This is a genomic window from Hyphomicrobiales bacterium, from assembly GCA_016125495.1.
Classification (GTDB): Bacteria; Pseudomonadota; Alphaproteobacteria; order Rhizobiales; family RI-29; genus RI-29.
In genome coordinates this window covers 1-114,686 of the sequence record WGLQ01000012.1, presented here as the reverse complement: position 1 = coordinate 114,686, position 114,686 = coordinate 1, and the positions used below count along the sequence as shown (strand labels likewise).

Annotated in this window: 102 protein-coding genes, 3 tRNA genes and 1 riboswitch (1 of these 106 running past the window's edge); of the genes, 52 read left to right on the top strand and 53 right to left on the bottom strand. The window is 66.8% G+C overall.

Annotated features, from left to right (window positions below):
* Positions 1 to 580, top strand: partial view of a glutamine amidotransferase gene (locus tag GC150_11040; protein ID MBI1385435.1) — the 3' portion only. Its footprint begins 233 nt before the window's first position; only the last 580 of its 813 coding nucleotides appear in the window; the start codon falls outside the window, past its left edge; the stop codon is at positions 578 to 580.
* A gap of 187 nt (positions 581 to 767) precedes the next feature.
* On the opposite strand, the gene GC150_11035 is transcribed toward GC150_11040, so the two are convergent.
* The 3 genes from GC150_11035 to GC150_11025 form a co-directional block, all read right to left on the bottom strand.
* Positions 768 to 1,337 (bottom strand): hypothetical protein, encoded by a 570-nt coding sequence (locus GC150_11035; protein ID MBI1385434.1) that lies wholly within the window; start codon positions 1,335 to 1,337, stop codon positions 768 to 770.
* A gap of 51 nt (positions 1,338 to 1,388) precedes the next feature.
* On the bottom strand, positions 1,389 to 1,733 hold the full coding sequence (locus tag GC150_11030; GenBank protein MBI1385433.1) for a hypothetical protein: 345 nt from the start codon (positions 1,731 to 1,733) through the stop codon (positions 1,389 to 1,391).
* Positions 1,734 to 1,797: 64 nt separating this feature from the next.
* A complete protein-coding gene (locus GC150_11025) occupies positions 1,798 to 2,247 on the bottom strand; it encodes a nuclease (GenBank protein MBI1385432.1) in 450 nt (149 codons plus the stop codon).
* A 405-nt stretch (positions 2,248 to 2,652) separates the two neighbouring features.
* Between GC150_11025 and GC150_11020 the strand changes: the two genes are divergently transcribed.
* The 6 genes from GC150_11020 (at position 2,653) to GC150_10995 (ending at position 8,621) form a co-directional block, all read left to right on the top strand.
* Positions 2,653 to 3,681 (top strand): TAXI family TRAP transporter solute-binding subunit, encoded by a 1,029-nt coding sequence (locus tag GC150_11020; protein ID MBI1385431.1) that lies wholly within the window; start codon positions 2,653 to 2,655, stop codon positions 3,679 to 3,681.
* Positions 3,682 to 3,790: 109 nt separating this feature from the next.
* Positions 3,791 to 5,974, top strand: a complete 2,184-nt coding sequence (locus GC150_11015) for a TRAP transporter fused permease subunit (GenBank protein ID MBI1385430.1) — start codon at positions 3,791 to 3,793, stop codon at positions 5,972 to 5,974.
* 155 nt (positions 5,975 to 6,129) lie between these two features.
* Complete coding sequence (locus GC150_11010; protein ID MBI1385429.1) at positions 6,130 to 6,642, top strand: hypothetical protein; 513 nt, start codon at positions 6,130 to 6,132, stop codon at positions 6,640 to 6,642.
* 459 nt (positions 6,643 to 7,101) lie between these two features.
* Positions 7,102 to 7,332 carry a hypothetical protein gene (locus GC150_11005; protein ID MBI1385428.1) on the top strand — a complete coding sequence of 77 codons (231 nt, stop codon included), beginning with the start codon at positions 7,102 to 7,104 and terminating at the stop codon, positions 7,330 to 7,332.
* Positions 7,329 to 7,706, top strand: coding sequence for a type II toxin-antitoxin system death-on-curing family toxin (locus GC150_11000; GenBank protein ID MBI1385427.1), 378 nt, complete (start codon positions 7,329 to 7,331; stop codon positions 7,704 to 7,706). Before GC150_11005 ends, GC150_11000 begins: the two co-directional genes overlap by 4 nt.
* A 243-nt stretch (positions 7,707 to 7,949) precedes the next feature.
* A complete protein-coding gene (locus GC150_10995; protein MBI1385426.1) occupies positions 7,950 to 8,621 on the top strand; it encodes a hypothetical protein in 672 nt (223 codons plus the stop codon).
* A gap of 148 nt (positions 8,622 to 8,769) precedes the next feature.
* Here the strand turns inward: GC150_10995 and GC150_10990 are convergent.
* Positions 8,770 to 8,845 (bottom strand) — tRNA-Ala (locus GC150_10990).
* A 426-nt stretch (positions 8,846 to 9,271) separates the two neighbouring features.
* Between GC150_10990 and GC150_10985 the strand changes: the two genes are divergently transcribed.
* From GC150_10985 to GC150_10955, 7 genes are all read left to right on the top strand, one after another.
* On the top strand, positions 9,272 to 10,345 hold the full coding sequence (locus GC150_10985; GenBank protein ID MBI1385425.1) for a hypothetical protein: 1,074 nt from the start codon (positions 9,272 to 9,274) through the stop codon (positions 10,343 to 10,345).
* Positions 10,346 to 10,486: 141 nt separating this feature from the next.
* Positions 10,487 to 11,479, top strand: coding sequence for an NAD(P)-binding protein (locus GC150_10980; GenBank protein ID MBI1385424.1), 993 nt, complete (start codon positions 10,487 to 10,489; stop codon positions 11,477 to 11,479).
* A gap of 155 nt (positions 11,480 to 11,634) precedes the next feature.
* Positions 11,635 to 12,042 carry a succinate dehydrogenase, cytochrome b556 subunit gene (sdhC, locus tag GC150_10975; protein ID MBI1385423.1) on the top strand — a complete coding sequence of 136 codons (408 nt, stop codon included), beginning with the start codon at positions 11,635 to 11,637 and terminating at the stop codon, positions 12,040 to 12,042.
* A 79-nt stretch (positions 12,043 to 12,121) separates the two neighbouring features.
* Positions 12,122 to 12,496, top strand: coding sequence for a succinate dehydrogenase, hydrophobic membrane anchor protein (gene sdhD, locus GC150_10970; GenBank protein ID MBI1385422.1), 375 nt, complete (start codon positions 12,122 to 12,124; stop codon positions 12,494 to 12,496).
* Positions 12,497 to 12,528: 32 nt separating this feature from the next.
* Positions 12,529 to 14,352, top strand: coding sequence for a succinate dehydrogenase flavoprotein subunit (locus GC150_10965; protein ID MBI1385421.1), 1,824 nt, complete (start codon positions 12,529 to 12,531; stop codon positions 14,350 to 14,352).
* A 186-nt stretch (positions 14,353 to 14,538) separates the two neighbouring features.
* Complete coding sequence (locus GC150_10960) at positions 14,539 to 14,967, top strand: Hsp20 family protein (GenBank protein MBI1385420.1); 429 nt, start codon at positions 14,539 to 14,541, stop codon at positions 14,965 to 14,967.
* A gap of 145 nt (positions 14,968 to 15,112) precedes the next feature.
* Complete coding sequence (locus GC150_10955) at positions 15,113 to 15,343, top strand: DUF1150 family protein (GenBank protein ID MBI1385419.1); 231 nt, start codon at positions 15,113 to 15,115, stop codon at positions 15,341 to 15,343.
* A 172-nt stretch (positions 15,344 to 15,515) separates the two neighbouring features.
* On the opposite strand, the gene ptsN is transcribed toward GC150_10955, so the two are convergent.
* The 8 genes from ptsN to GC150_10915 form a co-directional block, all read right to left on the bottom strand.
* Positions 15,516 to 15,980, bottom strand: a complete 465-nt coding sequence (gene ptsN, locus GC150_10950) for a PTS IIA-like nitrogen regulatory protein PtsN (GenBank protein ID MBI1385418.1) — start codon at positions 15,978 to 15,980, stop codon at positions 15,516 to 15,518.
* Positions 15,981 to 16,064: 84 nt separating this feature from the next.
* The gene (gene raiA, locus GC150_10945) at positions 16,065 to 16,640 is read right to left on the bottom strand and encodes a ribosome-associated translation inhibitor RaiA (GenBank protein MBI1385417.1); all 576 of its coding nucleotides are present in this window, start codon (positions 16,638 to 16,640) and stop codon (positions 16,065 to 16,067) included.
* Positions 16,641 to 16,856: 216 nt separating this feature from the next.
* Positions 16,857 to 18,398, bottom strand: coding sequence for an RNA polymerase factor sigma-54 (gene rpoN / locus GC150_10940; protein MBI1385416.1), 1,542 nt, complete (start codon positions 18,396 to 18,398; stop codon positions 16,857 to 16,859).
* A 61-nt stretch (positions 18,399 to 18,459) separates the two neighbouring features.
* On the bottom strand, positions 18,460 to 19,248 hold the full coding sequence (gene lptB, locus GC150_10935) for an LPS export ABC transporter ATP-binding protein (protein ID MBI1385415.1): 789 nt from the start codon (positions 19,246 to 19,248) through the stop codon (positions 18,460 to 18,462).
* A gap of 208 nt (positions 19,249 to 19,456) precedes the next feature.
* Complete coding sequence (locus tag GC150_10930; GenBank protein ID MBI1385414.1) at positions 19,457 to 20,125, bottom strand: hypothetical protein; 669 nt, start codon at positions 20,123 to 20,125, stop codon at positions 19,457 to 19,459.
* A 2-nt stretch (positions 20,126 to 20,127) separates the two neighbouring features.
* The gene (gene lptC / locus GC150_10925) at positions 20,128 to 20,883 is read right to left on the bottom strand and encodes an LPS export ABC transporter periplasmic protein LptC (protein MBI1385413.1); all 756 of its coding nucleotides are present in this window, start codon (positions 20,881 to 20,883) and stop codon (positions 20,128 to 20,130) included.
* A gap of 113 nt (positions 20,884 to 20,996) precedes the next feature.
* Positions 20,997 to 21,608, bottom strand: coding sequence for a ribonuclease D (locus GC150_10920; GenBank protein ID MBI1385412.1), 612 nt, complete (start codon positions 21,606 to 21,608; stop codon positions 20,997 to 20,999).
* A 132-nt stretch (positions 21,609 to 21,740) separates the two neighbouring features.
* A tRNA-Leu gene (locus GC150_10915) sits at positions 21,741 to 21,827 on the bottom strand.
* Positions 21,828 to 22,032: 205 nt separating this feature from the next.
* On the opposite strand from GC150_10915, the gene GC150_10910 reads away from it, so the two are divergent.
* A complete protein-coding gene (locus GC150_10910; protein MBI1385411.1) occupies positions 22,033 to 22,998 on the top strand; it encodes an NAD-dependent epimerase/dehydratase family protein in 966 nt (321 codons plus the stop codon).
* A gap of 30 nt (positions 22,999 to 23,028) precedes the next feature.
* On the opposite strand, the gene GC150_10905 is transcribed toward GC150_10910, so the two are convergent.
* Complete coding sequence (locus GC150_10905) at positions 23,029 to 23,853, bottom strand: undecaprenyl-diphosphatase (GenBank protein ID MBI1385410.1); 825 nt, start codon at positions 23,851 to 23,853, stop codon at positions 23,029 to 23,031.
* 211 nt (positions 23,854 to 24,064) lie between these two features.
* On the opposite strand from GC150_10905, the gene GC150_10900 reads away from it, so the two are divergent.
* The 3 genes from GC150_10900 (at position 24,065) to GC150_10890 (ending at position 26,881) form a co-directional block, all read left to right on the top strand.
* A complete protein-coding gene (locus GC150_10900; protein MBI1385409.1) occupies positions 24,065 to 24,769 on the top strand; it encodes a glutathione S-transferase family protein in 705 nt (234 codons plus the stop codon).
* On the top strand, positions 24,750 to 25,925 hold the full coding sequence (gene queG, locus GC150_10895) for a tRNA epoxyqueuosine(34) reductase QueG (GenBank protein ID MBI1385408.1): 1,176 nt from the start codon (positions 24,750 to 24,752) through the stop codon (positions 25,923 to 25,925). The genes GC150_10900 and queG overlap by 20 nt, the downstream gene beginning before the upstream one ends.
* 104 nt (positions 25,926 to 26,029) lie before the next feature.
* On the top strand, positions 26,030 to 26,881 hold the full coding sequence (locus GC150_10890) for an NAD(P)-dependent oxidoreductase (protein MBI1385407.1): 852 nt from the start codon (positions 26,030 to 26,032) through the stop codon (positions 26,879 to 26,881).
* 43 nt (positions 26,882 to 26,924) lie between these two features.
* On the opposite strand, the gene GC150_10885 is transcribed toward GC150_10890, so the two are convergent.
* Positions 26,925 to 27,746: an alpha/beta fold hydrolase gene (locus GC150_10885; protein MBI1385406.1), complete on the bottom strand. Its 822-nt coding sequence runs from the start codon at positions 27,744 to 27,746 to the stop codon at positions 26,925 to 26,927.
* Between the two features lie 101 nt (positions 27,747 to 27,847).
* Between GC150_10885 and GC150_10880 the strand changes: the two genes are divergently transcribed.
* The 12 genes from GC150_10880 to moeB all read left to right on the top strand — a co-directional run bounded on the left by GC150_10880 (position 27,848) and on the right by moeB (position 40,293).
* On the top strand, positions 27,848 to 29,044 hold the full coding sequence (locus GC150_10880; GenBank protein MBI1385405.1) for a glycosyltransferase: 1,197 nt from the start codon (positions 27,848 to 27,850) through the stop codon (positions 29,042 to 29,044).
* A gap of 321 nt (positions 29,045 to 29,365) precedes the next feature.
* Positions 29,366 to 29,887, top strand: coding sequence for a translation initiation factor IF-3 (locus GC150_10875; GenBank protein MBI1385404.1), 522 nt, complete (start codon positions 29,366 to 29,368; stop codon positions 29,885 to 29,887).
* A 249-nt stretch (positions 29,888 to 30,136) separates the two neighbouring features.
* Positions 30,137 to 31,210: an EamA family transporter gene (locus GC150_10870; protein ID MBI1385403.1), complete on the top strand. Its 1,074-nt coding sequence runs from the start codon at positions 30,137 to 30,139 to the stop codon at positions 31,208 to 31,210.
* A 163-nt stretch (positions 31,211 to 31,373) separates the two neighbouring features.
* A complete protein-coding gene (gene rpmI / locus GC150_10865) occupies positions 31,374 to 31,574 on the top strand; it encodes a 50S ribosomal protein L35 (GenBank protein MBI1385402.1) in 201 nt (66 codons plus the stop codon).
* A gap of 66 nt (positions 31,575 to 31,640) precedes the next feature.
* Positions 31,641 to 32,012, top strand: coding sequence for a 50S ribosomal protein L20 (gene rplT / locus GC150_10860; GenBank protein MBI1385401.1), 372 nt, complete (start codon positions 31,641 to 31,643; stop codon positions 32,010 to 32,012).
* Between the two features lie 183 nt (positions 32,013 to 32,195).
* Entirely contained in the window at positions 32,196 to 33,275 is a 1,080-nt protein-coding gene (gene pheS / locus GC150_10855; GenBank protein MBI1385400.1) for a phenylalanine--tRNA ligase subunit alpha, read from the top strand.
* A 31-nt stretch (positions 33,276 to 33,306) separates the two neighbouring features.
* Positions 33,307 to 33,855, top strand: coding sequence for a hypothetical protein (locus GC150_10850; GenBank protein MBI1385399.1), 549 nt, complete (start codon positions 33,307 to 33,309; stop codon positions 33,853 to 33,855).
* Between the two features lie 114 nt (positions 33,856 to 33,969).
* Positions 33,970 to 36,408 carry a phenylalanine--tRNA ligase subunit beta gene (locus GC150_10845; GenBank protein ID MBI1385398.1) on the top strand — a complete coding sequence of 813 codons (2,439 nt, stop codon included), beginning with the start codon at positions 33,970 to 33,972 and terminating at the stop codon, positions 36,406 to 36,408.
* Between the two features lie 109 nt (positions 36,409 to 36,517).
* Complete coding sequence (gene coaBC, locus GC150_10840) at positions 36,518 to 37,798, top strand: bifunctional phosphopantothenoylcysteine decarboxylase/phosphopantothenate--cysteine ligase CoaBC (GenBank protein MBI1385397.1); 1,281 nt, start codon at positions 36,518 to 36,520, stop codon at positions 37,796 to 37,798.
* Positions 37,795 to 38,292: a dUTP diphosphatase gene (locus GC150_10835; protein ID MBI1385396.1), complete on the top strand. Its 498-nt coding sequence runs from the start codon at positions 37,795 to 37,797 to the stop codon at positions 38,290 to 38,292. Before coaBC ends, GC150_10835 begins: the two co-directional genes overlap by 4 nt.
* A gap of 148 nt (positions 38,293 to 38,440) precedes the next feature.
* On the top strand, positions 38,441 to 39,442 hold the full coding sequence (gene cysK / locus GC150_10830) for a cysteine synthase A (protein ID MBI1385395.1): 1,002 nt from the start codon (positions 38,441 to 38,443) through the stop codon (positions 39,440 to 39,442).
* A 41-nt stretch (positions 39,443 to 39,483) separates the two neighbouring features.
* A complete protein-coding gene (moeB, locus tag GC150_10825; GenBank protein ID MBI1385394.1) occupies positions 39,484 to 40,293 on the top strand; it encodes a molybdopterin-synthase adenylyltransferase MoeB in 810 nt (269 codons plus the stop codon).
* A 335-nt stretch (positions 40,294 to 40,628) separates the two neighbouring features.
* Here moeB and GC150_10820 read toward each other — a convergent pair whose 3' ends face one another.
* A complete protein-coding gene (locus GC150_10820; GenBank protein ID MBI1385393.1) occupies positions 40,629 to 42,518 on the bottom strand; it encodes a cyclic nucleotide-binding domain-containing protein in 1,890 nt (629 codons plus the stop codon).
* A 91-nt stretch (positions 42,519 to 42,609) separates the two neighbouring features.
* Positions 42,610 to 43,602 carry a D-glycerate dehydrogenase gene (locus GC150_10815; GenBank protein MBI1385392.1) on the bottom strand — a complete coding sequence of 331 codons (993 nt, stop codon included), beginning with the start codon at positions 43,600 to 43,602 and terminating at the stop codon, positions 42,610 to 42,612.
* A 284-nt stretch (positions 43,603 to 43,886) separates the two neighbouring features.
* Here GC150_10815 and GC150_10810 point away from each other — a divergent pair, with 284 nt between their 5' ends.
* The 3 genes from GC150_10810 (at position 43,887) to sdhB (ending at position 46,116) form a co-directional block, all read left to right on the top strand.
* Positions 43,887 to 44,456 carry a hypothetical protein gene (locus GC150_10810; protein MBI1385391.1) on the top strand — a complete coding sequence of 190 codons (570 nt, stop codon included), beginning with the start codon at positions 43,887 to 43,889 and terminating at the stop codon, positions 44,454 to 44,456.
* A gap of 121 nt (positions 44,457 to 44,577) precedes the next feature.
* Positions 44,578 to 45,183, top strand: a complete 606-nt coding sequence (locus GC150_10805; GenBank protein ID MBI1385390.1) for a hypothetical protein — start codon at positions 44,578 to 44,580, stop codon at positions 45,181 to 45,183.
* A 159-nt stretch (positions 45,184 to 45,342) separates the two neighbouring features.
* Positions 45,343 to 46,116, top strand: coding sequence for a succinate dehydrogenase iron-sulfur subunit (gene sdhB, locus GC150_10800; protein MBI1385389.1), 774 nt, complete (start codon positions 45,343 to 45,345; stop codon positions 46,114 to 46,116).
* Between the two features lie 59 nt (positions 46,117 to 46,175).
* Here sdhB and GC150_10795 read toward each other — a convergent pair whose 3' ends face one another.
* Together GC150_10795 and GC150_10790 are read right to left on the bottom strand one after the other, a co-directional pair.
* Entirely contained in the window at positions 46,176 to 46,865 is a 690-nt protein-coding gene (locus GC150_10795) for an alpha/beta hydrolase (protein ID MBI1385388.1), read from the bottom strand.
* A 46-nt stretch (positions 46,866 to 46,911) separates the two neighbouring features.
* Positions 46,912 to 47,847, bottom strand: coding sequence for a transporter substrate-binding domain-containing protein (locus tag GC150_10790; GenBank protein MBI1385387.1), 936 nt, complete (start codon positions 47,845 to 47,847; stop codon positions 46,912 to 46,914).
* A 141-nt stretch (positions 47,848 to 47,988) separates the two neighbouring features.
* Between GC150_10790 and GC150_10785 the strand changes: the two genes are divergently transcribed.
* Together GC150_10785 and GC150_10780 are read left to right on the top strand one after the other, a co-directional pair.
* Positions 47,989 to 49,473: a glycosyltransferase gene (locus tag GC150_10785; protein MBI1385386.1), complete on the top strand. Its 1,485-nt coding sequence runs from the start codon at positions 47,989 to 47,991 to the stop codon at positions 49,471 to 49,473.
* Between the two features lie 39 nt (positions 49,474 to 49,512).
* The gene (locus tag GC150_10780) at positions 49,513 to 50,187 is read left to right on the top strand and encodes a DUF1028 domain-containing protein (GenBank protein ID MBI1385385.1); all 675 of its coding nucleotides are present in this window, start codon (positions 49,513 to 49,515) and stop codon (positions 50,185 to 50,187) included.
* 55 nt (positions 50,188 to 50,242) lie between these two features.
* On the opposite strand, the gene GC150_10775 is transcribed toward GC150_10780, so the two are convergent.
* Entirely contained in the window at positions 50,243 to 52,567 is a 2,325-nt protein-coding gene (locus GC150_10775; GenBank protein ID MBI1385384.1) for an NADP-dependent malic enzyme, read from the bottom strand.
* 185 nt (positions 52,568 to 52,752) lie between these two features.
* Positions 52,753 to 52,826 (bottom strand) — tRNA-Gly (locus tag GC150_10770).
* A 221-nt stretch (positions 52,827 to 53,047) separates the two neighbouring features.
* Here GC150_10770 and hemN point away from each other — a divergent pair.
* The gene (gene hemN / locus GC150_10765) at positions 53,048 to 54,424 is read left to right on the top strand and encodes an oxygen-independent coproporphyrinogen III oxidase (protein ID MBI1385383.1); all 1,377 of its coding nucleotides are present in this window, start codon (positions 53,048 to 53,050) and stop codon (positions 54,422 to 54,424) included.
* Here hemN and GC150_10760 read toward each other — a convergent pair.
* Positions 54,421 to 55,092: a CDP-alcohol phosphatidyltransferase family protein gene (locus GC150_10760; protein MBI1385382.1), complete on the bottom strand. Its 672-nt coding sequence runs from the start codon at positions 55,090 to 55,092 to the stop codon at positions 54,421 to 54,423. The two genes, hemN and GC150_10760, sit on opposite strands and share 4 nt — an antisense overlap.
* 188 nt (positions 55,093 to 55,280) lie before the next feature.
* Here GC150_10760 and GC150_10755 point away from each other — a divergent pair, with 188 nt between their 5' ends.
* Positions 55,281 to 56,261, top strand: a complete 981-nt coding sequence (locus GC150_10755; GenBank protein MBI1385381.1) for a radical SAM protein — start codon at positions 55,281 to 55,283, stop codon at positions 56,259 to 56,261.
* Between the two features lie 22 nt (positions 56,262 to 56,283).
* Here the strand turns inward: GC150_10755 and GC150_10750 are convergent, their stop codons facing one another.
* Together GC150_10750 and GC150_10745 are read right to left on the bottom strand one after the other, a co-directional pair.
* On the bottom strand, positions 56,284 to 57,210 hold the full coding sequence (locus tag GC150_10750; protein ID MBI1385380.1) for a 2-dehydropantoate 2-reductase: 927 nt from the start codon (positions 57,208 to 57,210) through the stop codon (positions 56,284 to 56,286).
* A 59-nt stretch (positions 57,211 to 57,269) separates the two neighbouring features.
* Entirely contained in the window at positions 57,270 to 58,379 is a 1,110-nt protein-coding gene (locus GC150_10745; protein MBI1385379.1) for a 2'-deoxycytidine 5'-triphosphate deaminase, read from the bottom strand.
* 165 nt (positions 58,380 to 58,544) lie between these two features.
* Positions 58,545 to 58,622: riboswitch (SAM riboswitch) on the top strand.
* A 47-nt stretch (positions 58,623 to 58,669) separates the two neighbouring features.
* Between GC150_10745 and metZ the strand changes: the two genes are divergently transcribed.
* The 4 genes from metZ to GC150_10725 all read left to right on the top strand — a co-directional run bounded on the left by metZ (position 58,670) and on the right by GC150_10725 (position 63,728).
* Positions 58,670 to 59,869, top strand: coding sequence for an O-succinylhomoserine sulfhydrylase (metZ, locus tag GC150_10740; protein ID MBI1385378.1), 1,200 nt, complete (start codon positions 58,670 to 58,672; stop codon positions 59,867 to 59,869).
* 107 nt (positions 59,870 to 59,976) lie between these two features.
* Positions 59,977 to 61,668, top strand: a complete 1,692-nt coding sequence (locus tag GC150_10735; protein ID MBI1385377.1) for a M48 family metalloprotease — start codon at positions 59,977 to 59,979, stop codon at positions 61,666 to 61,668.
* 95 nt (positions 61,669 to 61,763) lie between these two features.
* Positions 61,764 to 62,156 (top strand): Co2+/Mg2+ efflux protein ApaG, encoded by a 393-nt coding sequence (gene apaG, locus GC150_10730; GenBank protein MBI1385376.1) that lies wholly within the window; start codon positions 61,764 to 61,766, stop codon positions 62,154 to 62,156.
* An 84-nt stretch (positions 62,157 to 62,240) separates the two neighbouring features.
* Positions 62,241 to 63,728, top strand: a complete 1,488-nt coding sequence (locus GC150_10725) for a potassium transporter TrkH (protein ID MBI1385375.1) — start codon at positions 62,241 to 62,243, stop codon at positions 63,726 to 63,728.
* Between the two features lie 6 nt (positions 63,729 to 63,734).
* Here the strand turns inward: GC150_10725 and GC150_10720 are convergent, their stop codons facing one another.
* The gene (locus GC150_10720; GenBank protein MBI1385374.1) at positions 63,735 to 67,082 is read right to left on the bottom strand and encodes an MMPL family transporter; all 3,348 of its coding nucleotides are present in this window, start codon (positions 67,080 to 67,082) and stop codon (positions 63,735 to 63,737) included.
* An 8-nt stretch (positions 67,083 to 67,090) separates the two neighbouring features.
* A complete protein-coding gene (locus GC150_10715; GenBank protein MBI1385373.1) occupies positions 67,091 to 68,512 on the bottom strand; it encodes an HlyD family efflux transporter periplasmic adaptor subunit in 1,422 nt (473 codons plus the stop codon).
* Between the two features lie 114 nt (positions 68,513 to 68,626).
* On the opposite strand from GC150_10715, the gene argE reads away from it, so the two are divergent.
* Positions 68,627 to 69,793, top strand: coding sequence for an acetylornithine deacetylase (argE, locus tag GC150_10710; protein ID MBI1385372.1), 1,167 nt, complete (start codon positions 68,627 to 68,629; stop codon positions 69,791 to 69,793).
* A 10-nt stretch (positions 69,794 to 69,803) separates the two neighbouring features.
* Here the strand turns inward: argE and GC150_10705 are convergent, their stop codons facing one another.
* Both GC150_10705 and GC150_10700 read right to left on the bottom strand, forming a co-directional pair.
* The gene (locus GC150_10705; protein ID MBI1385371.1) at positions 69,804 to 70,805 is read right to left on the bottom strand and encodes an EamA family transporter; all 1,002 of its coding nucleotides are present in this window, start codon (positions 70,803 to 70,805) and stop codon (positions 69,804 to 69,806) included.
* 194 nt (positions 70,806 to 70,999) lie between these two features.
* A complete protein-coding gene (locus GC150_10700) occupies positions 71,000 to 72,436 on the bottom strand; it encodes an OmpA family protein (GenBank protein MBI1385370.1) in 1,437 nt (478 codons plus the stop codon).
* A gap of 273 nt (positions 72,437 to 72,709) precedes the next feature.
* Between GC150_10700 and GC150_10695 the strand changes: the two genes are divergently transcribed.
* Entirely contained in the window at positions 72,710 to 74,902 is a 2,193-nt protein-coding gene (locus tag GC150_10695) for an SUMF1/EgtB/PvdO family nonheme iron enzyme (protein MBI1385369.1), read from the top strand.
* Between the two features lie 21 nt (positions 74,903 to 74,923).
* Here GC150_10695 and GC150_10690 read toward each other — a convergent pair whose 3' ends face one another.
* From GC150_10690 to GC150_10680, 3 genes are all read right to left on the bottom strand, one after another.
* Positions 74,924 to 75,934 carry an Hsp33 family molecular chaperone gene (locus GC150_10690; protein MBI1385368.1) on the bottom strand — a complete coding sequence of 337 codons (1,011 nt, stop codon included), beginning with the start codon at positions 75,932 to 75,934 and terminating at the stop codon, positions 74,924 to 74,926.
* Positions 75,931 to 76,863, bottom strand: a complete 933-nt coding sequence (argF, locus tag GC150_10685; protein ID MBI1385367.1) for an ornithine carbamoyltransferase — start codon at positions 76,861 to 76,863, stop codon at positions 75,931 to 75,933. The genes GC150_10690 and argF overlap by 4 nt, the downstream gene beginning before the upstream one ends.
* A 69-nt stretch (positions 76,864 to 76,932) precedes the next feature.
* Positions 76,933 to 78,147, bottom strand: coding sequence for an acetylornithine/succinylornithine family transaminase (locus GC150_10680; protein MBI1385366.1), 1,215 nt, complete (start codon positions 78,145 to 78,147; stop codon positions 76,933 to 76,935).
* 495 nt (positions 78,148 to 78,642) lie between these two features.
* On the opposite strand from GC150_10680, the gene GC150_10675 reads away from it, so the two are divergent.
* The gene (locus tag GC150_10675) at positions 78,643 to 79,176 is read left to right on the top strand and encodes a GcrA cell cycle regulator (protein ID MBI1385365.1); all 534 of its coding nucleotides are present in this window, start codon (positions 78,643 to 78,645) and stop codon (positions 79,174 to 79,176) included.
* A 190-nt stretch (positions 79,177 to 79,366) separates the two neighbouring features.
* Here GC150_10675 and phoB read toward each other — a convergent pair whose 3' ends face one another.
* From phoB to GC150_10625, 10 genes are all read right to left on the bottom strand, one after another.
* A complete protein-coding gene (gene phoB / locus GC150_10670) occupies positions 79,367 to 80,056 on the bottom strand; it encodes a phosphate regulon transcriptional regulatory protein PhoB (GenBank protein MBI1385364.1) in 690 nt (229 codons plus the stop codon).
* A 34-nt stretch (positions 80,057 to 80,090) separates the two neighbouring features.
* The gene (gene phoU / locus GC150_10665; GenBank protein MBI1385363.1) at positions 80,091 to 80,801 is read right to left on the bottom strand and encodes a phosphate signaling complex protein PhoU; all 711 of its coding nucleotides are present in this window, start codon (positions 80,799 to 80,801) and stop codon (positions 80,091 to 80,093) included.
* A gap of 107 nt (positions 80,802 to 80,908) precedes the next feature.
* Complete coding sequence (locus GC150_10660; GenBank protein ID MBI1385362.1) at positions 80,909 to 81,727, bottom strand: phosphate ABC transporter ATP-binding protein; 819 nt, start codon at positions 81,725 to 81,727, stop codon at positions 80,909 to 80,911.
* 70 nt (positions 81,728 to 81,797) lie between these two features.
* Positions 81,798 to 83,435 carry a phosphate ABC transporter permease PstA gene (gene pstA / locus GC150_10655; protein MBI1385361.1) on the bottom strand — a complete coding sequence of 546 codons (1,638 nt, stop codon included), beginning with the start codon at positions 83,433 to 83,435 and terminating at the stop codon, positions 81,798 to 81,800.
* On the bottom strand, positions 83,428 to 84,804 hold the full coding sequence (gene pstC / locus GC150_10650) for a phosphate ABC transporter permease subunit PstC (protein ID MBI1385360.1): 1,377 nt from the start codon (positions 84,802 to 84,804) through the stop codon (positions 83,428 to 83,430). The genes pstA and pstC overlap by 8 nt, the downstream gene beginning before the upstream one ends.
* 246 nt (positions 84,805 to 85,050) lie before the next feature.
* On the bottom strand, positions 85,051 to 86,094 hold the full coding sequence (locus GC150_10645) for a phosphate ABC transporter substrate-binding protein (GenBank protein MBI1385359.1): 1,044 nt from the start codon (positions 86,092 to 86,094) through the stop codon (positions 85,051 to 85,053).
* Between the two features lie 143 nt (positions 86,095 to 86,237).
* Positions 86,238 to 87,671: a two-component sensor histidine kinase gene (locus tag GC150_10640; protein MBI1385358.1), complete on the bottom strand. Its 1,434-nt coding sequence runs from the start codon at positions 87,669 to 87,671 to the stop codon at positions 86,238 to 86,240.
* Between the two features lie 208 nt (positions 87,672 to 87,879).
* Positions 87,880 to 88,905 carry a TAXI family TRAP transporter solute-binding subunit gene (locus GC150_10635; GenBank protein MBI1385357.1) on the bottom strand — a complete coding sequence of 342 codons (1,026 nt, stop codon included), beginning with the start codon at positions 88,903 to 88,905 and terminating at the stop codon, positions 87,880 to 87,882.
* 118 nt (positions 88,906 to 89,023) lie between these two features.
* Entirely contained in the window at positions 89,024 to 89,386 is a 363-nt protein-coding gene (locus tag GC150_10630) for a DUF971 domain-containing protein (protein ID MBI1385356.1), read from the bottom strand.
* A gap of 60 nt (positions 89,387 to 89,446) precedes the next feature.
* Positions 89,447 to 90,622 (bottom strand): P-loop NTPase, encoded by a 1,176-nt coding sequence (locus GC150_10625; protein MBI1385355.1) that lies wholly within the window; start codon positions 90,620 to 90,622, stop codon positions 89,447 to 89,449.
* 354 nt (positions 90,623 to 90,976) lie between these two features.
* Here GC150_10625 and GC150_10620 point away from each other — a divergent pair, with 354 nt between their 5' ends.
* The 4 genes from GC150_10620 (at position 90,977) to GC150_10605 (ending at position 94,046) form a co-directional block, all read left to right on the top strand.
* Complete coding sequence (locus tag GC150_10620) at positions 90,977 to 91,873, top strand: sulfurtransferase FdhD (GenBank protein ID MBI1385354.1); 897 nt, start codon at positions 90,977 to 90,979, stop codon at positions 91,871 to 91,873.
* Entirely contained in the window at positions 91,870 to 92,514 is a 645-nt protein-coding gene (gene mobA, locus GC150_10615) for a molybdenum cofactor guanylyltransferase MobA (GenBank protein ID MBI1385353.1), read from the top strand. The genes GC150_10620 and mobA overlap by 4 nt, the downstream gene beginning before the upstream one ends.
* A gap of 29 nt (positions 92,515 to 92,543) precedes the next feature.
* A complete protein-coding gene (gene mobB, locus GC150_10610) occupies positions 92,544 to 93,044 on the top strand; it encodes a molybdopterin-guanine dinucleotide biosynthesis protein B (protein MBI1385352.1) in 501 nt (166 codons plus the stop codon).
* Between the two features lie 93 nt (positions 93,045 to 93,137).
* Positions 93,138 to 94,046, top strand: coding sequence for a hypothetical protein (locus tag GC150_10605; protein MBI1385351.1), 909 nt, complete (start codon positions 93,138 to 93,140; stop codon positions 94,044 to 94,046).
* Positions 94,047 to 94,106: 60 nt separating this feature from the next.
* Here the strand turns inward: GC150_10605 and pnp are convergent, their stop codons facing one another.
* From pnp to trmB, 9 genes are all read right to left on the bottom strand, one after another.
* The gene (gene pnp, locus GC150_10600) at positions 94,107 to 96,308 is read right to left on the bottom strand and encodes a polyribonucleotide nucleotidyltransferase (protein MBI1385350.1); all 2,202 of its coding nucleotides are present in this window, start codon (positions 96,306 to 96,308) and stop codon (positions 94,107 to 94,109) included.
* A 194-nt stretch (positions 96,309 to 96,502) separates the two neighbouring features.
* Entirely contained in the window at positions 96,503 to 96,772 is a 270-nt protein-coding gene (rpsO, locus tag GC150_10595) for a 30S ribosomal protein S15 (GenBank protein MBI1385349.1), read from the bottom strand.
* A 33-nt stretch (positions 96,773 to 96,805) separates the two neighbouring features.
* Positions 96,806 to 97,732 (bottom strand): tRNA pseudouridine(55) synthase TruB, encoded by a 927-nt coding sequence (gene truB / locus GC150_10590; protein ID MBI1385348.1) that lies wholly within the window; start codon positions 97,730 to 97,732, stop codon positions 96,806 to 96,808.
* Positions 97,733 to 97,778: 46 nt separating this feature from the next.
* Positions 97,779 to 98,399 carry a 30S ribosome-binding factor RbfA gene (gene rbfA / locus GC150_10585; protein ID MBI1385347.1) on the bottom strand — a complete coding sequence of 207 codons (621 nt, stop codon included), beginning with the start codon at positions 98,397 to 98,399 and terminating at the stop codon, positions 97,779 to 97,781.
* A gap of 643 nt (positions 98,400 to 99,042) precedes the next feature.
* Positions 99,043 to 101,730 carry a translation initiation factor IF-2 gene (gene infB, locus GC150_10580; protein ID MBI1385346.1) on the bottom strand — a complete coding sequence of 896 codons (2,688 nt, stop codon included), beginning with the start codon at positions 101,728 to 101,730 and terminating at the stop codon, positions 99,043 to 99,045.
* A gap of 2 nt (positions 101,731 to 101,732) precedes the next feature.
* Positions 101,733 to 102,461, bottom strand: a complete 729-nt coding sequence (locus tag GC150_10575) for an RNA-binding protein (protein ID MBI1385345.1) — start codon at positions 102,459 to 102,461, stop codon at positions 101,733 to 101,735.
* 28 nt (positions 102,462 to 102,489) lie between these two features.
* Positions 102,490 to 104,115 (bottom strand): transcription termination/antitermination protein NusA, encoded by a 1,626-nt coding sequence (gene nusA, locus GC150_10570; GenBank protein ID MBI1385344.1) that lies wholly within the window; start codon positions 104,113 to 104,115, stop codon positions 102,490 to 102,492.
* A gap of 13 nt (positions 104,116 to 104,128) precedes the next feature.
* Complete coding sequence (locus GC150_10565; GenBank protein MBI1385343.1) at positions 104,129 to 104,851, bottom strand: ribosome maturation factor; 723 nt, start codon at positions 104,849 to 104,851, stop codon at positions 104,129 to 104,131.
* A gap of 219 nt (positions 104,852 to 105,070) precedes the next feature.
* Positions 105,071 to 105,910 carry a tRNA (guanosine(46)-N7)-methyltransferase TrmB gene (gene trmB, locus GC150_10560; GenBank protein MBI1385342.1) on the bottom strand — a complete coding sequence of 280 codons (840 nt, stop codon included), beginning with the start codon at positions 105,908 to 105,910 and terminating at the stop codon, positions 105,071 to 105,073.
* Between trmB and GC150_10555 the strand changes: the two genes are divergently transcribed.
* Positions 105,710 to 106,543, top strand: coding sequence for a flavodoxin family protein (locus tag GC150_10555; protein ID MBI1385341.1), 834 nt, complete (start codon positions 105,710 to 105,712; stop codon positions 106,541 to 106,543). The genes trmB and GC150_10555 overlap by 201 nt on opposite strands.
* A 29-nt stretch (positions 106,544 to 106,572) precedes the next feature.
* Here the strand turns inward: GC150_10555 and GC150_10550 are convergent, their stop codons facing one another.
* From GC150_10550 to GC150_10535, 4 genes are all read right to left on the bottom strand, one after another.
* Positions 106,573 to 107,763 (bottom strand): methionine adenosyltransferase, encoded by a 1,191-nt coding sequence (locus GC150_10550; protein ID MBI1385340.1) that lies wholly within the window; start codon positions 107,761 to 107,763, stop codon positions 106,573 to 106,575.
* Between the two features lie 74 nt (positions 107,764 to 107,837).
* Positions 107,838 to 108,830 carry a tyrosine recombinase gene (locus GC150_10545; protein ID MBI1385339.1) on the bottom strand — a complete coding sequence of 331 codons (993 nt, stop codon included), beginning with the start codon at positions 108,828 to 108,830 and terminating at the stop codon, positions 107,838 to 107,840.
* A gap of 13 nt (positions 108,831 to 108,843) precedes the next feature.
* On the bottom strand, positions 108,844 to 110,724 hold the full coding sequence (locus tag GC150_10540; GenBank protein MBI1385338.1) for a hypothetical protein: 1,881 nt from the start codon (positions 110,722 to 110,724) through the stop codon (positions 108,844 to 108,846).
* Positions 110,725 to 110,737: 13 nt separating this feature from the next.
* A complete protein-coding gene (locus GC150_10535; protein MBI1385337.1) occupies positions 110,738 to 110,884 on the bottom strand; it encodes a histidine kinase in 147 nt (48 codons plus the stop codon).
* Between the two features lie 207 nt (positions 110,885 to 111,091).
* On the opposite strand from GC150_10535, the gene GC150_10530 reads away from it, so the two are divergent.
* From GC150_10530 to GC150_10520, 3 genes are all read left to right on the top strand, one after another.
* On the top strand, positions 111,092 to 111,685 hold the full coding sequence (locus tag GC150_10530; GenBank protein ID MBI1385336.1) for a shikimate kinase: 594 nt from the start codon (positions 111,092 to 111,094) through the stop codon (positions 111,683 to 111,685).
* Between the two features lie 129 nt (positions 111,686 to 111,814).
* On the top strand, positions 111,815 to 112,963 hold the full coding sequence (locus GC150_10525; protein ID MBI1385335.1) for a 3-dehydroquinate synthase: 1,149 nt from the start codon (positions 111,815 to 111,817) through the stop codon (positions 112,961 to 112,963).
* 127 nt (positions 112,964 to 113,090) lie between these two features.
* Positions 113,091 to 114,410: a DUF21 domain-containing protein gene (locus GC150_10520; protein MBI1385334.1), complete on the top strand. Its 1,320-nt coding sequence runs from the start codon at positions 113,091 to 113,093 to the stop codon at positions 114,408 to 114,410.
* The last annotated feature ends 276 nt before the right edge of the window (positions 114,411 to 114,686 follow it).

The window sequence follows — 114,686 nt, the reverse complement described above, 5'->3', positions numbered from 1 at the left end:
CGATCCGGATGATTTCGTCAAGACCGAGATCGATTGGATCGGCGTGCCGCTCGCCGAACGAAAGCCGTTCCTCGGCGTTTGCCTCGGCGCGCAGATGCTGGCCAAGAAGCTCGGCGCGACGGTCGCGCCCGACCCGGACGGCGTCGTCGAATGCGGCTATTATCCGATCGAGGTGACCGAGACCGGGCGCGCCCTCGGCGACTGGCCATGCCATTTCTACCAGTGGCACCGCGAGGGCTTCACGCTGCCCTCGGGCGCGCGGCATCTGGCGGCGACGCCCGCCTATCCGAACCAGGCGATCAGCTATGGTCCGGCGGCGCTCGGCGTGCAGTTCCATCCCGAGATCACCTATGTCCTGGTCAACCGCTGGACGACGGCGGCGGCCCACAGGCTGGCCAATCCGGGCGCCAAGCCGCGCCACGAGCACTTCGAAGGGCACCACAGGCACACCAGCCGCGTCGGCGCCTGGCTCGACCGGATGATGCCGATGTGGCTCGCTGGCGGGCTCGAGGCTGCGAACGCCCCGTGCCGGGCGGATCGGGGCGCGGCGGATGGCGACGCGCGGCTCGCGGCGGAGTAGCGTGGGGCGTGGGGCGTGGGGCGTGGGGCGTCCGAAGTGTCGACTCCGGTGCCGTTTGGGATCAGGGTGGGGCCAAGCCGAGATCACGCCATTGCAGATGCCGACATTCGGCCGGGTCCACTCATCATTCGGCAATTGGCGTAGGCGTTACGACGCGATGGGGCAGGTGCTGCCATCGGGCTCAACGTCAAGTGGCTAGAATTTTCGCCCGGGCTTTCTCTCGGTCAGAGGGTTTGAGCATGCCTAACGCCAGTTCAGCGCCGGCATTCGTTGGATCTCTATGGCCGAGATCCTTTCTCATTGCCGCGAAAGTGTTGCCGAGCCAGAGAAGCCCCTTCGTGGGGTCACCATCTTCAAGGTCATCCGCAATCGTACCCATCTGATCGAGATGGCGTATTGTATCGTAACTTCCCCAAATGATGAGTTTTGTGCGTATGGTTTGAAACTTTCTTGCGAGTTCAGCTTGTTCTCCTTCAGAAAGCTCGACCTTACGATCATGGAACAAACGCATGATGGTGTCCATCAACTCGGTGTAGACAGCCTGCTTTTGCGTGAATAGGCGCGCGTCAGTTTCCTTGTCCTTCGCTGACTTATACTGAATCGACGCAACAATGATCGCGGTCGCCAAGCTTATGGCGCTAAGGACAATCTGAGATCCGGCGAACCAATGAACCACCACAATGGCCGCCAATAGGAGCGCAACAAGTGCGCCTGCTACCGCAAGTGCACTCCACATCGAAGGACTGTCTGTATTCAATGTTTCCCCCCGCAAAGATCACTAGTTTGGTCGCGCGACCAAAAGGTACGATCAAACAATCGCCTGCTGGATTCGAAAGACCAGGTAAAGCGTGGAAGTGGCAATGATTGCAAGTGGCACGAACATCTCAAGGTGCGTCAAGCCAAACGGTATCCAGTCGGGGGCATCTTTGACCTTTTTCCATTCATCGATAAATGGCTGATGTTGGAACTGACTTTCGATTTCGTGAACAACTTCCCATTTAGCCTTTGATAGCCTTCGAAAATATCGAATGCTGAAGAACCATATCGCAGCCAGGGGTAAGGCGGGTAACACCACGAACACTGGATCGAGGCCTTCTAATCCACCGAGTGCGGCCATGCCGGCGACAACAAGGGAGATGTTGACACTTGTCACCTACTGACGGCGCTGCTCGTTGGCCGTTATGGTATCGATCATAATCTTATATAGTTCGATCGCCTCACTCATTGATGAACAACCCCCAAGCGTTATCGATGACGCTTTTCTTGTTCCAACCAACCGCACGCGTAGCATTCTGAACAACAACGGAAGACTTCCGCTCCTGCCCCCAGGGGTTGACTGCGAGAATAGGTTTCTTGAGTGCCTGGGCTGCTTGGATTTCCTTGCCAATCCACTTGCTGTAGCTTGAGTACATTCCTGTGGGAATCACGGCCACGTCGCTTGCAGAAATCTTCGCACTAATGGCGGCGTAGAGCTGGGTATCGTTCGAAGCAAAATGGATCGGGTTGTCTTTTGGCACTGAGTAGTCCTTAAAGACTACCGGTCGACCTTGATGATTCCAACGCTCCAAAAAGAACCACTCAGCTAACTTATCGTAGTGGCCAGAGTAGGCCCAGGAATGGCTAATGAAGACACCTAAGTAGATCGGCGCTACCTGAACAGTGTGCATTCGCAGCTCCGTCAAAATTTGTTTGAACCCCTATATGGTGTTTATGAGCTGTTCTTCTAGTCTAGACTTAAAAAAATCGTGAGTTTTTCTCCGATTCGGTCGTCTGCGTCCGCGTCTGCACTGTTGGCGAATGTGCGAAATGTCCTCTCCGGGTCACGTTCGACCGTGCCCCGGCTCCTCCGAGTGGCAGGAATGGTAGCGAGGAACGGACGAACCGCGAGTCCGCCCCCGCCGCCCTGCTTCGCCCTCGACCTCTACCACTGACGCCCGATCGTCAGGCGACGCCCAGCCGGCCTCGTCGGTTCGGGTTGTGCCGGCCACCGGACGCCGTCTAACCACTCGACATGGGCACGCAATCACGTAACCTGCCGAGCGTGTTCGCATCGAAGTGGGAGGACGGACGGTATGCTTCATCGCACGCTGACTAGGCGCACGGCACTCGCGGTCGCAATGGCGATCGGCGTTTCGGTTTCAACGCTCGCCCCGGAACGGGCCGCGGCCGACGAGGACTACCTGCTCGCGACGGCCTCGACGGGGGGGACCTATTACCCGGTCGGTGTCGCCATCGCGACGCTGATCAAGGTCAAGTTGCAGCCGAAGGACAAGATCAACGTCTCGGCGATCAGTTCGGCCGGCTCGGGCGAGAACGTGCGCCTGCTGCGCGAGAAGGAAGTGCACTTCGCCATCCTCCAGGGCCTCTTCGGGGCGTATGCGCAGAGCGGCACCGGACCGGTGGCGGCGGACGGGCCGCAGACGCACCTGCGCTCGATCGCCATGCTGTGGCCCAACGTCGAGCACTTCGTGCTGCTCGCCGAGCACGCCAAGTCCGGGACGATCGACGACATGGCCGCAGTCAAGGGCAAGGCCGTTTCGATGGGCGCCCAGAACTCGGGCACGCTCGGCTCCAACGACGTCATCCTCAGCAATCTCGGCTTGCCGCTGAGTGGCTACGAACTCGCCTACATGGGCTACAACCCGTCGGCCGACGCGCTCCTGAACGGGCAGATCGTGGCCATGTCGACGCCGGCCGGCGTGCCGGTGGCGGCGGTGACGCGGGCGTTCGCTGCGATGGGTGACAAGATCCGGCTGCTCGGCTTCAGCGACGAGCAGATCGCCAAGGCCAACGGCTCGTTCAAGAACCTCTGGGTGCCCTATCCGATCCCGGCCGGCACCTATCCGGGGCAAGCGAGCGATGTCACCACGATCGCGCAGCCCAACTTCCTCGCCGTGCACCAGGACGTGCCGGAAGAGACGGTCTACAAGATCACCAAGACGATCTTCGAGAACCTCGGCTTCCTGCAGGCGATCCACCCGGCAACGAAGGCGATGTCCCTCGAGAGCGCACTCGGCGGGCTGCCGATGGCGCTGCATCCGGGCGCCGCGCGCTATTTCGCGGAGGCCGGTCTGACCATCCCGGACCACCTCAAGCCCTGACCCGACGGCAGGGAGTGGAAATCGGAACGCCACCCGGGCCCCGCGCGGAGCCCCGTGGCGTTCCGAAAGGCGCTCGAGTGGCTTCGATCCGGGGGGTAGGCACGCGGTGATGACAGCTCCGAGCGATGGAGAAAAGGGGGCGGGTGCGCCCGGCGAGGACCCGCAGGCCGTCACGCCCCGGGAGGAAAGGGACGAAGCCGAGCGCACGACGCGCGACCTCGGCGGAACGCTGGCAGGTCGCATCGCGTTCGCGGTCGGGGTGGCCCTGGCGCTCTATCACATCTGGATCAACACGCTCGGGCGGATGGACACGCTCTGGCTGACGGGGATCCACTTCGCCGGCTTTTCCATCCTCTGCGCATTGCGCTATCCGATCGTGAAGGCGCGGACCGCGGCCGGTGAACGCCTCGTTCTCGGGCTCGACCTCCTCCTCGGGGTGGTGGTCGCGGCGGCCACCATTCTTCTCCTTGCGCAACAGGACGCGATCTATGCGCGGGGCGTCCGGCTGACCAGCCTCGATATCGTTCTCGCGCTCGTCGTCATCGGCGGCGCCATCGAGTTCACGCGCCGCGCGACGGGCTGGATCATTCCGGTGATGGTCCTCATTTCACTCAGTTATGTCAGCCTCTGGGGGCCGTGGCTGTCGGGCGTCTTCCGGTTCGCCGGGCTCAGTCTCGAGACGCTGCTGTTCCGCTCCGTTTTCTCCGACGAGGGGATGTTCGGCTCGATCGCGCTGATCTCGGCCACCTTCGTTTATCTCTTCATTCTGTTCGGCGCATTCCTCGTGCGATCGGGCGCCGGGGAGTTCATCATCGATCTGGCGCGGGCGATGGCCGGGCGTTTCGTCGGCGGGCCGGGCCTGGTGGCGGTCATCGCCTCGGGTCTCACCGGCACGATCTCGGGATCGGCGGTGGCCAACACGGTCTCGACCGGGGTCATCACCATTCCGCTCATGAAGCGGGCGGGATTTCCGGCTCGCTTTGCCGGCGGCGTCGAGGCGGCCGCATCGACGGGCGGGCAACTGATGCCACCGGTCATGGGGGCGGGCGCCTTCGTGATGGCGAGCTACACCCAGATTCCCTACCTCGAGATCGTGGCCGTGAGCTTCCTGCCGGCCCTGGTTTATTTCCTCTCCGTCGCCTTCTTCGTGCGGATCAACGCCAAGAAGCTCGGACTGACGAAGTCCGACGAGGATGCACCACGGGCGCTCGATGTGCTGCGGCGCGGCGGACCGTCGTTCCTGATCCCGGTCGGGGTGCTGATCGGGATGCTGGTTTCCGGATTCACCCCGACCTACGCGGCCGGCTTTGCCATCCTCTCTTGCATCGCCGCCTCGTGGTTGACGCCGCGTCCCATGGGACCGAGGGCGGTCCTCGAAGCCCTGGCACTCGGCTCGGCGAACATGACCATGACCGCGATCCTGCTCGTTGCCGTCGGTCTCATCGTCAACGTCATCGCGATGACCGGGATCGGCAACACCTTCTCGCTGATGATCAGCGATTGGGCCGGCAGCAGCCTCATCATCGCCATCGTGCTGGTCGCGCTCGCGTCCCTGGTGCTCGGGATGGGGCTGCCGGTGACAGCGGCCTACATCGTGCTCGCGACGCTCTCAGGGCCGGCCCTGCATCAGCTCATCCAGGCCAACGCGCTCATCGATCTGATGGTGGCGGGGCAGGTTCCGCAAACGGCCTGGCCGCTCTTCATGCTGGCCGACCCGGCGGCGGGCGTACATCTCGCGCAACCGATGGCGCGGGACGCGGCCGAGGCCCTGCTCGCGGCCACCTCGCCGGAGGTGCTCGTGCTCATTTATCCGCAGGCACTCGATGCGCGTACCGTGACGCTGGCGCTGCTTTCGGCGCACATGATCGTCTTCTGGCTGTCGCAGGATTCGAACGTCACGCCACCGGTCTGCCTCACGGCGTTCGCGGCGGCGGCGATCGCCAAGTCCCCGCCCATGCGCACCGGGCTCGAGGCGTGGAAAATCGCCAAGGGCCTCTACCTGATGCCGGTGCTGTTCGCCTACACGAGCTTTCTCGGCGGGCCGATCGAGGAGGTTCTCCATATTTTCATCGTCGCGACGATCGGGGTCTATGCGCTCGGGGCGGCGATCGAGGGACACATGGAGGCGCCGATCGGCTGGCCAACGCGCATCGTGCTGTTTGCGAGCGGGGTGGCGCTCGTCTGGCCGAACAACACGATCGTCGAGAGCGTCGGGGCGATCGGGGTGGCAGCGCTCTTTGCTCGCAACATCTGGCAGGACCGGCGCGCGCGGGGGGCGGTGCTGGCGCGCTGAACATGGCGGCCTCGATCGAGCACCGGCCGTCTTCGTTGAAGCGCCAGACGTCTTGGCGTATGCATCGAGGAGGGCTCGCTACGCCGCCCAATCGAGCCGAGATCGAGGAGCCGTCGATGATGGGACGCCGAATTGCCACCGTGGCCGTTCTCGCAATGCTGGTCTCTTGGGCGGGTGTTGCACGTGCTGACGGCGGCGCGCTCGTTACGGTGATCGGGGAAATCAGCCAGCCCAATCGGGGGCCTCTCGATCCCTTCATGGACGCCTTCCTCAAGTTCAACGACAAGCAGTTCGACCGGGCCTTCGTGCTGGATCGATCAGCGCTGCTGGCGCTTCCGCAGAGATCGATCCGCGCGAATGCGGAAGGCTGGCCGGCCGCGGTTGCCGCAGAAGGGCCGCTCGTTCGCGACGTCCTCGCGGCCTCTGGTGCATCGTCGAAGGCATCGGTCAGCTTCGTTGCGCTCGATGGCTATGCCGCATCGCTGAGCGCGGAGGAACTCGCCGCCGAGGATTGGGTGCTCGCGATCTCCGTCGATGGCAAGCCGATCGGCATTGGTGGCCGCGGCCCTGCGTGGCTGATGCACGACACCGGCGAAGCGGCGATCTCGGCTGAGGCGGAGGCCAAATGGGTCTGGTCGGTCTACCTCATCGTGGTCGGTGAGAAGTAGGGTCGAGCGGACAGGATCGGCATCGATCCAGGGCGGCGACCGGGTACTCAGTGGCGAGCACGTCGACGGCTACGAGACTCCGGAACGACCACCGGATGCTGAACCGGGCAGCGCGTTCCCATGTGCGGACCTCGCGTCGATCCAGCCTGCGCGACGACCACACCCACGATATCACTCACTGGCTGCGGTTGTGCAGGGCGACAGACGAGCGATCGCCACGGCAGCCGCCGCTGCCAACCGGGCCGTCGAATGGCGCCACGCCAAGCAGCCCGCCCAGTGCTGACGATCACATGCCAACGCAACCGAGCCCTGGCACCCCGCTGGGGCTCTTTTCTTTTTCACCCGCGTCGCTTGTCGGTTAAGCTGCGTTGACGGATTGAAGCGCGCCGCAGGACACCCCAAACAAGCCTGACCACCAGACACTTGCTGCATCATGAAACATCATGATAGGATGATTGCATGAGCACCAAACAGAGACAAAAGTTTGCGACCCAGGTGGACCCCGATCTCATCGAGGCCGTCCGAGACATCGCCAGAGAAGAAGGGCGGCAGGTTCAGACGCTGATCGACGAGGCACTCGCTGATCTCGTGGAGAAGCGCCGCTTGAGCAAACCTCGCAAGCATGTGATGGCCGCTTACCGCGCCAGCATCGCTAGCCATGGCAAGCTCTACAAGAAGCTCGCCGAATGACGACGGTCTACCTCACCGTTGCCGAGGTGCTCGCCATCCATGATGACCAGATCGAACGCTACGGCGGCAGTTCCGGAATTCGGGACGCCGGCCAATTGGAAGCGGCCCTCTTTCGCCCCCAGACCGGCTACTACCCCGACCTCATCGCCGAGGCCGCGGCGCTCTGGGAGAGCCTTTCCCAGAACCATCCCTTTGTCGACGGTAACAAGCGTACGGCGTTCGCCGTGATGTTCACCTTCCTGGCGGTCAACGGCATCGCCATAACCGCCGACGAGGATGCCACCATCCGGTTCCTGGTGCCTCTCTACGACAGCAACGGACTGACGTTCGATAGGCTCGATGCCTGGCTGCGCAAGAACGCGAAAGCGCAGTGAGATGTCTCCCTGGAAATCACTAGTCGGAGCCCAGGAATCCTCCTCATGACTGTTGTGATAGCGAAGCGGTTTGGCGATTCCATCTGCATTGTGTCCGATACTATGATCTCCGACGCCCAGACAGGACGGAGCGATGCAATTCCTAGCAGGCTGAAGATCGTTACTTTGGGCACTACCTTCTCGGTAGCATATGCTGGCCACGCAAATTAGGCATTAGACGCCATCAGAGCGGCTGTACCAATCTTGAAGACCGAAGGTACCGAGCCGACCATTGATCATCTACGGAAGATCACTGCCGATAACGCATGGGACATCGACTTCATCGTTGCCGCCAACCACCCCGAGCCCGAGCTCTGCCGAATCTGGGACGGCAGGGTGTCAGAGCCACTGAGCCAATCCGTTATTGGGGACGCGAGCATTCTGCTGGAGGTAGAGCGCCGCTTTAGTTCGGTCGGCAATGCTACAGAAGACTCGAAGAACTTCAGACTAGCCTTCATCAATGCGTTTACGAACCGGCGAGTGCACCTTGCTACCGGCGTAGGTGGCTTCCCACTCACGCTAGTGGCCCGCCCAGAAGGCCATCTCTACAAGTGGCACTCGTTCTCTCATACCTGGAAGCCGATCGAGGCGGCCGGCAGGATCGTTTATGAGGATGAGAGCGACCTTCTCACGGGTGAATGGAGCTTCCGTCATGACCTGATGACCACAGATCAGCCCGGTGTAGCGGTCCTTGCAGTTGAGGTACCCCAAGCCAAAACCGGCTTCATTTATGCGCCTCTACTCGAAGACGGTCCCAGACCGATAAAGCTGCTGGAGCAGTCTGGCCCCTACACCCAACATCAAGATGAGATCCATCGCGCCATGAGAGCTGCACTTGATGCTAAGGTCCGCGAGCAAATGGACCGATTCAAGTGACCGATGTCTGACCTGCTGTCACGCACGTCCCGATCTGCCCCGCATTCACACTCACGCACGAGCATGCCTGAACACGCTTGCGTGCGTGACAGGTGCGTGACAAAGGCTTTGCGGCTGACGAGGCATAACGCTAAGCGCTTGATTTAATTGGTGGAGCCGAGGGGAATCGAACCCCTGACCTCTTGAATGCCATTCAAGCGCTCTCCCAACTGAGCTACGGCCCCGAAGTGTCGGCTCGGGAGCGGCGCACGCATGGCGCGGGCCGGCCCGGTCAGACAGGCGAGACGGGAGCTGAGGCCCCACGATTCGCTTGGGAAGGGCGCGATTGCGCGCGCCAGCCGCCTGGATAGGGTCAGGTGGCCCCGAGATCAAGCGGAAAAGCGGGCGCGCCTCAGCAAAGGTCGGCCAGCGGGTCCATGTCGGAGGGCGAACAAGTGGGCCACGCCACAACGCGCCATGGAGCCCAGGCCGCCGTGCGTACCGGCCAACCGTTCGCCGGGGATCTCCACCGGGCAATGGCGCATTGGCGTTGTCGAGGCGCGGTGGATCGCATAGAGCCGTGCCGAGTGGAGAGGATCGCTCCACAGCCCGCCCGCGACGCCCGGCGAAGGGGCGACAGGGGCGAACAGGCCGATCACGGAGAGCCGAGGATGCCGACGCCCGCCGCCAAGACCAATCCCGGAAACTTCTTCGAGGATTTCCACCTCGGTCAACAGCTCGCGCACGCGACACCGCGGACCATTACCGCTGGCGACGTGGCGCTCTATCTGGCCTTGACGGGCGGCCGCTTCGCGGTGGCCTCATCGAGCGAGTTCGCGCGCGCGATCGGCTACCGGGCGCAGCCGGTCGACGACCTCCTCGTCTTTCATCTCGTGTTCGGGAAATCCGTGCCCGACGTATCCCTCAACGCGGTCGCCAACCTCGGTTACGCGGAATGCCGGTTCCTCGCGCCCGCCTTCGTCGGCGATACGCTCTCGGCGACATCGCAGGTGATCGGGCTCAAGGAGAACTCGAACGGCGCAACCGGCGTCGTCCACGTGCGCACGAGCGGAACCAACCAGGCTGGAACGCGCGTCCTCGAGTTCGCCCGCTGGGTGATGGTGAACAAGCGCGATCCGTCGCAGCCGGCCGGAAATGCCGGCGGCGCGGCGCCGGTGCTCGCCGATCATGTGGGGCCCGAGCGCATCGGCACGGCCTGCCCACCGATCGACGTTTCGCGATACGACTTCGCGCGGTCCGGCGCTCGCCACCGTTTCGACGACTATGCGGTCGGCGAGTGCATCGACCACGTCGACGGCATGACGATCGAGGAAGCCGAGCACCAGATGGCGACGCGGCTCTACCAGAACACAGCCAAGGTGCACTTCAACCAGCTGGCGCAGGCCGGCAGCCGGTTCGGTCGCCGTCTGATCTACGGCGGCCACATCATCTCGCTCGCCCGCGCACTGAGCTACAACGGGCTCGAAAACGCCTTCCACATCGCGGCGATCAACGGTGGACGTCACGTCGCGCCGACATTCGCCGGAGACACCATCCATGCCTGGAGCGAGGTGACGGGCAAGTCCGAGCTCGCCGGGCGGCGGGATGTCGGAGCGGTCAGGCTTCGGACACGGGCCCTCAAGAACCACACCGCCGAGGGCTTCCCGCAGACCGATCGGGCGACGGGCAAGGATCACCCGGCCCTCGTGCTCGACCTCGACTACTGGTGCCTGATGCCACGCTGACGGACTTCGGAGCGCGCACCGGGAAACCTATGGCAACGGCTGCGGCGTTGACCCTTCTTGAACCATGCTCTGCAACACTGCCCGCCAATCGAAAGGTCGCGGGCACCGCCTGAGGCCGCCTGCGCGAGTGTGTGAGACGCAATGGGAATCAAGGCGAGGATCGGGATCGTCGGAGCCGGCTTGGCAGGCCTCACGTGCGCACGCCAGCTGCGCGACGCCGGTCACATGATCGAGGTGTTCGAGCGGGACGGGCTGCTCGGCGGCCGGCTGCAGACCGAACGGGACGATGCGGTGCGCTACGACAGCGGCGCTCAATACGTCACGGCCCGCACGCGCGAGTTCAAGCGGCTGCTCGATTCCCTGGCGCTCGCCGGCCACGCCTCGGGCTGGTCGCCCCGCCTTCTGCTCGGTGGCTCTGACCTCGTCGGGGAAATCGCTCCGCAGGACTGGTACGTCGGCATACCCGGCATGGGCTCGCTCGTTCGTCCACTCGCCGACGACGTTCGCGTCAACCTCAACGCGCGGGTGCGCGGTCTGCAACGGGTCGAGGGACGCTGGATGTTGCAGATCAGTGATCGCGACGAAATGGCGGGGCCGTTCCATGCGGTGCTGCTGACGGCGCCGGCGCCCGAGAGCTATCCGTTGCTGGCCGACCACGAAGAGCTGTTCGACGAAATGACGCGGGTGCGCATGCTGCCGTGCTGGACGGTGCTGCTGCAGTTCGCGGCGCCGCTTCCGGTCGAATTCGATGTCGGCGCAAGACTGACCGAGTCGATCGCCTGGATCGCCCGTGACAGCTCCAAGCCGAACCGCAAACGCGGCCAGGAGAACTGGGTTCTGCAGTCGAGCCCCGAATTCAGCCGCCAGTTCCTGGAAGAGGAGCCCGAGGATGTCGCGCGCCAGCTCTGGCTCGAGATGCAAAGCGCACTCGGTCTTGTCGAAGTGACGCCGATGGTGCTCAACGCGCGGCTCTGGCGTCACGCACTGGTCGAGCGCACACTCGGGGCCTCCTGCATCTTTTCGCGTGACGCCATGCTCGGAGCCGCTGGCGACTGGTGCCTCGGCTCGCGCGCTGAGGCGGCCTTCGAGAGCGCCTCGGCGCTAGTGCGCCGGGTGCGCGAAGCGCTTTCCTGAGGCCGGAGCACTTCGGGCACTGGCATGCCACCCTGGCCGGCCGGCCGGCGATCACGAGCCTCCCGCTCCGGCGGGATTTGCCGTTCGACTGATTGCTGGCCAGCGATCGATGCGCTACAGGCGAGCCTCAGAGATCGCCAAGCCAGGAGCGTCCGATGGCAGAAGCGCGCCCCCCCGCTGCGCGAACCAATCCCGCGAGACCACTGTCGCCGCATCTCCAGATTTACCGCCCACTCATCAACATGGTGATGTCGATCGTGCATCGCATCACGGGCGTGGCGCTCTATGCGGGCACATTACTGCTCGCCTGGTGGCTGGTCGCGGCAGCCCTCGGGCCGGAGGCCTTCGAGACAGCGAATGCCTTTTTCGGATCGATCCTCGGGCGGGTCGTGCTCGTAGGATACACCTGGGCGCTCGTTCACCACATGCTGGGCGGCATCCGGCACTTCGTCTGGGACCTCGGACGCGGTTTCGATCTGGCGACCGTCGACATGATGTCGTGGGGCAGCCTCGTCGCCTCGCTCGCGATCACGGCGGCGCTCTGGCTCGGCATGCTGACCTGATGGGCACTCGGGACACGCGAGCGGTGCCGCGGGGCGTACGGCGGCGGATCGACTGAGGAATGACAACGGGAGTTTCGGCATGCGCACACCGCTCGGAAAGGTCCGCGGGCTCGGCTCGGCCCGCAGCGGCGCTGAGCACTTCTGGCTGCAGCGGGTGACCGCCGTCGCCAATCTCGTGCTCGCCATCTTCCTGATCTGGTTCCTCGCACGCCATGCCGGCGCGAGCCATGGCGAGGTGCGCGCGGCGCTGGCCTCGCCGCTCGTTGCGGTGCCGCTGCTGCTCCTCATCCTCTCGGGGATGGTGCACATGCGGCTGGGCATGCAGGTGGTGATCGAAGACTACGTCAAAGGCGACGTGACGAAGCTGGTCGCACTGATGCTCAACACGTTCTTTTCATTCGGTATCGGGCTGCTCTCGATCTTCGCGGTGCTGAAACTGGGTCTGGGAGCTTGACGATGGGGCAGGGAGCAAACGGGGGCGGCGCGATGGCGTCGAAAGGCGCCAAACCGACCGGCGAGCGGGCCTACAAGGTCACCACCCATGTCTACGACGTGGTCGTGGTGGGGGCCGGCGGTGCAGGGCTCAGGGCGACGTTCGGATGCGCGCTGGCCGGACTGCGGACGGCCTGCATCACCAAGGTGTTTCCAACCCGCTCCCATACCGTGGCGGCGCAGGGCGGCATCGCCGCCTCGCTCGGCAACATGGGGCCGGACGACTGGCGTTGGCACATGTACGACACCGTCAAGGGGTCCGACTGGCTCGGTGACCAGGACGCCATCGAGTACATGTGCCGGGAGGCGCCGGCCGCCGTCTACGAGCTCGAGCACTACGGCGTGCCGTTCAGCCGAACGGAGGACGGGCGCATCTATCAGCGGCCGTTCGGCGGACACATGCAGAACTTCGGCGACGGGCCACCCGTGCAGCGCACCTGCGCGGCCGCCGACCGAACCGGTCACGCCATCCTGCACACCCTCTATGGCGCATCCCTCAAGCACAACGCCGAGTTCTTCGTCGAATACTTCGCCCTCGACCTCATCATGGACGATGACGGGGCGTGCCGCGGGGTGGTGGCGCTTCGTCTCGACGACGGCAGCATGCATGTCTTTCATGCCCAGCGCACGATCCTGGCGACCGGGGGCTACGGCAGGGCCTATTTCTCGTGCACCAGCGCGCACACCTGCACGGGCGACGGCAATGCCATGGTGCTGCGGGCCGGATTGCCGCTGCAGGACATGGAATTCGTGCAGTTCCATCCGACGGGGATCTATGGCGCGGGCGTGCTGATCACCGAGGGGGCGCGTGGCGAGGGCGGCTATCTCACCAATTCGGAAGGTGAGCGCTTCATGGAGCGCTATGCGCCTTCCGCCAAGGACCTCGCTTCGCGCGACGTCGTCTCGCGCTCCATGACCGTCGAAATCCGGGAGGGGAGGGGCGTCGGCAAGGAGGGGGACCACATCTACCTCCACCTCGACCATCTCGATCCGGCGGTGCTGGCCGAGCGGCTACCGGGAATCACGGAATCGGCCAAGATCTTCGCCGGCGTCGACCTCCGACGCCAGCCGATCCCGGTTCTGCCGACCGTCCATTACAACATGGGTGGCATTCCGACGAACCATCACGGCGAGGTCATCGCCGGGCGATCAGGCGATCCCGATGGCATCGTGCCGGGGCTGATGGCGGTCGGCGAGGCGGCCTCGACATCCGTGCACGGGGCCAACAGGCTCGGCTCCAATTCTCTGATCGATCTGGTCGTGTTCGGGCGTGCGGCGGGCCTGCGCTGCGGCGCGACGGTCGAGGCGGGGGCAAGCCAGCCGACGCCGCCTGCCCATGCGATCGAGAGAATCCTCGACCGCTTCGATCGTATCCGGCACGCGAGCGGATCGACCGGAACGGCCGAATTGCGCCTCAGAATGCAGAAGGTGATGCAGTCGAACTGCGCGGTGTTCCGAACCGGCGAAGTGCTCGAGGAAGGGTGCCGCCTCGTCGAGGACGTCTGGCGCGCCTCGGATGACATCCGTGTCACGGACCGCTCGTTGATCTGGAATACGGATCTCGTCGAGACGCTGGAATACCACAACCTCATCCTGCAGGCGGCGGTGACGGTGAGCGGGGCGGCGAACCGCAAGGAAAGTCGCGGCGCCCATGCTCGCGAGGATTTCCCGAAACGCGACGACGTCAATTGGATGAAGCACACGCTGGCGTGGGCCGACAACGCCTCGGCCAGCGTGCAACTCGACACCCGGCCGGTGCACTCCTTCACGTTGACGAACGAGATGCACTACATCGAGCCGAAGGCGCGAGTGTATTGATCCGTCCAGCCATGTGCGACGGCCACGAACGAGGAGCTGCGGCGAGCGCTTGATTAGGCGCCTTCGATACACCATGTCTTGCTTCGATCCGGCGGGCCAAACCGGCCGCCGAACGCTACCCGGGCGCCCTTGGGGCCCGGGGTGAGCCGATCGAGACGAGCTGCTTCATCGAAAGGGCCGCAATCCATGTCGCGCATGTCCATCCTCAACAGTCCGCTGCTGCTCGGCTTCGATGACATCGAGCGGCTGGTCGAGCGCGTCGGCAAGGGCGCCGACGGTTACCCTCCCTACAACATCGAGCGGCTCGAGCGACGCGAGGGGCGGGCGGAGCGTTTGCGCATCACCCTCGCAGTCGCGGGCTTCACGCGCGAGCAACTCGAGATTACCCTCGAAGACAACCAGCTTTTGATTCGGGGCCGTCAGGAGGACGAACCGGAGCGCACGTATCTGCACCGCGGCATCGCCGCCCGGCAGTTCCAGCGAACCTTCGTGCTCGCCGACGGCATCGAGATCAAGAGCGCCACACTCGAGAACGGCCTACTGGCCATCGACCTGGAAAGGATCGAGCCCGAGCGGCTCGTACGCAAGATCGAAATCGGCCATCGTGGCGATTGAGCCAGCCTCGAACGGGTTTGGAATTGCCAATCGCACACGAGGCTTGCGTCACCTGCAACGGCCGGAGACAATGTGGTCGCTGGCGCCGGGATGGTTCAGGAGGTGGTCCATGGACAACGCATCCAAGAATTTCGAGGCTGGCCCGATGTCGAGTGTCGACCTCGCCCAGCTCGGCGACGGTGAGGTCGCATACATCAAGCGGATGACCTCCGACGAGGCCGAGGAGATGTTCCCGAGCATCGATGGCATCCCGTCGGGCATCAATCTGTTCGCCCTGCATGGTGCCGACGGCACGCCGCTGGCGCTCACCGATACGCTGTCGGCGGCACTGGCACACGCCCTCGAGGACGATCTCGAGGTCGCCAGCGTGCACTAGTCGGCCAAACGGCGGATGCCGGCGCCGCGCGGCGGCCGGCATCCACGCGCCTCAAGTCCAGTTGTCCGCATGGACGCGAACATGGAAGCACCCGCCACGGTCGGGTGCTTTTTCGTTTCCAGCGAACGGGGAATGGTTGGCGGCTCGCGGACGGTTCGTGCCCGGGCGAGCGTCAGGCAGCGTTCGAGGCCATCGGCTCGGTCAGCACGGAATAGAGGGCGGCCTTCGATTTCGAGCGGCGCAGCTTGTCGATCAGCGAGTCGTCTCGCATGACCCGCGAAATCCGCGACAGCGCCTTGAGATGGTCGGCGCCCGCGGACTCCGGCGCCAGGATGAGGAAGATGATGTCCACGGGTTCCTCATCCACCGCCTCGAAGTCGATCGGGTGCTCGACGCGCGCAAAGAGCACCACGATCCCCGATAGGCCGGCCAATCGGCCGTGCGGAATCGCCATGCCCTTGCCCACTCCCGTGGAGCCGAGGCGCTCGCGCTGGAGGAGCGTATCGAAAATGTCACGCTGATCGAGGCCGGTCAGCTTCGAGGCCGTGGCCGCAAGCTCCAGGAGCGCCTGCTTCTTGCTCTGAACGCGCAGCGAAGGAATGACACCTTCCTGGCTGATGAGATCGCCCAGATCCATGAGGCATCCCGGTCCTGTGATTTGGCGCCAGCCTGCAGAAATCCACTAGTTCGCGAAAAAGATCAAGGGTCTCAACTGTTTGATCTATTTCGGGTCGATCCAACCGATGTTCCCGTCGGCCCGGCGGTAGACCACGTTCAGGCGATCCGTTGCGGCATTGCGAAAAACGAGGCAAGGGGCCTCGCCGAGCTCGAGTGCCATCACGGCGTCGCTGACGGAATGCGTGATCACCAGTGTCTGCACCTCGGCGATGATCGCGGGGCCGGCCTCGACCGCAGCCGGCTCGTTGTCCGCTTCCGGCTCGGCCTTGAGCACGTAGTCCACGGCTTGCTGGGAGCCAACCTGTCCAGGCTTTGGGGCAGCATGGTGACGCCCGACCAGACGGCGCTTGTGGCGGCGCATCCGCTTGTCCAGCCGCTCGACAGCTTCGTCGACGCTGGCATGAGCATCGCTCGCTTCACCCTCCGACTGCAGGATCAGGCCCCAGGAAAGCTGCACCGAGCAGCGGGTCGCAAAGCCGATCCGCGTACGTTCGACGCGGACATGACCCGAAATCGCGCCATCGACGTATTTCGCGATGGCCGATTCGACGCGGTCGGTCGCGTACTCCCTGAGGGCCGCGCCAACGTCGAGGTTGGTGCCGGTAACCTGTAGCGGCATGCTCGGATCCAATTGACTAATCGTCGGAAGCTACTCGGCTGGCTCTCGGCCCCGCTCCACATTGTCACGAACCGGTGGGGGAGAACGCCGACGTCACGCGAAGGAGCGCTCGCGCTCGACGAAGACCCCCCGCAAATCTGCGATAGCCAACCCACGGCAGGCTGTCAAATCAAGCCGCGCGGGGCTTGCCTGCCACCCGCGCCCACCGGGACGGCCTCAAGAGGCGAGGCGCGTGGTCCGCTCCGTGATGCGCTTCATCCGGCGGCGCTGCACCGAGGATGGAATGCTCATGCCTTCCCGGTATTTGGCGACCGTGCGGCGAGCGATGTCGATGCCCCCGTCGCGAAGGAGTTCGACGATCTTGTCGTCGGAAAGAACGTTCTCGGCGGTCTCGGCGTCGATCAACTGGCGGATGCGGTGGCGTACCGATTCCGAGGAGAGCGCCTCGCCGTCGCCGGCCGACGAAATCGCCGACGTGAAGAAGTATTTCAACTCGAAGATGCCCCGGGGGGTCGCCATGTACTTGTTCGAGGTCACCCGGCTGACGGTCGATTCGTGCATCTGGATCGCGTCGGCAATGGTGCGCAGATTGAGGGGGCGAAGGTGTTCGACGCCGTAGGTCAGAAACGCATCCTGCTGGCGCACGATCTCCTCGGACACCTTGAGAATGGTGCGTGCCCGCTGGTCGAGGCTCTTGACGAGCCAGCTCGCGGTCTGCAGGCAACCCGTCAGGTAGGAACGATCGTCCTCGTTTCGCACACCCCGGCTCACGCTCGCGAAATAGCTCTGGTTGACGAGCACTTTGGGCAGTGTCTCGCCATTCAGTTCCACCAGCCATGAACCGTCCTGACGGGCGCGCACGAGCACATCGGGGACGACCGGTTGGACACTGACGCTGCCGAACCGCAGGCCGGGTTTGGCGTCGAGGCCACGGATTTCCTGGATGATGTCGGCCAGATCCTCCTGGTTCAACCGGCAGGCCCGGCGCAGACTGGCGAAATCGTGCGACGCGAGCAGGTGCAGGTTGTCGAGCACACTGGCGATGAGTGGATCGTAGCGATTGCGCTCGCGAAGCTGGATGGTGAGGCACTCGACGACGCTGCGGGCCGCGACGCCGGCTGGGTCGAAGCGCTGAATCATGGCGAGAACCCGCTCGATGCGGGCGAGCGGCACGCCGAGCTGGTCGGCGACCTCGGAGAGGCCGCCGCGCAAGTAGCCGGCCTCGTCCACCATGTCGATCAGATGCTCGCCGATCAGCCTGTCGATCGGGTCGCGAATCGTGGCGGCGAGCTGATCGTGGAGGTGGTCGGCCAGGGTTCGCGCCTCGGACACGAAGCCCTCGAGGTCGTAGTCGTCGCCAACCATCCCGCCGGAACCGGACTTGCCGGTCCCCCAGCTCGAGAGGCCGGGCGCGGCGAGTTCGGCGAACGAGGCCTCCGGATCGATGCTGGCATAGTCCGCGTCGAGGGCCTGGACGGCCTCTCCAGGGGCGTTGCTGGCCCACTCGTCGGTCGAAGCCACCTCGCCGGGCAAGGACGTAGCGGACTCGACCTCCCGCGCCGGCTCGGCGGCCGGGGCCTCGAAGCGATCGCCATCGCCCTCGACGCGCTCGAGGATCGGATTGCGCTCGAGTTCGGCCTCGACGAAGGCCGCCAGCTCGAGGTTCGATAGCTGCAACAGCTTTATCGCCTGCTGCAGTTGCGGCGTCATCACCAGCGTTTGGCTCTGGCGCAGCTCGAGTTTGGCGGAAAGCGACATTACTCGGTACCTTCACCGTCCCCACGCCGATGAGGCATACAGGAGTAGGCTTTCGCGAGCCTTAATCGAACATGTCGCCGAGATAGACCCGACGGACATCGGGATTACTCACGATTTCATCGGGGGTGCCGGCGGCCAGCACGCGACCCTCGTGGATGATGTAGGCGCGGTCGATGAGTTCGAGCGTCTCACGAACGTTGTGGTCGGTTATCAGAACGCCGATGCCGCGCCCGGTCAATTGGCGCACGAGAGAGCGGATGTCGCCGATGGCGATCGGGTCGATGCCGGCGAATGGTTCGTCCAGAAGCATGAAGGACGGATTGGACGCGAGGGCGCGGGCGATCTCGCAACGCCTGCGCTCGCCGCCGGACAGGGCGATCGACGGGCTCTTTCGGCGGGCTTCGATCTTGAATTCGGCGAGCAGTTGTTCGAGCCGCTCGGCGCGGCGGCGGCGATCCGGCTCGGCGATCTCGAGCACCGCCATGATGTTCTCTTCGACGGTGAGCCCCCGGAAGATGGAGGCTTCCTGCGGCAGATAGCCGATGCCGAGGCGGGCGCGACGGTACATCGGGTAGCGGGTGATGTCCTGACCGTCGATCAGCACGCTTCCCTCGTCCGGGGAAACGAGGCCGGTGGGCATGTAGAAGACAGTCGTCTTGCCCGCGCCATTGGGGCCGAGCAGCCCTACCGACTCGCCGCGCCCGACGTCGATGCTGACGCCTTGCACGACCTGGCGGCGCTTATAGGCCTTCTTGACGTCCTGCACGGTCAGCCAACCCTCGCCCGCGACCGGTCGGGTCATTTGGTTGGCGGCCGTTGCCTCGCGGCGGGCCTGAGGAGCCTGCACCATGGCGCCGCCGCGCGCCAGCTGCGGCGGGCGGACGGGCGCCGGAGCGTGCGCGCGCACGCTGCCATCGAGCCGGGGCGGAGCGTACGCGTTCGAGGAGCCGGTCGCGGGCGCGTCTGGCGCGTTCCGACGCCCCTCCCGCTCGCGGCCGGCCGCCGAAAGGACGCGGCCTAATCCCTTGAAGCGCCCCGACCAGGACTGACCCGAACCGCTATTGCCCACCCGTCGCCCCGCTGGTTTGACCGGCCGGCTTGCTGGTTCGCGTAAAGAGGCCGCTGATCCGACCACCCTTGAGCTGGCTGAGGCCACTGACGAGGTCGATCTCGAGTGATTTGCCACGCAGGACGTTGGTCGCCTGGCTGAGAACCACGTCGCCGGAGATCACGATCTTCTGGGCGGCGACGTCGAAATCGGCCTCGTCACCCGTGGCCGTGTTGTCCGGCCCGTTCGAGACGAGAACCTTGCCACTGGCCACGATGCGGGTGACGTTCGTGCCGGCGGCCGGACCGGCGGTGGCGACCTGACCGGCGCCTGGGCTCGGCTGGTCCGAATAGTACACCGTGAGCGTGCTCGAGCGGATCGAGAATTCACCCTGCTTGGCCAGCACGTTGCCCGTGAAGACGGCGGTCTTGGCGGCGTCGTTCACGTCGAGCCGGTTCGCCTCGATGGCGATCGGCGCGTTCTGGTCTGCGGCGAACCCGCCGAAACTGTTGGCGAGCTGCTGGGCAGCGGCCGGGGCGACAGCCAGTACGAGAGCGGCGGCAAGGGCCAAGACAGCCGGCAGCCGCCCCCGCTCCGCTCCGAATGACCTGCCACGGTTCCTGCGCGCCCTGTCGCAGCAATGCGGACCGGCGTTCCTGGCGCTCGGCTCAAAGAACATTCTCAGCCTCCGTTCGTCGACACCACAGCGGCCGCCGCGGGCGCGGCGCCGGTCGGGCTCGCCTCCGGACGCTTGCGGATGTTCACCTTGACGCGTCCGAGAAAACTGATCGTACGGTCTTTTCCCCGAATCGTCATTCTCTGAGCGGCTACGTCCCCGTTCAACATTTCGAAGTGCACGGGCCGGTCGGTCCTGACCATTTCGAAGCGCATCAGCACTTCGGCCCGTTCCATCGTGCCGCGCATGCCCTCGTCGTTGCCGATCGTGATCCCGTCGCGCATGTCGAGGCGCTCCTTCTTGGTATTGAAGGTGCCGGCCGTCGCCTGCAGCGTCATCCAGCCGCCGTCCGCCTCGGTCATCCGCGCATCGATCCGCTCGAGTTCGATGACGTCGGGCACGGCGAGGTTCTGGATGGCGCGCTCGGCGCGCACGGTGTAGCTGCCCCCTTCGTCCGTGACGCCCTCGAGTTGCGGATTGATCATCGTCAGACGGTCGCTACTGAGCTGCACGCCGGCTATTCGTGCCGTGAGGTTGCCGCTGGTGAAGCCCAGGCTCGCGAATGCGAAGTAACTGAGGAAGGCGAGCACGGCGACGCCGGGCAGGGCACGGCGCAGCACGTGGACGAGGCGCGAATGACGGTGCGCTGCAGCCAGCGCCACGGTAAGCCTATCGGGCGCGGGCGGCAAAGGCCCATCGCCGCGACCGCTGAACGGGCGACGCCCCGGCCAGCGTCGCTCCATTGTCGCCGAAATGGTCATCACCGAGCAGCCCGAAAAGGAATCGACCGGACTTCTATGCCCGGGCACTTGGTCCGAATTTGGATCGCGCCCGGCAACCGCGAAAGCCACTCCGGGGGCCGCCCACTACCAAATCAGTGGGCGAAAATATCCTCACCCGGCCAGCCAGCGAGGTCGAGTTCGACGCGGGTCGCGAGGAAACCGAAGCACGCCTCGGCGAGCGCCGCGCGCTGCTCGCGCTCGAGCATCGCGTCGAGCCGTTCACGAAGGGCGTGCAGATGGAGCACGTCGGTTGCCGCATAGGCGCGCTGTTCGTCGCTGAGGTCGTCGCGCCCCCAGTCCGAACTCTGCTGGACCTTCGACATGTCGACATCGAGCAGCTCGCGAGCGAGATCCTTGAGGCCGTGGCGATCGGTGTAGGTGCGCGCGAGGCGCGAAGCAATCTTGGTGCAATAGACCGGGGCCGGCATGACACCGAACGTGCGATAGAGGATCGCCATGTCGAAGCGGGCGAAATGGAAGATCTTGGTGATGGAGGGATCGGCCAGCAGAGCCGCGAGCCTCGGCGCCTCGCTCTGACCGCGGGCGATCTGCACCGCGATGGCCCGCCCATCGCCGCCCGAAAGCTGGACCAGGCAGAGGCGGTCCCGCGCCGGGACGAGGCCCATCGTCTCGGTGTCGATGGCGACGGCACCCGCAAAGGTCACGTGCTCGGGAAGGTCGTGCTTGTAAACCCGGGCCGTCATCGCGCCTCGCCTTCTGGAAGGTCCATCGCGGGGTGCGGTGTACGCCAGCCGCCCATCACAGGAGGGCGGAACCCCCAATTGCAGCGGGCCGACGCGGCATCGGCCGGCACCAGCCGGTTCCACGCCGACACTTGGTGCCCAGGAGAAGACTCGAACTTCCACTGCCTTGCGGCAACTGGCACCTGAAGCCAGCGCGTCTACCAATTCCGCCACCTGGGCACGAGCGGCTGGGTTAGTCGGGAGCCGAGCGAAAGTCAATTCTGGATCGTGGCGGGGCGTGCGAATACGGGCGGGCTCGCCCGCGGTATGCACCCGAGCCGATAGCGTCGGGCGGTGATGCTTCACTTTGCCGGCCCGGATGTATATCTCGAAGGCGAGGCGCCGCGGGCGGTGCGCCGGACGCAGCCAGGGTGGGCAAGGTCGAATGCAGCAAGGTGATCTGGTCACGGTTTTCGGCGGCTCGGGGTTCGTCGGGCGGCATGTGGTGCGGGCGTTGGCGAGGGGGGGCTACCGGGTTCGCGTCGCCGTGCGCCGACCGGACCTCGCTGGCCATCTCCAACCCATGGGCACACCCGGCCAGATCCACGCCGTCCAAGCCAATGTGCGCTTTCCCGAGAGTGTCGCGCGCGCCGTCGCCGGGGCGAGAGCCGTCGTCAATCTCGTCGCCATCCTGAACGAACGGGGCGACCAGAGCTTCCAAAGCGTGCACGTCGAGGGAGCCCGCGCCGTGGCGAGCGCCACACGTGATCGTGGCATCGAGCGGCTCGTTCACATCTCGGCGATCGGCGCGGACCCGGCGTCCCCCTCCGACTACGCACGCAGCAAGGCGGAGGCCGAGCGAGCGGTGCTCGATCTCGTGCCGAGCGCCATCATCTTGCGGCCCTCGATCGTGTTCGGGCCGGAGGACGATTTCTTCAACCGGTTCGCGGCGATGGCGCGGCTGGCGCCGATGCTGCCGCTGATCGGGGGCGGCAAGACGCGCTTCCAGCCGGTCTACGTCGTTGATCTCGCCCTGGCCGTTGCCCGCGCCATCGGTGGTCGGGCAGAGGCGGGCGCGATCTACGAGATCGGCGGGCCGGAGATCCTCAGCTTTCGCCAGCTCATGGAACGGGTGCTCGCCTACTCGGGGCGCGAGCGCATGCTGATGAACGTGCCGTTCTGGCTCGCGCGGCTGAAAGCGGCGGCGCTGTCGCTGCTGCCGAATCCGCCGATCACCAGGGATCAGGTCCGCCTGCTCGCCGTCGACAACGTCGTCAGCGCGGACGCGCTCGCACAAGGGCGCACACTCGCTGGGCTCGGCATCGACAAGCCTATGGCCATCGAGACCGTGGTTCCGGAGTATCTCGAGCGCTTCCATCCCAAGGGGCAGTTCGCGCGCTACCGCGCCTGAGCCGGTCGGGACGTCCGGCCACGTGCGACTTCAGGCGGTGAGCCAACCCCCATAGGCGAGCGACAACAGCAGCACGCCGAGGGCGATGCGGTAGAGCACGAACGGCAGGAAGCTGATACGCTTGACGAGCGCCATCAGGAAGGCGATCGCCGCCAGCGCCGAAAAGAACGTCAAGACACCGGCGAGGATCGCATCGGCCGGGATGCCAGCCCCAACCTCCATGGCCTCGATGCCGGTAAAGAGCCCTGCACCGGCAATCGCGGGGATTCCCAGCAGGAAGGAAAAGCGGGCCGCCTCGGCGCGGGTGAAGCCGAGCGCGCGGGCAGCCGTCATGGTCGCTCCGGAGCGGCTGGTGCCGGGAATGAGGGCCATCGCCTGGGCCAGGCCGATGAGGAGAGCCGGGGCGATCCGCATATCCTCCATGACGCGCAATTGCGGGCCGAAGCGGTCGGCGAGGTACATGAGCACCCCCCAGATGATGGCATTCCAGCCAACGATCTGGATGGCGACGCTCCCGGAACGAAAGAAGTCGGCATAGCCGGCGTCCTTGAGATAAAGGCCGAAAGCGACCGCCGGAACCGTGGCGACCAGGATGTAGAGCGCGATGGCGCCATAGGGCGTCATGCGCAGGCGCAGGAGGTCGAGCCCTCCGGCCAGCAACTTCAGTATGTCGCGCCAGAAATAGACGATAACGGCAAAGAGCGAGCCAACGTGAACCATGACATCGGTGACGAGCCCCTGATCGCCCCACCCCGTCAGCGCCGGCAGTAGAAGCAAATGGCCGGAGGAAGAAATCGGCAGGAACTCGGTAATGCCCTGGATGAGCGCGATGATGATGATTTGCTCGAGGGACATGGGGGCTGGATTCCTGGTCACTTTGGCTGCAACGGACGCCCGGCTGGCGTAGGGCACGGTTCGATCGGACCGCAAGCGCCGACGGCAGACGCGATATCATGGCATTGTGACGGATCGGAACGGCCGCGCGGACGGCGATCTATATCCGAATCGTGCCACAATCGAAGTGGTCAATCGGCCACGTCGTTGGCGAAGCGCTCCGGGCCCCGAGATGCACGAGTTGCACCATTACCGATTGTGCCCGTTCTCGCGCTCGATCCGGCTGGCGCTCGACGAGTTGCAGATCGCAGTCGACCTCATCGAGGAGCGGCCCTGGGAATGGCGTCCCGCGTTCCTCGCCATCAACCCGGCTGGCAATCTCCCGGTGCTGCGCTTGGACCAGGGCCAGGGAACGATCCTCGTCGGCGCCTATGCGATCTCGGAATACCTCGGCGATACGCTGCCGCGTCACCCGGTCGACGGTGGTCCGGTGCCGCTGTTTCCGGGCTCGGGCATCGAGCGGGCCGAATGCCGGCAACTGGTCGACTGGTTCCACCGCAAGACGAACGACGAGGCGACGCGCCACCTGCTCGAGGAAAAGCTCTACAAGCGGTTCCGTTCCGGGTTCGGGGAGGCGCCGGACGTCGAAACCATGCGGGCCGTCCGCCAGAACCTCGGCTACAGTCTCGGTTACATCGATTTCCTGCTGGGCGACCGGCAGTGGCTCGCGGGCGATGCGCTGAGCTTTGCCGATCTCGCGGCGGCCGCGCACGTCTCGGTGGCGGACTACCTCAACGAAATCGACTGGGCGGCGCATGCCCCCATGCAGGACTGGTATGCGAGGCTCAAGTCGCGCCCCTCCATGCGGCGCATCCTCGCCGAGCGCGTGCCGGGTGCGGCACCGCCTCCGCGCCACTATGGTGACCCCGATTTCTGAGAGCGCGGGCAAACCGGAACGGCTGATCGAGGCGCTACGCGAAGTGGCGCGCGAAATCGGTTTCGATGCTATCGGCGTGACGTCGCCGGCATCGAGCGGGCTGGCTGGCGAACGGCTCGACAGCTTCCTCGAACTTGGTCGGCACGGCGAAATGGCGTGGATGGCAACCACTGCCGAGCGCCGACGCGATCCGCGCGCGCTCTGGCCCGAGGCGCGAAGCGTCATCGCCTGTGCCATGAGCTATGCGCCCGGCCGCGATCCCCTCGAAGCGCTGGCGCGACCCGAAGTGGGCGCCATCTCGTGCTACGCGCAGGGCAAGGACTACCACGTGGTGCTCAAGAAGGCCCTCAAGCGGCTGGCGGGCTGGCTGGCACAGCGCACCGGTGCCGAGGTCAAGGTGTTCGTCGATACCGCTCCGCTCATGGAAAAGCCGCTGGCGGCGGCGGCCGGTCTCGGCTGGCAGGGCAAACACACCAACCTCGTCTCGCGCCGGCACGGCTCCTGGCTGTTCCTCGGCATGATCCTGACGACGGCGGAGATCGATGCGAGCGAACCCGAACGCGACCATTGCGGACGCTGCAGGCGCTGCCTCGACATCTGCCCGACCGGCGCCTTTCCAGCCCCCTACCAGCTCGATGCGCGGCGCTGCGTTTCCTATCTCACCATCGAGCATCGCGGGCACATTCCGCTCGAGCTGCGCGAGGGGATCGGAAACCGCGTCTTCGGATGCGACGACTGTCTCGCGGTCTGCCCCTGGAACAAATTCGCCGAGGCGGCGCGCGAGGTGCGATTCCATGCACGCGCGGGGCTGACGGAGCCGGCGCTCGTGGCGCTCATCATGCTCGACGAGGCGGACTTCCAGGAACGGTTCCAGGGAAGCCCGGTGAAACGAGCTGGGCGGGCCGGGCTCGTCAGGAACGCGCTCATCGCGGCCGGCAACAGCGGGCGGCGCGATCTCCTCGAGGCCGTGCGAGGCCGGCTCGACGATACCTCCCCCGTCGTTCGCGGCGCGGCGGTCTGGGCGCTCGGACGGATTGCGGAAAGCACAGAGATCGGGCACGAGGCGGAGCGACGTATGACGGTCGAAGCGGACGAGGAGGTTCGCGCGGCCTGGCGCCGGGCGCTCGCCGGTCGGGCCGGCGCAACGCCGACTTGAGGACGCGCCGGCCCGCCAAGCACGATCACGAGGGGCAACGAGCCTTGCAGCATCTCTTCATTTTCGGGCTCGGCTTTTCGGCGCGAGCCGTGGCACGGGCGGCCATGACGGCGGGCATGCACGTCACTGGGACCTCACGCAGCGAGGAAGGGACCGGGCGCATCCGCGCGATGGGGGCCGAGGGGGTCGTCTTCGAGCCGGGGCGGACGGGTGCCCTGCCGCTCGATCCCTCGATCACGCATCTGCTCGTCTCGGTGCCACCGACCGATCCGCGCAAGGCGAGTCCCGGGCTCGAAGGGCCCGACGATCCCGTGCTCGCCACCATGGCCGATGCGATCCGGGCGCTGCCGAAGCTCGAGTGGATCGGCTATCTCTCGACCATCGGTGTCTATGGGGACCGCGGCGGCGCGTGGATCGACGAGGAGGCCGAACTGGTGCCGTCCTCGGAACGCAGTGCCCGGCGGGTGCGGGCCGAGCGGGCGTGGCTCGATTTCGGCGCAGCAATGGGCTGCCGTGTCCAGGTCTTTCGTCTCGCCGGCATCTACGGGCCCGGCCGCAACGTCATCGAGAGCCTGAGGCGCGGCCGCGAACGCCTCGTCATCAAGAAGGGTCAGGTCTTCAACCGGATCCACGCCGATGACATCGCGCGAACCGTGCTGGCCGGCATGGCGTCGCAAAGCCCGGTGTCGATCTTCAACGTGACCGACGACGAGCCGGCGGCACCACAGGAGGTGATGGCCTTCGCCGCCGCGCTCGCCGGGCTCGCGCTGCCGCCGGCGGTGCCGTTCGAAGAGGCCGAGCTCTCGGAAATGGCGCGCACCTTCTATGGCGAATGCAAGCGGGTGCGGAACCAGCGGATCAAGTCGGTCCTGGGGGTCGAACTCGCCTATCCGACCTATCGCGAGGGGCTGCGGGCGGTCTGGGCGGCGGAGCAAGCCGGCGGGAATGGCGGCTGAGCCACACCTCGAAGAGCTGGCCAGCGCGGCTCGGTCGGCCGCGTCAGGGGCCGGGCGCGGGGGTCGCGGTCGGTTCGATCAGTCCGGCGATGACCTCGAGCATAAGGGCTATGTCGCGCGGTCGCGAGAGACGGTGCTCGCCATCCTTGATGAGCGTGAGTTGAACGTCCTCGTCGGCGAGCAGATCCGCCAACTCCAGCGAGCCCTGCCAGGGCACATCGGGATCGCGCATGCCATGGATGACGCGGACAGGGCAGCCGGCGACGAACGGGCGACCGGCGATGAGATGATCGCGGCCCTCCTCGATGAGGCGCAACGCGAGCGGATAGGGGCCATCGTCATAGGCCGATGGGCGGTACCAGACGCCTTCGGCGCGCAGCGTTTCGCGAGTCTCGGCCGGAAAGCGCGACCACATCAGGCGCTCGGTCATGTCCCAGGCCGGTGCGATCAGCACGAGGCCGCGAATGCGGGCGGCGATCGCGGGAGCATGCGCGCGCAGCCGGCGGACGGCGAGCAGCGCCAGCCAGCCACCCATGCTCGAGCCGACCAGGACCTGCGGCCCGCTGGTCAGCTCGCGGACGACCGCAACGAGTTCGTCCAGCCAGTCGCCGATCGTCGCGTTCAGGAATTCACCCGGGGATTCGCCGACGCCTGAGACATCGAACCGCGTCAGCCCGACGTCGTTCGTGCGTGCCCAGGCGGCGAGCGCGGTCACCTTGGTCGAGGTCATGACCGAGCGAAAGCCATTGATCCAGACGAGACCGGGGCGAGCTTCGCTGCCCGACTGGACGCGGTAGGCGATGCGACGGACCGGCCCACCGGGGCGGCCTGCAAGTTCGAGGAATTGCGGGCTCGCTTCGACCATTCTACTTCTCGCTTCTCGCGTGCCCGCGACACCCGCGGCCACCTGCATGGCCACCACCCGAAAGGTCGACGAGCCAAGTGAACAAGAAACCCATCACGGTCATGCAGATCATTCCGCGCCTCGATACTGGCGGGGCGGAGCTTTCGGCAATCGAAATCACCGACGCTTTGACACGCGCGGGCGCGCAGGCACTGGTCGTCAGCGAGGGCGGGCGGCTCGAACAGAACGTGCGCGACGCCGGGGGCGAATTGATCCGGCTCGCGGTCGCCACCAAGAACCCATGGATGCTGAGGCGTAATGCGAGTGCCCTGACGCGCCTCGTCGCCGATCGGGGCGTCGCCTTGTTGCACGCGCGCAGCCGCGCTCCGGCCTGGAGCGCGCTCTGGGCGGCGCGGCGTGCCGGCGTGCCACTGGTGACGACCTACCACGGCGCCTATGGCGAGAACGGCCCGCTGAAACGGCTCTACAACAGCGTGATGGCCCGAGGCGACGTGGTGATCGCCAATTCGAACTACACGGCCGATCTTGTGCGGCGGCGCTACGGCACCGAGCGCGAACGCATCACGGTCATCCATCGCGGCGTCGATCTCGAGCGCTTCGATCCGAGCGCGGTGGACCGCGCGCGAGTCACGGCACTCGCGCGCGCATGGGGGCTGGTCGGTGGCGAGAGGGTCATCCTGCAGGCCGCCCGGCTGACGGGCTGGAAGGGGCATCGCGAAGTCGTCTCCGCGCTCGGGCTGCTGTCGAAACGCGGCGAACTCGCGCCGGACTGCGTGGCGATCATGGCCGGCGACGCACAGGGTCGCGACAGCTATCGGGCCGAAATCGAACGTATGATCCGCGATGAGGGCCTCGAGGGCCGCATCCTCCTCGTCGGGCATTGCACCGACATGCCGGCCGCTTTCGCGCTCGCGCACGTCGCGGTGGTCGCCTCCAACGAGCCGGAAGCCTTCGGGCGGGCAGCGGTCGAAGCGCAGGCCATGGGCACACCCGTGATCTCGACCAACATCGGGGCTCCGCCGGAAACCGTGCGGTCCGGCTCGACGTCGAGCGCGGAAGCAACGGGCTGGCTGGTGCCGCCGCTCGCGCCCGACCGGCTCGCGACCGCGATCCTGGCGGCCCTCGAGCTCGATGCCGACGAGCGGGCGGCCATGGGACAACGGGCGCGGGTGCATGTCGCGGCACGCTTCTCGGTTCGCGCCATGCAGGTGGCGACCCTCGAGGTCTACGACCGGCTGATCGCAAGCCGCCTCGCCGCCGGTTTCGCGGCCGGGATCGAACGGAGCGTCGGGAGCTGATCACCCACTGGTGCCGCCCCCAACGACAGTGCTCGGGCCACGCACGGCGCCACGCCTCCAGCTGCCCGCCATCACGAACCGGGCAAATGCTCGATGCGCGGCGGGCACAGACTATCCCCAGGAGGTCGAACCCTCAGCACTCGCCTTGTCAGGAATGGCGTCGGGCGAGTATCATGGTCGGCGCGGTGGCCAGCCGATGCGATCGGCCGCTACCGGCTGCGCGATCGCGGCGTCGGGCCGCACAGGGTGCAACGACGAGTTCCGCGGCAGCGCAGTGGAGGAAACAGCAGAGGAGACCGAGCAATTCGCCGCCCAAAACCGATGAAGCCCGAGCGGGAGACCGACGGCCCACGTATCAACGACTCGATCCGCACACGCGAAGTGCAGCTGATTGACGACACCGGACAGAACGTCGGCGTCGTTGCGACGGATGCCGCGCTGCAACGTGCCATGGATGCGGGGCTCGATCTGGTGGAGATTGCTCCCAATTCGACCCCGCCGGTCTGCAAGATCATGGACTTCGGAAAATTCAAGTATCAAAGCCAGAAGAAGGCTTCCGAAGCCAAGAAGAAGCAAAAGATCGTCGAGATAAAAGAAATCAAGATGCGTCCGAACATCGATACGCACGACTACGAAGTCAAGATGCGTAACATCCGGCGCTTCTTCGAGGACGGGGACAAGGTCAAGGTCACCTTGCGCTTTCGAGGGCGCGAAATGGCGCATCAGAACCTCGGCATGGAGTTGCTCGCCCGGGTTCGTGACGAACTCGGCGAGAGCGCCAAGGTCGAGTCGGAGCCTCGTCTCGAGGGCCGGCAGATGATCATGGTGCTGGCGCCGCGCTGACCGCACCGAGGTCGACCGGCCGAAGATTTTGCGGTCGGACCATACGGGCGAACGAATTCGAGGAGCGCCTCTCGGCGCTCCTTTGCTTTTTCGCTTCGGCACCGCCGGAGCCATCGCTCTCGCAGCACAACGGACTGTGCAGGATCAACGCCCTGCAAGGCCCGGCGTCAGACATCTGCCATGCTCACATCCCACTTGACCGCCGCGGCGCGAGAGGGCTGACGTCGATTTTGTTGGATTTGGATCGGGATGGGGCGGATGGACGCCAGAGCGACATCAGGCGGCGCCGGCGCACAGCCACCTCCCGCCGCCCCCCAGGTGAGCACCACCAGCCAGGACGATGGCAAGCGGCATGCCGAGCAGGGCCGGGCCAACGTCGCGGCAGTCGGTTACCTGATGATCGGCATCGCCACCTTTTCATTGCAGGACGTCGTCATCAAGCACTTGAGCGGGGCCTATCCCGTCGGGCAGATCATTCTCCTCAGGTCGTTGGTCCAAGCCCCGCTCCTCATCGTCTTTGCGCTCTACTTCGCAAATGACCGCAGGCTGAGCACACGCCGGCCGCTGTTGCACTTCGTGCGCTCGCTGATGATGCTGACGGCCTACACCACTTACTATCTGGCTATCGCGGCAATGCCCCTTGCCGAAGCCGTCACGATCGCGTTCGCCGCGCCGATCTTCATCACCATCTTCGCCTCGGTATTGCTGCGCGAGCCGGTCGGCGTGCGCCGATGGTTCGGGGTTCTCGTCGGCTTCGCTGGCGTCCTCGTCATGATGCGGCCCGGCGCAGGTGCCTTCGAGCCGGCCGCGCTCTTTGCGGTGGTCGCGGCAATGGCTTATGCCGGAGCCCAACTCATGGCGCGCTTCCTCGGACGCGAGGATTCCAGCACCCTCATGGCGGTCTACGCCAGCCCGGCCTACATCATCCTCGGGGCCGCGCTCGGGATCGCCTTCGGCGACGGCAGCATGGCCGATACCAGCCATCCGAGCCTGGAGTTCATGACGCGGGCCTGGGTCTGGCCGCCGCTCGACCACCTCCTGATGATGCTCTCGACGGGTATCATCTCGGCGGTCGGCATGGTGTTCCTCGCCAAGGCCTATGCGCGAGGCGAGGCGAGCGTGGTGGCGGCATTCGAATACACGGGTCTCGCCTGGGCGGTGCTCTGGGGCGCGCTCATCTGGCGGGAGTGGCCCGATCTCTGGACGCTCGCCGGGATGACCCTGCTGGTCGGCTCGGGTCTCTACATTCTCTTGCGCGAGCGTCAGAACAACCGACCGATCGTCGCCAAGCCCGGCCGATTGAGGGTGCGATCGGGGCTCTGAATGTGCCTTGCGACGGCGCTTTGGCCGTTGAAGCCGGCGACCAGTTGAATTATACACGGCGGCTGGAGCCGACCGGCGGGGCATGCCGTGTCGGCTCGCAATGCTTTGCGGTCGCGGCCACTGGGTCGCCAGCCGCCCCTCGATCCAACGGAGTAGAAGCAAAATGCCCAAGCTCAAGACCAAGAGCGGCGCGAAAAAGCGCTTCAAGATGACCGCGACGGGCAAGGTGCGCGTCGCTGCGGCCGGCAAGCGGCACGGCATGATCAAGCGGACCAACAAATTCATCCGCGATGCCCGAGGCATGATGGTTCTGAGCGATCCGGATGCGCGGATCGTCAAGAAATACATGCCTTACAACCGCTGACGGCCGCAGCCGGATCCGACCCGCCAGGCGAGCGATCGCCGGAATTCATCTCGAAGGAGCAAAGCCATGTCGCGCGTGAAACGCGGCGTCACAACGCACGCCCGCCATCGCAAAGTCATCAAGGCCGCCAAGGGCTATTACGGCCGGCGCAAGAACACCTTCCGCACCGCCAATCAGGCGGTCGAGAAGGCCGGCCAGTACGCCTATCGTGACCGGCGCACCAAGAAGCGCAATTTCCGCGCCCTCTGGATTCAGCGCATCAACGCGGCCACCCGTGAACTCGGCTTGACCTACGGCCGGTTCATCGACGGCCTCAACAAGGCTGGAATCGCCGTCGACCGCAAGGTGCTGGCGGATCTCGCCGTGCACCAGCCGGACGCGTTCGCGGCTCTGGTCAAGCAGGCGCAGGCGGCGGCAGGCAGCTCCGCCGCGGCCTGATCGTTTGGCCGGCGCCGGACCGCGCAGGGTCCCGCGGAACGCGCGCCGCCGCTCGGCGGAGCGACGTTCACGGCTGGACCACGGACCGCGGCCGGGGGCCCATCCTGCCGCGGCCGACTGGCCGGGCCTCTTGTCACAGCCGGTGAACCGGGCGCGAGCCCTCAAAGCCAGCGGGAGCAAGCCATGAGCACGCTCGAGGACGACAAGCTCGAGGCCCTTGCCGAGAGCCTCACCGCCGAGGTCGCGGCCGCCGCTACGCTCGAGGCGCTCGAGGCCGTGCGCATTTCCGCACTCGGCAAGAAGGGGCGCATCAGCGACCTGATGAAGGGCCTCGGTTCACTATCGCCCGACGAGCGCCGGCAGGTGGGCCAGGCCCTCAACGCCCTCAAGGATCGGGTCGCCGAGGCGATCACCAGCCGGCGAGACGCTCTCGGGGAGGCCGAACTCGAGGCGCGGCTCGCCAGCGAGCGCGCGGACGTGTCCTTGCCAGTGCGCTCCGGGCCCGAGGCGCTCGGTCGCATCCACCCGATCAGCCAGGTGTGGGACGAGATCACGGAGATCTTCGCCGCCATGGGCTTCTCGGTTGCCGAGGGCCCCGACATCGAGAGCGAAGAGCTGAATTTCGACAAACTCAACATGCCCGACTGGCATCCGGCCCGTCAGGACATGGACACGTTCTATTTTCCAGCCGCGGCCGACGGCTCGCGCAAGCTGCTGCGAACGCATACCAGCCCCGTGCAGATCCGGACGATGCAGGCGCAGGAGCCGCCCGTGCGGATCATCGCCCCCGGACGCGTCTATCGCTCCGACAGCGACCAGACGCACACGCCGATGTTCCACCAGATCGAGGGCCTCGTGATCGACGAGGAGACCCACATGGGTCACCTCAAGTGGTGCCTCGAGGAATTCTGCAAGGCCTTCTTCGAGGTCGACGAAGTCAAAATGCGTTTCCGCGCCTCGCACTTTCCCTTCACGGAGCCTTCCATGGAGGTCGACATCGACAAGGCGGCGGTCGGCAAGCCGGGTGAGTGGCTCGAGATCCTCGGTTGCGGCATGGTGCATCCGAACGTGCTGAGGGCGGTCGGCTACGATCCGGCACGCTATCAGGGCTTCGCCTTCGGCATGGGCATCGACCGCATCGCCATGCTCAAATACGGCATCCCCGACCTCAGGGACATGTTCTCGGCCGATCTGCGCTGGCTCCGGCATTTCGGCCTCCTGGGTCACGATGTGCCGACGCTGGCCGGCGGGCTTTCTCGCTAGCCGGAGGGGCTCCTGTCGAACGGTTGCGCCGATGACCTTCGCCGTCTGGTTCGCGCTCGCCAATTCAGCAGGGATGATCGTGGCTGCGGTCTCGGTCATCTTCTTTCACGACCGCAAGTACGGCGACATCGAGCAGCTCATCGACTACAGCTTCTCGGCGAACGTACTGAAGCGCGTGCTGCTCTACTATCGCGGCTTCGGCGTTCTGATGCTGTTCTTCTTCCTGGTCTTCAGCATCAGCGTCTACATGCTGCAAGCAGTGGACGGTCGGGTGCTATTCGCGGAGGGTCGCGCGAGCCTCTTCGGCATCATGCTTTTCGCCTTCGATCTCGTCGCGCGCGGCGCGTTCTTCGACTGGATGGAGCACTTCGAGTTCAGCCTCTCGCCGCTCTCGATGAACCGATCCAGCACCTGGTTCGTCCTCTATGCGTTCGTCTTTCGCATGTTCTACGCCCTGACACTCCTTCGCATCCTCATCTCGTTCGCATGGATCTGGCGCAAGATCGCGGTGGCAAAGCGCGAGCATGAAACGGGTCTGCTGCGCATTGCCGCGCGAGAGGCGGACGAGCGCGAGGGCTAGGGCCGGCGGGCGGGCCAGGCGAGAGCGAAGGCACCTCTTGTCTCGGGCGCCCAGGGGTTGCACAAAGCCGGCGACAGCGCGCCCGTTCGGCGCCGACGATAAAGGCTCGCACACATGAAATTCACGCTCTCCTGGCTCAGGGACCACCTCGAGACGAGCGCGTCGGTCGCGGAAATCGCCGCGACCCTGGACCGCATCGGGCTCGAAGTCGAAGGCATCGAGAACCCGGCCAAGGACCTCGGCGCTTTCGTGATCGCGCGGGTGCTGGAGGCCAAGCCCCACCCCGACGCGGATCGGCTGCGGGTCTGTCAGGTGGACTTCGGCGGCAAGGCGCCGATCCAGGTGGTGTGCGGCGCGCCAAATGCGCGCACCGGCATGGTCGGCGTTTTCGCGCCCGAGGGCACCTATGTGCCGGGCACCGATCTGCTCTTGAAGAAGGCGCGCATTCGCGGCGTCGATTCCTCGGGCATGCTGTGCTCGGAGCGCGAGCTGAAACTCTCCGACGAGCACGACGGCATCATCGACCTCGAGCCGCAACTGGCGTCGCGGGTCGGCGAGCGCTTCGTCGAGGTGGTCGGGCTCGACGATCCGGTCTTCGATGTCGCGGTGACGGCGAACCGCCCGGATGCCCTCGGGGTCCGGGGCATCGCGCGCGATCTGGCGGCGGCCGGCCTCGGCACGCTCAAGAAGGACCCTTACGCAAAGGCCATCTCGGAGGGCGCCAAGGGGCGCTTTCCTTGCCCGGTCGAGATCCGGCTCGATCTCGCCAGTGAGGTGGCGGACGCCTGCCCGATGTTCGCGGGCCGCGTGATCCGTGGCGTCAAGAACGGACCCTCACCCGCCTGGCTGCAGAAGCGTCTGCGGGCGGTCGGGCTCAGGCCGATCAATGCCCTCGTCGACATCACCAATTACGTCTCGTACGACCGCGCGCGGCCATTGCACGTCTACGACGTCGCAAAGCTCGATGGCGCGGTGCGCGCGCGCCTCGGCAAGGCAGGTGAAAGCTTCCTCGCGCTCGACGGCAAGACCTACGCGATCAAGCCGGGCATGACGGTCATTGGCGACGAAAGCGGCGCACTCGGACTCGGCGGCATCATGGGTGGCGAGAGCACCGGGGTGACCGAGGGCACCGTCGACGTGCTCATCGAATCGGCGCTGTTCGACCGCGTGCGCACGGCGGCGACGGGGCGCGCGCTTTCCATCCATTCCGATGCCCGGGCGCGCTTCGAGCGCGGCGTCGATCCGCAGTCGGCGGTGCCCGGCGTCGAGATCGCGACCCGGATGGTGATGGACCTCTGTGGGGGGGAGCCGAGTGAGGTGGCGGTCGCGGGTCGCGCGCCGCAACCGGCCCCGGCCATCCGCTTCGATCCGGCCGAGGTCGCGCGCCTCACGGGAATCGCTCTCGCGGACGCGGAGATCAAAACGATCCTCAAGTCTCTCGGCTTTGGCATCTCCGGCAAAGGCACCGCGCTCGATGTTTCGCCTCCGGGCTGGCGCCCCGACATCGAGGGGACGGCCGACCTCGTCGAGGAGGTCATCCGCATCCACGGTATCGACAATGTCGTCTCGACGCCGATGAAGGGCAACGACGGGGTGGCGCGACCCGTCATGACGGAGCGCCAGCGGCGGGTCCGGGCGGCGCGGCGGGTGCTCGCCGGGCGCGGCATGGTCGAGGCGATCACCTGGTCGTTCATTCCCCAGACCGAAGCTGAACACTTCGGCGGCGGAGGGGAAACGCTCCGTCTCGCCAACCCGATCTCGAGCGAACTCTCGACCATGCGGCCATCGCTGCTGGCGGGCCTGCTGACCGGGGCGCAGCGCAATCGCGACCGGGCGATCGCGGACGTCGCCCTGTTTGAGGTCGGTCAGATCTACGAGGGCGACCGGGAGGATCAGCAGTTCACGGCGGTCGTCGGCGTCAGGGTCGGCGGCGCACGGCTCACCGGTGGCGGGCGGCACTGGCGCGAGAGTGCCGCACCGGTCGACCTCTACGACGCCAAGGCGGACCTCATCGCGCTGCTCGAGGCGCTCGGCATCGACGCGGGCAAAGCGCAAGCGGTGCGCGAGGCGCCGGCGTGGTATCATCCCGGGCGGTCGGCGGTCCTCAAGATGGGGCCTAAAATCGTCCTCGGATCATTCGGGGAAATCAATCCGCGAACGCTCAAGGCACTGGACGTTTCGGGGCCCGCGGTCGCCTTCGAGCTGCGCCTCGAGGACCTGCCGGGTCTCAAGAGGAAAATGCGCGAGAAGGGGCGCCTCGAACTGGCCCAGCTCCAGCCGGTCAAGCGCGACTTCGCCTTCGTGCTGGCACGGGATGTGGCGGCCGGCGACGTGCTGAAGGCCGTGATGGGCGCGGACAAGGGGCTCATCACGGGCGCCTCGGTGTTCGACATCTTCGAGGGCGCGGCACTCGGCGAGGGCCGCAAGTCGCTCGCCATCGAGGTGACGCTGCAGCCGCGCAACGAGACCCTGACCGACGAGGCGATCGAAGCGATCGGGCGGAAAATCGTCGCCGAAGTGAAAAAAGCGACCGGCGGCGAGATCAGAGGTTGAACCGCGGCGCTGGTGTCGTGATCGAGACCGAGATGTCCGCCGCGCAACCTAGCCGAAGATTATGCAGCGGAGTTTTCGGTCATCGCACTAGGGGCCCTGGAGTTCGAGCATGAGCACGGCCAAGCGCGTTCTCCTGGTCATCGGCGGCGGCATCGCGGCCTACAAGTGCCTCGAGTTGATCCGCCGGCTCCGGGACGACGGGATCGCGGTCCGCACGGTGATGACGGCGGCAGCGCAGCGCTTCGTTACGCCACTCACCGTCGGCGCACTCAGCAACGAGCGCGTTCTGACCGACCTCTTCGATCTCGATGACGAGCGCGAGATCGGCCACATCCGCCTCTCGCGCGAGGCCGATCTCGTCGTCGTCGCGCCGGCGACGGCCAATCTCATGGCGCGCATGGCGAACGGGCTCGCCGACGATCTCGCAACCGCGGTAATGCTGGCCTCGGACAAGCCGATCCTCGTTGCGCCCGCGATGAACCCGCGGATGTGGTCGCATCCGGCAACCAGGCGCAACGTCGCGCAACTGATCGACGACGGCGTCACCTTCATCGGCCCGCACGCCGGCGAAATGGCCGAGCGCGGTGAGGCGGGGGTCGGGCGGATGGCCGAGCCCGACGAAATCCGCGCGGCGATCCATCGCATGCTCGCCGAGCCGGCCGGTCGGCCCCTGGCGGGTCGCCACGTGCTGGTGACGACCGGGCCGACGCACGAGGCGATCGACCCCGTGCGCTATCTCGCCAACCGCTCCTCCGGCAAGCAGGGCCATGCGATCGCGGCGGCGGCGCGCGACGCGGGCGCACGGGTGACACTCGTTTCGGGACCGACCGGCCTTTCGCCGCTCGCCGGCGTTGCAACCGTCGCGGTCGAGAGCGCGCGCGAGATGCTGGCGGCGGTCGAGGCGACTCTGCCGGCCGACGTCGCGATCTTCGCTGCCGCGGTTGCGGACTGGCGGGTCGAGGGAGCGGCCGGCCAGAAGCTCAAGAAGGAGGCGGGCGGCGTTCCGACGCTGGCGCTCGTGGAGAACCCGGACATCCTGCGCACCATCGCCAGCCGCCGCAAGCGCCGGCCGGGCCTCGTCGTCGGCTTTGCGGCGGAGACGGAAAAAGTGGTGGCGCACGCGAGAGCGAAACTCGCCAGGAAAGGCTGCGACTGGATCGTCGCCAACGACGTCTCGGTGCCGTCAGGCGGCGGGGGCGTGATGGGTGGCGACGAAAACACGGTGCACATCGTCACGGCTGATGGTGTCGAGGACTGGCCGAAGGCAAGCAAGTCCGAGGTGGCGCGCCGCTTGGTGGCCCGGATCGCCCTTGCCCTCGAAGGGGCTGGTGCGGCGCACGGTGGCACGGGGTCAGGGGATGCGAACGAGGGCACGGAGGGCGGCAGTTGAGTGGAACGGCGGCGGGTCCGAGTGGCGGACGCGAGACTGAAACCGTGGTCGTATCCGTGGTGCGCGAGCCGCACGGCGCCGGGCTCGAATTGCCCCGGCTCGCAACCAGCGGGGCGGCCGGTGCCGATGTTTGCGCGGCGGTGCCGGAGGGCGTGCCGCTGGTGCTGGTGCCGGGGGCATGGGCGCTCGTGCCGACCGGGCTCAGGCTGGCCATCCCATCGGGCTTCGAGGTGCAGGTGCGACCGCGCTCGGGGCTCGCGCTCAAGCATGGGGTGACGGTGCTCAACGCACCCGGTACCATCGACAGCGACTATCGCGGCGAACTCGGCATCCTGCTCGTCAACCACGGGCCACGACCGTTCACCGTGACCCGGGGCATGCGCGTCGCCCAGCTCGTGCTGGCGCGCACGTGGCAGGCAACGTACGTCGATGTCGCCTCGCTCGATGGCACCGCGCGCGGAGACGGCGGCTTCGGCTCGACGGGACAGGAATGACGTTCGGCGGCGCGGTGGCGGCGAGGGATGACGTTTCGCGCTTCGGGCCCGGCACGCATCGCTGGCAATGGTGTCGGCCGGCGCAAGGGCCTAGCTTCGACGATCGCCGCCGCGCCAGCGGGGCCGGATTGCCGAGAGGATCGATACAATGAGCGAAAGCTTCGAATTCAAGACCATCGCCGGCCGCAGCGATTGGGGACATGGCCGGGTCTACGGCAACATCGCCGAGACGATCGGCAATACGCCGCTGGTGCGCCTCAACCGCATTGCCGAGCGGGCCGGGGCGAGGGCGACCGTTCTCCTCAAGCTCGAGTTCTTCAATCCGCTCTCGAGCGTCAAGGACCGCATCGGCGTCTCGATGATCGACGCGCTCGAGGCGGCGGGCAAGCTCGGGCCGGACAGCCACATGATCGAGCCGACCTCCGGCAACACGGGCATCGGGCTCGCCTTCGTTGCGGCGGCGCGGGGCTACAAGCTCACGCTCGTGATGCCGGAATCGATGTCCATCGAGCGGCGCAAGCTGTTCCACCACCTCGGCGCCAACCTCGAGCTGACGCCGGCCGCCAAGGGCATGAAGGGGGCGATCGCGCGGGCCGACGAGATGCTGGCGGCCGACCCCAAGGCGGTCCAGCCGAGCCAGTTCGCCAATCCCGCCAACCCGGCGATCCACGAGCAAACGACGGCCGAGGAGATCTGGCGCGACACGGGTGGAAAATTCGATGCCATGATCGCGGGCGTCGGGACCGGCGGCACCATCACGGGCTGCGGGCGCGTCTTCAAGAAGCGCAATCCGGCGATCCGAGTGGTCGCGGTGGAGCCGCAGGACAGCCCGGTACTTTCGGGCGGCGATCCGGGGCCGCACAAGATCCAGGGTATCGGTGCCGGTTTCAAGCCCGCGGTGCTCGACATGAGCCTCGTCGACGAGGTGCTCAAGGTCTCCAACGAGGAGTCCTTCGAGACGGCTCGCCAACTGGCACGGCTCGAAGGCATTCCCGGAGGAATTTCCACGGGCGCGAACGTGGCGGCTGCGCTCAAGTACGCGGCGCGCAGCGGCATGGAGGGCAAGACCATCGTCACCGTGTCGGCCTCGGCGGCGGAGCGCTATTTCAGCTCCCTGCTGTTCCCCGAGAGCGTGCCGGGCCTCTGGTAGGCGGCGTGCGGCGGGAGGGGGAGGCCGAGGAGGAAAGGCCCATGCTGAGCGCGGAGGAGATACAGCGCTACAAGCGTCATCTCGTGCTGCACGACGTCGGTGCGCCCGGCCAGCAGAAGCTCAAGGCCGCGCGCGTTCTGGTGATCGGGGCGGGCGGGCTCGGCTCGCCCGTCATCCTCTATCTGGCGGCGGCGGGAGTCGGCACGATCGGCGTGATCGACGACGATGCGGTGTCGCTCTCCAATCTGCAGCGCCAGGTGCTGCACGATACGGCCGCCGTCGGCACACCCAAAGTCGAGAGCGCGGCGGCCTCCGTCGCCCGCATCAACCCGCACGTGGCGGTGGAGCCGCATCCCTTCCGGCTGACCGCGAACAACGCGCTCGACCTCGTTGCGCGCTACGATATCGTGGTGGACGGCTCGGACAATTTCTCGACCCGCTACCTCGTCAACGATGCCTGCTACCTCGCCCGCCGCACGCTGGTGTTCGCAGCGCTCGGACCATTCGACGGCTATCTCACCACGTTCAAGTCCCATGAGACGGGCCCGGACGGCAATCCCTACCCCTGCTATCGATCGCTGTTCCCCGAAGCTCCACCGCCCGGCACGGTCGCGAACTGCGCGGAGGTCGGCGTGCTCGGGGCGATCGCAGGCGTCATGGGAACGCTGCAGGCCGCCGAGACGCTGAAGGAAATCGTCGGGTTCGGCGAGAGCCTCGCCGGCCGCCTGCTCATCTACGATGCGCGCGGCACGCGCTTCGATACCGTCTCCATCGGCTGGGATCCGGACAATCCACTCAATGGGCGCGAGCCCTCCATCCGCGATCTTTCCATCCACAGGAAGCCGACATAGCGGCCGGCGGAGAAGAAACGGGCGGATCGGCATGTCGGCGGCGTCACCGATCGCACGATGCCGCGCATTCGAGCAACCGACTTAAACGGTTCTGAAGGCTCCATTGCTAGGCTGGAGACCGATCGCCCATGCGGCGACAGCGGCGCCTGGAGTGGGCCATGAGCCACCTTGTCACCACGACGTTCATCGAGCGCGTTCGCGCGGAATACCAACGACTGCGCGCGCGCGGACTGACGGCGGGCGAAGCGATCGGCGCTCTCAGCGAGCGGCTCTGCTCGAACCGCCTGCTCCTCGAGGCGCTCGTCGAGACCCGGCACGCAAGGTAGCCCCACGGCTCAGGCGAGTGGACTCAGCTCGCGCTCCTCTTCGTTCCGCGGCGCTGAACAGGAAACGACCGCCGGATGGTCGGAGCCTCGCGCCTCCTCCAGCCGTCGCATGGCGACCTCGTAGCCGAGTTGCATCAGCGCCGTGTGGTGCCGCCAATCGAGCAGGCTCATCGCCGGGTCGACCGGCACCGCGACGAGAAGATCATCGCCGGCGAGGCTGTTCTCGAAGTTCTCGCTGGCGATCATGAGACTGCGCATCAGGACCTGCGTCGCGCTCGGCAGCACTGGAAGGCGGCGGCGCCGGTGCGGCATGACGAGGGAAAGGACGAGATCCATGCGCGATGGTATGAGAGAGTAATCGACATCGTAGCGACGGGTTCGGCGCACATCGAACCCGAGCACGATGTTGGGGCCACGCTTGAGAGCGCGCGCCATCTCGACGGGAACGTTCTGGAGGACGGCACCGTCGACGAGCATCTCGCCTTCAGGCGTGAAAAACGGAGGCAGCAGACCGGGAATCGCGCTGCTGGCACGCACGACCTCCCAGGCGCGGCCGGTCCGCAGACAGTAGGGTGTTTGACTCGAGAGGTTGGTCGCCACGGCGAAGAACGGCACCTCGATGTCCTCGATGCGCGCCGAGCCAAAGGCGGCCGCGAGCTCGGCATCGAAGCGCTTGTGGTCGAGGAGGCCGTAGGTCGGCCAATTGAGACGGCCGAGCGCCTTTGCCGCAACGAACATGGCGCCGACCCGGCGATTGATCTCGTCGGGCGGAACGCCGAGTGCGAAGGCGACCGCCATGGCGCTGCCGCCGCTGGTACCGCCGACCATATCGACCGTCACGCCGGCTTCGCCGAGGGCCTTGAAGCAGCCGATCTGGGCCGCGCAGTAGGCTCCGCCACCGCTCGCAACGAGGCCCACGGCCTCGCCACAGATGAAGCGCACGAGGCGCCGGACATGGGCACTCGAATCGCCGGCGACGTGGTGGTGAAGCGCGATCTCGCGGCCTGCGAGCCAGTGGCGCGTGCCGGCGATCGGCTGACCGCGCGGCCGTCGCAGCACGAGGCGAACGGCATCGGGGGCGTGCAATTCGGCGACATAGCGCTCGATGGCATTCAGCGGGGCGGCGCCAGCGGAAACACCGCCCCCGAGATTGCCCACCAAGAGGACTTCGTCGGCCTGGCGGATGCAGCGGCGTGACCAGTCGCTCAGATCGGCGTCGGTCACATAGACGACGAAGGCGTAGTGGCCCTCGAGTGTGTTCAGCCAATCGGATGGCTGGGTGGGATCGCATCCAAGTTCGACCGCCTCCTCGCGCAGGTCGCCGAGCGGGCCGAGTGCGTGCGATGTGAGCAGACGCACCCGACCATGGCGGGCGAGCGCACCGGCGAGCCGTTCGAGGAAGTGGCCACCCGGCGGCCAGGTCGCGCCACCCGCCGGGCAGACCGCAATGGTGCGCGGGCGCATTTCCGGACGGTACGGCTCACCCGTCGTCATGCGCATCAGGCGGTTGGCGAGCGCCTCGGCGAGAGCCTTCCAGGCCGCCGGTGAATGCTCCAGGAGGCGGTCGAAGCTCGCCCTGTCGAGGCGTAGCACGAGGCTGTCGCGCAGCGCCTTGACGGTCGCAACGCGCGGTCGCCCCGAGAGAAAGCCGATTTCGCCGACCGGCCGGCCCGGACCGATCTCGGCGATCGGTGTCGGTCGACCGTCGAGGTGGACGCTGAGGCGCCCCGAAACCACGATGTAGAGCGCGTCGGTCGGCTCGCCCTGACGCATCAGAACGTCACCGCGGGCGAGACCCGCGAACGTCAGCTCCTCCTCGAGGCGGGCGAGTTCTGCCTCCGGTATGCCTGAAAACAGGTCGATGCCCGATAGCCTCGAGCGCCGCGCGTTCGCCGCCATTCAGTTTGCCTCGCCTTCGCTCATCGGCTCGCACCAAGCACGAAGTGGGCCAGCGAGCGACGCGAGCCGGACGTGGACCCGGTCGGGGCTCTCAGAACATCGCGGGGTGCACCCGGTCCGGCGGCGAATGGCCATCGAAGAACGTCTTGATGTTGATGATGACTTTCTGGCCCATGTCGACTCGCCCCTCGATCGTCGCCGAGCCCATGTGCGGCAGTACCACCACCCGGTCGCTCTTGAGGAGCTTGGGGTTCACGGCCGGCTCGTGCTCGAACACATCGAGGCCGGCGCCGGCGATCTCGTTCATTTCGATCATGCGGGCGAGCGCGTTCTCGTCGATCACTTCGCCGCGAGCGGTGTTGACGAGGTAGGCGGTCGGCTTGAGCAGCTTGAGGCGCCGCGCAGAGAGGAGGTGGAAGGTGGCGGGCGTGTGCGGGCAGTTGACCGAGATGATGTCCATGCGAGCGAGCATCTGGTCGAGGCTTTCCCAATAGGTGGCCTCGAGATCGCTCTCGACATCCTCCGAGACGCGCCGCCGGTTGTGATAGTGGATCTGGAGGCCGAAGGCCCGGGCGCGGCGGGCGACCGCGGTGCCGATGCGGCCCATGCCGATGATGCCGAGGCGCTTGCCATGGATCCGGTTGCCGAGCATCCACGTCGGCGACCACCCCTGCCACTGGCTCTCACCGGACCTCAGGAACGCGGCGCCTTCCACGAGGCGACGCGGAACCGCCAGGATCAGCGCCATCGCCATGTCGGCGGTGTCGTCGGTCAGCACACCGGGCGTGTTCGTGACGATGATGCTGCGATTGCGCGCCGTGTCGAGGTCGATGTTGTCGACGCCGGTGCCGAAGTTGGCGATGAGCTTCAGTTGGGGGCCCGCCTGGGAAATGATCGAGCGGTCGATGCGATCGGTCACCGTCGGAACGAGGACGTCGGCCTCGCGCACCGCGAGGCTCAATTCGGTCGGCGTCATCGGCCGATCGTCGACGTTGAGCCGGGTATCGAAGAGTTCCCGCATGCGCGTCTCGACGACATCCGGCAACCTGCGTGTCACAACGACGATCGGCTTCTTCTTCGACATCCTGCTGAACCCGCTCATCCGCACCGCGAACCGGTCGCGCCATCTCTCCGGCAAGTCGCTCGAGCCCGGGGGCGGAGCCGATTCACCTCGTGTGACCAGTATCAGATGCTCGCCGTCCTGACAAAGCAAGCCCGCACGGGTTGGGCATGCGCCGAGCAAACGAATCGCGCTCCGCCACGACAACGCACAACGCGGCCGGGAGGCCTCGGTTGATGGGAACGGCAAATCATGGTTCTGCCTCACCAGCAAGCGATGCTGTCGGGAATCGAACCAGGGTGACGAACATGAGGAAGGCCCGCGCAGTCGCTCTCGCCGGGTTCGCCCTAGCGGCCCTCGCCTCACTGATCGGCGGGCACGGAGCCGCGCATGCGCAGTCGGGTGTGCCCTCGACCAGCAGCATCGGTCGGGAGACGGGTCTCGCGGTGCCGCGTTTCGTCAGCCTCAAGGCCGACGTCGTCAATGTGCGGCGGGGACCGGGCCAGGACTACCCCATCGACTGGGTGTTCCGGCGCGTCGGTCTCCCGGTCGAAATCATCGACGAAGCCGATGTCTGGCGTCAGATCCGCGACAGCGACGGGGCGACCGGATGGGTGCACACACGCATGCTGAGCGGGCGGCGAACGGCGCTGGTGCTGCCATGGGCCCGCGCTGGCGAGGGGCAAACGGGTGAGACGGTCGCGATCCGCGACGATCAGGGCGCGAGCGCGAAAGTCATCGCGCGCCTCACGGCTGGCTCTCTCGTCAGCGTGCCGAGATGTACAGGCCGCACATGCCAGATTTCGATCGACGACTACCGCGGCTGGGTGGAGCAGCCCAAGCTCTGGGGGGTCTATGCCGGCGAGAGCTTCGATTGAACTCGAACGGGGGCGGGAGAGACCCTCGCGAATTCCTGATAGCGGACAACACCGAAGGGCCGCTTGAACCGGCACGAGCACTTCTATAGCAACGGCACACGCACAACGAGCGGAGACGCGTGTGACACGACAGCTCTCTCCCTTGGCTGCCCCCGGCGAGGAACGCGATACGCGGATCGGCCCCGACCCACTGGCGGCGGTGCTGCCGGTGATCGCGGCCCTCGGCGCCATCGCCTCGATCGCAGCCATCAACTGGGTCGCGAACGAGCGTCCGGCGGTCGCCAACGCCAATCGCCGGCGGTCGATGAATGCGCTGCGCGACCTCGAGCGCACGGCGAGCGAGGCCGTCGACGTACTCGATCGCATGGGTCGCAATTTCCGGATTTTCGTCGGCGATCGCGGCGCCATCTCGGCGCCGATCGCCTTCGGCGTGCACGGACTGAAGATTCCGCAACGATCGTATCCGCTCTATCAGGGACTGGTGAGCGATGGCGCGAATCTCTTGACGGCCGCTTCGCAGCACGCATTCGAGGTCATGTGCCTCATCGAGGACGGGGCGACCGAGCCGCCGGAGACGTTGTTCTTCGCGCTCGGCGAGGCGCAGGAGCGACTGAGCCGGCTGCTGCGCGAGCGCCAGAGCCTCAAGGCCACGCTCGATGAGGCTCTGGCGATCGCGGTGGCCATTCATACGAGCGTCAGCGAGTTGAAATCCCACCGGGTGATCTGAGCCGGGGGCGGCCGGGTATCCACCGTGACGCACGACGGCACGACGAGCGGCCCTGTTCGCCTTAAATTGCATTGCCTGGGGCGCGACCTCGGCTAAACCTTCCGGCGACACACGGCGGCGCCGACGGCGGCGTCAGGGGCGCAAGTCAAGGCTCGGCACATGGTACAGCTCACGCTTCCCAAGAACTCGAAGGTCGGCAAAGGCCGCACCTGGAACGCCAAAGGGCGCGGCACGCGCGAGTTCAAGGTCTATCGCTGGAACCCGGACGACGGGCAGTCGCCGCGCCTCGACACGTACCATATCGATCCCGCAGACTGCGGACCGATGGTCCTCGACGGCCTCATCAAGATCAAGAACGAGATCGATCCGACGCTCACCTTCCGGCGTTCGTGCCGCGAAGGCATCTGCGGATCGTGCTCCATGAACATCGACGGCACCAACACGCTGGCGTGCCTCAAGTCGATCGAGGACGTCCGTGGCGCAGTGAAAATCTACCCGCTTCCACACATGGAGGTGGTCAAGGACCTCGTGCCGGACCTCTCCAACTTCTTCGCGCAGCACCGCTCGATCGAGCCTTGGCTGCAGACCGTAACGAGCGAGCCGCAGCGCGAGTGGCTGCAGTCACGCGAGGATCGCGAGAAGCTCGACGGGCTCTACGAGTGCATCTTGTGCGCCTGTTGCTCGACGTCCTGCCCCAGTTACTGGTGGAATTCGGATCGATATCTCGGTCCGGCGATTCTCTTGCAAGCCTATCGCTGGGTCGTCGACAGCCGCGACGAGAAGACCGGCGAGAGGCTCGACAATCTCGAGGATCCGTTCCGCTTGTTCCGCTGCCATACGATCCTCAACTGCGCCAAGGCCTGCCCCAAGGGGCTGAACCCGGCCAAGGCGATCGCCGAACTCAAGAAGCTCACCGTCGAGCGACGCTCCTAGCGCCAAAAGCCAGCGGGAGCGGGCCGGCGGGGTGCATCGAAAGCGCGCCGACGACGCGCTCAGTCGATCTCAGCCGCAAAGGCCGCCAGATGACCGGCCGCTTCGCGCCAAGCGTCCTCGGGTGAGCGGCCGATGGCCCGGGCCGGCACGAGATCGTGGTCGCCGCCTTCGATCCACGCGAACCGGACATGGCGGGCGAACGACAGACCGGCGACATCGGCGCGACCTCCGAAGCGATCCCGCGTACCCTGAACGATGAGGGTCGGCGTGCTCATGGCCGTGAGATGGCCGGTACGCGTTGCAACCAGTGTCGGCGTGCGCGCCTTGCCCGGGGGAAAGAACGGATAGCCGAACGCCGCGGCCGCAACGATCCTGCCGGCGACCGCGAGGCGGTCCGCCAGCATGGTCGCAAGCCGTCCTCCCATCGACTTGCCGGCGAGGATGACGAGCGGGTGGCCGCCGGCGGTGATCGGAATCTCGTGCGGCTCCAGGAGTCCGTCGAGGCGCTCCTCGATCTCGGCCATCAGATGCTGGACGCGCGGTGGTGGCGGCCGGCGGCCCCCGCGCCTTGCCGCCATGTAGGCGAGCTCGAAGCGCAGCACCGCGAGGCCCCGGGCGGCAATGGCCTCGGCAAGACCGGTCATCGGCCTGCTGTCCATCGGCGCGCCGGCCCCGTGCATCAGGACCACGAGAGGCGCATTCGGTGGACCGTCACGGAGTGCAGGGTTCGCCGGGGCCGCCTCGATCATCACCGTTCCCGATCAGCACGCACGCCGGGCCATCGCGGCCCACCCTTCAATCATACACCCGCAGCGGAAAATAGCGCAGGAACAGCTCCTCGAACGAACCGGTAGCGCGCAAGTCGGCGATCGCCCGGTTGAGATCGTGGCGCAGGACCGTGTTGCCCCGACGCACCGCGATCGAGACGCCGGGACCAAAATAAACGGGGTCGGCGAGCGCGGCGCCGCGAAACTCGCAACAGGCCTCGGATGTGGTGCCGTTGAGCCAGAAGGCAAGCGTGATCGCATCGCCGAAGAGATAATTCGCATCCCGAGACTTGAGCGCGTCACGCGCCTCTGCCTCGGTACGATAGGACGTGATGATGCTGTCCTGGTAGTAGCGCCTCAGGTAGGCCTCGTGCGCGGTGTCGGCGACGACGGCGATGCGCTCGCCCTCGAGGCCGATCGGGGTCGGTTCGCTCGCCTCCATGTTGCGGCGAATGGCAAAACGAGCCGGCGTGAAATAATAAGGGTCCGTGAAATCCGCCTGGACGACGGTCTCGGGGGTCATCGCGAACGAGGCGATGACGATATCGGTGTCGCCGCTGGCGAGGGCCGGAAGGAGATCGTCCCAGTCGCGGACCTGGATGTCGCAGTTGAGATCGAGGTGGAGGCAAATGGCGCGCGCGACGTCGATGTTGAAGCCGGTCAGAACGCCGTCCTCGTCCATGTAGTTGAAGGGCGGGTAGTCGTCGGCGGAATAGACGCGCAGGGTCTGCGGCTCGTCGAGCAATTCCTCGGCCGGATCGGCCTCGGTCGCAGCTGTCTGCGCGTTCGCCAGGCCGGGCGCCAGCACCAGAAGCATCACCAGGATGAGGGCGAGGAGGGCCGGGAGAGCGCCCAGGAATGCCGACTTGCGCGGCGAAGGGGCCGATGGCGCTCGTGCGGCGATCGAGATGGGCAAGGGCTGCCACTCGGAGCGCGGGGCCGACCGTGTGATCATCCAGCTCATCGGGTGGCCTCCCCGCGTTGCGCCCGACACCTCGAGGGCGTTGCCAAGCCGACCCTGAACAGCTCAATCTGGCTGTCACGACCGTCGGCGCCCAGCTCGAGGAGGTACGGTCGGCGCCGACCACATCGGGGTGGCCGCGCAATGCAGGGGGGGACGTCCATGGGTCGCGAGCCGGGTCCGCCTTGCCCCGCCGATACCACGCGGCTGCGTGCGGCCACCGACGGCCTCGCCGAGCGATGGCCGCAGGCCTCGGCACGCGACGGCATCCACGGCTGGCAGGCGGCCAGCCTCGCCGTCGCCGTGGGCCTCGTCGTCGGCGGCTTCCTGGTGGTGCCTGATGCCACGGTCGTCGCGGCGGCGGTTGCCATGACCCTTCCCTTCCTCATCATCGTCATTCTGCGCCTCGCCGCGCTCATCCGGCTGTCGACCCGTTGGCGAACAAGGGCCACACGGCTCAAGCTCGGCGACGACGATTTGCCGGTCTATACGCTGCTGTGCCCACTCTATCGCGAGGCCGGCGTTGCGCCGCAACTGGTCGAGGCGCTTTCGAGGCTCGACTATCCGCGTTCGCGCCTCGACATCAAGCTGATCATCGAGGCGAGCGACACAGCGACCCGGGAGGCCCTCGAGCGGCTTCGACCGGGTGAGCCGTTCGAGATCGTCGTCGTACCGGACGCGGCGCCTCGCACGAAGCCCAAGGCGCTCAACTTCGCTCTCGCAGGCGCGCGTGGCAGTCTGGTGGCGATCTTCGACGCGGAAGACCATCCGGAGCCGTTGCAGCTGCGGCGGGCGGCGCAGGTGTTCGCCGAAAGCCCGGAGCGGGTCGCCTGCCTGCAGGCACGGCTCGCCATTCACAATGGCCACGAAGGCTGGCTGCCGCGGTTGTTCGACGTGGAATACACAAGCCTCTTCGACGCGCTGCTGCCAACCTACGAGGACCTCGGCCTCATCCTGCCGCTCGGGGGAACCTCGAACCACTTCCGCCGCGCCGCGCTCGAGGAGGTCGGCGCCTGGGACGCCTACAACGTCACCGAAGATGCCGATCTCGGCGTCAGATTGCGGCGCGCCGGCTATCGCGTCAGCATGCTCGAGAGCGAGACGGTGGAGGAGGCGCCCGCGAGCAGCGGCGACTGGCTGCGTCAGCGAACGCGCTGGATGAAGGGCTGGATGCAAACCCTTCTGGTCCACCATCGCGAACCGGGGCGCCTCGTTCGTGAACTCGGGCTCGGCGGCACACTCGGCTTTCAGGTGGTCATCGGCGGGGTGCTGCTCTCGGCGCTCGTGCACCCCTTCTTCTATCTCTGGGCAGGGCTGGCGCTCGCGCAGGGCCAGTTCCTGGTGCCGGGCGAGCATCCGCTCTCCAAGCCCATCGTGATCGTGGCGGCGAGCAACATCCTTCTCGGCTACGGTTGCGCCATCCTGCTCGGCATGGTCGCCTCCATGCGGCGGGGCAAGATGCTCAATGCGCTGGCGGCGCTGACGCTGCCGTTCTACTGGCTGCTGGTCTCGGCGGCCTGCTACCGGGCGGTCTGGCAGCTCTGGCGGGACCCGTTCCGCTGGGAAAAGACGACGCATCGCCCATACGGCGCCATCCAGCCGGGGCGCCATACGCGGCGGCTCGCCTGAACGGGGCGGGCGCAATGGAGACACCAAGGGAGGACTCGCATGACCATATCGATCGCCGCACGCTGCGCCACGACAGGCGCTTTCGGCATGGCCATCTCGTCATCGTCACCCGCGGTCGCCGCGCGCTGCGCACATGCGCGGGCCGGTGTCGGCGTAGCGGCCAGCCAGAACGTGACGCATCCGGGGCTCGGGCACCGGATGCTCGACCTCATGGGCCTTGGGCTTACGGCGCCGGACGCCGTGGCACAGGCGGCAAAGAGCCACGAGAACCGCGACTTCCGGCAGCTCACCGCGGTCGACGCGGAGGGTCGGACCGGGCATTTCACGGGCGCTCGCGCGCTCGGGCGCCACGCTGTCGCCGAGGGGGCGGGATGCGTCGCGGCGGGCAACCTCCTCGCCGACACCGGGGTTCCAGCGGCCATGGTCGCGGCATTCACGGCGAGTGACGGTCATCTCGCCGCGCGCCTCATCAGGGCGCTAGAGGGCGGCATCGAGGCCGGTGGCGAGGAGGGGCCGGTGCATTCGGCCGGCGTGCTGGTGGTGCACGAGGTTGCCTGGCCGCTGGTCGATCTCAGGGTGGACTGGCACGACAGTGACCCGATCGGCGCGCTCAGGGCACTCTGGGCGCTCTACGAGCCACAGATGATCGATTACCTCAACCGCGCGATCGCACCGACGCAGGCGCCGAGCTACGGCGTGCCGGGCGATCTCTGAGGCGGCCGGGCTGGCGACCGAGAACGCGAACCCTGGGGGCAGCAGAGCGCCCGCCTCAGGACCACTCGCCCCGACCGGGCCGCTCCAAGCCCGTCAAGACGCCGTTCTGCTGGGCCTCAACAACGGCGAACGCGGTCATGTTGACAACGCCGCGCGCCGTCACCGATGGCGTCAGGACATGGGCGGGGCGGGCGGCGCCGATGAGGATCGGTCCGACCGGCAGGGCATTGGCCATCGACTTGAGCAGTTCGTAGGAGATGCTCGCAGCGTCGAGGTTCGGCATGATGAGCACGTTCGCCTCGCCGGAGATCCGCGAGAACGGGAAGATCCGCATCCGCACCGCCTCGTCGAGTGCGGCATCACCCTGCATCTCGCCTTCGACCTCGAGTTCGGGCGCGCGCTGGCGCAGGAGCGCGAGCGCCTCGCGCATCTTCTGAGCGCTCTCACTGTCGCTCGAGCCGAAGCTGGAATGCGAGAGCAGAGCGATCTTGGGTTCGAAGCCGAAGCGCACGACCTGGCGGGCCGTCAGCCGCGCCATCTCGGCGATTTCCTCGGCGGAGGGATTCTTCGAAACCTGGGTGTCGGCGATGAAATAGGCACCGCGGTTCAGGATGAGGAGGCTCACGGCGGAAAAATCAGTGACGCCGGGGGCAAGTCCGATGATGTCGCGAATGTGCGCGACATGGCGGCTGAAACGGCCCTCGAGGCCGCAGATCATGGCGTCGGCGTCGCCGCGCAGAACGGCGAGGCCGGCAATCACGGTCGGGCGGGTACGGACCACCGTGCGGGCACGATCGGGCGTAACGCCCCGGCGGCAGGTGAGGCCGAGGTAGGTGTCCACATAATCACGGTAACGCGGATCAGACTGGGGGTTCACCACCGCGAAATCCTTGCCCGGCACCAGCGAGAGGCCGAAGCGCTCGATGCGCTTTTCGATCACATCCGGCCTGCCGATGAGGATCGGCTCGGCGAGCCCCTCCTCGAGCACCACCTGTGCCGCGCGGAGAACGCGCTCGTCCTCGCCCTCGGCGTAGATCACGCGCTTGGGCGCAGCGCGAGCGGCGGTGAACACCGGCTTCATGACGATGCCGGAGCGGAAAACGAAGCGCTGGAGGCTCTCGGTGTAGGTATCGATGTCGGCGATCGGGCGGGTGGCGACGCCCGTCTCCATCGCCGCCCTGGCCACCGCCGGGGCGATCATCAGGATGAGGCGCGGATCGAAAGGCGTCGGGATCAGGGATTTGGGACCGAAAATCTGGGTCTCGCCGCCGTAGGCCTTGGCGGCGACGTCGGAGGTCGGAGCACGGGCGAGTTCGGCGATCGCCTCGACGGCGGCGAGTTTCATGGCCTCGTTGATCGTCGTCGCACCGACGTCGAGGGCGCCGCGAAAAATATAGGGAAAGCAGAGCACATTGTTGACCTGGTTCGGAAAATCCGACCGGCCCGTGCAGATCATGATGTCGTCGCGGGTGGCCGCCGCGATGTCGGGCATGATCTCGGGATTGGGGTTGGCGAGTGCCATCACGAGCGGGCGCGGCGCCATGGCGAGCAGCATCTCGGGCTTGAGGACGCCACCGGCCGATAGTCCGAGGAAGACGTCGGCGCCAGGGATCACTTCGGCGAGCGTGCGGGCGGCGGTCTCCTGGGCATAAACGTCCTTCCAGCGATCCATCAGCGCGGTGCGGCCGCGGTAGACGACACCCTCGAGGTCGGTCACCCAGATATTTTCCCGACGCGCCCCGAGGCTGACCAGGATGTTGAGGCAGGCGAGCGCGGCGGCGCCGGCGCCGGAGGTCACGATCTTGACGTCCTCGATGCGCTTGCCGGCACAGGCGAGACCGTTGAGGACGGCGGCACCGACGATGATGGCGGTGCCGTGCTGGTCGTCGTGGAAGACCGGGATTTTCATCTCCCGGCGCAGACGCTCCTCGATCTCGAAGCACTCGGGTGCCTTGATGTCCTCGAGGTTGATGCCGCCGAAGGTCGGCTCGAGGGCGGCGACGACGGTGCAGAAGCGGTCGACGTCGGTGGCCTCGACCTCGAGATCGAACACGTCGATGGCGGCGAACTTCTTGAAGAGAACCGCTTTTCCCTCCATTACGGGTTTGGAGGCCAGCGGGCCGATGTTGCCGAGGCCGAGCACGGCGGTGCCGTTGGTGATGACGGCGATGAGGTTGCCGCGGGTCGTCAGGTTCGCGGCCTCGGCCGGATCGTCGCGGATCGCTTCGCATGCCGCCGCGACGCCGGGCGAATAGGCGAGCGCAAGGTCGCGTTGGTTGCCGAGCGGCTTGGTCGGGACCACCTCGAGCTTACCGGGCCGTGGCAGGCGGTGATAGACGAGGGCACCCGAACGCAGGTCGTCGGTCACCTTGCTCGACATTTCGGAACGGCTCACGGGCACCCCCACTCTCGACTGCGGCCTGCCGGCAACGCGGCCCGTTCATGCCGGGCGCGGGCGAACGCGGGCAGGCCGCCTCACTCACCTCACCGCAACCTACACGGGCGGGCGGGAGCGGGAAAGCGGCGCGCGGGGTGAGCTGGTGGGCGTCGCGGACAGCCGGCGCTTGGAGCGGGTGAAGGGAATCGAACCCTCGTCGTAAGCTTGGGAAGCTTCTGCTCTACCATTGAGCTACACCCGCGTGCGCCAATCACGCAGGTGCGCACGCTAGCACCGGGCGCGCGCGGTCTCAAGACGATCGTGGCGGTGAGCAGGATTGGCGGCAGGCGGCACCGCCGATGTCCGGCACCCCATCGGCCGGTACACCGTCGCCCCCATGACCTGGATCAATGCGCGTGGTGGCGCGCCGCGCTTGGCTCAAGCGACGAGCAAGGCTGTGGCGTGGTGCGCGGGAGACGGGACATGGTGACGGCAACGGCAAAGGGGGCAACGACGATCGAGGACCTCCTCAAGCGCCATGGCGCGCCGGTGCCACGCTACACGAGCTATCCGACCGCCAACCACTTCAATGCGTCGGTCGGCCCGGATCAGCATCGCGCATGGCTCGCGTCGCTGCCACAAGGGGCCAAGCTCTCGCTCTATACGCACGTGCCGTTCTGTCAGGAGCTGTGCTGGTATTGTGGCTGCAGCACCAAGGCGGTACGACGCTACGCGCCCGTTTCGAGTTACCTCGACCTCCTCGTCAAGGAGATCGATACGGTGGCCGGGCTGGTGCCGGGTCGCCATGCCGTCACGCACATGCATTGGGGCGGCGGTTCGCCAGACATTCTGACTGCGAGCGACATCGCGCGGCTCGCCGACCGGATGCGCGAGCGCTTCATTTTCGCCGGGAATGCGGAAGTCGCGGTCGAAATCGATCCACGGCTGCTCGATGCGCCGCGCGCCTCGAGCCTCGCCGAGGCAGGCTTCAACAGGGTCTCGATCGGAGTGCAGGATTTCGATCCCGTCGTGCAGAAGGCGATCGGGCGAATGCAGAGCTTCGAGGCGACGGCCCGGGCGGTGCGGCTGTTCCGCGAGTTCGGCGTCGGCTCGATCAACCTCGACCTCGTCTATGGGTTGCCGCACCAGACGACGGAGAGCGTGGCGCGGACCCTCCGCCAGGTCCTGTCACTCGACCCCGAGCGCATCGCGATCTTCGGTTATGCGCATTTGCCCTCCCGGCTGAAACACCAGCGGCTGATCGACGAGGCGGCACTGCCGGGGCCGCTCGAGCGGCACGCCCAGTCGCGCCGGCTCGCGGCCATGCTCGGGGAGGCCGGCTACGTGGCGATCGGGATCGACCATTTCGCGAAGGCGACCGACAGCCTGGCGAGCGGCGCGGTGGCACGCAATTTCCAGGGCTATACGACCGACCGGGCGGATGCGCTGATCGGGTTCGGAGCCTCGGCGATCTCGCGATTGCCGGCGGGTTATGCGCAAAACGCGGTCGCGGTGCACGAGTATGGTGAGCGGCTGGCAAGCGAAGGCCTCGCCACGGCGCGTGGCTGGCGGATGGGGGACGACGACCGATTGCGCGCGCTCGTGATCGAGGAGCTGATGTGCACCTTCGGTCTCTCCACCGGCGCCCTTGTCGAACGGTTCGGACAGGCGGCGGCTGAGCCGATCCTGGCCGAGGCCGCGCGGATCGTCGCCGAGGATCGCGACGGCCTGGTCGAGCCGACCGCCGACGGCTTCCGGTTGACGGCCTCGGGCCAGCCGTTCGTGCGGACGGTTTGCGCGCGCTTCGACACTTACCTCGCGGGCAATGTCGCGGAGCGGCGGCACGCCATGGCGGTCTAGCCGGGATCGTCCGGACGGGCTGCACCGATGCCGCCGGTTGCCTCGGCCGGCGCCGGACCCGGCGCCATGCCGCGATAGACGACGACGATCCGTGCAAGGCCCGAAACCCAGCAAGCGAGGCCGAAGAGCGGGCCGAGCAGCCAGAACCATGAAGGCAAGAGGCAAAAGACGATGAATGCGGCGATCGTCTCGGCACCCTCGGTAAGGCCGCTCAAATAGTAGAACGACTTCGTGCCCTGAGCGGTGGTGGTCAACCCACGCCGGGCCGCGATGGTGGCGTAGGCGAGGAAGGCGGCACCGTTGACGAGGAAGCCCGACAAGAGGATCGCGGCGGCAAGGGCATTGCGGTCGGGATCGTGCAAGGCGAACGCCAGCGGCAGCAGCGCATAGAAGACGAAATCCAACGTGATGTCGATGAAGCCGCCACGGTCGCCGGCGGTGCCAGCGGCGCGCGCGACCGGACCGTCGAGACCATCGCAGAGCCGCGCCAGCAGGATCGCGACCAATGCGGCGGCGAACAGGCCGGCGACGACCGAAAGCGCGGCGACGAGCCCGAGCGCGAGGCCGGTGAAGGTGAGATGGTCGCCGCTCAGGCCGAAGCTGGCGAGGCGCCGGGCCACCATGGCGAGTGGTGGGTCGAGCAGCGGGCGGATGCGGGAATCGAACATTCCGTCAGCTCACATCCAATCACACTTGCTTCAAGTGACTTGCCCGGCCGACCGCGATAGACGAGGTTACCAGCTCGTTGCGGACCGTCACGACCATGGTCGGCCGCAGCATAACACCTTCGTGACTCATCCCGGATCGCGTCCGCGTGATAGTGTCCGAAAGCGATCGGGGGTTACGGTTCGTGAACATCGAGGCCAGCTTCAAGGCAAAAGTCGAGACTCCGGGCAAGTTCGAGCACCCCGACTGGACCGCCAAGGGCGAACCGCGGGCGAGCGTGCCGCTCACTCGACTGGAGACGCTCTGGTTCAACACCGGCACGCTCTGCAACATCGAGTGCGTCAACTGCTACATCCTGTCCGGGCCGAAGAACGATCAGTTGGTCTACCTCAGCGCGGCAGAGGTCGGCGCCTACCTCGACGAGATCGCAACGCTCGGCCTCGGCACGCGCGAGATCGGCTTCACGGGTGGCGAGCCGTTCCTCAATCCCGATGCCGTCGCGATGATCGGTGATGCGCTCGGGCGCGGGCACGAGGTGCTGGTGCTGACCAACGCTATGCAGCCGATGCAGCGCAAGGGCGTCAAAGCGGGCCTCCTGGCGCTCGCCCGCGAGCACGGCAACCAACTGACGCTGCGGGTCAGTCTCGACCACCACACCCGTGAACTGCACGAGAAGGAACGCGGCGCCAACACGTGGGACAAGGCGCTGGCGGGCATCGACTGGCTGGCGGAGAACGGGTTCCACATCGCCATCGCCGGGCGGACCTGCTGGGGCGAGAGCGAAGCCCAATCGCGTGCCGGCTATGCGAGACTGATCGCAGAGCATGGCTGGTCGATCGATCCCGAGGACCGCGAGGCATTGCTGCTGCTGCCGGAAATCGATGCCGGAGTGGAGGTGCCCGAAATCACCGTCGCTTGCTGGAGCATCCTCGGCAAGCAGCCGAGCGAGATCATGTGCGCGACGAGCCGGATGATCGTGAAGCGCAAGGGCGAGGACGCGCCCAAGGTTCTGACCTGCACGCTGCTGCCCTACGATCCGCGCTTCGAGATGGGCCGCACGTTGGCCGCTTCCCTCACGGCCGACGGCGGCATGTTCGATCAGGGCGCCGTCAAGCTCTGCCACCCGCATTGCGCCAAGTTCTGTGTGCTCGGCGGTGGGAGCTGCTCGTAGGACCGGACGAGCGCAGTCGTGCTCACCGGGTGAAGGCCAATTCGCGCGAGCGCACGATGGCGCTCAGCACTTCGTTGCAGGGCGCCGAAAGCCCGACCTCGGCAGCCTTCTGCGCTACGATGCCATTGATGCTGTCGATCTCCGAGCGCCGTCCATCGATGTGGTCGAGCAGCATCGAGGGGCGGGCGGTGGGCATGGCGTTGCCGAAGGCAGTGACATAGGCATCGATGTCAGCGAACGAAAAGGCGACGCCGTGGCCGCGACCGGCGGCGAAGGCCTCCCGACCACAGGCGAGCGCAACCGGCCAGGCGTGAGGGTCGGCCATGAGTTCGCCGATCGGTTTGCCGAACACCGTGCACGGCGCGCTGAAGGTGACATTGCAGACGAATTTCTCCCAGACGAGTTGCATGATGTCGGGATAGGTCGCGACATTGAATCGCGCCGAGGCCCAAGCCTCCCGGACGCGTTCGAGGCGCGGCGTCAGGCCACCCGCCGGTTCGCCGAGACGCACCAGTTTCATACCGGCGTGATGCACGTGCCCGGGCCCCTTCATCGCGGCACCGAAGCCGTCGGCGACCCCGAGGAGCACGCGCTCGGGCGCGAGTTCGCCGGAAATGCGCTCGTAGGCGCCGAGGCCGTTCTGGATGGTGAGGACCGGGGTTTCCGGCCCGAGGAGCGGCAGGCTCGCACGCGCGGCAGCGGCAACGCCGGCGGCCTTGGTTGCGAGCACGACGAGGTCGACGGGGCCGACGGCCTCGGCCCGGTCGGTCACTTGCAATCCGCCGACCGTGCGGTCGCCGAGGGGCCCCTCGATCCGCAGGCCGCGCGCGCGGATCGCCTCGAGGTGCTCGCGCCAGAGGTCGATGCCCCAGACCTCGTGGCCGGCCTCGGCGAAGTGCGCGGCATAGACGCTGCCCATGGCGCCGAGCCCGATGATGGCGATCCGCATGATGTTCTGCTCCCGCTCGTTCCTCATCCACGATCAGGTCCGCCGTGGGGGCTGGCCGATCACACGAAGTGCTTGGAAAGCTTCAAACCCTGGGCCTGGTAATGGCTGCCGATACCGGCACCGTAGAGCGTCGCCGGGACTGCGCACATGCGCTCGTAGACGAGGCGCCCGATGATCTGGCCGTCCTCCAGGATGAAGGGTACCTTGTGGCTGCGTACCTCGAGAACGACGCGGGCGCCGGCCCCGCCGGTCGCGGCATGGCCGAAGCCCGGGTCCATGAAGCCGGCATAGTGGACCCTGAACTCGCCGACCAGCGGATTGAATGGCATCATCTCGGCGGCGTGGCCGGGGGGGATGGTGACCGCCTCCTTGGAGGCGAGGATGTAGAACTGGTCGGGATCGAGGATCAAGCGGCGGTCGCCATCACCGGCGCGGATCGGCTCCCAATAATCGGCGATGCGGTGGGCGCCGGCGGCATCGACGTCGACGACACCGGTGTGGCGCTTGGCGCGGTAGCCGACGAGGGCGTCCGGGCCCGGCGCGAGATCGACCGAGAGGGCGATGCCATCGTCGATGTCGACGGTGCCTCCCGAAACGAGACCGACCTCGCGCTGGAGGCGGGTGAGGGTGGCATCGTCCTCGCGTGGGTCGCCGCGGCGAAGGCGGAGCTGGGAGAGACGTGAGCCCGGACGCACGAGGATCGGGAAGGTCTGCGGGCAGATCTCGGCGTAGAGTGGGCCGTGGTAGCCGGCGGGCACCTGATCGAAGGCCGTGGCGCCGTCGACGATGACGCGGGTGAAGACGTCGAGCCGGCCGGTCGAGGATTTCGGATTGGCGGCGCCGGCAAGGTCGGCGGACAGCGCCAGGCTCTCCATCAGCGGGACCACGTAGACGCAGCCGGTCTCGAGGACCGCGCCGGCGGAGAGGTCGACGCGGTGGGTCGCCAGCTCGCGCAACCGCTCGGCGACGGGCACACCTGGGCCGGGCAGGAAACTGGCGCGGACCCGGACGGCCGTCGTGCCGAGCCGCAAGTCGAGGCTCGCCGGCTGAACCTGATCGGGGGCGGGTGGCATCGCCGGCAGGATGGCTCCCTCACGCAACAGCACCGCTATCGCGGAATCCGGCAGGATCCCGCTCGCCGTCACTCGCGACTGGGCTCGTCTTGCCATCGGCTCCCTCGGGCTCCCTCACCCCGCAGCGCCAACCCGCCGAATGCGACGACCAGCGATGCGATCGATGCTGACTAGCGGCTCGGCACCCTGCCGGTCAAACGTTGCGAGCGCGGCCCACCGAGCGCAGGATGCTTGACCTCGGCGCGGCGCCGGTCCTATGGGAAGCGCTCTCGTGGTGATTTGGCCGGCCGGCTTGCAGCCACGTTAAAGAAGTCGCTAAAGGGCCGATGTTCTCCCGGAAAGGACGACGCGGCCCCCGGCATGCTCCCGAGCATGGAGGGAAACTCATGTCCGCCACCCCCGACGACGACGATCAGGCGCCCGATCCGACGACCACGCTGGTGCACGGCGGCACGTTGCGCTCGCAGTTCGGCGAGACGTCGGAGGCGATTTTCCTCAACTCCGGCTTCGTCTATCGCACGGCCGAGGAGGCGGAGGCCCGCTTCAAGGGGGACGTGCCCGGCTTCGTCTACAGCCGCTATGCCAATCCGACGGTCGCCATGTTCGAGGAGCGCATCCGTCTGCTCGAGGGAGCGGAGGCGGCGCGCGGCACCGGTAGCGGCATGGCGGCAGTGGCGGCCGCGCTCTTCAGCCAGCTCGAGGCCGGGGATCACGTCGTTGCGGCAAAGGCGCTGTTCGGCTCCTGCCGCTACATCATCGAGGATCTGTTGCCGCGCTTCGGGGTTTCCTCGACGTTGATCGATGGTCGCGACCTTGGCGCCTGGGAGCAAGCGTGCCGCCCCGAAACGAAGGTGATGTTTCTCGAATCGCCAACCAATCCGACACTCGAGCTGGTCGATATCGCCGGAGTTTCGGCCATCGCCCGGCAGATCGGGGCAAAGGTCGTCGTCGACAACGTCTTTGCCACGCCGATGCTGCAGCGCCCGCTGGCGCTCGGAGCGCACGTCGTCACCTATTCGGCGACCAAGCACATCGACGGACAGGGGCGATGCCTCGGCGGAGTCGTGCTCGGCGACAAGGAGTTCATCGAAAAGAAGCTCCACGACTACCTCAAGCACACCGGGCCATCGCTCTCGCCGTTCAACGCCTGGGTGCTGCTCAAGGGCCTCGAGACGATGGCGCTCCGGGTCGAGCGGCAATGCGCGACGGCGGCCGTGCTCGCCGATCATATCGCTGGCCATCCCAAGGTGCGCGATCTCATGTATCCGGGGCGGGCCGACCATCCGCAGGCCGAGTTGGCGCGCCGTCAGATGGCGGGGGGCGGGCCGATGGTGGCGTTCTCGCTCACCGGCGGCAAGAGCGCGGCATTCGCCATGCTCAATGCGCTGAGCGTCATTTCCATCTCCAACAACCTCGGCGATACCAAGAGCCTCATCACGCATCCGGCAACGACGACACACCAGCGGCTCAGCGAGGAGGCGCGGGCCGAACTCGGCATCGGGCCCGGCACCGTGCGGCTCAGCGTCGGGCTGGAAAGCCCCTTGGATCTCATCGCCGACCTCGAACGGGCGCTCGCGACCGCCTGAGGGGCGGCGCCGACCCTTCAGCGGACGTCTGGCGCAACGCTCCGCACTCGGATAAAGTTCCCGCGCGGACCGTTGCCCAGGGTGTGCGCGTCGGTCTCGCGGGAGAAATGGCCATGGGTCGCCTCCTCACCGCCTCGATCGTGACGCTCGGCCTCCTCGTCGGCATGATCGCGAGCCTCATCCTCGCCATCCTCATGACGATGGACGCGATCTCGCTGCCGTTCACGATCGCCGCGACGATCGTCATCAGCGTGCTGATCTGGCTGCTCAGCCCCTGGCTGCTCGACCTCTCGCTGTCCTGGATCAACGGGATGAAATTCCTCAGCGACCAGGAGCTCGAGACGCGCCATCCGCACGTCCACCGCATGCTTCACGAGGTCGCCCGAGAATTCGCGTTCACGCCGGCCCGCGTCGGTATCATCGCGGACCGCAATCCAACGGCGTTCACGTACGGGCGCGGGCGCGGCAATGCCCGGATCGTGCTGACAGAGGGGATCTTCGAGTTCCTCGACGAGGACGAGACGCGGGCGGTGGTGGCGCACGAACTCGGCCACATCGTTCACCGCGACTTCATCGTGATGACGATCGCCGGCTGCCTCGTTCAGATCCTCTATCAGATCTACGTTCACACCACGAAGCGCAACCGGGGGTCGAGCGACAAGAAGAACAGTCTCGCTGGGGTCGGGTTCGCCGCACTCGTCTTCTATTGGATCGGGCAATACCTGCTGCTCTACCTCAGCCGCACGCGGGAATACATGGCCGACGCATTCGCCGCGAGCCGCACATCACCCGGACATCTCGCCAGCGCCCTCGTCAAGGTGGCGTACGGCATTGCCAAGGTCGAGGACAGCGACAGCACGGCTCAGCTTCTGCGGAGCACCCGCCACATGGGGCTCATCGACGTCAAGAACGCGCACTCGGTCGGTCTGATGGCCTCGACCGGCGAAGGTCCCGACGGACCCGATGGACCGTGCGACCGCTATGGCAAGCCGGTGCACAAGCCGACGCCGATCCCGGCCGAAGCCATGCTGTTCGATGGCTACAATCCCTGGGCGTGGTTCGCCGAGCTGAACTCGACGCATCCGCTCACGGGCAAGCGCATCCTGGCGCTCGGCGAGATGGCCAAGGCGGCGGGCAAGCCGTTCCAGATGGACATCGCGGGGGCGGCGCGCCGGGCGGGCGTCGACAAGGGCGAGCTCTGGCCGCATTTCCTCAAGGAGGCTGCGATCTATTTCGCGCCCTACTTGGTCGCTCTCCTCACGGTGCTGGCCGGGTATTGGTATCTCGCCCTCGCGACGGGGGCGGCGACGGTGATCGCGACGTTGTTCCTGCGCTATCCGATGGGCGAGCCGAAGCCGACGACGGTGATGGCGCTGATGTCGGACCCGCGCGCCTCGCCGGTGATCGGGCGACCGGTGCGGCTCGAGGGAACCGCGATCGGCCGTGCGGATGCCGGCTCATTCGTCGGCGAGGACCTCGTCATGCGCGATGCGAGCGGCTTCACGACGCTCGACTTTCGCTCCATGTTCGGGGTGATCGGCGACCTCCTCAGCGGCTGGCTGCGGGTCAAGAATCACATCGGTGAGACCGGCCGGGCAACCGGCTGGTTCAGGAGGGGCATGCTCGGGCACGTCATCCTTTCGAGGCTCGAGACGAAGGCCGGCGTGCTCAGCGCGGTGCCTTACTTCTGGCAAGTGCTGCTCTCGCTCGCGGCGATCGCGGGAACGGCGGTGTTCGTGCTTGCCGGAGGTGCGGAGCTGGCGCGGGAGGTGCCTTGGGACGTTCTGGCGAAGCCCTGAGGGTGAACCGAGCCCACGAATTCGATCGATCGGGGCAGGAGGGGCGACCACACATCCCAATTCCGCTCGCGCGCAAAGGGCGCTATGGTGGGCCTATGTACGAAGCGACCACCAACAGCGTGCGGGTTCGCGTAAAGCCGCGCTATCTTCCGGATCGCTCCGACCCGGCAGCCGGTAATTATTTCTGGGCCTATACCATCGAGATCACCAACGAGGGCATGGCGGCGGTGCAACTGCAATCGCGCCACTGGCGGATCATCGATGCCAACGGGCGCCTCGAAGAGGTGCGCGGCCCGGGCGTCGTCGGGGAACAGCCGATCCTGGGGAACGGTGAGTCGTTCGTCTACACGAGCGGGGTACCGCTCGCGACATCGTCGGGCTTGATGTCCGGGCAATACCGCATGGTGAACGAGGACGGTAACGCCTTCGACGTCGAGGTGCCGGCGTTCTCCCTCGACACGCCCTTCTCGACGGCGCGCTCGAACTGATGCACGGTGACGCCCGCGATCCGGTCGGCGCCAGTCGCGGCGCCGGAATCGGGTCATGAGCGAGCAGGCAGGCGACCGCGCGACATGATCCCCTTGAGACCAGTCCTGCTGATCAACGGGCTGCTGCTCGCGACACTCGGCTCGGCAATGATGCTGCCGGCGATCGTCGATCTCTACCATGGCGACGACGACTGGCTGGCCTTCGTGGCGGCATCGGGTCTGACGCTGTTCGTCGGCGGGGCACTCGCGCTCGCCAATTTCGGGGGCACGACGGAATTATCGACGCGCCAGGCGTTTCTGCTAACCACTCTCGCATGGGTTCTGATCACGGCATTCGCGGCCCTGCCCTTCGTCTGGTCGCGGATGCAGATCAGCTACGTCAATGCCTTCTTCGAGGCGATGAGCGGCGTGACGACGACCGGCGCGACCGTGATCGTCGGGCTCGACAGCGCGCCCAAGGGCATCCTGCTCTGGCGAGCTCTCCTGCAATGGCTCGGGGGCATCGGCATCATCGTCATGGCGATCGCCGTCATGCCGATGCTGCGGGTTGGCGGCATGCAGCTCTTTCGCCTCGAGTCGTCCGACAACTCGGGAAAGATCCTGCCGCGGGCCCGCCAGATCGCGGGCGCCGTTCTCGTGCTCTATCTGACGATTTCAACAGCTTGCTTCCTGGCATACCTGCAGGCGGGGATGTCCGGTTTCGATGCGGCCACGCACATGATGTCGACGGTTGCAACCGGCGGCTTTTCGACGCGCGACAATTCGATCGGCGCATTCGACAGTGTCGAGGTCGAACTGGTCGCCGTATTCTTCATGATCGTTGCCAGCCTGCCTTTCCTGCTGCTGTGGCAGGCCCGATCCGGCAATCTCGCAGTGTTGTTTCGCGATGTTCAGGTGAAGTTTTTCTTCAGCCTGATCGCGGTCTTCGTGCTGCTGGCCTGGCTGGCGCAGGTCGCGGTGCCGCCAGCCAACGCGCAGGCCATCGCCATAGGGGCGATCGAGCCGGTCAATGGCTGGCAAGCGTTGCGGCACGCGCTCTTCAGCATCGTGTCGGTCATGACGGGGACGGGGTATGCGACTGCGGCCTACGACACATGGAACGACTTTGCCGCTACGCTGTTCCTGGCGGTCATGCTGGTCGGAGGTTGCGCCGGGTCGACGTCGTGCGGGATCAAGGTCTTTCGCGTGTACGTCGCCGCTGCGATGGTGCGCCAACGGGTGATGGCCTACGCTCAGCCGCACAGGGTCGTGGTGGTGCGCTTCAACGGCAAGCCGCTCGGTAACGAAGTGCCGAGGGCCGTGATGAATTTCCTTTTCCTTTTCCTGCTCATGCTGGCGTCGTTCTCGGTGGCGCTGAGCTTGCAAGGTCTCGATCCGCTCACGGCGCTTTCCTCGGCGGCAACCGCGCTGGCGAATGTCGGGCCGGGCCTCGGGCCGGTGGTGGGACCAGCCGGCAATTTCGCGAGCCTGCCCGACATCTCCAAGTGGACGCTGTCGTTCGCGATGCTGCTCGGGCGGCTCGAGCTGTTCACGGTGATCGTGCTCTTCACGCCCGCCTTCTGGCGCGGCTAATGTTGCCTACTCGGCCGGGGCGGGCGGGGCCTGACGCTCGGGGAAATAGAGCCCCTTGATCCAGCGGAAGGCACGCGCGATGTCGCCACCGAAGCCCATCAGCGCCGGCACCAGCAACAGCACGAGCGCGGTTGCCGCCGCCAGTCCGAAGACGAGGGTCACCGCCATCGGGATGAGGAACTGCGCCTGCCGGCTCTCCTCGAAGAGCAATGGAGCGAGCCCGCCGATCGTCGTCAGCGAGGTCAGCATCACGGCGCGGAAACGGTCCTGGGAGGCGCCTATGGAGGCCTCTCGCAGGCTCTGTCCCTCGGCGAGGCGCTCGTTCACCTGACTGACCAGGATGATGGAATCGTTGACCAGGATACCGGAAAGCCCGAGCAGGCCGATCATCGAGATGATGGTCAGGTCCATGCCCATCACGTAGTGGCCGCCGATGGCGCCGACGAGCCCGAACGGGATGATCGCCATCACCGCGAGCGGGCGGGCGTAACTCTCGAATACCCACGCGAGGATGATATAGATGAGCGCGAGCGACAGCAGGGCGCCGAGCCGGAGGTCTGCGAACGATTCCCGGCGCTCCTCGTCGCGCCCCTTGAAGTCGTAGGTGAGGGCGTAGCGGGCGGCGAGATCCGGCATCACGTCGCGCCGCAGGAGGGCGACGGTCTCGTCGATGTTGACCTGCTCGGTGTCCACGTCCGCGGTGACGGCGACCGTGCGGGCGCCGTCACGGCGCTGGATGATCGAAAAGCCCTGGCGCTCTCGAATGGTCACCACTTCGGTGATCGGCACGTGCTCGCCGCTCGGGCTGCGGAGATAAAGCTGGGTGAGCGCGGCGATGCCACCGGCCTTCTGGTCGCGCATCACGCGCACCGTGATCTCCTCGTCGCCGCGCGCGAAACGCGTTGCGATGGTGCCTTCGAAGGCGTTGCGAACCTGCGAGCCGACGCTCTGGCCGGTGAACCCGAGGGCGGTACCGCGCGGCGTCAGCTCGAGGACCAGCTCCGGCCGACCATAGGGCAGGTCGTCGGAGATCCCGCGCACCCCCGGATAGGAGGCAAGCACGTCAGCCAACTCCAGGGCCGCCGTCTTCAGGGTCTCGATCGGGGCGTTCTGGAGGCGGATGTCGAGATCGCGGCCGGGCGGTCCGGCACGGCGCTCGTTGAGGGCGATGCGCTCGACGCCGGGGATGTTGGGAAGGTTACGCCGCCAGGCCTGCACGAAATTGCGCGTGCGGATGGTGCGCTCCTCCGACGGCGCCAGCTCCACCTCGACCGAGGCGACGTTCTCGCCCTGGGTGCGGCCGGCCTCACCCAGCGTGACGAGGCTGCTGACGATGAGGCTGTCGGCACGCTTGACGACGGGAGCCCCGAAGACCAGGGAGCGCAGCCATTGAAGGGTGGTTTGCTCGGCAGGGGCAGTGCCGTTCGGGGTGGAGCGAGGTGGCGCAGCGGGCGCGGGGACCGCGTCATCCTTGCGGGCGGCGCCTTCGCCAGTGCGTGCGCCGTTGCGCCCGTTGGCGCGCCCCGACAGGAGATCGCGCTCGACCTTGGCGAGGCCCTCCTCGATCCGGGCGATCGCCGCGATCTGATCCTCGCGCGGCGTTCCGGCGCCGAAATAAATCGCCGCCGTGACACTCTCGGACTCCGGAGAGGGAAAGAACGTGAATTTCACGCGCCCGCCGGCCAGCAGACCCGCCGCGAGGATGAGCCCGCCGATCATCACGGCGATGGTGGCATAGCGCCAACCGTAGGCGACCTCGACCAGCACGCGGAACGGGCCCTTGCGGAACCGGTCCATGCCACCATCGAAGTTGCGGCGGAACCAGCTGGGCTTGCGCTGCGCCGCGCCACCGTGGCGCATGTGACCGGGAAGGATGAGAAAGCACTCGATGAGGCTGGCGACGAGCACCGCCATCACGACCAGGGGGATGGCGAACATGATGTCGCCGATGCGACCCTGGATGAGCGTGATCGGATAGAACGCGGCCATGGTCGTCAGCGTCGCGGCGAGCACCGGAACCATCATGCGCACGGCACCCTGGTGGGCGGCCTCGAGCGGTGAATAACCGCGCTCGGAGAGGGTGGCGGTGTGTTCGCCGACCACGATCGCATCGTCGACGATGATGCCGAGCATCATGATGAGCGCGAACATCGACATCATGTTGATGGTCTGGCCGGTGGCATACATGGCCGCGAGTGTGGCGAGAAACGCCACCGGGATGCCGGCCGCTGTCCAGAAGGCGATGCGGAAGTCGAGGAAGATGAAAAGCACGATCAGGACGACGATCAGGCCCTGGATGCCGTTCGTCACGAGGATGCCGAGGCGCTGCGCCACCAGCTTGCCGCGCACGTCGTAGACCTCGACCGTGAGCGAGGCGGGCAGGCGCGCGCGGGCCTCCTCGATGTATCGTTCCATCGCCTCCATGGTCTTCAACGTGTCGGCCGCGACGGAGCGCTGCACATTGAGTTCGATGGCGAGGTTGCCGCCCTTGAGGCCGATCTTGGCGTCGTCGTCGAAGCGCGTCTCGATGACCGCGATGTCGCGGAGGAAAACCTTCTGACCGTCCGGAAAGGACCGGATCTCGATGCCGCCGAGTTCCTCGGGCGTGCGCCGGTCGGAGAGTGAACGCAGCTGCATTTCCACGGCGCCCTCGAGGAGACCGGAGGGCAGGTCCCGCGTGTTGTCGCGGATGCGGGTCGCGACATCGGCCGGGGTCAGATCGAGGCGGCGGAGCGCTGCCTCGTTCAAACGGATTTCAATCTCCTCGGGTCGCGAACCCTTGAGGGTGACGCGGTCGATGCCGGCCGCGAGCAGGCCGTCGCGCAGGGTCTTGGCGTAGCTCTTGAGGGCGGCCTCGGAGAACGGACCGGAGACGGAAACCTTGCCGACGGACTCGTAGAAGGTCGAGCGCGTGACCTCGACGTCCTCGGAATCCTCCGGCAGCGTCGAGACGCGCGCCACCGCCTGCTCGATGTCGGACTGTGCCTTCTGCATGTCGGCGCCGGCCTCGAACTGCAGCGAGATGACCGCCGAGCCCTCGCGCGCGATGCCCGTCACCTCCTCGACGTCGTCGAGAAAGCGCAACTCGGGTTCGAGGGCGTCGATGATGTTCTTTTCCACGTCCTCCGCGCTCGCGCCCGGCCAGGCGACACTCACGGTGATCGAGGGCACTTCGATGGTCGGAAAGAATTGCGTGTTCATCTTCTGCAGGCCGAACAGGCCGAGCAGGACAAGGGTCAGCATCAGGAGGTTGGCGGCCGTCGGATGGCGCACGAAGACGCCGATGATGCCGCCGCCATCCGTGGAACGGGCGGGCGAGCCGCCCGATGAATTCTCCGACACGTGCGTTGTCATGGCGGGTCCTAGCTCGGCTGCGCGGCGGTCGTCAGCCGGCGCGTATCACGCAGCTGGACCTTGACGCCCGGCCCCGGTGTCGAAATCCGCGTCGTCATCACGACGTCGCCCGACTCGATCTCGCCGCGCACCAACGCATCGGCGCCGTCGCGGCCGATGATTTCGATGCGGCGGGGCTGCAGGCGGTCGTCGGCGATGATGTAGACGAGGTCGCCGTAAATCGCGGTGGTCGGCACACGGGCGACACGGTCGTAGCCGCGATCGGCGATGTCGACCTCGACGAAGGCGCCGGCGCGCAACGGGATCGGCTGCAGGGGATCGGCGAGACGAATGAATACCGGGACGCCGCCGCTCGCGCTCGAGATCGTGGCGCCGGTTCGCTCGATCCGGCCCGGATAGACGATGGGCTCGTCACCGACCCGCCAGCGCACGGTGGCCTCGCGGCCCACGACGGTGCCGCTTTCGGCGATGATGCGACCGTACTGGCCGTCCGAAAGGGTCAACCGCACCTCGAGCTGATTGCGGTCGCGCAACGTCGCCACCCGGTCGTTGATACCGAGGACGCGACCGACCTCGGCACCGACATCGCTCACGTAGGCATCGAACGGCGCCTTGAGGCGGGTTTCCTCGAGGCGTCGCTCGGCTCGGCGCACACCCCATTCGAGACGGGCGAGCGCGGCTTCCTGCTGTTCGATCTTGGCAGACCAGACCGTCAAGCTGGCCTGGCGCTGTTCGACGGCCTGGGCACGCTGTGTAACGACACCGCGACGATCGTCGACGGTCTTCTGCGTCACCGTGCCACGCGAAGCCAGAGGCACGGCGCGGGCGAGGTCGCGCTCGGCGAGCGTCAGCTGCTCGCGATCGCGCCGCAGCGATTCCTGCTCCTGGGTGAGCGACGCCTTGAATTCGACGAGCCGGGCGCGCGCCTCCTGAAGCTGCGCCTTTGCCTCGACAAGTGCACCCTCGTAGTCGAAGGAATCGACCACCATCAAGGTGTCGCCGGCCGCCACCTCGCCCCCCTCGCGAAGGCCGGGCCCGACCTCGACCACCTCGCCAGCGACGAGGGTCCGGATCTCGATGCTGCGCCCGGCAACCGTTTCACCATAGAGGTCGAGGCGCGGCTGGTAGCGGGCGAAGGCAACGGAGCGCCCCTCGACGGCGAAGACCTGCTCGCTCGGGGGCCGGCGCGCCGGCTCGCTCTTGGTGGCCTTCATGAAAGCAAAGCCCTGCCAAGCGCCGAAAAGAATCGCGACCGGCAGAAGCGCCTTCGTCAGGAAGCGCAGTGTCGCGACGACCGGTCGGCGCCTTGCGGGCGGTGCGGCCGCCGGCGCTTCGACAGCGGTCGAGACCACACGTGCCTGATCATCCAACATCGTCACTCCATCCGTCATCGGTGATCGACCACCGCGGCCCGTAGGACACGCCAACATACTACACAACGTGGCGGCTTACGGATTTCCGTCGCGCGAGGAACACTTGACCTCGAGCCCGCGACGGCGTCCGCTGAGGACCACCCAACCCGAGGCTTGGACAAGACACAAACCATGAGCACAATCGAGGCCATTTCCATTCTCGAACGGCTGGTCGCATTCGACACCACGAGCCGCAACTCAAACCTCGCTCTCCTTGCCTATGTCGAAGGGCTGCTCGGGGCCCATGGCATCGAAAGCCGGCGGATTCCGGATCCGAGCGGTCAAAAGGCCAGCCTCTTTGCCACCATCGCCGCCCACGACGGCGGGACCGAGGGCGGTATCGGCCTTTCCGGGCATACCGATGTCGTGCCAGTGGACGGCCAGAACTGGAGCACCGACCCATTCAGGCTCACGGAGCGCGATGGCCGGCTCTACGGGCGCGGCGCCTGCGACATGAAAGGATATCTCGCCTGCATCCTCGCGAGCCTGCCGGAGTTCAAGCGCAAGCCGCTCGCGCGCCCGATCCATCTCCTGTTTTCCTATGACGAGGAAGTCGGCTGCACGGGCGTGCGACCGATGATCGACTTGATCGGCAAGAGTTTGCCGAGACCCGATGCGATCCTGGTCGGCGAACCCTCGAGCATGCGGGTGATCGATGCGCACAAGGGCGCGACGCGCTTTCAAACCCGCGTCACCGGCCGCGAGGCGCACTCGAGCATGTCGCACCTGGGCGTCAACGCCATCCAGTACGCAGCCCGCGCCATCGCCGGCATCATGGAGATCGAACGCGAGCTGGCGGAGCTGGCGCCGAGCCCTCGCTTCACGCCCGCCTATACGACGCTGCATGTCGGGCTCATCGAAGGCGGCACGGCAATGAACATCGTGCCGAAGACCTGCACGTTCTCCTGGGAAGCGCGCCCGGTGCCCGGCGTCTCGGCGAGGGGGGACGTGCTCGCGCGGTTCGAGGCCAACGTCGCCGCGCCGCTCGTCGAGCGGATGCGCCGGATCGATCCCGAAGCCGGCATCGCGACGGTGGTCAGCAACGACATTCCAGCTTTCGATGGTGGTAGTGACGGACCGGGCGTCGCCCTCGCGCGGGCTCTCACGGGCGAAAACGACATGCGCGTCGTCTCGTTCATGACCGAGGCGGCACTGTTCCAGCTCGCCGGCCTCAGCAGCGCCGTCTGCGGCCCGGGGGACATCGCCCAGGCACACGCGCCCGACGAGTTCATCGCGATCGGTGAATTGGAGCGCTGCATGGGGACACTGGAGCGCCTCGCCGCCAGCCTGCGCCTCTGACCGGGGTCGATCAGCGCAGCAAGCGGTTGAAGTTGGCGCGCGGCAGATCCTTCTCGATGCGTTCGCGCCAGGCAACGAAGGTGCCGGAGCCGCCAATGAGGGCGATGCCGACGATCGAGGCGAGGTCGGGAAGGGTGTACCAGAAGACGAAGCCCCAGAAAGCCGTGAAGATCAGGTACGTATAGTCGAACGGCGCGAGCCAGCTCGATTCCGCGCTCTGGTAGGCCTTGGAGAGCATGATGTTGGCGACGACGTTGGTCAGTCCGCAAGCGAAAACCAGGGCGAGGACCGGCAGTGAGAGATGGTGCCATCCGGTGAAGAGGTAGGGCCATGAAATGGACAGCTCTCCGGCGGAGAACCAGGTCAACGCGGCAAGACCCGCAACACCGACGATCAAATTCATCGCGGCACTGCCATAGCCCAGCGCGACGGGCGATTCCTCGCGGCAGAGCTGGCGCGTGACGATGATCGTCACCGCATAGATGAAAGCCGAGGCCAGCGGGAGCAGGGCGAAGACGGTGAAGCTATCCGTTCCCGGCTTGATGATGAGCAGTGTGCCCGTGAACCCGACGATGATCGCAAGCACGCGGCGCGGCCCGACCCGCTCGCCGAGCAGCACCGCCGAGAGAATGGCGACGAAGAGGGGGAAGGTGTAGAGGCAGGCGGCGAGGGTGGCGAGCGGCAGGAACGGAACCGCGCCGAAATAGAGCACCATGGTGGTGACGAGGAGGAAACTGCGCAGGGCAACCGCCCAGAGCCGGCGAGGCATCACCGGCATTCCGTACCAGATCACGCCACCGACGAAATAGAGCAACACCAAGTTCACGAAGGCGCGGATCGACTGGAACTGCCAAAGCGAAACATCGCCGCTGATCAATTTGACGAGGCCGTCCTGGAAGGCGAGCCCGAAGGCGGCGGCCATGACGAGGCCGGCCGCGAGCGCCGGGCGATCGCCCCCGGCGTCAGCGGCAATGAGAACCGGTGCACTCTTCAACGAGACGTCAGCGGGCATTTGCGCAGCAGCCGGAATGGCGATTGACCAAGCCTAGACCCACCTCGTCGCCGGCCGCAACAACGCAATCGTCCCGGTCGACGCAAACCAGCGTCCCAGCGCGGGACAACCGGAGGGCTCACAAACAGGAGGGGCGCCTCTGCGGCGCCCCTCTCGTTCGTCGTTCGATCAACCGGTGGTTCGGCCCACCAACCTCAGAAAGAGGTTTCACCGAGATTGACGATCTGCACGCGGCGATTGCGGCCATCGTACGGGTCGTCCACGGCCGGGTCCTCCTCACCGTAGCCGACGATCTCGAGGCGCTCGGGCTCGACGCCGTGCTGCGTCACCAGGAAGTCGCGGATGGCCAGGGCGCGGCGGTTCGAGAGATCGAGGTTGTACTCGTTGTCACCGCGGGCGTCCGTGTGCCCGGCGATCAGGATGCGGCTCGCCTCGAGCTCGGGATCGAGCAGTGCGTGGGCCAGCTCGTTGAGCACAGGCAGGGCCTCGCGAGTGATGCGGTCCGAGTCGAGATCGAAGTGCACGGTGAGGTCGATCGAGCCCTCGCCGTCGAGCACGTCTTCGCCGTATCCGCCGACATCGGTGCTCGCATAACGGGTCGGAGCACTCGGGCCACCGGTGATGACGCGACGGCCGCCGGAGAACGGGCTGGCGCTGCGACCCGTTTCGACATAGGCGGGCGCTGCGGCGTTACCCGAGGTCAGCGCGAGTCCGCCGCCGGAGTTGTTGCGGCTGACGTGACGCGGCCCGGCGAGCGGATCGTTGCGGCGAGCGAACGACGTCGAGGTGCCGGAGCCGTTGCGGTTGCCGGTCCGGTTCGGGTTGCGCGGGGCCGCCTTCTGGACGCCGCTACCGCCGCCGGATGAGGCGACGCTGCCGGACGATGCACCGCGACCACCATTGTTCGACGGATTGAAGGGCAGCGAGCGGGTCGTGCGGGTCCCGTTCGTCAAGCGGCCGCCGTTGTTCGTGTTGCCGCGGTTGCCGGTATTCGTGGGATCGAGCGGCAGGGCGGTCGGATAGCGGTTGCCGTTCTGGCCGGGATTGCGCGGCGCGGCGCGCTTCACGCCGCCATTCGAAGCAAGACCCCCATTGGACGCCGAACCACGTCCGCCGTTGTTGGACGGATTGAACGGCAGCGAACGCACGCGCCGGGTATTGCCGTTGTTGGCGTTGCCGTTGTTGTTGCGGTTGCCGTTGGCATCGGGGTTCAACGGCAGCGCGTAGCGCCGGTTGCCGTTGTTGGCGTTGCCGGTATTATTGCGGTTGCCGTTGGACTTGGGGTCGAAGGTGCCGGCAACCGGCACCTGACGACGCGCAGCCGTGTTGTTCTGGCCATTGTTGGTCTGCCCGTTGCGCAGGCGTGCCAGAAGCTCGCGGCGCAGGGCACGAGCCCGAGCCGTTGCCTTCTTAGCGGCCGGCGCCGCCTGTGCACCGTTGTTGCCCTGATTATTGGTCTGAGCGTTGGTCTGCTGATTCGCCTGGCGACGCTTGGCGAGCAACCGCTTGACGATCTCGTTGCTTCTTATGATCTGCTGGGCCTCGGCAGGGCGCACATCGACATGCGCCGAAACGGCGAGCGCTGCCATCAGCGCCAGTGCCGAGACCTTCAGTCCGGGGATCTGCAACATAACCGAGTTCCTTTCCGTCCATCCTGCCCATCGGCGTCGCCCGACAACGCGGGCTACAACTTCGCACTCCAGGTGGAAGGCCCAGAGGACAATGTGGGCATGCGAAGGCGTGACCGGCTCGACACAGTATACACGGATCGGCAAGACAGTCGAATGCGTGTAAGCTTCTGGTCGTTGCAATGGTGATCGATGCCGGCCTCAGCACGCGATATCGGGCGATAGCCTCGGTGCGGCCGGTCGCGGCGATGTGAACGAGCACGAGGACAGGCACAGATGTCAGGAATTGCAGCGGCCAGACGCCACTCGAGCACAAGCGCCCTTCGGCTCGCGGCGGCGCTCACGTCTTGTCTCATCGCCATCGGTGCGGCTGGAGCTGCGAATGCACAGGTCGACCAGGCGTCCGGCGGCGGCGTTGGCGGCAATCTCGAACGGGCCGTGCGGGATGCCTTCACGGACATGGAGCGCGTGATGCGCCCGTGCGTCGAGGGGCGCGTCGGACGGTCGCAAATCGACGTGCGCTTCATCGGTATTCCGCTCGGCGATCCGCGGATCTCCGAGGGCCTGCGCGATGCGATCAACGCGCGTTTCGTCTCGACCATCAACCAGATCTCGCCGTATGTCGCAAACCCCTACGAAGTCAACAAGTTGCTGCCCAAGCTCTCGCCCGGGACAACGGTCGGGGGTGAGCGGCTGGTGGCGGCCATCAACGCGCAGATCGACTCGCCGATGGTGGCGATCGTCGAGCCGTCGCGGCCGACCCCGGACGTCGTCACGCTCAAGTTCCAGCTCCTCGGGCGGGCCGAGAATGGCGTCTTCGGGTGTCCGCAGGAGCGGCTGATGCACATCGCTCTTCCGGCGCTGACCATCACCGAACGCCCAGCCCGCGATCTCGATCTTCGGACCTTCGACGGCTTTGCCGATGCCGCCCTCACCCATCTCACACCGGGCTTGCTCGATCTCACCTCCCTGGCGGCCGCGTTCGCACCTCGGGCGGGCATGGAGGGGCAGCCGCTCTGCCGCGATGTCGAGGATTTGATGACGCGGCTCCGAGCCCGCTACTACGCGTTCCGCCGCAGCGAGGCGATCGCCGCGCTCGGCACACAGCGTTTGCCCGGGCTCGCGGCCGGGAACTACGTGATGGGCGCGCAGTCCACGGCAACGGCCGAAGGGCAAGGCGCCGAGGCGACGCAAGTGGTTCTGCATGTCTCGCCGGACGCGGCAGAAGGCATCTATTTCGCCGGGCTCGTCCTCACGAAGGGTGCCGTCGAGGTGGAGGCGTCCTATGCGCGTATCGCGCTCGAGCGCCCGCTCGATCCGGCCTGCCTCGTTCCGCCGGCACCCGAGACCACCGAAACCGCCAAGAGCGAAGGCGAAGGGGCCGGCTCCGATGGTCAGCAGGCGCCACAAGGTTCGGACGGCTCCGGCCAGACCGGAGCAACGGACGGCACCAGTGACACCGGCGTCGCGCAAGGCACGGATGGCTCGAGCAGCCCTGGCCAAACCCCCGAAACGCCCGGCAAGGGCGCCTGCATCACGTACGCCAGCACGGCCAGTATCACGCGCAGCGACTGCCTCAAGCCGGGCGACATCTTCCGCGATTGCGACGCCTGCCCGCAGATGGTGGTGGTCGCGCCGGGCAGTTTCCGCATGGGCGGGGCACCGGGCGAGACCGGATACAAGGATGTCGAAGGGCCGCAGAAGGACGTGACCATCGGCCAGCCGTTCGCCATCGGGCGCTTCGAGATCACGCGCGAGGAGTACGCCATCTTCGCCGATGACAGCGGCCACAAGCCGGGTGACCACTGCTATTTCTGGAGCAAGAACGGCCGCTGGCAGAAGGGGCGCGGCCTCAACTTCGCCAAGCCGGGCTTCGCGCAGGACGCGAGCCATCCGGCGGTGTGCATCAGCCATGCCGATGCGCGTGCCTATCTCGCGTGGCTGAATGGCGGCCTCGGGATGAGCGAGGCCGAGGGCTACCGTCTGCCGAGCGAAGCGGAATGGGAGTATGCGGCGCGGGCCGGAGAAGCGGGCGCGGGCTGGGCGAGCGAGGCCGACCTGGCGAAACGCGCGCACTTCCGTAAGGAGGGCAGCCCGGTGCAACTGCCCGGAACGGCCCCTGCGGGCAGCTTCGCGGCCAATGCCTTCGGCCTGCACGACATGCTCGGCAACGCCTGGGAGTGGGTCGCGGACTGCTGGATCGACTCGCTGCACACGCTGCCAGAGGACGGCAGTGCCCGCACGCGCGATTGCACCTACGCCACGCACCATGGTCTGCGCGGCGGCTCCTGGAACGATGCCGCCGAGTTCAACCGCTTCGCAAAGCGCAGCTACACGCTCGGCACCGCCTACAGCCAGGACGTGGGCTTTCGTATCGCCAAGCCGCTGTTCTTCAGGGTGCCGGGTGAGTCGGCCGAGGCGCCGGCAGGGGCGGGCGCCACGACCACGCGGGCGGCCGGCGCGAATTGAGGCGCGGCGCGGCTGGACGGTTCAGGGCGCGGGATCGAACAGATACGAGCGGCTGCAGAACTGGCACGTCACCTCGATGCGGCCGTCCTCGTTGACCATGTCGGAGAGCTGTTCGGCGGGAAAGCTGGCGAGCAGTACCTCGATGCGGTCGCGCGTGCAGGGGCAGTGGTCCGCGAGCGGCCGGCTCTCGAACACCCGGACGCCCTCCTCGTGAAACAGCCGATAGAGCAGCTCCTGCGGGCTGAGCATCGGATCGGTCAGCTCGTGGTCCTCGACGGTCTCGGCGAGCAGGCGTGTGCGCGACCAGTTCTCGTCGCGGTCACCGCGCATCCCGGGCTCGACGTCGTCATCACCGGCCTCGCCAGGCGGTGCCTCTTCTGGGCGATCGTCCTGGCCACCGATGGTCGGCATGTGCTGGACCATGAGGCCCCCGACCCGCCAGCGCCATCCAGCGGCGGCCGGCAACAGAATGCGCGAGACCGCGAGGCGGATGAAGGTCGGCAACTGCTCGGACTGGCGGAAATAAGTGTCGGCGATCGCCGCGAGACCGCCGCCCTCGACCGCGACGAGGCCCTGGTATTGATTGAGGCCGGGTCCCGGATCGATGGTCATGGCGAGCCGGCCGCGCCCGAGCAGCGCGCCGTCGAGTTGCTCGCGATCCTCGGCCGGAATGGCTTGCGCGAGGCGCTCGACGGCAGCGCGATCGAAGCTCGCATAGCCGCGCAATTGGCCGGGCGCCTGGAAGTCGACGACGAGGAAGCCGACGGGTCCGTCGGTCTGGGTCTGCAGCGTGAACCGCGAGCCGAACTTGAGGGCGGTGCCGAGAAGCGATGCGAGTGCCAGCGCCTCGCCCATCAGGCGGGCGACGGGCTCGGGATAGTCGTGGCGGGCGAGGATGGCGTCGACGAGCGGGCCGAGCCGCACCAGACGCCCGTTGACGCCGGAGGCAATGGCGCGGAACGGGAGCACCAGGTCGTCGTCCGCGGGTCCTTGCGGACGATGCGTCGCAGCGCCGTCAGCGGCCGCCGTCACCGGCGATCCCCGAGGCAATAGACGAGGATCGCCTTCTGGCCGTGCAGGCGGTTCTCGGCCTCGTCGAAGACCGCCGACTGCGGACCGTCGAGGACGTCGGCCGTCACCTCCTTGCCGCGATAGGCGGGCAGGCAGTGCAGGAAAATGGCCCGGCTGCTGGCGAGACCCATCAATTCGCCGTTGACCTGGAACGGCGCGAGCAGACGCAAGCGCTCCTCGGCGTCCTCGTCGCCCATGGAAACCCAGGTATCGGCGATGATGCAATCGGCGCCCGCGGCCGCAGCCCGGGCATCCTCGGTGACGATCACCTCGGCGCCTTCGGCGCGCGCCCACGCCATCAATTCGGCATCGGGCTGGTAGGCCTCGGGCGCGGCGACCCAAAGCTCGAAGTCGAGCCGGCCGGCGGCATGGATCCAGGAGGCCGCCACGTTGTTGGCATCGCCGATCCAGGCGACCTTGCGCCCGGTGATCGGGCCGAGCCGCTCCTCGAACGTCATGATGTCGGCAACGATCTGACACGGGTGGCTGAGGTTGGTCAGGCCGTTGATCACCGGCACGGACGCCTCGTGAGCCAGTTCCAGCAACGCTTCGTGCGAGCCGGTGCGCAGCATGATCGCGTCGACATAGCGCGAGAGGACGCGGGCGGTGTCGGCGACGGTCTCGCCGCGACCGAGCTGCAGTTCGGCGTGGCTCAGCACGATGGTCTCGCCACCGAGCTGGCGCATTGCGACGTCGAAGGAGACGCGCGTGCGCGTCGAGGGGCGCTCGAAGATCATGGCGAGCGTCGCGCCCGAAAGGCCGGCCGGCACCAGGTCTGCCGGCCTGGCGCGACCCGCCTTCTTGAGAGCATGCGCGTTATCCAGCAGGGCACGCAGCTCGCGGCTCGTCAGGTGATCGATATCGAGGAAATGACGAATGTCGGTTGGCACGATCGCAATCCGATCTGCTTGGTCAAGGCTCGCGGCGCGTGGTCACGCGAGCCCGAGGACGGGGTTCCTTCACGCGTTCGCTGCCTGCTCCGCCGCCGGCGGGGTGGCCGCACGCGCCGCGCGGCTCGCCTTGCAGGCGCGTTCGATGCGAGCCAACGCTTCGCGCATTTCGTCCTCCCCGACGATGAGCGGTGGCAGCAGACGGACCACGTTCTCGCCGGCCGGTACCGCGAGAATGTGCTCGCCGAGCATCGCGCCGATGAATTCCCCGTTCGGAACGTGGAGTTTCAACCCCAGCATGAGGCCCTGACCGCGCACCTCGGCGATGACGTCGCCGTAGGCGTCCTCGAGAGCCGCCAGGCCCTGACGCATGAACTGGCCCTTGCGCACGACCTCCTCGAGGAAGCCGGGTTCGAGGAGGACATCGAGTACCGCGTTGCCGACCGCCATGGCGAGCGGGTTGCCGCCATAGGTCGAGCCGTGGGTGCCGGCGGTCATGCCCTTGGCGGCCTCGGCGGTCGCAAGGCAGGCACCGAGCGGAAAGCCGCCACCGATCCCCTTGGCGGAGGCCAGAATGTCCGGCGTGATGCCAGCCCACTCGTGCGCGAAGAGGCGGCCCGTGCGGCCCATGCCGCACTGGACCTCGTCGAGCAGAAGCAGCACGCCGTGGCGATCGGCGATCGTGCGCATGGCCGCAAGGTCGGCCGCCGGGACGACGCGGATCCCGCCCTCGCCCTGGATGGGCTCGATCAGAATGCCAGCCGTCTCAGGCCCGATCGCCGCCTCCAGGGCCGCGAGGTCACCGAAGGGCACCTGATCGAACCCGTCCATCATCGGGCCAAAACCGTCGACCAGTTTCTTCTGCTTGGCGGCCGCGATGGTGGCGAGCGTGCGGCCGTGGAACGAGCCCTCGAAGGTGACGATGCGGTAGCGCTCCGGCGCGCCCGAGACATGATGATAACGCCGCGCCATCTTCAGCGAGCACTCGATCGCCTCGGCGCCGGAGTTCGTGAAGAACGCCAGATCGGCGAAGCTGGCGGCGCAGAGCCGCTCGGCGAGACGCTCCTGGCCGGGGATGCGATAGAGGTTGGACGTGTGCCACAGCCGGCCCGCTTGCTCGGTCAGCGCGGCCACGAGGCGCGGATGGGCATGGCCGAGCACGTTGACCGCGATACCGCCAGCGAAATCCAGGTAGCGCTCGCCACTGGTCGCGACCAGCGTGACCCCCTCGCCGTGAGAGACCTCGAGGGCATAGCGGGAGTAGGTCGGCAGAACGGCGGACATGGCGGAACCTGACGAGTTGTAGACCCATAGAAAGATGTGGAGCGTAAAAAGGGAAACGCCGCCGGCAGTGCGGCGGCGCTTGAAGATTTCGTAGCTTTCGACCCGCGAAAAGTCAAACAGGGCGCCTCGGAGGCCCGGATTTCCGAGACATGACGCGCGTCAAGTCCAATTGTGGATGATCCTGCCGCGACGTTGCGCTGCGGCAACGGCTTGGTCCGGGGCAGCGAATCAGGGGCAGGCGACGCTTGCGCTGCCAACCGGCGATCTAGTAGCTTACGCCTCGCTGGCCACGAGATGTCGCGTATTCATGGCATCCGGTTTTCTTCTTCCGTCGGGCCGGTGTTGTTCCCTCCAGTTGCGTCAAGAGTTGAACGGGCCCGGTTTGCTCGCTTCTCGGACATTTTCGCGTGTCCCTGTGGCGAAGAAACCAGGTCAACGGGGTGGTGTTCGCCCAACGCGGCGAACGGACGTGGATTCGAGAGGAGCCGATAACCAATGGCCTGGACCACGGAACGTGTCGAGGAACTGAAACGCCTTTGGGGCGAGGGACTTAGTGCAAGCCAGATCGCGCACCGGATCGGCGATGTCACGCGAAACGCCGTCATCGGCAAGGTGCACAGACTGGGCCTCTCCGGCCGCGCGACGACGTCGCGGATCAAGTCGGTGCGGCCGCGCAAGAAGATGGCGCGCCCGAAGCGGGCCCGTGTGATGCGGCTCGGCGGCGGCGGGGTCGGCGAAAGCCTGCGTGAGCTGCTTTCGCAGAATGCGGGAGCCTACGAGGCGCAATCGTTCGAGGTGCCCAACGAACTGGTCATTCCCGTCGAGGAGCGCAAATCGATCGCCACGCTGACCGAGCATTGCTGCCGCTGGCCGATCGGCGATCCGACGCACGAGGACTTCCACTTCTGCGGGCGCGAACGGATCACGGGGCTGCCTTACTGCGAATTCCATGCGCGGCGCGCCTACCAGCCGGTGCAGGCGCGCAGGCGCGAGCAGCGCAGTGAAGAAAAGGTCGCAATCGCCAGCTGACGGCACGTTCGTCGGCGGGGCCGGGGGCGGAGACCGGCAGACGAGTTTCCAGAGAGGGCCTGGAAGAAGCGGGGGACGAAGCGGGGCGAGGGCCGGATGCCATGGGGGTGGCGCCGGCCCTCAATCTCTTGGGGCTCCATGCAGCAAGGGTGCTTGCCGCCCTGGTGACGCGTTTCGGCTGTGGCTTACGTCAACTGTTGTCGCCGAAGGCGTATCCGGCGCCGCGAACGGTGCGGATCGGGTCCTTTTCCTTACCGCGAATGAGAGCGCGGCGCAGGCGCCCGATGTGCACATCGACGGTGCGCTCGTCGACGTAGACATCGCGGCCCCAGACGCCGTCGAGGAGCTGGGAGCGCGTGAACACTCGGCCGGGGCTCTGCATGAAAAACTCGAGGAGTCGGTACTCGGTCGGGCCCATGCGGATATCGCGGCCGTTGCGCGAGACCCTGTGGCCGGCGCGGTCGAGGCGGATGTCCCCCACCTCGAGTTCGTCGGCCATGCGGCTCGGCGCACTGCGGCGAAGAATGGCCTTGATGCGCCCGAGCAGCTCGGGGATCGAAAACGGTTTGACGATATAATCATCCACTCCCGTCTCGAAGCCGCGCAGGAGATCGCTCTCCTCGCCCTTGGCGGTCAGCATGAGCAGGGGGAGATGGGCGGTCTCCTTGCGGGCGCGAATTCGCCGGCACAGTTCGAGACCGGAGACCCCCGGAAGCATCCAATCCATCACGATGAGATCGGGGCGATACTCGTCGATGATGGTCTCGACCTCGTCACCCCGGGTGATCACCTCGACCGGATAACCTTCCGCATCGAGATTGTAGCGGATGAGGGTGCCGAGCGAGACGTCGTCCTCGACAACCAGGATCCTGGCGCTCATCGTTCAGTCCTCCCTCGCGCCATCCCCGCAGGCATCATTCGCCGGACGGCAGCAAGGTGCTGCTGGTACGGTCCGACTTCGGCCGGCCATCCGGGAGCATCGTACCGCTCACCATGAAGTGCACCATCTCGGCGATGTTCGTGCAGTGGTCGCCGACGCGCTCGAGGTTCTTGGCCCCGAACAGGAGGTGCGTGCAGAGCCCGATGTTGCGCGGGTCCTCCATCATGTAGGTCAGTAGCTCGCGGAAGACGGAGTTGAATGTGAGGTCGATGTCGGCGTCGCGCTGCCAGACGATGCGGGCCCTTTCCAGATCGCGCTGCGCATAGGCGTCGAGCACGTTCTTCAGCTGCACCTGGGCGAGTTCGTTCATGTGCCTGAGGCCGGAAATCAGAGCCTTGGGATGGCTCTCGCTGGCCACCGCGATGGCACGCTTGGCGACGTTCTTGGAGAGGTCGCCGATGCGCTCCAGTTCGGCCGCGACCTTCAGCGCACACATGACGTGGCGAAGGTCGACCGCCAGCGGCTGGCGACGGGCGATCAGGGTGATGACCTGCTCCTCGACCTCCTGCTCACCCGCATCGAGCGCGACGTCGCGGTCGATGACCGATTGCGCAAGAACGGCGTCGCGCTTTTCGAGCGCCTCGAAGGAATTGGCCAGCAGCATCTCGGCGAGGCCGCCCATCTTGGCGATGCGATGGTCGAGCTTGTTCAACTCGTCGGTATAGGCGCGGACTGTATGGTCCATGTCAGGCGACCCTCCACGTTGCGCGCGTCGGCGCGAGGTCCGGGCATTGGCACGGGTCCAGGGAACGAAAAACGGCACCTGCGGCGGGGCGCCGCAGACAGCGGACCTCAACCGAAGCGGCCGGTGATGTAGTCCTGCGTCTTGCTGTCCCGCGGATTCGTGAAAATCTGCGTGGTGTCGCCCTCCTCGATCAGGTAACCGCGGAAGAAAAACGCGGTCCTCTGGGAGACGCGGGCGGCCTGCTGCATCGAGTGCGTGACGATGACGATCGTATAATTTTCCCGAAGCTCGTCCATGAGCTCCTCGACCTTGGCGGTGGCGATCGGATCGAGCGCGGAACAGGGCTCGTCCATCAGGATGATCTCGGGCCGCGTGGCGATGGCGCGGGCGATGCAGAGGCGCTGCTGCTGGCCGCCGGAGAGCCCGGTGCCGGGTTCATAGAGACGGTCCTTGACCTCGTCGAAAAGGCCGGCGCGCTCGAGGCTCGAGACCACGATCTCCTCGAGTTCGGCCTTGTTCGCGGCAAGGCCATGGATCCGCGGACCGTAGGCGACGTTGTCGAAGATCGACTTGGGGAACGGATTGGGCTTCTGGAACACCATGCCGACTCGGGCACGCAGTTCCACCACGTCCAGATCCGGATCGTTGATGCTGCGCCCGTCGATGGTGATCTCGCCGGTCACCCGGGCGATCGGGATGACATCGTTCATCCGGTTGATGCAGCGAAGGAACGTCGACTTGCCGCAACCCGAGGGACCGATCAATGCGGTGACCGCGTTCGCCGGGATGTCGAGTGAAACGTCGAAAAGCGCCTGCTTTTCGCCGTAGAAGACGCTGACGTTGCTGCCGGAAACCTTCGTGTTGGCGACGGCCGGCCGCGCCATGCTCGCCCGCGGATGCCTTTCAGCCTTCACCGAAGTCGCCATCTGCACATCCATCCCAGCTCTCCAATCCAATCGATCCTAGCAATTCCTGCAACCACCGGCGACCGCCGGACTACCACGTGCGCTCGAGGCGGCTGCGGAGCCAGACGGCTATCGCGTTCATCACCACCAGGAAGCCGAGCAGCACGAGGATCGCCGCCGAGGTGCGGCTGACGAAGCCGCGCTCGGGGCTGTCGGCCCAGGAATAAATCTGCGTCGGCAGCGCCATGGCCGGATCGAGCACGCCCATGTTCTCGATGCTCGGTATGAAGGCGTTCATGCCGATGAGCAGAAGGGGCGCCGTTTCGCCGAGAGCCTGGGCGAGACCGATGATGGTGCCCGTCAGGATGCCGGGCATGGCGAGCGGCAGGACGTGGTGGAACATCACCTGATGCTTGGAAGCCCCGACGCCGAGGGCCGCCTCGCGGATCGAGGGGGGAACCGCTTTGAGGGCGGCACGCGTCGCCACGATGATGGTCGGCAGCGTCATGAGGGCGAGCACCATGCCGCCGACGATCGGCGCGGATCGCGGCAGGCCGAACCAGCCGATGAAAACGGCGAGCCCGAGCAGACCGAAAACGACCGAGGGGACCGCCGCAAGGTTGTTGATGTTGACCTCGATCAGGTCCGTCATGCGGCTCTTTGGCGCGAATTCCTCGAGATAGATCGCCGCCGCGATGCCGATCGGGAAGCTGAGGAGGAAGCAGACCAGCAGGGTCAGGAACGAGCCCGTGAGCGCGCCGGCGAGACCGGCCAATTCCGGGAACCGGCTGTCGGCGTTGAAAAAGAGTTCGCTGGTGAAAGGCGTCGCGATCAGGTCGCGGCTCGCCAGCGAGCGGAACCATTCGATCTCGCGCTCGGAGGAGAAGCGGGGGTTGAGGATTGTCGCCTCGCCGGTGCGCAAGAGCGCGTCGTAATGCTCGGAGAGCGGAATGTTCACGCGGATCGTGCGGCCGATCACCGATGGATCGGCGACGACGAGGTCACGGAGCGTGTCGCCGGCCTTGGCGGGAATCATCTCCCAGTACACCGCCGTCGGGTTGCCGAGGAAATAGGTCCGGAACCCCTCGCGGACCATTTTCTCGTAGCCGCCGGAGGCCGGATTCGCGCGATCGATGGATGCCGGATCGACGAAGGCGTCGATGGTGACGACGCCGCGCCCATCGACCACGGAGAGCACGCCCCTCCGCCGCAGGCTCTCGTAGAGCACGATGCGATCGCCGCCGAGAGCCTCGATACGCTCGGGGATGATCCTCTTGTGCAATTGATCGAAGGGGTCGGAGACCGGGATGTTGATCCTGACGTTCTGGCCGATACGGTCCGGATTGGCGACCGCGAAATCCCTGACGATGTACTGGGCGCCCGAAATCAGAATCTTGATTAGGCTTCTTTGCTCGGCCTTCGGAACATCGGGGAAATGTTGCAGGAACGCGTCGCGGACGATGTTGCGGTAGTTGGCCTTGGCGGGGTCCTTGGCATCGATCTTGGCGGGATCGAGGAAAATCTCGAGCTGCACCTTCGTCGTCGTGAAGGCGGCATAGCCGGTCCACAGGAGCGACGAAAACAACGTCACCAGGAGGCCGAGGGAGATCAATATCGCGCCGATGCCGAGAGCCTGGAGGCGGCGGTCGGCCCCGTAGCGGCGACGAACGCGGCGGCGCGCGGCAGGAGATGCCCAGTCGTGCGTCGATGATGCGGTGGTATCAGTCATATTGCTCTCGATATTTCCGCACGATGTGCAGTGCCAGGACGTTGAGCGCCAGCGTGACGAGGAACAGCACGAGGCCGAGCGCGAATGCGGCGAGCGTCTTGGGATTGTCGAACTCGGTGTCGCCGATCAGCAATGTGACGATCTGCACCGTCACGGTCGTCACCGGTTCGAAGGGATTGAGCGTCAGGGCTGCGATGATGCCGGCGGCCATGACCACGATCATCGTCTCGCCGATGGCACGGCTCAGAGCGAGCAGGATGCCACCCATGATGCCGGGAAGGGCGGCCGGCAGGAGAACCTGGGTGATCGTCTCGCCTCTCGTGGCACCGAGGCCGTAGGAGCCGTCGCGCAGCGACTGAGGCACCGCGCTGATGGCGTCGTCCGAAAGAGAGGAAATGAACGGGATCAGCATGATCCCCATGACGGCACCGGCCGCGAGGGCGCTGTTGGGCGCAATGGAAAAGCCGAGTGCCTCGCCGAGGCTCCGCATGGCGGGTGCGACGGTGAGCACGGCGAAGAACCCGTAGACGACCGTCGGGATGCCGGCGAGGATCTCGAGGAGCGGCTTGACGGTGGAGCGGACCCTGCGGGGCGCGTACTCACTGAGGTAGATCGCGGCATAGAGACCGATCGGCGTCGCAACCAGCATGGCGATGACCGCGATCAACAGTGTGCCCGTGAAGACCGGGATGGCACCGAACGCGCCGCCGGCGGACGCCTGGTCCGCGCGCATCGCGATCTGCGGTTCCCATTTCGCGCCGAACAGGAACTCGTGCAGCGGGATGATGGAGAAGAAACGGATGCTCTCGTAGAGAAGGGAGACGACGATGCCGAGCGTCGTCAGGATCGCGATGAGCGAGCAGACGATCATGAAGCCGCTGACGATGCGCTCGAAGTGGTTGCGCGCGCGAAACCGAGGCGCAAGGTGCGTGCGGGCGAAGGCGAGCCCGGCGACCGCGAGCACCAGCGCGATGACCGCCATGGCCCAGCTCGCGATCTGCTGCCAGGCGTTGTAGCGATCAGCAGCTTCGATCACCGCATCGCTCGGCGTGCCGAAGATGTTGCCCTTGGCGACCGACTTGATCTCGCTCAGCACCAAGGCGACCTGGCCTTGTGACTGGCCGTCGACCATCTCGGAGGGCAGGCTCGCCAGAAGCAGCCGGTCGACCACCGAGCCCTGGAAAAGCAACCAGACCAGCACCAAGAGAAAGGACGGGATCGCCGCCCAAGAGGCCATGTAGGCGCCGTGGTAGCCGGCGAGGGAATGCTGCTGGCCGGCGCCGACCTTGAAGCCCTTTGCAACCTGCAAGCCGGTGACGTACGCCGCTATCGTGATCAGCAGAAGCGCAAGTACGAGGAATGATGTCATCGCTGTGAACTTGCCTCCCTGCCACCACCGCGTGGCTCCGTTCCGCTATCGCGATCGTGCCGAGGCGGACGGTTCAATGCTCAGGCACGTCTTGCAGGCCTTCCCCTCGATGGCCATGGGCGGCCGAGGGTTCAGCGCCCGGGTTGGCTCGCTCGGCGAACCAACCGCCACCGGGCATCGTCGCTGACGCCCGGTGGCCCGTTTCGTCGACCCACACCAGGGGTGGGGCTTGCTGCAGCCTACCCGTTACTTCGTCGGGGCCGGCATGTTCATGGACGACGTGGCGCCATCCTGCACCTTCTTGCGGACGTCGTCGGCAAGGACGACCAGACCGCGCTCGGAGAGGTAGCCGCCCGGGCCCATCGCCTCCTCGGAGACATACTCGGTGATGAACTCGTTCATGCCCTTGATCACGCTGCGGTGCGCGTTCTTCACATAGAAGTAGAGCGGGCGCGCGATGCCGTAGGAGCCATCGGCGATCGTCTCGCTCGAGGGAGCCACGCCAGCGACCGTCAGGCCCTGGAGCTTGTCCTGATTCTCGAAGAGGAACGAGTAGCCGAAGATGCCGACCGCATTGGCATCGGCGTCGAGGCGCTGGACGATCAGATTGTCGTTCTCACCAGCCTCGATGAACGGGCCGTCCTGGCGCATCTCGGAGCAGGTGGTCTTGAGGACGTTGCCGAAGGCCTTCTTGTCGGCGGCCTTCAGCGCCTTGAAGAACTCGAGTTCCTCGCAGCCCTCGTTCATCGCCAGCTCGACGAACGCATCACGGGTGCCCGACGTCGGGGGCGGGCCGTAGGCGACGATCGGCATGTCGGGAAGCGAGGCGTCGATCTCGGACCACTTCTTGTAGGGGTTCGCGGCAAGAGCGCCATCGACCGGAACCTGCGCGGCCAGCGCGAGGTAGATCTGCGCCTTCGTCAGGTTGAACAGCGGTCCCTTGCGCGAGTTGGCGATGGACAGGCCGTCGTAGCCGAGCAGCACTTCGGTGATGTCGGTGACGCCGTTCGCCGTGCAGAGTTCGTACTCCGACTTCTTCATCGCGCGCGAAGCGCCGGTGATGTCGGGATGCTGCTCGCCGATGCCGCCGCAGAAGACCTTCATGCCGCCGCCAGTGCCGGTCGACTCGACCGTCGGCGCCGTGCCGCCCTTGTTGGCGAATTCCTCGGCGACCGCCTGGGTGTAGGGGAAAACCGTCGAGGAACCGACGATCTTGATCTCACGAGCCGAAGCCGTGCCGGCGAAGCCGACGACGACCGCGGCTGCCGTCAGGGCAACCAACCTCTTCACTTCTGCTCTCCCTCGAATTCGGGGTTCGTGACGGGCCGCGACCTCCAGCCGCCCGCCGAGCCCTAGGCTCAGGAGGCTTCTAGACGAACGGCAATACTGGCGTGTGACATTTCAAGCCATTGTTTTTGTTTCAATAAATTCATTCATCGCGATTTGTTGAGAGCAGGCAGCCGGACGCTGAACGTCGAGCCACGGCCAGGCGTGGACAGAATCGAAATCTCACCACGGTGGCGATTGAGGATGTGCTTGACGATGGCGAGGCCGAGGCCCGTGCCGCCGGGGCGCGAGCGGCCGTCGGACTCGACCCGGTAGAAGCGCTCGGTCAGGCGCGGCAGATGATGGGCGGCGATTCCGGGACCGTCATCGACCACGTCGACGACGACAATAGGGGTCCGCGAGCCACGGCCCTCGAGCCGCAACCGAATGGCGACGTGACCTTGCTCGTTGCCGTACTTGATCGCGTTCTGGACGAGGTTCTGGAGCACCTGCACGAGATCATCGCGCTCGCCACGAACCTCGGTATCCTCGCCGTCAGCATCCAGTTCGAGTTCGAGCGTCATGGATCGATCGTCGGCAAGCGGCAGCATCGTCTCGTGCACGTGGCGCGCGACGTCGGCCAGTTCCACGCGATCGCGCGGCGGCAAATGGGCCTTCATCTCGATGCGACTGAGCGAGAGCAGATCGTCGATGAGTCGCGACATCCGAGCGCCCTCGGCCGCCATGATCTCGAGGAAGCGCTCGCGGGCCGCCGCATCGTCGCGCGCCCGCCCGCGCAGGGTCTCGATGAAGCCGAGAAGCGATGCCAACGGCGTGCGCAATTCGTGGCTGGCATAAGAGACGAAGTCGGCCCGCATGCGCTCGAGGCGATGCTGCTCGGAGACGTCGCGGAACGTGACGAGGAGGTCGGGCTGAGCCGCTTGGCCGCTCGAGCGGTCGAGCCGGGAAACGGTCGCCGTCAGGAAGCGTTCGACCGGGACGCGCTCGGTATAGCGCACGGTCAGCGGACCTCCGCCGGATTGAACCTCCTCGATCGCATCGAGGAAATCGGGGTCACGGATGAGCGCCGAGATGTCCGTTCCGGCTTCGAGATTGGCGATGAGGTCGCGCGCCGAACCATTGGCGGCGAGCACCGAACCGTATTGGGAAACCAGCACTGCCGCGTCCGGAAGCGCGGCGAGAACGTGCTCCCATTGGCGCAGCGGGATGCCGTGGCGGCTTCGGGCGGCACGGGCGGCTCCGAGTGGGCTCTCGCGCGGCAACCCGTGGCGCGGCAGAACCAACGCGACGAGCAATACCACGGCCACCGCCACGACCACTTCGCCCGCCGGAAGACCGGATCTGACGCCGAGCAGCACGATCACGGCCACAGCAACGGCGAGCAGCCAACCGCGCACGGCCAATCGATCGAGGACCCGGTCCGCAACCGAACGCGCTGCCTCGAACCGATCGCTGGACCGGACCGTCGGCTGCCCGGTCTCGGCGGTGCGCGCGGCGGCATCGACGGCAGCACCGTTCTCCTCGCCGGCGGTCGTGCCGGGCGCGCTGCCTGCCGCTTCCAGCCGATATGCGTCTGTCATGATCGGGCCGCTCGACTGCGATGTCCGTCCGCCGACGTGGACAGCCCCTCGGTGTGTGCGTCAAGCTTCTCGATCACGCGGATGGGGCGCCCGAATGGCAATTAGCATGCCCGGCCAGGATCCCAAACCCTGGCCCTCGGCCCGACTACGAAACAGTGTCGCCTTGGCCTTCCCGCGGTCGGACCCGAACCAGGGCGGCCAGCGCCGGTCAAAAGAACCCGTTCTCGGTGTAATAGCGCAAGGCACCTGGATGAAAACGCGCCGAGATGCCGCGCGTCACCATCTCCTTGCGGGTGAGCGCGCGGAACGCCGGGTGCTCGCGGCGAAAGTCGTCGAAGTTCTCGAATACGGCACGGACCAGTTCATAAACGACGTCGTCCGGAACGTCGACGCGGGTGACGAGCGTCGCAGTGACGCCGAAAGTCGGAACATCCGCACCGACGGTCGCATAGGACCCGGCAGGAATAGAGAGAAAATCGAAAAAGGGATTCTCCTCGACCATGATCTGGACCTCGCGGTCCGCGAGAGGGACGAAAACGGCATCGCACCCGTCGGCGGCCTCGGCGACACTGGCGTTGGGAACGCCGACGATGAAGGCGAAGGCATCGATCTCGCCGCGGCAGAGCGCGCCAGCCTGCTTGGTCGAATCGAGTTCGGAGACGCGCCCGAAATACTCCCTGCCGACGCCATAGGTCGACAGCAGGGCCTGGAACGTCGCCTGCTGGCCGCTTTCCGGGTTGCCGATGTTGACGGCACGGCCAGCGAGATCGGACCAGGACGAAATACCGGCGTCGCCTCGGGCCAGTATCTGGAACGGCTCGGCATGGATGGAAAATACGACCCTCAGACCGTCGATCGGGCGACCTTCGAAGAGGTCCGTGCCGTTGGCCGCATGATACTGCCAGTCGGACTGCACGATCGCGAAGTCGAGGTTGCCTTCACGCAGTTTCTCGAGGTTGTATATGGAGCCGGCGGTCGAGGGGGCAGAACAGCGCAGACCATGGCCTCGCGCATCGTCGCGACCCTCTCCTGCCTCCACGGAGACCATGCGGCAGATCGCATTGCCAGCGACGAAGTAGACCCCGGCCGAGCCGGCGGTGCCGATGGAGAAATACTTGGGGGTCGCGTCGGCGGCAGCGGCCGGCGGCAGGACAGGCAGGAGCGACAGGACCGCGAGAAGCCATGCCACAAGACCGGCGAGGATGAACGTGGAGGGGCGACGGAGCATGGCCATTCTCCCTATGCTGCTCAGGGCCTAGGTCGGCATGCTAGCGGACCGGAGAGGAGAATGCAAAAACGGCGCCGGCCGCGGGGAGGCGCGAGCAGGGCACCAGCGCCAGGTCGTTCGGTTTTCAGTCCCGCCCGAGGCCCTTCTCCTCGAGCTCGGCCAGATACTCGGCCCAGCGCGTCGCATGCTCACGACCGAGCGCGCGCAGATACTTCCAGGCATAGAGGCCGGTCGAGTGGCGATCGTCGAAGTTGATCCGCACGGCGTAGTTGCCGACCGGCTCGAGCCCGGCGATCCGGACACCGCGCTTGCCGGGTACGGTGACACGCTGATCGCGGCCGTGGCCCTGGACTTCCGCGCTCGGGCTCATGACGCGGAGGTATTCCGCAGAAAGCTCGTAGCTCTCGCCATTGTCGAAGGCGACGACGAGGCGCGCCTTGTCGCTGGTGAGGCGAAGCTCTGTCGGCCAGATGTCGTCGGCGGTCATGGCGGAACTCCAGTCGCTCGTTCGTGGTCCGGACCGGTCGACCGGCCCGTTCGCCGTGCCTCACTCGATGACGATGCGCGGAGCCGCCTTGCGGCCGCCGGCGCCCTCACCCCCCGAAAGGGATGCCCAGACCTTGGCCGCGATCTCGCGATAGATTCGAGCATGGGGGCTGTCGGGAGCGACGGCGGCGACGGGCTGGCCGCTGTCGGACTTGGCGCGGATTTCCATGTGCAGCGGGATCTCGCCGAGGAACGGAACGCCGAGCTTGGTCGCCTCGAGGCGGGCGCCCCCGTGCCCGAAGATCTCGGCGCGCTCGCCGCAGCTCGGGCAAAGGAAGTAACTCATGTTCTCGATGATCCCGAGCACCGGCACGTCGACCTGCCGGAACATGGCAAGTCCCTTGCGGGCGTCGATGAGGGCGAGATCCTGCGGCGTCGAGACGATCACGGCGCCGGACAAGGGCACCTGCTGGGCCATGGTCAATTGCGCATCGCCCGTGCCGGGCGGCATGTCGACGACGATGACATCGAGTTCACCCCACAGCACCTCGCGCAGCATCTGCGTCAGCGCCGACATGACCATGGGGCCGCGCCAGATCACCGGCGTTGCCTCGTCCACCAGGAAGCCGATCGACATCACCTTGACGCCATAGCCCTCGAGCGGGCGCAGCAGATTGCCGCCTGCCGCCTGGGGCCGGCCGCTGATGCCGAGGAGGCGCGGCATGGACGGACCGTAGATGTCGGCATCGAGGATGCCGACCGAAAGACCGTTCGCCTTGAGCGCCAGAGCGAGGTTGACCGACGTGGTCGATTTGCCGACACCGCCCTTGCCGGAGGCGACCGCGATGATGTGGCGCACGCCCGGAACGCCAGCGCGCGCTGCCTGCTGTCCACCGGAAGCGGGCGCCGAGCCCCTCGCCGGTGCAGCGGGCGCTGCCGGGGCAGAGGCCGGCCGGCGTGGAGGCGGGCTCGCCGCACCCTGCGCGCGCTCGGCGGTCAAAACCGCGTTCACGGTCTCGACGCCCGGAATCTGTGCCACGACCTTTTCGGCCGCCTCACGAAGAGCATCCAACTCCTCGGCTCGCTCCGGGTCCACCGTGATCGCGAAATAGACCTTGCCGTTGGCGATCACGATCTCGGACACGAGGCCGAGATCGATGAGATTGCCCTCGAGGTCGGGGCCCTTGATGCGCCGCAACGCCGCGATCACCGCATCCTTCGTCAAACCAGCGCTCATTCGCTCAACCCGCCTTGTCGATCCGCCTCGTCGATCGCGCCCCATCGCGCGACGGCCACCCTAAGCATGTTCCCACCGCTTGGCCAACGAGCGCCGCGCCGATCCACTCTCGACCGCGCCGCCGCTGCCCGGGCGCCCGTGCCCCCTCATCAGATCGAATATGTGCAGGCGGGGGGCGACGCGCTATGATTTCCCAAGTGGGACCGCGCCGCCACGATTACGATAGGCGCGCGAATAGCATCCCGGGTGCAGGAAGGTTGCATGATCCAGGACGGTGCGCAGGGCCGCGACGGCGTCGACGCGACGCCCGTCGAGGGCGGCGATAGGCGAGAAGCGGGCGAGACGATCGAGCGCATGAGGCCAGCCCCGGACGATCCGAGGGCCAGCGTCCTGGTCGAAGGCATCGACCAGGACGGCCGGCCGGTCACGACGCCGGTCGTCACCGAGCGCGCGATCACGCTCTTTCTCAATGGCCAGGAAATCGTGACGCTGATGACGATCGGGACGAGGCCCGAGGCGCTGGCCGTCGGCTATCTGCTCAACCAGAACATGCTGCTCGCGGACGACCGGATCACGGCCGTCGACTACGATGCCGACATCGAGACCGTCGTGGTGCGGACGCGGCGCAAGACCGATTTCGAGGAGAAGCTCAAGAAGAAGACGCAGACGTCGGGCTGCGCACAGGGCACCGTGTTCGGCGATCTGATGGAGGCATTCGATCAAGTGCGTCTGTCGCCCGATGCACGCATCAAGACGTCCTGGCTCTACGGCCTCGCCAAGGCGATCAACACCGAGCCGAGCCTCTATCTCAAAGCGGGCGCGATTCACGGCTCGGTGCTCTGCCGGCGCGACGATCCGCTGATCTTCGTCGAGGATGTCGGGCGCCACAACGCGGTCGACACGATCGCTGGAATAATGTTCCTCCAGGGTATCCGGCCGGACGACAAGATCTTCTATACGACCGGGCGATTGACCAGCGAAATGGTCATCAAGACCGTGAAAATGCGTTTGCCGATCCTGGTTTCGCGCTCCGGCTTCACGGCGTGGGGCGTGGATCTAGCCCGGCGGGCGGGGCTGACGCTCATCGGACGGGCCCGTGGTCACCGCTTTGTGGCGCTGTCCGGCCCCGAGCGGATCGTGTTCGACGCGGACACGCGTCTCGGCGGCGAGGAGGATCCCAAACATCGACGCAAGGGCGCGCGTGATCGCGACGCCGACGGCGATGCCGATACAGGCGGGGGAGGCGAATGACCGGGGCGGGCAACGGGATCGTCGCGCTCGTCCTGGCAGGCGGGCTCTCGCGGCGCATGGGCGGCGGCGACAAGTGCCTCAGGCCGCTGGCCGGCCGGCCGATGCTCGCGCACGTGCTCGAACGGCTCTCGGACCAGGTGGGCGACATCGTGATCAACGCCAATGGCGATGCGGAGCGGTTCGCCCCGTTCGGGCGCACCGTGATCGCAGACCCCATCGAGGGCTTCGCCGGCCCCCTCGTCGGCGTGCTCGCGGGCCTCGAATGGACACGTACCGATCGGCCGACGGCGAGCCACATCGTCAGCGTACCGAGCGACGCGCCGTTCCTTCCACGCGACCTCGTCGCCGCGTTGCAGAGCCGTCTCGACGGCCGTACGGAGCGGGTCGTGCTGGCAAGATCGGGGGGGCGGGTGCATCCCGTGGTCGGGCTCTGGCCGGTGGCGCTGGCGGGCGATCTCAGATCGGCGCTCGAGGCCGGCATCCGAAAGGTGCTCGACTGGACCGACCGGCACGACACGACCGCGGTCGATTTCGCGCCGACCCGGATCGGGGCCATCGACATCGATCCATTCTTCAATGCCAATACGCCCGAGGAACTGGCCGAGGCGGAGGCCCTCATCGGCGGCGGGGCCACGTCGTGACGCAACGATACCACTCCCCGGTCGTTGCCGTGGTCGGATGGAAGAACTCCGGCAAGACGACACTCGCGATCCGCCTCATCGCCTCGCTCACGGCGCGTGGCTATCGCGTTTCGAGCGTCAAGCATGCGCACCACAATTTCCGCATCGACGATGGCACGCAGGACAGCGCCCGCCACCGGGCGGCCGGCGCGCGGCAGGTCGCCGTCGTCTCCAACGAGCGTTGGGCGCTCATCCGCGAACTCGACGGGGCACCGGAGCCGGACTTCGATCGGGTCATCGCAATGCTCGAGCCGGCCGATGTGATCGTGGTCGAGGGCTACAAGTCCCACCCCGTGCCCAAGATCGAGGCGCGGCGCCGTGAAGGCGGAAAGGGAACGGCGCTCGCCGGGCGCGACCCGAATGTGATCGCGATCGCCGCCGACCACGAGGTCGAGGAAAGCTTCGGGCTGCCAGTGCTTTCTCTCGATGCGATCGAGGACATCGCCAACCTCGTCGTGGAAAAACTCGGCCTGGTGATCGGACGCCGGTAGCGCTGTCGTCGCCATACCGTTGCCGGACGCCGTACTTATACGATGATCAGTGCAAACGATTCGCCGGTCGCACCGAGCTGCGGAGTGCCGAAGATGAAGGGCGGATTTCGGGGCATTCGCCGGTGGTCCGCGGCCACTTGGCTGCTGGTCGTGCCGACGGCATCGTGGGGTGGCGCCGCGGGCGCTGCGGGCGAGAACCCGCCGGTGCCTATCGGCATCGATCGAGGGCGCATCGTCTTTTCGCTGTTCGGTCCGGGCATCAACTACACACGGCCGGAACTGGCGAACCGCCTTGCCCGGGACGGGGAAGGGCTGATCATCGGTTTCGACCAGGTCGACGGCGACCTGCAGCCCTATCCGGACGATCCCGGTGCAACCAGTGCCGACGCCGTGGCACTCGCCGTGCTGCTCGCCAATGCCGAGGCGAGCGTTGCGCCATATCGCATCAGGCCGGGCGATCTCGACGGTTTCGGCGCCATGCTGGGACATGCCGGACAGAATCCAGGGCGGCTGCTCATCGTCACGCGAGCGCTCGCCGAGGGACTGGGGCGGGAGACCCTGCTGTTGGCGGCCCAGAGCCTGCCGAACGTCATCGTCGTCGCACCCGCCGTCGAAAGCCGCCCGGAGGTCATCCCCGAAGCCGCCCGACGGGCCATCGAGCAGTCGCCGCCGGCGAACATCGTGCTGATCGACGAACGGATCGGTGGCGCGGACGAAGCAGTCGGGACGCGCGCCCCGGCGGACCGGCATGGCGAGGTCGTCATCGCATTCGGGGCCGGCGGTCCACAGTTCGATGGGCGGGGTCTGGCGGCGGTTGGCGCCTACCTGATCGAGCAACTCGCGCACGAGCCGACGCTGGCGGCGAGCGAGGCGATCGAACGACTCCTGCGCCTGGGAGCCCGGGCGCCGGTCTCGAGCGGATGGAGCATCTTCGGCATCGGGCAGGACGAGGCTAAAGACGGCGGGCGTGTCGTCATCGACGCAGAGGCCCTGCGCCAATAGAACTCGCAAGGTCGCCGACCCGCCCTTTCGGACGGACCGGCGCCCAGTGCATGGATCGGGTCAGTCGCGGCGCGGGCGACGCGGACGGCGATCGCGGCGTTCACCACCACCGCCTCCACCGCCTTCGTCATCCCCACCCTCCTCGCCTTCGGCGCGCGGGATCTCGAGACCGGTCGACTGATCGACGACTTTCATCGACAGGCGCACCTTGCCGCGATCGTCGAAGCCGAGCAGTTTGACGTAGACTTCCTGGCCCTCCTTGACGACCTCGGCGGTCGTCTCCGGCCGACGGTCGGCGACGAGCTGGGAGATGTGGACGAGGCCGTCCTTCGGGCCGAAGAAGTTCACGAAGGCGCCGAAGTCCATCACCTTGACGATCTTGCCCTTGTAGATCTGGCCGACCTCGGGCTCGGAGGTGATGCCCTTGATGCGGTCGACCGCCGCCTTGATGGATTCCTGGCGTGCCGCCGCGATCTTGACCGTGCCGTCGTCGCTGATGTCGATCTTGGCGCCGGTTTCCTCGACGAGGGCCCGGATCACCGAACCGCCCGAGCCGATGACCTCGCGGATCTTGTCGACCGGAATGGTGATGGTCTCGATGCGCGGCGCATACTGGCCGAGTTCACCGCGGTTCTCGGTCAGCGCCTTGGCCATCTCGCCGAGGATGTGCAGGCGTCCGTGCTTGGCCTGATCGAGGGCGACCTTCATGATCTCCTCGGTGATGCCCGTGATCTTGATGTCCATCTGCAGCGAGGTGACGCCATCGGCCGTGCCGGCGACCTTGAAGTCCATGTCGCCGAGGTGATCCTCGTCGCCGAGGATGTCGGAGAGGACGGCAAAGCCCTCCGCCTCCTTGATGAGGCCCATGGCGATACCTGCGACCGGGCGCTTCAGAGGTACGCCCGCGTCCATCAGGGCGAGCGAGGAGCCGCACACCGTCGCCATCGAGGACGAGCCGTTCGACTCGGTGATCTCCGAGACGAGGCGGATCGTGTAGGGGAACTCCTCCTTGGCGGGGAGCAATGGGCGCACGGCGCGCCAGGCGAGCTTGCCGTGACCGATCTCGCGGCGACCGGGCGAGCCCATGCGGCCAGCCTCGCCGACGGAGTAGGGCGGGAAGTTGTAGTGCAGGAGGAAGGCCTCCTTGTAGGTACCTTCGAGTGCGTCGATGAACTGCTCGTCCTCACCGGTGCCGAGGGTCGCGACCACGAGGGCCTGCGTCTCGCCACGCGTAAACAGTGCCGAGCCGTGCGTGCGCGGCAGAATGCCGACCGCGCTCACGATCGGGCGAACGGTCGTCAGGTCGCGGCCGTCGATGCGCCGCTTGGTGCGCAGGATGTCGCCCCGAACGATGTCGGACTCGAGTTCCTTGAAGACGTCGGAGAGGCGGACAGTGTCGTCCGGCGATGCGCCGGCCGGCAGGAGGGCCTCGAACACCTTCTTCTTGGCCGCCGAGACCTTGTCTTGACGCACCATCTTCTCGGCCGTCGCGAAGGCGTCGCGCAGGTCGGCCTCGGCAATCTCACGAACCTTGGACTTGAGGTCGTCCGTCTCGCTCACGGAAAGCGGCCAGGGATCCTTTGCCGCCCGCTCGGCTAGCCGGATGATCGTATCGATCACCGGCTGCATCTCGCGGTGGCCGAACATGACGGCGCCGAGCATGTCCTCCTCGCTCAGCTCCTTGGCCTCGGATTCGACCATCAGCACCGCGTCGGCAGTGCCGGCCACGACGAGGTCGAGGCCCGAGAGGGCAATCTCGCCGAGCATCGGGTTGAGCACGAAGGCGCCATCGATCAGGCCGACGCGGGCACCGCCGATGGGGCCGAGGAAGGGAATGCCTGAGATGGTGAGGGCTGCGGAAGCAGCGACCATCGCGACGATGTCGGGATCGTTCTCGAGGTCATGCGAGAGTACCGTTACGACGACCTGTGTCTCGTTTTTGAAGCCCGGTGCGAACAGCGGGCGGATCGGACGGTCGATCAGGCGCGAGGTGAGGATCTCCTTTTCGCTCGGCCGCCCCTCGCGCTTGAAGAAGCCGCCCGGAATCTTGCCGGCGGCAAAAGTCTTTTCCTGGTAGTTCACGGTCAGCGGGAAGAAATCCTGCCCCGGCTTGGCGCTGCGCGCGGCCACCGCCGTCGCGAGTACCGATGTCTCGCCGTACTGGACGAGCACCGCTCCGTTCGCCTGGCGGGCGATGCGGCCCGTCTCGAACGACAGCTTGCGGCCGCCCCACTCGATCTCTTCCCGTACGATATCAAACATATCTCTTCTCTCGTTCATCATCGCGTCGCCGCCGGATTGCGACGAACGCAAAAAAGCGGTCCGGCCCCGAACCTCGTCGAAGCCGGCCGCATGAAACTCCAGTTCCGGGGCGCCGCGGAGCGGGCACAGCCAGCTGCGCCAGCCGAGCCGCCGTTTCCCGAGGCCGGAGGCAGGTCCGTCCCAGATGCGATCCGCTAACGGCGGATGCCGAGCCGCTGGATGATCTCGCGATAGCGCGCCTCGTCCTTGGAACGAAGATAGTCGAGGAGACTGCGCCGCTGGGAGACCATCTTCAGAAGGCCCCGGCGGGAGTGGTTGTCCTTGACGTGACTCTTGAAATGCTCGGTCAGGTTGCTGATGCGCTCGCTCAAGATGGCGATCTGGACCTCGGGCGAGCCCGTGTCCCCAGTGCCCTTGGCGAATTCCTTGATCAGTTCCGCCTTGCGCTCGACAGTTACCGACATCGTCGCTCCTCGTTGCATTGCTTTGGCGACCGGTCAGCCCGCCGACGTATTGAACACTCGCGAGGGGCGAAGCTCGCCCTGGCAAATCTCTCCGATTGCCACGAGGGTTCCGCGCGACATGGCGTAGACCGGCCCGGTCATGATCGGGGCATCGCGACCGCGCAAGAGCACGGGCTGGCCCCTCTTGAGCCGTGAGGCGTCGTCACTCGACACGGAAAGCGCCGGGATGTCGTCCAGCGCTGCCTCGATGGGCAGCAGACTTTCCATGAGAGCCTCTCGGCCGGCGGCACTATGGCGAAGTTCCTCGAGGCGTTCCAGAGAAATCGCATGCGATTCATCGAACGGACCGACCCGCGTCCGGCGCAGTTTCACGACATGGCCTCCACAATCGAGGCGGCGACCGAGATCGCGGGCGATGGCGCGAACATAGGTGCCCTTTCCGCAGTCGGCCTCCAGCGTCACGTCGGGTGCGGCAAAACCGACCAGATCGAGGCGGTCGATCGTCACAGTGCGCGCATCGAGTTCGAACACCTCACCGTCGCGGGCACGGTCGTAGGCACGCTCGCCAGCGACCTTGATCGCGGAAAAGCGCGGCGGTGTCTGCTCGATCTCACCGAGGAACTCGGGCAGCAAGGCGCGCACCATCTGCTCGGTGATGCCGGACGCATCGGCGTTCGCCACGACCTGACCGTCCGAGTCGTCGCTGTCCGTCTCGATGCCGAGCCGCATGGTGAAGCGGTAGCCCTTCGCACCGTCGACAATGAAGGGCACCGTCTTGGTGGCCTCGCCGAGCGCGATCGGCAGGATGCCGGTGGCGAGCGGATCGAGCGTGCCGGCGTGACCGGCCTTGCGCGCGTCGAACAGCCACTTCGCCTTGCCGACGGCCTGGGTGGACGTCATCCCTTCGGGCTTGTCGACGATCAGCCAACCCGAAACGGAACTCCCCTTTCGACGTCCCATGCGCGCACCTCGAATGCCGCTCGCGCCGCGACCGGCGGCGAGAGCGCTACGATTGTTGTCCATCGGCCGGGGCGCCGGTATCTTCGGCGTCGCCCGTGCCATCGTTGCCCGCATCCTCCGACGCGACATCGCGACGCACCTCGGGCGAACGCAAGGCCGCGCCGATACGATCGGATTCGTCGAAGGAGGTGTCGAGGCGAAAGACCAGGGTCGGCGTATACTTCATCCGGACAGCGTGGCCAACCTCGCCGCGCAGGTAGCGCGCATTGCGGTTGAGGGCGGCAACGACACGCTCCTGGTTCTGGCCGCCGAGCGGCATGACGTAGGCTGTCGCGGCGCGCGCATCGGGGCTGATGCGAACCTGCGAGACCGTGATCACGACACCGCGCAGGTCGTCGTCGCGGATCTCGCGGCGCATGAGTATCTCGGCGAGGGCGTGGCGCAATTCCTCGCCCTGGCGAAGCTGGCGCTGCGATGGAGCCTTGTTGGAGGTGTTGCGCGGCACGGCGATTGTCCTGTCGTCGAAATGAGGGTCGACCCGGTGCTCAGCGATCGAGCACGGGGGATTCGATCGGGCCGCCGACGTCGAGGCGCCGGCCGTCGGCAACCACGTCCCGACGAATGCGGGATCGGCAATAGCCCAGAACCTCGGCGCGGTGCGCGGCATCCGTGAAGGCCTGCGGCGCAATATAGAACGCGATGAGCCCGGCGCTCACGGCCAAACCGCCACGAACCTCGTCGACACTCCGGACCGCGGGCCAGGCAAGCCGATGCTCGCTATGTGGGGAGCGAAAGACGATGCTCTCCTGACCGACCTCGACCTGCACCGGTTCACCCGTGCCCGCCATGCGCTCGCAGGCCTCGCGAACCAGCATCACATTGATCGAGTAGTAGGCCTGATAGAGCAGCCCGAGAAGAGCGATGCTCACCGCGATCTCGAACAATGGTGAGAGCCGGATGCCGAACAGCTCGAGGAACGGGCCAATCTGGAAGGCCGCCCAGAGCGCGAGCACGACGAAAGCCATAGCAAGAACGAACTGGCGCACGAGGAATTTTCGTCCGCGCGCCCGACGCCAGGCAGTCATCATCGTTTCCAGCAGGCCCGCACCGTCCACCCGATACTGCAGATGATGATCCGGCATGGCTCTCGTCATGGTGCCAAGCGCGCCCGGTGGCGGGGAGCGCCAATCATTCGATCGACGAGAGGCGGAGCCGGCCGAACTCCGGCTGCGGCTCGCCTCGCTGGTCAGGAAGGCGGCGGGGCCGTGGACCGCGCGTCCGGCGCCCCCGCCCAACGATGACCGACACCGTCAAAGCGAGCGCTTCACCTTCTCGGTGGTGAAGCATTCGATGACATCGCCAGCCCGCATGTCCTGGTAGCCCTCGAATGCCATGCCGCACTCCTGGCCGACCTGAACCTCCTTGACCTCGTCCTTGAAGCGCTTGAGCGTCGAGAGCTTGCCCTCGTGGATGACCACGTTGTCGCGGATGAGGCGAACATTGGCGCCGCGCTCGACGCGGCCTTCCGTGACGCGGCAACCGGCGACCTTGCCGACCTTCGTGATGTTGAAAATCTCGAGGATCGAGGCATTGCCGAGGAAATTCTCGCGGATGGTCGGAGCGAGCATGCCAGACATCGCCGATTTCACGTCGTCGACCACGTCGTAGATGATCGCGTACTGGCGGATCTCCACGCCTTCACGCTCGGCGGCCGCGCGTGCCTGCTGGTTGGCGCGGACGTTGAACGCGATGATGACCGCGTTCGAGGCGGCGGCGAGGGAGATATCGGACTCCGTGACGCCGCCGACCCCCGAGTGCAGGATGCGTGCGCCGACCTCGTCGGTTCCCAGTTTCTCGAGCGCGCCGGCGATCGCCTCGGCGGATCCCTGCACGTCGGCCTTGACGAGCAGCGGGAATTCCTGGCGACCGGCATCCTTGAGCTTCGACATCATCTGCTCGAGCGAGCGCACGGTGGCGCCGCCGGCAAGCTTGTCGCGCCGCAGGCTCTCGCGGTACTCGGTCAGCTCACGGGCGCGGCTTTCGTTCTCGACGACCGCGAACTGGTCGCCGGCTTCGGGCGCCGAGTTGAAGCCGAGGACCTCGACCGGAGTCGACGGTCCCGCCTCCACGATGTGTCCGCCCTTGTCGTCGATCAGGGCACGTACGCGACCCCAGCTGGTGCCGGCCACCACGATGTTGCCGACGCGCAGCGTGCCGCGCTGAACCAGAAGGGTGCCGACCGGCCCACGACCGCGCTCCAGCTTGGCTTCGACGACGATGCCCTCGGCGGTGCGTTCCGGATTGGCGCGCAGCTCGAGCAGCTCGGACTGCATCGCGATCGCCTCGAGCAGGGTGTCGATGCCTGTCTGCTTGAGCGCGGAGACCTCGACCTCGAGGGTTTCGCCCGACAGGCTCTCGACCACCACCTCATGCTGCAGGAGCGCCATGCGCACCTTGTTCGGATCGGCGTCGGGCTTGTCGATCTTGTTGATGGCGACGATCATCGGCACGCCAGCGGCACGGGCGTGTCGAATGGCCTCGATCGTCTGCGGCATGACGCCGTCATCGGCGGCCACCACCAGAACAACGATATCCGTCACCTTGGCGCCCCGCGCGCGCATGGCGGTGAACGCCTCGTGGCCGGGCGTGTCGATGAAGGTGACAAGGGCGCCGGAGGGCGTCTTCACCTGATAGGCGCCGATATGCTGCGTGATACCCCCCGCCTCGCCGGCGACCACGTTGGCGTGGCGGATGGCATCGAGGAGCGACGTCTTGCCGTGGTCGACGTGGCCCATGATGGTGACGACGGGAGGCCGGGAACGGCGATCGCCCTCGTCGTCCGCGGCCCCGATGAACCCTTCCTCGACGTCGGCGGCCGAGACACGACGCACGGTGTGGCCGAACTCCTGGGCGACCAGCTCGGCCGTGTCGGTGTCGATCACGTCGTTCATCTTGAACATCTCGCCCTGCTTCATCAGGAAGCGGATGACATCGACGGCGCGTTCGGCCATCCGGTTGGCGAGTTCCTGGATGGTGATCACCTCGGGGATGACGACCTCGCGGGAAATCTTCTCGCGGGCCTGCAAGGCGCCCATCGATTTCGCCTTCTGGCGCTCCTGGCGCCGGCGCAGCGAGGCGAGCGAGCGCTCGCGTTGGCTCTCGTCGAAGGCATTGTTGATCGTGAGGCGGCCACGCGTGCGCCTGTCGTCCTCGCGCTTGGGCGGCGTCGGCGGGCGCTCGGCCTCGCGACGCAGCGGCCGCTTGGCGCGGTCACCGCCGCGCTCCTCGTCCTCGCCCTCGGCGGTGCGCGCCTTGGCGACCGGCACCCGCTCGGCCGGCGCCGAACGCTGCCTGGCGCCGACCGGATCGGTCGGCACGGTGCCTTCGAGGGGAGCGACCACGGCGGTCTGCGCAGCGGTTTCGGACTGGCTGGCGCCTTCGGCTTCGCGCTCGGCCTCCTCGGCGCGGCGGCGGGCTTCCTCCTCTTCCTCGCGCTTCTTGGCGGCAGCCTCGAGCGCGCGGCGGCGATCCTCCTCGGCCCGGCGCTGCATTTCCTCTTCGGCCCGGCGCCGATCATCGGCCTCGCGCGCCTTTGCTGCCGCGAGGGCACGCAGGCGCGCCTCCTTCTCGGCGTCGGAGAGCTTGCGCGTCAGGCCGTCGGACGCTCCACGCGCCGCCGAGGGCATGTTCGAGCGCTCGACGCCGGAACGCCGACGCGGCGCGGCCTCCTCGGCACGTGGCGCGGCGCTGGCCGTCTGGCTGGCCGTGGGCGGCGCTGCGGGGGCCGGTGCGGGGCTGGCGGCCTGCGTCGACGACGCGCCGGGTGTCGGCGGGACGATGCGACGCTTCTTGCGTTCGACCAGAACCGGCTTGGAGCGACCTTGCGGGAAATTCTGGCGCACGACCGCAGTATCGACCGTGCGCTTTGCAATAACCGTCAAGGGCTTGCGCTGATCGCCGGGTGCCTGGCTCTCGTCTGTCTCTTTCGTCTCGGTCATACTCATTCCGTGTTTGGACCCCGGGTCGGGGCCATATCTGGGCCAGAAGCCGAGCCAGCCGGCTCGCAGTCGAGCGACGATGTCGCTTCGTAGCGCCTCAGCCTCGCGAAGTCTTTCTGGAATCTCAGGCTGGCGCCACCCGCCTTCATCCCAGCATGTACCACATTCGGACGGCCTAGTGCCAAACTCAATTCGTCTCGCGTCAGATCCACCCCGGTGATTTTCGCACCGCTCGCCTCGAGAACCGCCCCGGGAAACTCCGGCGGCAGCGCCGCGAGGCGTCGATCGAGGCGCTCACGCCCGTCCCGCCCGGCATCGCTGGCATGCACGAGCAGGACGATCCGGCGCTCGGTCAGTGCCGCCTCCAGCTTCATGAAGCCCAAAACCACCTCGCCGGCCTTGCGGGCCAGGGACAACGAGGCGAGCGTACGGGCACGCAGGAGCTGGCCAACCAACGCAGGCAAGTCCGCATCCACGACGACCTCGGTCTTCAGCGCGCGGGCGAAGGCCCGGCGGCGAACGGCGAGTTCGACCACTTCGCGCCGGCAGGTGACCCAGCATCCTCGCCCGGGGAGCCGCGCCGCGATATCCGGCACCACCCGACGCTCGGGCCCGACCACGAAACGCAAGAGTTCGTCCGGCGAAGCACGCTCGCGCGTGACGATGCATTGTCGCCGCGGATGCCCGTCGGCATCCACCTCGTACTCCCGCGCCTCCGGCTCGCCGGTCATGATCGTGCCTCCCGCGGAGCGGCCGGCCTCAGACCGCCTCTCCCTCGGCGCCAACCCCACCGGCCTCTTCGCCTCCCTCGGCCTCGGCGGCCGGACCGGTAATATCCTCCACTTCAACCATGCCGGCCAGCAGGCGCGCCGACATGATCAACTCCTCGGCCTCCTCGCGCGACAGTTCGAAGCCGGACAGCGCACCTTCGTGGCGCACCGTCGAGCCGTCGCGACGCTCGTGCCATCCGATGAGATCGTCGGTCGCGCACCACGCCAAATCCTCCAGCGATCGGATGTCGTTCTCGCCGAAGGCCACCATCATCGCCGTCGTGACACCCGGCACCTGGGCGATATCGTCGGAAACACCGAGTTCGCGGCGCCGACGGTCGCGCTCGGCCTCCTGGGCGTCGAGGTAGTCGCGGGCGCGGGTCTGGACCTCCTGGGCCGTCTCTTCCGGCAAACCGTCGATCGAGGCGACCTCTGCGATATCGACGTAGGCCACCTCCTCGATGCTCGAGAACCCCTCGGCGACCAGCAACTGGGCGATGAACTCGTCGATATCGAGCGCCTCCATGAAGAGGGCGAGCCGCTCGCCGGTTTCCTTCTGGCGGCGTTCCGTCTCGGCGGACTCGGTCAGGATGTCGATGTCCCAGCCCGTGAGTTCGCTCGCAAGCCGGACATTCTGACCCTTGCGACCGATCGCCAGGGAGAGCTGGTCGTCGGGCACCACCACCTCGATACGCTCGGCGTCCTCGTCGAGCACGACCTTGACGACCTCGGCGGGTGCGAGCGCGTTCACGATGAAGTTGGCCGCGTCGCCGGACCAGGGGATGATGTCGATCTTTTCGCCCTGCAGTTCGCCGACCACGGCCTGAACGCGCTGACCGCGCATGCCGACGCAGGCGCCGACCGGGTCGATGGAGCTGTCGTTCGAGATGACCGCGATCTTTGCACGGCTTCCCGGCTCACGCGCGACGGAGCGGATTTCGACGATCCCGTCGTAGATCTCCGGAACCTCCTGGGCAAAGAGCTTGGCCATGAACTCGGGGCGCGTGCGCGAGAGGAAAATCTGCGGGCCGCGCTGTTCGCGGCGCACGTCCGCGATGAGGGCGCGGACACGGTCGCCGTAGCGGTAGGCCTCGCGCGGCAGCTTCTCCTCACGGCGGAGAATTCCCTCGCCGCGGCCGAGGTCGACGATGACGTGGCCGTGTTCCTCGCGCTTCACAGTGCCGTTGATGATCTGGCCGACGCGGTCCTTGTATTCCTCGAACTGCTGGTCGCGCTCGGCCTCACGGACCTTCTGGACGATCACCTGCTTGGCATTCTGGGCGGCGACGCGGCCGAAATCGAGGGGCGGAAGTTCTTCCTCGATGGTGCCACCGACTTCGGCGGCGGGATCGCGCCACTTGGCGTTGGCGAGTGAAATCTCGGTCGCCTGGTTGGCGACCTCCTCGACGATGGTCATGACGCGGGCGAGCCGCATCTCTCCGGTCTGCGGATTGATGCGCGCGCGAATTTCGTTCTCCGCGCCGTAACGCGATTTCGCAGCTTTCTGGATCGCATCCTCCATGGCGGCGATCACGATCTGACGGTCGATCGACTTCTCGCGCGCGACGGCATCGGCGATCTGCAGGAGCTCGAGCCGGTTGGCGCTCACACCCATCTGTGCCATTCCACTACTCCATCCTGTCGCCCGTCCGGCGCCGCTTGCCGCCCGCGCCGACGGGCCGTTCATTCGCCGATCCCGTTACCCCGGCATCGGGCTCGATATCACCACCGGCCGTCTCGCCGGCCCGAGCGGAACCTTCGTTCTCGCCGCCGCTTTCGCCCTCGGCAGCCGCTTGCGCGGCGAGTGCACGGCGTGCCTGGCCCAAGGCGATCAACTCGTCGGTCAGGACGAGCTTGGCGCTCTCGACCATCGTCAGCGGAAAGCCGAGCACCACGACGCCCGCTTCGCCGCCGAGGTCGGTCTCGAGGCGCAATTCGCCGTCCTCCATGCCCTCGAGCCGCCCGCGAAACCGCTTGCGGCCCTCCACCATCTCGCGCAATTCGAGCCGCGCCTCGTGCCCGATGTGCGCCTCGATGTCGCTCGGGCGGACCAGCGGACGGTCGATGCCGGGTGATGAAACCTCGAGGCCGTGGCTCGAGCGCGCCTTCGGCACGTAGGCATCGATGGTCGGATCGAGCGCCCGCGACACCCGCTCACAGTCGGAAGCGTCGACCTCGCGCCCGGCATGGTCGAACATGACCTGGATCGTTCCACCGTCACGGCTGGAGACGAGCACGCGGACCAGCCGGAACCCGAGTTCGGACAGCACCGGCTCGGCCAATTCGGCAATCTCCGCCGCCAAGCCGGTTTCGCGGAAGAACCGCGCATCGCCACCGAAGTCCGTACCCACTCGCGTCAACACGTTGCTCCGAGCGCACGGGGCGTGTCACACCCTGCGCCGCCAAATAAAAAAGAGCGGACCCGGAGGGCCCACTCCCGAAGTTGAGATGATCATGAGCACTTTTCCTATACGACGGGCACGCACGACGCGCAAGCGTTCAATGTGACCGGCTTGGAAGAAATGGCCCTGCGGGCCCGACGCGGCAGAGCGGTCGGCGGGGCGATCGCCTCAGCCCACGGTCGGCTCGTGCACATAACGCATGTAACGCGGCGCTCTTTTCGCCGCAACGGCTTTGGCCTCGTAGCGAGTCGGCGGCCAATCCGGCGGGCGGGCGCTCCATTCGGCGGCACTCGGTGTCAGGCACCGGAAGGCAGGGGTCGCGGCGAAAGCGGCGTCCATCGAGCGCGCATAATCGACGATGTCGGTCGCGACGCGGAGTTCGCCGCCAACCGCCATGACACGCGAGAGAGTGGCCAGGAAAGGGGCGTCCACGAGCCGGCGCTTGACATGGCGGCGCTTCGGCCACGGATCGGGGAAAAGGATGAAAACCCGGGTGAGAGCGCGGGCCGGCAGGGCCGCGATCACCGTGCGGGCGTCGTCGTGGAAAACGCGCACATTGTCGAGCGCCAGGCGCTCGATCTCACTGAGCAGCTTGGCGACCCCATTGGCGAACGGCTCACAACCGATGAAGGCCACGTCGGGATGGGCAACGGCCTGGGCGGCGAGGTGCTCGCCACCGCCGAAGCCGATCTCCATCGCCAGCGCCCGGCAGCCGGGCCCGAAGGCCGACAGCGGATCGGCGCCGTGACGATCCGGATCGAAGCTCAACGCTGGCAACAGCCCACCGTAAAGCTCGCGCTGGCGACCATGCAGCGCCTTGCCCTTCCGGCGGCCAAACAAGGTTTTCCGGCGGACGGGAACGGCGTTCGAACAATCGCCCGGCGCGGCATCGGGGCAGCCGTCGGGCGCGGGCGGCTCGAATGCCGAAAGCTGTCTGGTCGTGCTCACTTTGACGACCTCGCACAGCCATTGACGGCGATCAAGGATGCCGGCGCGGGATCGGTCCATATCGCCAGGGGGGTGGCGCGATCCATGGGGGCACGAGCGAAGGACGGCGTCATGGCGAAGCGTGTTCTGATCATCCAGGGTCACCCCGATTGCGGCACGCCGCACTACTGTCATGCACTCGCGGAGGCCTACCGATCGGGTGCGACCGGAGCCGGGGCCGAGGTGGAGCACGTCGATATCGCACGTCTGGCGCCAGAGCCGCTGCTGTCGGAGGCCGCCTTTGCCACGCCGCCGGACGAGGCGATGCGCGCCGTGCAACAGCAGGTGCTGCGAGCCGAACACCTCGTCGTCGTCTTTCCGCTCTGGCTGGGAACCATGCCGGCTCTGGTCAAGGCCTTCTTCGAGCAGCTCGCACGGGCGGACTTCGCGGTCTCGGAACGCGGCGGCGGCTGGCCGAAACAGAACCTCGCGGGCCGCTCCGCCCGCGTCATCGTGACGATGGGCATGCCGGCGCTGGCGTTCCGTTTCCTCTTCGGGGCGGCGGGCGTCAGATGCCTGCGGAACGGGGTCCTTTCGATGTCCGGGGTCGGTCCGGTGCGCGAGACCTATATCGGCGGTATCGGCGCGCTCGACGAGCGGCAGCGCGCGCGATGGCTCGAGCGGGTCGCGGACCTCGGGCGCCACCAGCGCTGAGCCGATGGCGCCAGCGAACAAACGAACCCTCAGACCGCGCCGGTCAGCGCCTCGACGAGGTCGGTGCGCTCCCAGGAAAAGCCGCCGTCGGCATCGGGCGTGCGCCCGAAATGCCCGTAGGCCGCGGTGCGCGCATAGATCGGACGGTTGAGCGAGAGATGCTCGCGAATGCCGCGCGGCGAAAGGTCCATGACCTTGGCGATCGCCTTTTCCAACACATCGTCACCGACCCGGCTGGTGCCGCCGGTGTCGACGTAGATCGACAACGGCTGCGCGACGCCGATGGCATAGGACAATTGGATGCTGCACCAGTCGGCCAATTCGGCGGCAACGACGTTCTTGGCGAGATAGCGCGCCGCATAGGCTGCGGAACGGTCCACCTTGGTCGGGTCCTTGCCGGAGAAGGCACCGCCGCCGTGGGCCGCCATGCCACCGTAGGTGTCGACGATGATCTTGCGGCCGGTCAGACCGCAGTCGCCGTCGGGGCCGCCGATGACGAATGCACCGGTCGGGTTGACGTGCCAAACCGTGTCGGCGTTGACCCAGCCGCTCGGAAGCGTGCGCTCGATGACCGGGCGGACCAGCTCCTTGATGTCACCCGAGGACAGCTTGGGGTCGATGTGCTGGGTGGAAAGAACGATCTGCACAGCACGGCGCGGCTTGCCGTTCTCGTAATGCACGGAGACCTGGCTCTTGGCGTCGGGCCCGAGCATACCGAGGCGACCGGATTTTCTCTCCGCCGCCAGATTGCGCAGGATGGCGTGCGAATAATAGATCGGGGCCGGCATCAGTTCGGGTGTGTCACGGCAGGCGTAGCCGAACATGATGCCCTGGTCACCGGCGCCTTCGTCCTTGTTGCCGGCGGCATCGACGCCCTGGGCGATGTCCGACGACTGGCCGTGCAACAGCACCTCGATGTTGGCGCGCGCCCAATGGAAGCCGTCCTGCTCGTAACCGATGTCGCGGATCGCGGCCCGGGCCGCGGCGACGATGTCCATGGTCGTGACGCGGTCGGAGCCGCGGTACTCGCCGGCGATCACCACGCGGTTGGTCGTGGCCAGCGTCTCGCAGGCGACGCGCACGCGCCGCGGATCGTCGCCATGAGCGATGGCATCACGATAGAAGAGGTCGACGACCTCGTCCGAGATGCGGTCGCAGACCTTGTCGGGGTGCCCCTCGGAAACGGACTCGCTGGTGAAAACGTAGGACTGCCGGGCCACGGGCATGCTCCCCTCGAAAAGCATGAAAAGACAAGCGCCGCTTCTGGCACCCATGGAACCGACCGGTCAAGGGATCATCGCGATTCATCCTCGGGCCGTGCTGCTCCGGTGCCGATCGCGGCACCGGCGAGCGGGTGGTGCTCGTTGACCAGGCGCTTCAGGCGCTCCTCGAGGACGTGCGTGTAGATTTGCGTGGTCGTGATATCGGCGTGGCCCAGGAGCTGCTGGACGGCGCGCAGGTCGGCGCCGCGATCGAGGAGATGGCTCGCGAAGGCATGACGTAGCACGTGCGGCGAAACGCGGTCCGGCGCGAGTCCGGCCTCGGCTGCGAGGTCCTTCAGTTCCTGGGCGACATGCTGGCGCGTGAGGTGGCCTTCCGCGCCGCGCGAGGCAAAGAGGTAGCCCGAGGTGAGGAGTGCGCTGGCGGATTCGCCTGTTCCGGCGGCGTCGACGACTTCGAGATAAGCCTGGATGGCCTCTCGCGCGAACTCGGTGAGCGGCACGATGCGCTCACGTCCGCCCTTGCCGCGCACGGTCAGAACACGCATGTCGCGCTCGACGGCGCGGCGCGTCAGCGTGACCAGCTCGGTCACCCTGAGGCCGGTCGCATAGAGCGTCTCGAGCAAGGCGCGAAGGCGCAGTGCCGAGAGGCGCGCCGAAGGTTCCGCGCTCGCGGCGCGCCGCACGCGCTCGGCAGCGGCGGCGAGCAGGCCGTCGACCTCGTTGACCGAAAGGGTGCGCGGCAGTGGTCGCTGGCGTTTCGGACCAGCGATGCCGAACGTCGGGTCGTCGTCGATGCGCTCCTCGGCGACGAGGTGGGAATAGAGCTGGCGCATCACAGAGAGCTTGCGGGCGCGCGTGGCGGGGGCGAGTCCCTCGGCATCGAGCCCGGCGAGATAGCCGCGCAACAGGCGCTGATCGGCGGTGAGCGGCGTCGCGCCTGCGCGCTCGAGGAACGTGAAATGGTCCTCGAGGTCGCGGCGGTAGGCCGCAAGCGTGTTGGGGCTTGCGCCACGTTCGGCCGCCATCATCTCGAGGAAGCTCTCGAGCAGCACACGCCCGGTCATCGCGCCGGACCACTCATCTCGGTGCCCCGGCGCGCGGCCAGCCCTCGACGACCGCCTCGAAAGCGATCGCCCGGGCCTCGCGCTCGAAGCCGAGGGCGCGCATGCCGCGGATCACATCGCCGAGGGCGAGCAGGTTCGTGGCGGGCGGCCCGTCGCCGCCCAGTCCGACCAAGGAGAGCAGCAGGCCGCGGCCGAGATCGCGCCGCTCGGCGGCAAGCTTCAGGTCGCTGAGCACGCCCGTCGGCGGCAGGTGCCCGGCGGTCGGCTGCGGGGTACGGCTGGCGGCATTCCAGAGCGGGATCGGGACATTGTAGTCGAGCGCGTCGAGCACGGTCGCGAGGCGGTGCAGGGTGTCCGGCGCGAGCGCGCCGGCGCTGGCGAGCCGGTCGGCGGTCTCGAGACCAGGGCCACGGGGCACCTCCGGCGAAACCGCGACGATGTCGAGGAGGGCGAGCCAGGGCATGGGGCGCGCCCCGGCCCGGCCGTCGGCGCCGGCAGCGAGCGACCAGGACCAGGCCTTGCGGGTTTCGCCGTTGCGCGTCAGCACCTCGACCGCGATCTCGGCGTACGGCGCGGCCGAAACATCCGGCGGGGTCCGCGCAAAGAGCGGCCCGAGGGCGACGGCGCCGGCCTGCTCGAGGCCTTCTGTCCGGGCCAACGCGAGGTAGTCGGCGGCGGCTTCGGCGAGGGCGGCCGGGCCACGCGCGTTCGCGGCGGCCCCGTAGGCGGCGGCGCGGCGGGCGACTGGATCGGAGCCGCCCCCCACCTCGGCATATGCAGCGGCGAGCACCGCGACATCCGCGGCACCGACGATCAGCGCGCGCTCGGCGGCGAGGGCGCGCACCCCAGGATCGCGGGCGTCCTCGGCGAGGAACACGGCAAAGGCCGGCGTCGCCCGGGCCACCAGGCGACCGTCGAACGGTGCCCCGGCCAAGGCGAGAAAAAGGCCGTCGATGAGGTCGATCTCCTCGGGCAAGCGCACGCGCGGCCGGCCCCCCCTGGAAAGGGCATCGAGAATTTCGTAGGCGGTCTCGGCATTCACGCCCCGCTCGCGTGCGAGATCGAGAATGAGCAGACCGGCCTTGGGATTGACGGTGACCGCGGCACAGTGGGCGACGATGAGGTAGATATCGCGCGTGAGCGGTGCCGGCAGGCTGGCGCCCTCCTGGAGCAGGGTCTTTGAGGTGCCGCACGCCTGCTCCTGTTCGCCGCGTGCCAAGAGAGCCCGCGCGGCGACGGCACGGGCGAGCGGGGTCTCGGCTCCGGCACCACGGGCGAGCATTGCCGCCTCCTCGATGCGCCCGAGGCGATAGAGGGCCTCCATGCGGTAGGCCAGGAAGCTGCCGTCCTCGCCACCGGCCGGCGGCGTGGAGTCGCTCAACATCAGGCGCTGCCAGAGCCGCTGCATGACCGGCGAACGCAGCGCGAACCGCGAATCGGCGACGAAGCGCTCGAGATCGGCCATCGTCATTCCGCGCCAGAGATCGGGCCCGAGCGAGCGGGCAGCGAGGCTCTCGCCCGCTCCGCGACCGACGGGCGGGGCGAGCCGTCCGGGGCCCCAGCGCGGCTGGTCGGACGGGGCGGGCGCGGCGTCGAGCGGGGCCGAGGGGCCAAGGGGGGCAAGGGGGGCGGATTCGATGCCGGAGGCACCCCGCCCGATCAGCTCCCGCGAGGGCGGACGCGAGCGATCGTAGCCAGGGGCCAACTCGGGAAGCGGGCGTTGACCACGCGGGACGACCGGCGCAAGCGGCCCACTGTCCGGGATGACGAGGATCGGATTGGCGGGATCGAGGCGCTGCTGCTCGGCCCGGGCGGGCACGGCGGCGCAAAGGACCGCAAAGGCGAGCGCGGCGACCCAGCCGACAGCGCCCGTCGAGGCGCATGGCAAACGCAAGCGCAGTCCAGAGCTAATCGGACTTGATGGAAACACCGAGGACCTGCTTGGACACTTCCTGCTGCGCCGGCTCGAAGTAGACCGCAAGAACATAGAATGACCCGTAGACCACCGCCACAAGCGTGCCAATGACCGTCAGAAAGCGGATGAGACTGGGCATCGGTCAACCTCGTTCGCGATCGGTATGGCACGAGGATGGCGGCTCGCGCCACGACGCCGAAAGGACGGCCGTCGACGACAGGTATATGGGGATTGTCAGTCGAGACAAGTTATGAAACCGTCCGCCGGGAGAGCACCTCGAGCCCCCACCGCAATCCCGAGAGATTATCGGGAGGTCAGGGCGGCGGGAAGGCGAGCACGAGCGAGCATGTCCCAAACGATCGATCAGCCTTACGAGCTGGCCGCACCGATACGCGAAGCCCTGGCCGGACGCTCGATCGTGCTGGTGGGCCTCATGGGCGCCGGCAAATCCGCCGTCGGCAAGCGGCTGGCCAAGCGCCTCGAGCTGGCATTCATCGACGCCGACACGGAAATCGAGGCGGCGGCGGGCAAATCCATCAGCGACATCTTCGCCGAGCACGGCGAACAGCATTTCCGCGACGGGGAACGGCGCGTGATCGCGCGCTTGCTGACGGAAGGGCCGCAGGTGCTGGCGACAGGTGGCGGCGCCTTCATGGACGAAGAGACGAGGGCCCGAATCCGCGAGGCCGGTGTCTCGCTCTGGCTCAAGGCCGATCTCGACGTCCTGGTGCGAAGGGTGCGAAAGCGCAACCACCGGCCGCTGCTCAAGGATCGCGATCCGCGCAAGGTGCTGGCGGAGCTGATCGAGGTTCGCTATCCGGTCTATGCGCGGGCGGACATCACGGTGCACTCGCGCGACGTGCCGCACGAGGTGGTGGTCGAGGAGGCGATCGCTGCACTCGCGATGTGGCTCGGGATGTCCGCAACCGACGCCGGCTAGTGGTCCGGTTCCGACGTTCTGTATCGCGTCCTGCGGCGCCCGGCGACCGGACGTCAGTTGCGCCAATTCGACCGAGCGGCGCGACGACGAGCGCGCGGTCGCGCACCCAACAATTTGGAGTTCCAGCTCATGGCAGATGCGCAAGAGGCGCGAGTGGAGGCCAAAGCGGAGCGCGTCGTCGAGGTGGCGCTCGGCGATCGCTCCTACCAAATCCTGATCGGCTCGGGTCTGCTCGCCCGGGCCGGGGAAGCAATCGCAACAACGCTGCCGCGGGCGCGGATCGCAATCGTCACCGACGAGAATGTCGCAGGCGCACAGCTTGCCGCCGCGAGGGCAGGTCTCGCGCCCACGTGCCAGTGCCTCGGGGAGGTCGTCCTGCCGGCCGGCGAAGCGACCAAGAGCTTCGAATCCTACACGGCCCTCTCGCGCCGGTTGCTGCAAATCGGTGTCGAGCGCGGTGATGCCCTGGTGGCGCTCGGTGGCGGCGTGATCGGTGACCTCGCGGGCTTTGCGGCGGCGACCCTGCGGCGGGGCGTTGCCTTCGTGCAGGTGCCCACCTCACTGCTGGCGCAGGTGGACTCCTCCGTCGGAGGCAAGACGGGCATCAATGCGCCGGAGGGCAAGAACCTGATCGGCGCCTTCCACCAGCCCTCGCTCGTCCTCATCGATATCGATACGCTGGCAACGCTCGATTCCCGCCAACTGCGGGCTGGTTACGCAGAGGTCGCCAAATACGGCCTCATCGGACGGCCCGACTTCTTCGCCTGGCTCGAGGCGAACGCACCCCGCCTCATCGCCGGGGATGCCGAAGCTCGCCGGCATGCCATCGAGGTCAGCGTGCGCGCCAAGGCCGAGGTCGTCGCCGCCGACGAACGCGAAAGCGGCGAACGCGCGCTCCTCAATCTCGGCCACACCTTCGGGCACGCACTTGAAGCTCACGCCGGCTTCACCGATCTCCTGCTGCACGGGGAGGCGATCGCCATCGGCATGGCGCAGGCGGCGCGCTATTCGGAGCGTCGCGGCCTGATCGGGGCCGGCGAACGTGAGCGCATTGAGCGCCATTTCATCGCGACCGGCCTTCCGACACGCATCGGCGACGTCGCCTGGCGCACGTCGCCGACACCGGAGCGGTTGCTGGAGCTCATGGGGCAAGACAAGAAAGTCGCACGTGGCCGGTTGGTATTGATCCTGCTTGCCGGTATCGGTTCTGCCTTCATCGAGCGATCGGTCGACGAGGGCGACCTCAGCGCGTTCCTGGACCAAGAATGCCGCATCTGAGGTCCGCGCGAGCCTGCTGGCTCCGGATGATACCGGGGCACCCATCGCCGCGCGCGCCTCTTGGCGCCGATCAATTCGCCGGACACCTCGCAAGCCGGGGCCGCAATCGCCCACAGACGAGACCGAAATGAGCATCGAATTCGCCATCACCATCGCAGCCGTTCTCGTGCTGCTGATCTTTTCCGCATTCTTTTCAGGGTCGGAGACGGCTGTGACCGCTGCGTCTCGGGCCCGAATGCACGCCCTCGAGCGTGACGGGGACGCCCGGGCGGGCCTCGTCAACCGGCTGGTGGCCGAGCCCGAACGGCTGATCGGCTCCATCCTGATCGGCAACAACCTGGTCAACATTCTCGCCTCGGCGCTCGCGACCAGCATCTTCCTGCGCGCCTTCGGAGAGGTCGGGGTCGCCTATGCGACGCTCGCCATGACCGCGCTGGTCGTGGTCTTCTCGGAAGTGCTTCCCAAGACCGTGGCGATCAAGTCGCCGGACCGGGTGGCGATCGCCGTCGCGCCGATCCTGCGGGCCGTGGTGTTCATTCTCTCACCGGTTTCGCGGCTCGTGCAGCTCATCGTGCGGGGCCTGATCGGCTCTTCCGAAAAGGGCATCGGTGAGGTGATGGTCTCGCCGCACGAGGAATTGCGCGGAGCAATCGACCTGCATCATCGCGAGGGCGGCGTCGTCAAGCACGATCGTGACATGCTGGGCGGCATCCTCGATCTCAGGGACCTGACGGTCGGCGACGTCATGGTGCACCGCACGAAAATGCAAACCCTCAATGCGGACGATCCGCGGCCCAAGCTGATCGACGACATCCTCAAGAGCCCGTTTTCGCGGCTGCCGATCTGGCGGCGCCAGCCGGAAAACATCGTCGGCGTGCTGCACGTCAAGGACCTGCTGCGCTCGCTCAACCGGGGCGATGTGGAGGCGGCGAGCGTCGACATCATGGCGCTCGCCAAGGATGCCTGGTTCGTGCCGGACTCCACCTCGCTCAAGGACCAGCTCAATGCCTTCCTCAAGCGCAAGGCGCACATGGCGCTCGTCGTCGACGAGTATGGTGAGGTGATGGGCATGATCACACTCGAGGACATCCTCGAGGAGATCGTCGGCCAGATCGCGGACGAACACGACGTGCCCGACGTCGGGATTCGCCCGCAGCCCGACGGCACCGTGAACGTCGACGGCACGGTCGCGATCCGCGACATCAACCGGTTCCTCGACTGGAATCTGCCCGACGACGAAGCAACGACCATCGCGGGACTCGTGATCCACGAGGCCCAGACCATTCCGGAGCCGGGTCAGGCGTTCACCTTCTATGGCTGCCGGTTCGAGATCCTGCGCAAGCAGCGCAACCAGATCACCGCGATCCGAATGAAACCGCTCGACGGCGGTGGACGCGCGGGCAAGCCGGCAGTAGCGGGCGAGCGGCAAGCCGAAAGCGCTGCCTGAAAGTCGTCGCTGCACGGTGCGTCGGATGGCCGGAAATGACGAAAGGCGCGGCTCCTTTCGGAGCCGCGCCGCGAGGCCCGGTGCGATGCGCACCTCGGCCTGCCATCGGCTGTGCGGCGCCCCCATCGGGGCGACCGGCTCACCAGCCGTAGTAGCGGGGCACGTAGGTGACGCAGCCGGCGAAGGCCGAACCAGCGACGAGCATCGAAGAGGCGGTGACGAAGGCGTAAGCTGCGATCTTGCGGATCATCGGAAGTCTCCTTGAAGGGTGGGGTT

Bases quoted from the DNA above. Each gene is read 5' to 3' on its own strand.
- GC150_11025 (MBI1385432.1), bottom strand. From the start codon at position 2,247: ATGCACACTGTTCAGGTAGCGCCGATCTACTTAGGTGTCTTCATTAGC.
- GC150_11020 (MBI1385431.1), top strand. From the start codon at position 2,653: ATGCTTCATCGCACGCTGACTAGGCGCACGGCACTCGCGGTCGCAATG.
- GC150_11015 (MBI1385430.1), top strand. From the start codon at position 3,791: ATGACAGCTCCGAGCGATGGAGAAAAGGGGGCGGGTGCGCCCGGCGAG.
- GC150_11010 (MBI1385429.1), top strand. From the start codon at position 6,130: ATGCTGGTCTCTTGGGCGGGTGTTGCACGTGCTGACGGCGGCGCGCTC.
- GC150_11005 (MBI1385428.1), top strand. From the start codon at position 7,102: ATGAGCACCAAACAGAGACAAAAGTTTGCGACCCAGGTGGACCCCGAT.
- GC150_11000 (MBI1385427.1), top strand. From the start codon at position 7,329: ATGACGACGGTCTACCTCACCGTTGCCGAGGTGCTCGCCATCCATGAT.
- GC150_10985 (MBI1385425.1), top strand. From the start codon at position 9,272: ATGCCGACGCCCGCCGCCAAGACCAATCCCGGAAACTTCTTCGAGGAT.
- GC150_10980 (MBI1385424.1), top strand. From the start codon at position 10,487: ATGGGAATCAAGGCGAGGATCGGGATCGTCGGAGCCGGCTTGGCAGGC.
- sdhC (MBI1385423.1), top strand. From the start codon at position 11,635: ATGGCAGAAGCGCGCCCCCCCGCTGCGCGAACCAATCCCGCGAGACCA.
- sdhD (MBI1385422.1), top strand. From the start codon at position 12,122: ATGCGCACACCGCTCGGAAAGGTCCGCGGGCTCGGCTCGGCCCGCAGC.
- GC150_10965 (MBI1385421.1), top strand. From the start codon at position 12,529: ATGGCGTCGAAAGGCGCCAAACCGACCGGCGAGCGGGCCTACAAGGTC.
- GC150_10960 (MBI1385420.1), top strand. From the start codon at position 14,539: ATGTCGCGCATGTCCATCCTCAACAGTCCGCTGCTGCTCGGCTTCGAT.
- GC150_10955 (MBI1385419.1), top strand. From the start codon at position 15,113: ATGTCGAGTGTCGACCTCGCCCAGCTCGGCGACGGTGAGGTCGCATAC.
- ptsN (MBI1385418.1), bottom strand. From the start codon at position 15,980: ATGGATCTGGGCGATCTCATCAGCCAGGAAGGTGTCATTCCTTCGCTG.
- raiA (MBI1385417.1), bottom strand. From the start codon at position 16,640: ATGCCGCTACAGGTTACCGGCACCAACCTCGACGTTGGCGCGGCCCTC.
- rpoN (MBI1385416.1), bottom strand. From the start codon at position 18,398: ATGTCGCTTTCCGCCAAACTCGAGCTGCGCCAGAGCCAAACGCTGGTG.
- lptB (MBI1385415.1), bottom strand. From the start codon at position 19,248: ATGGTGCAGGCTCCTCAGGCCCGCCGCGAGGCAACGGCCGCCAACCAA.
- GC150_10930 (MBI1385414.1), bottom strand. From the start codon at position 20,125: ATGTTCTTTGAGCCGAGCGCCAGGAACGCCGGTCCGCATTGCTGCGAC.
- lptC (MBI1385413.1), bottom strand. From the start codon at position 20,883: ATGACCATTTCGGCGACAATGGAGCGACGCTGGCCGGGGCGTCGCCCG.
- GC150_10920 (MBI1385412.1), bottom strand. From the start codon at position 21,608: ATGACGGCCCGGGTTTACAAGCACGACCTTCCCGAGCACGTGACCTTT.
- GC150_10910 (MBI1385411.1), top strand. From the start codon at position 22,033: ATGCAGCAAGGTGATCTGGTCACGGTTTTCGGCGGCTCGGGGTTCGTC.
- GC150_10905 (MBI1385410.1), bottom strand. From the start codon at position 23,853: ATGTCCCTCGAGCAAATCATCATCATCGCGCTCATCCAGGGCATTACC.
- GC150_10900 (MBI1385409.1), top strand. From the start codon at position 24,065: ATGCACGAGTTGCACCATTACCGATTGTGCCCGTTCTCGCGCTCGATC.
- queG (MBI1385408.1), top strand. From the start codon at position 24,750: ATGGTGACCCCGATTTCTGAGAGCGCGGGCAAACCGGAACGGCTGATC.
- GC150_10890 (MBI1385407.1), top strand. From the start codon at position 26,030: ATGACGGCGGGCATGCACGTCACTGGGACCTCACGCAGCGAGGAAGGG.
- GC150_10885 (MBI1385406.1), bottom strand. From the start codon at position 27,746: ATGGTCGAAGCGAGCCCGCAATTCCTCGAACTTGCAGGCCGCCCCGGT.
- GC150_10880 (MBI1385405.1), top strand. From the start codon at position 27,848: ATGCAGATCATTCCGCGCCTCGATACTGGCGGGGCGGAGCTTTCGGCA.
- GC150_10875 (MBI1385404.1), top strand. From the start codon at position 29,366: ATGAAGCCCGAGCGGGAGACCGACGGCCCACGTATCAACGACTCGATC.
- GC150_10870 (MBI1385403.1), top strand. From the start codon at position 30,137: ATGGGGCGGATGGACGCCAGAGCGACATCAGGCGGCGCCGGCGCACAG.
- rpmI (MBI1385402.1), top strand. From the start codon at position 31,374: ATGCCCAAGCTCAAGACCAAGAGCGGCGCGAAAAAGCGCTTCAAGATG.
- rplT (MBI1385401.1), top strand. From the start codon at position 31,641: ATGTCGCGCGTGAAACGCGGCGTCACAACGCACGCCCGCCATCGCAAA.
- pheS (MBI1385400.1), top strand. From the start codon at position 32,196: ATGAGCACGCTCGAGGACGACAAGCTCGAGGCCCTTGCCGAGAGCCTC.
- GC150_10850 (MBI1385399.1), top strand. From the start codon at position 33,307: ATGACCTTCGCCGTCTGGTTCGCGCTCGCCAATTCAGCAGGGATGATC.
- GC150_10845 (MBI1385398.1), top strand. From the start codon at position 33,970: ATGAAATTCACGCTCTCCTGGCTCAGGGACCACCTCGAGACGAGCGCG.
- coaBC (MBI1385397.1), top strand. From the start codon at position 36,518: ATGAGCACGGCCAAGCGCGTTCTCCTGGTCATCGGCGGCGGCATCGCG.
- cysK (MBI1385395.1), top strand. From the start codon at position 38,441: ATGAGCGAAAGCTTCGAATTCAAGACCATCGCCGGCCGCAGCGATTGG.
- moeB (MBI1385394.1), top strand. From the start codon at position 39,484: ATGCTGAGCGCGGAGGAGATACAGCGCTACAAGCGTCATCTCGTGCTG.
- GC150_10820 (MBI1385393.1), bottom strand. From the start codon at position 42,518: ATGGCGGCGAACGCGCGGCGCTCGAGGCTATCGGGCATCGACCTGTTT.
- GC150_10815 (MBI1385392.1), bottom strand. From the start codon at position 43,602: ATGTCGAAGAAGAAGCCGATCGTCGTTGTGACACGCAGGTTGCCGGAT.
- GC150_10810 (MBI1385391.1), top strand. From the start codon at position 43,887: ATGAGGAAGGCCCGCGCAGTCGCTCTCGCCGGGTTCGCCCTAGCGGCC.
- sdhB (MBI1385389.1), top strand. From the start codon at position 45,343: ATGGTACAGCTCACGCTTCCCAAGAACTCGAAGGTCGGCAAAGGCCGC.
- GC150_10795 (MBI1385388.1), bottom strand. From the start codon at position 46,865: ATGATCGAGGCGGCCCCGGCGAACCCTGCACTCCGTGACGGTCCACCG.
- GC150_10790 (MBI1385387.1), bottom strand. From the start codon at position 47,847: ATGAGCTGGATGATCACACGGTCGGCCCCGCGCTCCGAGTGGCAGCCC.
- GC150_10785 (MBI1385386.1), top strand. From the start codon at position 47,989: ATGCAGGGGGGGACGTCCATGGGTCGCGAGCCGGGTCCGCCTTGCCCC.
- GC150_10780 (MBI1385385.1), top strand. From the start codon at position 49,513: ATGACCATATCGATCGCCGCACGCTGCGCCACGACAGGCGCTTTCGGC.
- GC150_10775 (MBI1385384.1), bottom strand. From the start codon at position 52,567: ATGTCGAGCAAGGTGACCGACGACCTGCGTTCGGGTGCCCTCGTCTAT.
- hemN (MBI1385383.1), top strand. From the start codon at position 53,048: ATGGTGACGGCAACGGCAAAGGGGGCAACGACGATCGAGGACCTCCTC.
- GC150_10760 (MBI1385382.1), bottom strand. From the start codon at position 55,092: ATGTTCGATTCCCGCATCCGCCCGCTGCTCGACCCACCACTCGCCATG.
- GC150_10750 (MBI1385380.1), bottom strand. From the start codon at position 57,210: ATGCGGATCGCCATCATCGGGCTCGGCGCCATGGGCAGCGTCTATGCC.
- GC150_10745 (MBI1385379.1), bottom strand. From the start codon at position 58,379: ATGGCAAGACGAGCCCAGTCGCGAGTGACGGCGAGCGGGATCCTGCCG.
- metZ (MBI1385378.1), top strand. From the start codon at position 58,670: ATGTCCGCCACCCCCGACGACGACGATCAGGCGCCCGATCCGACGACC.
- GC150_10735 (MBI1385377.1), top strand. From the start codon at position 59,977: ATGGCCATGGGTCGCCTCCTCACCGCCTCGATCGTGACGCTCGGCCTC.
- apaG (MBI1385376.1), top strand. From the start codon at position 61,764: ATGTACGAAGCGACCACCAACAGCGTGCGGGTTCGCGTAAAGCCGCGC.
- GC150_10725 (MBI1385375.1), top strand. From the start codon at position 62,241: ATGATCCCCTTGAGACCAGTCCTGCTGATCAACGGGCTGCTGCTCGCG.
- GC150_10720 (MBI1385374.1), bottom strand. From the start codon at position 67,082: ATGACAACGCACGTGTCGGAGAATTCATCGGGCGGCTCGCCCGCCCGT.
- GC150_10715 (MBI1385373.1), bottom strand. From the start codon at position 68,512: ATGTTGGCGTGTCCTACGGGCCGCGGTGGTCGATCACCGATGACGGAT.
- argE (MBI1385372.1), top strand. From the start codon at position 68,627: ATGAGCACAATCGAGGCCATTTCCATTCTCGAACGGCTGGTCGCATTC.
- GC150_10705 (MBI1385371.1), bottom strand. From the start codon at position 70,805: ATGCCCGCTGACGTCTCGTTGAAGAGTGCACCGGTTCTCATTGCCGCT.
- GC150_10700 (MBI1385370.1), bottom strand. From the start codon at position 72,436: ATGTTGCAGATCCCCGGACTGAAGGTCTCGGCACTGGCGCTGATGGCA.
- GC150_10695 (MBI1385369.1), top strand. From the start codon at position 72,710: ATGTCAGGAATTGCAGCGGCCAGACGCCACTCGAGCACAAGCGCCCTT.
- GC150_10680 (MBI1385366.1), bottom strand. From the start codon at position 78,147: ATGTCCGCCGTTCTGCCGACCTACTCCCGCTATGCCCTCGAGGTCTCT.
- GC150_10675 (MBI1385365.1), top strand. From the start codon at position 78,643: ATGGCCTGGACCACGGAACGTGTCGAGGAACTGAAACGCCTTTGGGGC.
- phoB (MBI1385364.1), bottom strand. From the start codon at position 80,056: ATGAGCGCCAGGATCCTGGTTGTCGAGGACGACGTCTCGCTCGGCACC.
- phoU (MBI1385363.1), bottom strand. From the start codon at position 80,801: ATGGACCATACAGTCCGCGCCTATACCGACGAGTTGAACAAGCTCGAC.
- GC150_10660 (MBI1385362.1), bottom strand. From the start codon at position 81,727: ATGGCGACTTCGGTGAAGGCTGAAAGGCATCCGCGGGCGAGCATGGCG.
- pstA (MBI1385361.1), bottom strand. From the start codon at position 83,435: ATGACTGATACCACCGCATCATCGACGCACGACTGGGCATCTCCTGCC.
- pstC (MBI1385360.1), bottom strand. From the start codon at position 84,804: ATGACATCATTCCTCGTACTTGCGCTTCTGCTGATCACGATAGCGGCG.
- GC150_10640 (MBI1385358.1), bottom strand. From the start codon at position 87,671: ATGACAGACGCATATCGGCTGGAAGCGGCAGGCAGCGCGCCCGGCACG.
- GC150_10635 (MBI1385357.1), bottom strand. From the start codon at position 88,905: ATGGCCATGCTCCGTCGCCCCTCCACGTTCATCCTCGCCGGTCTTGTG.
- GC150_10630 (MBI1385356.1), bottom strand. From the start codon at position 89,386: ATGACCGCCGACGACATCTGGCCGACAGAGCTTCGCCTCACCAGCGAC.
- GC150_10625 (MBI1385355.1), bottom strand. From the start codon at position 90,622: ATGAGCGCTGGTTTGACGAAGGATGCGGTGATCGCGGCGTTGCGGCGC.
- GC150_10620 (MBI1385354.1), top strand. From the start codon at position 90,977: ATGAGGCCAGCCCCGGACGATCCGAGGGCCAGCGTCCTGGTCGAAGGC.
- mobA (MBI1385353.1), top strand. From the start codon at position 91,870: ATGACCGGGGCGGGCAACGGGATCGTCGCGCTCGTCCTGGCAGGCGGG.
- GC150_10605 (MBI1385351.1), top strand. From the start codon at position 93,138: ATGAAGGGCGGATTTCGGGGCATTCGCCGGTGGTCCGCGGCCACTTGG.
- pnp (MBI1385350.1), bottom strand. From the start codon at position 96,308: ATGTTTGATATCGTACGGGAAGAGATCGAGTGGGGCGGCCGCAAGCTG.
- rpsO (MBI1385349.1), bottom strand. From the start codon at position 96,772: ATGTCGGTAACTGTCGAGCGCAAGGCGGAACTGATCAAGGAATTCGCC.
- truB (MBI1385348.1), bottom strand. From the start codon at position 97,732: ATGGGACGTCGAAAGGGGAGTTCCGTTTCGGGTTGGCTGATCGTCGAC.
- rbfA (MBI1385347.1), bottom strand. From the start codon at position 98,399: ATGCCGCGCACCGCGCCGAGGTTCTGGGCTATTGCCGATCCCGCATTC.
- infB (MBI1385346.1), bottom strand. From the start codon at position 101,730: ATGACCGAGACGAAAGAGACAGACGAGAGCCAGGCACCCGGCGATCAG.
- GC150_10575 (MBI1385345.1), bottom strand. From the start codon at position 102,461: ATGACCGGCGAGCCGGAGGCGCGGGAGTACGAGGTGGATGCCGACGGG.
- nusA (MBI1385344.1), bottom strand. From the start codon at position 104,115: ATGGGTGTGAGCGCCAACCGGCTCGAGCTCCTGCAGATCGCCGATGCC.
- GC150_10555 (MBI1385341.1), top strand. From the start codon at position 105,710: ATGCAGCGCCTTGCCCTTCCGGCGGCCAAACAAGGTTTTCCGGCGGAC.
- trmB (MBI1385342.1), bottom strand. From the start codon at position 105,910: ATGGACCGATCCCGCGCCGGCATCCTTGATCGCCGTCAATGGCTGTGC.
- GC150_10545 (MBI1385339.1), bottom strand. From the start codon at position 108,830: ATGACCGGGCGTGTGCTGCTCGAGAGCTTCCTCGAGATGATGGCGGCC.
- GC150_10535 (MBI1385337.1), bottom strand. From the start codon at position 110,884: ATGCCCAGTCTCATCCGCTTTCTGACGGTCATTGGCACGCTTGTGGCG.
- GC150_10530 (MBI1385336.1), top strand. From the start codon at position 111,092: ATGTCCCAAACGATCGATCAGCCTTACGAGCTGGCCGCACCGATACGC.
- GC150_10525 (MBI1385335.1), top strand. From the start codon at position 111,815: ATGGCAGATGCGCAAGAGGCGCGAGTGGAGGCCAAAGCGGAGCGCGTC.
- GC150_10520 (MBI1385334.1), top strand. From the start codon at position 113,091: ATGAGCATCGAATTCGCCATCACCATCGCAGCCGTTCTCGTGCTGCTG.